This is a genomic window from Nocardioides sp. P4_G10, assembly GCF_056401175.1.
Genome location: NZ_JBFUJV010000009.1, coordinates 1 through 115,343 on the forward strand (window position 1 = coordinate 1; position 115,343 = coordinate 115,343).

Consider the following 115,343-nt stretch of genomic DNA (forward strand, 5'->3'; position numbering starts at 1 on the left):
TCGGCCGTGACCAGGCAGCGCCAGCTCGTCGCCGACGTCTCCCACGACCTTCAGAGTCCGTTGGCGACGCAGCGCCTGTCCCTCGAGGTGGCCCTGCGCGAGCCAGGGGCGGTCGATGCCGACGAGCTCCGGTCGGGTGTGCTCGGTCCGGCGCAGACGATGGAGCGGCTCGTCGACGACCTGCTCGTCCTCGCGGCGGCCGACGAGCACGCACCTGCGGCCATGAGCCCGGTCGACCTCGACAGCCTCGTGCTCGAGGAGGCGGAGCGCGCCCGAGGGAACGGTCGCGTGCGCGTCGACACAGCGCGCGTCTCGGCGGGCCCGATCCGCGCCAACGCCTCCGAGATCAGGCGCGCGGTCCGCAACCTCATCGACAACGCCGTCGCCTACGCGGCGTCCGCCGTCGAGCTCGCGGTGGTGACCACCGGGCACGAGGTCGTGCTCGACGTGCTCGACGACGGCCCCGGCATCCCCGCCGGCGAGCGCGAGCGCGTCTTCGACCGGTTCCACCGAGGAGACAGGGCACGGACCAGCGGGGTGTCCGGAAGTGGGCTGGGCCTGTCCATCGCCCGGACCGCGGCCGAGCGTGCCGGCGGGCGGCTCGAGCTCGTCGAAGATTCGGGTGGAGCGCACTTCCAGATGGTGCTCCCGGTCCTGCCCCTCGAGTGAGGCAGCAGCTCACACCGTGCGACCCTCACGAGCCGCCCACGCCGGCGAACGGCGAACGTCCCGGCATCCGGGTGACGATGGCACCCGTGATCGTCATGGTGAGCGCGATGCCGGCCAGGAAGACCAGCTGGAATTGGGCCGCGACCGCGGGGCTGGGACCGTGGCGAGCACCACCACGAACAGCCCGGCACCGAACCGCCCGTACTCGACGAGCTGCTGCATCTGGCGACAGTATCCGTTTGCGATGCCGCCCGCGCGAGGTCTCAGCCGAGGGTGGCGAGCAGCGCCGTCATGGCCTGGTCCTCGGTCACACGGTCCGGGCTGGAGGCGCGCACCGAGGTGAGGACGTCGTCGATCTCGCTGTCCACGAAGGTCCAGGCCTGGCAGTCCTTCGGCTGCAACGAGCCCTGGTCGGCGTCCCAGGCGCTCTCGAGGTCGGTGATACGGGACTGGGCTCCCTGCTGGTCGCCGGAGTCCACCATGTGCTGCGTGTCCTGGACGATCGTGCGGTACCTCTCGACCGACGACGCGGGGAAGTCGGCTGCCGMCTTCGTCGTGGCCTGGCCCTGGTTGAGCGGGGTACCGGTGTCGCAGCTCGGAGCGGGTCCTTCGTCGGCGAGCGAGCTCGTGTGTGGCTGGGCGTTGGCCCAGGCCAGCAGGCCGACGGTCGCGATCGCGGCGGCGACCATGACCCCCAGCGTGGCGCGGCGTCGCCGCGGCGAGGTCTTCGGGACGTACGCCGTGGCCTCGGTGGTCTCGACCACGTCGGCCTTGCTCACGGAGAGGTAGATGACCGTGGCCAGGATCGCGCCGAGGAAGATGAGGCTGGTCCCGAAGACCCCGATGCCGAGCCCCTGCTCGCTTCGCGGCAGCCCGAACCAGTCGCCGATGTTGGCGCCGAGCGGGCGGGTGAGGATGTAGGCGATCCAGAAGCAGAGGACAGCATCGCCGCCGAACCGCCACAGGATGGTGACCAGCGCGATGAGGCTCAGGGGCAGCAGGATCGACAGGCCGGGGCCCCAGCCGGTGAGTTCGAGGGTCCAGTCGCCGGTGGCGGTGCCGAGTGCGAAGGTCACCAGCACCGCGAACCAGTAGAAGCCCTCGCGCGGGGTGGTGTTGATGCTGTGGATCGACAGGGTCCGCTCGCGGGCCCACCAGACCGCGAAGGTGACCGTGAGCACGACCGAGAACACCGTGGTACTGATCCAGAGGGGGACGCCGACCTGATCGGTGAGGATGTCGGTGTAGAGCGTGCCCGTAACGCTCACCACGACGACCGTCAACCAGTAGGCCGAGGGCACGTAGTGACGCAGCCGCATCTGCACGGCCAGCACGACGACAAAGACGGAGGTGAACAGGACAGCGGTGTTCACCAGGCCCACGCCGAGCGTCATGTTGATCCAGTCGGCGAAACTCTCGCCGACGGTCGTGCAGAGGATCTTGATCACCCAGAACCAGAGGGTGACCTCGGGGACCTTGTTGAGCATCTGTCGTACGCCGGGGGCCTCAGCCGTGCGTTGAGTCATGGCCTCCCGATGGCGGTCGGCACCTGACCACAACCTGACCGCGTCGTGGCGATCTTCAAACCCGCTCCCTGCGGCATCTGGCGACCGGCGCGTGAGGCTGGCTCACGCGTCTCGTGATCGTTCCAGGCCGACAGCCATCGCCGGGGAGGAACTCAGGTTCAGGCCCGCACCTGAGCTCCTCCCAGGCAACGCCGTTTCGCCACACCGCTTCGACGGCTCGTAGACCGAAAGAGACCGTCCCTCACATCACCGGTCGCCAACGGCTGCGACGCTCTGTGCCGACGAGTGACGAGTCACGAATCCGCCCGCGTTGTTAGTCCCTGAGAGGCCCAAGAAGCAGCGGCACGCATGCTACGAAGGTCCGTAGATCGGTCCGCCCCTCGGGGCGGGCCGAGCGTCATTTCAAGGCTAGGTGACGAGTGCTGACGGGCGGTGACGAGCGCGATGCACGGTGGGGTCAAGTTCTACCGGGGGTCTGCGGCCGCCGCGCGCTCGTACGTGGAGGCCGACCACTCGCGCGCCGACGACTACTACCTCGGCGAAGGCACCGGGGTGGCCGAGCGCTACGTCGCCACCAGTCTCGGTGACGCGGGGGGACGCGGTGTTCCCGCAGTTCAGAACGGGGGGACGCTGGACGGGGACACCTACGAGCGCTGGGTAGCCGGCTACAACGTCGAGACCGGGACGCCGAAGGGGCGGCTGCGCGACGACGCGCACGCGCTGCGGTTCGTCGAGGTTGTCGTGAACGGGCCGAAGTCCTGGTCGCTCGCCGCCGCACTCCACGCTGACGTCGCGGCGGCGTACGACGCGGCGATGGATCGGGCGGCTGGTGAGGTGATCGGGTGGGTTGCCGAGCACGCCACCACCCGGGTCGGGCCAGGTGGCCGACAGGTGCAGGTGCCCGTAGAGAAGCTCGAGGCGGCCGTCGTGCGTCACTACACCTCGCGGGCCGGTGACCCGCACCGCCACCTCCACGTGCAGATCAACGCACGCGTCTTCGCGCGCGGCGCGTGGCGTGGACTGCACTCGGTCGGTGTCGTGGACAGCATCGAGGCGCTCAACGGGATCGGGCACGCGGCCGTGATGTGCGACCCGGAGTTCCGGGCCGCGCTCGCTGCTCGTGGCTACACGCTCGACGACGACGGCGAGATCCGTCAGCTCGCGCCGTACGCCGGAGGGTTCAGCCAGCGCGCTGCACAGATCAACCGCAACGTCGACCGGTACGAAGCCGCATGGCGAGCCGAGCACCCCGGCGAGGAACCCGGACCGCAACTGCGGCGTACCTGGGACCGACGCGCGTGGGCCGATGCACGGCCCGACAAGGTCGTGCCGCGCAGCGGCGCCGACCTCGTCGTCGCATGGAACAACCAACTGCACGACCTCGACTTCACCCCACCGACCAGCCCGGCGACAGTGCCGGGCCTCCAGATCGGTCGGCTCAACCGCGACGTAGCGGCGGAGCTCGTGGTCACCCGGCTCGGCGCCAAGCGGTCGGCGTGGAACGGAGCCGACATCCGTGGCGAGGTCGAACGACTGATCGCCTTGGTCGGCGTGGTCGCCGAGAAATGTGTCCGGCACGAGTTGGTCGAGGACATCGCGGAGCGTGCACGGACACGGTGCGTGCCGCTGCTGGACCGAGGTGACGTCCCCGAGCACGTCCGAAGCCTGACCTCAGAACTCGTCCTCTCCGTCGAAGCCGACCTGGTCCGCACCCTCGCCGCGCGCGCCTCGCAAACGGTGACCACTGCGGGCCGGCTCCGCGGCAGCCGGCACCTCGACCCGGCGCAGCAACGCGTCGTCGCGGCGCTGGCCGGCGGCGCTGGTCTGCTCGTGGTCGAGGGCGCCGCCGGTACAGGCAAGACCGCGACCCTGGCTGCGGCACGCGCCGTACTCGACGCATCGGACCGTCGACTCGTGGTCGTCACCCCGACCCTCAAGGCCGCCCAAGCGGCGCGACAGGAGGTCGGCGCGGACGCGTTCTCCGCCGCCTGGCTGGTCCATCAGCACGGCTACCGCTGGGACGACGACGGCCACTGGACACGAGACGACACGGGCCCCGGCGCCGCGCCCGAAGCCCGTCCCGATGCACGTGCACGCCTGCTCCCCGGCGACGTCCTCCTCGTCGACGAGGCCGGCATGCTCGACCAGGACACCGCCCGAGCGCTGTTCGCCATCGCCGACCGAGCGCACGCGAGGGTCGCGCTCTTGGGCGACCGCCACCAACTCCCAGCGGTCGGCCGCGGGGGCGTCCTCGACCTCGCCGCGCGCTGGGTGCGACCCGCTGGCCACCACGAGCTCGACTCGGTCCACCGGTTCAGCGATCCCGCATACGCCGACCTCAGCCTGCTCATGCGCACTGGTGAGCGATCTGGTGAGGTCTTTGACGCCCTCCTCGAGCGCGGAGAGATCGTCCTCCACGCGAGTGAGGTCGAACGCACCGCAGCCCTGGCCGCCATCGGCGCCGACAGTGTCGACGGAGGAGACCAGCTCGTCATCGCCGACACCGGCGACCAGGTGAATGCACTCAACGCAGCCATCCGCGACCGCCGCCATCGCGCCGGCGGGCCACCCGGTGTGCAATCTGGTGAGCGGGCTGGTGAGCGCGTCACGCGGCGTGGTGAGCGGATCGGCCTCGGCGACCGAGTCGCCACCCGACGCAACGACCGCGACCTTGCCGTCGCCAACCGCGACACCTGGACCGTGGCCGGGATCGGCGAGGACGGCGGCCTGCTGCTCACCGGCGTTGCTGGCCAACGCGCGCTTCCCGCCGAGTACGTGGGCGAGTACGTCGAGCTTGCGTTCGCCACCACCTCGTACGGAGCCCAGGGCGAGACCGTCGACTCGGCCGACTTCGCGCTCGGCGAGACGACCGGCGCCGCTTCGGCGTACGTCGCCATGACGCGAGGCCGTCACCACAATGTCGCCCATGTGGTCGCCGAGTCCGTCGACGACGCACGCAGCCAATGGGTCGACGTGTTCAGCCGCGACCGTGCCGACCTCGGACCACGGCACGCCGCACAGAGGGCCGCCGACGACATCGACCGGTACGGACCGAACGCGCGCCCGGCCTCGGCGGTGCTGCAGGCGGCCGCGCTCCGCGACAGGCCACGTCGCCCACCGCCGCCGATCCCCACCTCCTTACCGCCTCCTCACGGGATCGGCCGCTGAGCAACTTCCGGGCGCGGAGTGACCGCTCGGGGCGGTCCGGACGACTTAGGTGACCAAGAGAGGCTCCGGTGTCGACAGCAGTGGCCACAGACGTCCGAACCGCCGAGCACCAGGTTGCTTCTCCAGATGAACCGCCGAGCCCGTCGGCGGTCCCGACGAAAGGCGACGTGATGGTGACACCCATCGGCATCCCGGACGACTGGGACGACAACAACCTGATCTTGTTCGAGGAGTTCTGCGACCTGATCCGCACACCTCAGCGCACCGTCCGCGACTGGCGCCAACGGGGCGTCGGCCCGAGATGGACCCGCTTTCAGGGTGTCGGCCGGCTCTACATCACCGTCGCCGAAGCGCGCCGCTTCCTCGCCTCAGCCGCTGTCACCCGGGCGCAGGTGGACTCGGATGACTGAGCGCCGCGCCATCCCGGTCTATCTCAGCCTCGAGGAAGCCGCCGAAGCGATGTCCGTCTCGGTCAAGACCATCCGACGCTGGATTGCAACCGGCACCCTCCCGGCGTACCGCTGCGGCAAGCGCGCCATCCGGATCAAGCTCGAGGACCTGGAGGCCGCTCCTCGGAAGATCCCCGCCGCGCGTATCTAGGTCCATCGGGCCACTCTCAGGCGAAGCGTGTCGATGCGAATCGGCTATGGCGACATCCGCACATGCCGATGAGCGGGTGCCGCTTGGCGCGCGGGGGGCTAGCCGCGCACCGGCAAGGCACTAGTGGTCGGCGCTCAGCCGTCCAGATCAACATTGAGCGATGGGTCTGCCGCCAACGCAGTGAGGGCGCTCGGTGGGATAGCGAAGGCGGAAGCCGGGTTGAGGTCGTTCGTGCCGTAGACGGTTTCCGTGACCTGGCTGAGGGAGCCTCCTGCGCGGAAGAGCCGGACGGTCTGCTCGAAACGGACGCGTGAGGGATTGCGTCGGGCCACGGCGAGAGCGTCTGTCCGTGCCTCATACATGTCCGTGTTGGCGATGCCAGGGCGCTTGATGGTGAGGATGACGGTTTGCACGGTGAGGTCGCCGGTGGCCGGGCCGCTTGCGGCGCTGCAGTTCACCACGACATAGCGCAACGCACGGTCGCACACGTCCACGCGAGGTGGGTCCACTGCTGGGCCGATGAACACCGACCATGAGCGATCTTCTCCTTCACCAAACACAGCCTCTGCGGATGTGGCATCTGCGAAGTTCTCCGCTGGGAGTTTGGTCAGTTGGTCGTCGTAGGCAGAGGCGGTCACTCTGTTGGAGGCGAYGGTCGGCGCGTTCCGAGTGGCGGCGTCGAGAACACGGGTCTGCCATTGCGCSATYGTCGTTGGGGCGGTGGTGTCCGCTCGGAGTCCGACTTGGGTTTCGGGATGCAGCAACGCGGCCGTCCCGGCGGCCGCGACAACTAGGACTACGGCGGCTGTCAGGGTCTTGTGGCTGGTCCTGATACCCATAGGTCCTCCCGGTGTGTGGCCCCGCGAGAGCAGTCGTGGGTCTGACGCGGAGAGCCCCCGCTAGGAAGGTAGACCGCGTGCGGGGCAAGAAGGTTGTCGGCTTGCACCGAGCACCTGGCCGGGCGCTGAGAGCTCGCCGTCACCCACATCCCCCCGCCATAACGTCCGGATCTGCCGCGTTGAGGGCGATACCGATGCGAGTTCTCGTCGTGTCTAGGCATGTTGGCCGTCGGCGTCTTGGAGTTCTCGCTCTTGCTGGCCCTCATCGCGATGGGGGTGTGACTGCTCACTCGACGTAGACAAGGGTGAACGCCCGAATCTGCTGGGACGGGACCAATCGCAGTCGCAAGCGAGGCAGTCCGATTCCGGTCGTCGGGGCCGCTCACTGGGTGAGGCTACCGACGGCCTTCTCAGCAGAATCGTCCGTGGGCAGCACTCGTCGCAGTCGTGCGAGACCGTCGCGCGCCTGCGACTTCACCGTCCCGGGCGCGATCCCGAGCACCGCCGCGATCTCGGCCTCGGTGAGTCCCTCGTAGTACCGCAGGACCAGCACCGCTCGCTGTCGCGGGGCGAGTCCTGCGAGTGCGCTGCGGACGGTCATCAGCTCGTCGTGGTCCGGATGGTCGGCGAGCTGCTCGGGCAGCGCGTCGGTGCTGTGCTCGCGCCATCGGCGTCGTCGCCAGCGCGACACGTTCTCGCGGACCAGTACGCGTTGCACGTAGGGCTCGGGATTGTCGGCGATGCGTCGCCACTGCGGGACGACCTTCACCAGGGCGCACTGGACGAGGTCCTCAGCGTCCTGGGCGTGCCCGGTGAGGAGGTACGCCGTCCGCAGCAGCGCGGCGTGCCGAGCGGTGACGTACTCGGTGAAGCCCTCAGCCGCGGCCACGGCGCCGCCTCAACTCGCGCCACAGAGAGATGCCGAAGACGAGGGCGACCACCGCACTCGCCCCCACAAGCCGGGGGTCAGGCGCGAAGGGCGCGCCCGGGGCCGACACGACCTCGGCGGTCCAGGCCTCGGCTGCGAACTGCGGCAGTCCGGTGCCCTGTACGTCCAGCAGCTCCGTGTAGCTGAAGTCAGCAGGATCGGTCACGTTCGTGACCGACACCTGCATCGCGTCGGGCTCTCCGTTGCCGTCGCGGTCGGATGGGCTGGCTACGACAACCTCCGCCGGCGAGCGCCAGCCCAGCACGTAGGCGGCGTCCACCGGCTCGACCCGCCGCATGTCAGCGCCGCCGTCAACGGCCTCGCCGACCAGAAGCGGGAGGGCTGTGCCGTAGAGCTGCTCCCGGCGGCCCTGCTGGACTCCCGCGACGAGTGTCTCGTCCGGGTTCATCGCGGGAGTACTCACCGTTCCGTCCGTGCGAAGGTCGAGCCGCGTCACGCCACCTGCCGCCGTGACGCGCAACGTCTTATTGGTCGCGGTGCTTCCGGCCGCGAGGAACCCGGCGGTGTCCGAGGTGACGGTCGAGAGGTCGATCGAGGTGTAGAGCTCGCTGACGTCGCGGGCCTCGGAGCCCCACGTCCAGGTGTGCAGTGCCAAGCGGGCGCTGGTGTGCTCGGCATCGCTGAACGCCCCCGCGTTGAACCACAGCGTGTCACCCGCCCAGGCCATGCCGCCGGTCATGAGCCCGTGGTCGTTCGTCGGTGCCCACCGCTGTTCGTCCCCGGTGAGGAGGTCGAGCAGGCGCAGCTCGGTGGGTGCAGGGAGCTGGTCGTCGGTTCGGGTGCCGGCCACTCCCACCGACACCCAGTAGGCGAGCTTCGTGCCGTCCGCGGAGAGCACTGCGACGTCGCCGCTCGACTCCGCCGGAAGGTCGAGCCAGCGCGACTCGCCGCTCGCAGCGGAGACTCCCCACAAGGCCGGGCGAGGCGACCACCAGCCTGCGCGCCACCCGGTTCCGACCGCGGAGAGCCGACCGGGCGCATCATCGAAGGCAGGCTCCCACCCACCCGGCGGGCGTACGACGGCGGGCAGCACCATCCGATCCTCCGAGCTTGCCATCTCGACGGGCTGGGCCCGGTCGACCAGTGCCGGAGTCACCGCCGCGCTGAGCAGACCGAGCACCGCGACCCCGGCAAGGACGGCACCCGTCCGCCTGCGGTGCCAGCGCCGTCCGCGTGACCAGACCGCTTCAGGATCCACGCCTGCGGCCGGCGCGTGCGCGGCCAATCTCTCGAGCCGGTCGGCGACGTCGCCAGCGGGTACGGACATCGGTGAGCTCCTCGGTTGGGTGGACAGCCTCACACGTACACACGCCCCGAGGACGGGATCCGGTGGGGTGCCCGTCTCCAACTTCTACCGACAAGGCCGTGCCGTTCGCCCCGTGGTGTCACGTCCTGATCTGCCGCGCGACCCGTGCGTCCGCCGAGGCCGAGCGAGCCGGTGTCACGACACGGGACGGAACGTGGTTCAGGCTGGACCCTCGAGAGGCGTGTCCCGATCGTCGACAAAGTCGGCAGTGGGCTGCAACCTGGTCGACCGCCTCACGGCTGCTAGCCGTGGCGCGCGCGCAGGGGTACGACGACCCACAGCACCAGGTATCCCAAGAGCGCTACGACCGAGGCTAGGACGCCGCCGCTCCTTCCCACAGTGAGATCGAACGTCAAGAAGATGACTCCGCATGTGGTGAGAGCCACCAGGACGAGGCCGGCACGGGCCACTTGGTTGGCTGTGCCGACCAGCCAGGGGCGCCGGCCCTTCCTGAACAAGATGCGGTGGTAGGCGATCGGCGAGAGTATGGCCGCGGTCGCGGTGACGGCCGTCGAGAGCACCAGCAAGTAGGCCGTTCGCTGAACGTCGTCGAGCGTGTCGAACCTGTCGCTGAACGGCACCGTCAGCAGGAACCCGGTGAGCACCTGGACCCCGGTCTGCGTCGAGCGCAGTTCCTGGACGAGCTCGGTCCAATTTCGGTTGATCGTCTCTTCGGGGATGTCGCCCGAGGGTTCGGATTCCGGCAACTGCATGGTGAGAACGTACCCACGCTTGCTGCTCGCGGCGGTTAGACCGGTTCAACTCGTCGCCTGGGGATAGCAAGGCGCCAGGCGCTGTCGTCGCCGTATCGACATGTGGGGCTGCCTGGCGTGGGCTGCTGGCGCGTCGTGGGGGACGCCCGAGCAAGCGCAGGTGAGCAGCAAGGCGCCCACGGCGGCTGCCGAACGGCACGTCATCCCCAAACGAGGAGCGCGGCCTCGTAGGTGGTCCGGTGGCGGGCGCTGTGATGTACCTGCAAAGTCCGGATCTACCGCGTTGAGGACGGCTACGTTCCTCGGGATCTGCCGCGATCAGCTCGTTCGAGGATTCGTTGTGAGGACCAGGAGCAGGCTGTTCTGTTCCTCGGGATGCCATCTGCGGCGACCCGGTCCCGCCCCGAGCATGGGGACATGCCACGGAGTCGGTGTCTTGTTGCACGTATGTTGCACGAGAGGCCGTTTCCCAAGCGGGAAACGGCCTCTGACCTGCATGTTCTCTGGTGGGCGATACTGGGTTTGAACCAGTGACCTCTTCCGTGTCAAGGAAGCGCGCTACCGCTGCGCCAATCGCCCAGGTCTTGAGTTGTGACTGCGAGGTGGGTACGGGATTTGAACCCGTGTAGACGGATTTGCAGTCCGTTGCCTCGCCTCTCGGCCAACCCACCGTGGAGGTTCCGGAAATGTACGGGGGAGACCTTCCGAGCGGACAACGAGACTCGAACTCGCGACCTCAACCTTGGCAAGGTTGCGCTCTACCAACTGAGCTATGTCCGCCTGCATCCCTGTGCCGTTTCACCGGCCCTGAGTGCGAGTGGAACAGTAGTACATGCCCGACGAGGCGCCAAAATCGCCCCCCTCGTCCGAGTGTCACACCCGTCTCAGGAGACACCTCCGGACCCCTAGAGTGACGGCATGCGCGCGTGGATCGACGGTGACCTGCTGGCCGACCCGACCCAGGGGGCGATCGCGGTCACCGACCACGGCTTCACCGTGGGCGACGGTGTCTTCGAGGCGGTGAAGACGCTGGACGGTGTGCCCTTCGCGCTCACCCGGCACCTCGCCCGGCTCGAGCGGAGCGCGTCCGGACTGGGGCTGCCGGCGCCCGACCTCGACGTCGTACGACGTGGGGTCGGAGCCGTGCTCGACGGCGCGCAGGACGACCCGATGGGTCGGCTGCGGATCACCTGGACCGCCGGACCGCACCCGATGGGCTCGGGACGCGGTGGGGGACCGGCGACGCTGGTGGTGGCCTACAGCGCCATCGACCACGCGGCCCCCGAGACCACGGTCGTGACCGTGCCGTGGACGCGCAACGAGAACGGCGCCACCGCGGGGCTCAAGACCACGTCGTACGCCGAGAACGTGATCGCGCTGGCGCACGCCCACCGGCACGGCGGGACCGAGGCGCTCTTCGCCAACACGGCCGGCAACCTCTGCGAGGGCACGGGGTCGAACGTGTTCTACGTCGTCGACGGTGAGCTGCGCACGCCGAGCCTGGCGTCGGGCTGCCTCGCCGGCATCAGCCGCGAGCTGGTCCTCGAGTGGTGCGGTGCCACGGAGGCCGACGAGCCGCTGGCGGAGGTCCGGGCACGGGCGAGCGAGGCGTTCCTCGTCTCCACGACGCGCGACGTCCAGGCCATCGCCCGCTGGGACGACCGCGACCTGCCCGCGCCCGGGCCCGTGACGCGGCGTTGTGCCGAGACGTGGGCCGCCCGCGAGGCTGACACCATGGAGCCATGACGAACCCCGACTCCGCCCTCGACCCGGCGATCACCGCGCGCCTGCGGCACACGGCCGAGGGGCTCGTCCCCGTCGTCGTCCAGCAGCACGGGTCGGGCGAGGTGCTGATGCTCGCCTGGGTCGACGACGAGGCGCTCGCCCGCACCATCGACACCGGGCGGGCGACGTACTGGTCGCGCTCGCGCCGCGAGTACTGGGTCAAGGGCGACACCTCCGGCCACGTGCAGTGGGTCAAGGAGGTCCGCCTCGACTGCGACGGCGACACGCTCCTCTTCGTGGTGGACCAGGTGGGTGCCGCCTGCCACACCGGCGACCACACCTGCTTCGACGCCGACCTGATCCACCGGGTCGATGGCTGACCTCGGGAGCAAGGACGAGCTGCGACCCGCGTCGAAGCGGCGCACGTTCGGCCCCGTCGTCGCGTTGGGCCTCGTCTCCGGCGCGCTGGGGGCGTGGGCCGGCAGCAAGCCCTGGGTCGACGGCTCGGGAGCCGAGTCGGCTCCCGGCACGGGTTCCCCGGACTGGGGCATGACGTGGGGCGACGTGGCCACGTCGCCGCTCGCCACGGCCCTGGCCTTCGTCGTGCTGGCCTGCTGGGGCGTCCTGCTGGTGACGCGCGGGAGGTTCCGCCGGGCCGTCGCGGCACTGTCCGTATTGGCCGGAGTGGGCTACGCCGCAACCGTTGTGTGGGCGCCCTTCACCCTCCCCGACCACCTCGTCGCGCAGGTGCGTCGCCGGACCGGGCTCACGCTCGACGACACCTCGCTGACCGGGTGGTACTGGCTCGCGGTCGTCGCGGCGCTCCTCGTCCTCGCCTCGACGGTCCTGGCCCTGCGCCTGGTCCGCACGTGGCCCGAGATGGGGTCGAGGTACGACGCGCCGACCGGCGCCCGCGGCGGCGACAGCACCGGCCCGGCCGGGGCTCCTGCCGACCACCCGACCGAGAACATCGACATCTGGAAGGCCCTCGACGAGGGCAGGGACCCGACCGCCTAGACTCGTCGCGCACCCCGCTCGACTGACGAAGGAGCACCAACGATGGCTGCTGGCCACGGCAACACCCCCGCTGCTTGGACCGCTGTGGCGATCGCGATGCTCGGCTTCGTCGTCGGCAGCGTCGCCCTGCTGCAGGTCCCGACCCAGATGACCCTGCTCTGGATCGGCATCATCATCGCCGTCGTCGCGTTCCCGCTGTTCCTCGTGCTGTCCAGGCTCGGCTTCAACTCCTCCGAGCACTGAGCCCGGATCGACCACGGGGCAGGTCCGTCCACTGGGCACCGGCCCCGGACCGAGTGGGCCCGGGTGAGAGGCTGAGGGCATGCCAGCGACCGGTTCCGTCCTCGACGACATCGTCGCGGGAGCACGCGAGGACCTCGCCCGCCGCGAGGCCTCGCTCCCGCTGCAAGAGCTGCGAGCCCGCCTCGCCGACGCCCCGCCGCCGCGCGACCCGATGCCGCACTTCCGCGCGGCTGGCTCGAGCGTGATCTCGGAGGTCAAGCGGCGCAGCCCGAGCAAGGGCGCCCTCGCCGACATCCCCGACCCGGCGTCCCTCGCGCAGGCCTACGCCCGCGGTGGTGCCGCAGCGATCTCCGTGCTGACCGAGGAGCGCCGCTTCGGCGGCAGCCTCGACGACCTGCGCACCGTGCGGGCCGCCGTCGAGACGCCGATCCTCCGCAAGGACTTCATCGTCGAGAGCTACCAGCTCGTGGAGGCCCGCGCCGCCGGCGCCGACCTCGCGCTGCTGATCGTCGCCGCGCTCGACGACGACAACCTCCGCCGCCTGCACGACGAGGCGATCGCGCTCGGGCTCACCGTCCTCGTCGAGGTGCACGACGAGGCGGAGGCCGAGCGTGCGCTGGCTCTCGAGGCCGAGCTGATCGGCGTCAACAGCCGCAACCTCAAGACCCTCGAGGTGGACCCCGACGTGTTCGGGCGCCTCACCCCCCAGATGCAGGGCCACGCGGTCCTCGTCGCCGAGAGCGGCATCACCGGCGTGGCCGACGTCCAGCGCTTCGTCTCCGAGGGAGCAGGCGTGGTGCTGGTCGGCGAGGCACTGGTCAAGGACGGCGACCCCGAGGCCGCCGTACGAGCAATGACAGGAGTGACGGCGCCGTGAGCGTGCAGTCGAACATCCAGGCGAGCGTGCAGACGAGCGGGACCGGCAGGTACGACGCCGACGAGCGTGGCTACTTCGGTGAGACGTGGGGCGGGCGCTTCATGCCCGAGGCCCTCGTCGCCGCGCTGGACGAGCTGACCGACGCCTGGCGCGAGGCGATGGCCGACGAGTCGTTCGTCGGCACCTTCGAGCGGGTGCTGCGCGACTACGCCGGTACCCCGAGCCGGCTCTACCACGCCGAGCGGCTCTCCGACCTCGTCGGTGCGCGCGTGCTGCTCAAGCGCGAGGACCTCAACCACACCGGGGCCCACAAGATCCGCAACGTCCTCGGTCAGGCGCTGCTGACCAAGCGGATGGGCAAGACGCGGGTGATCGCGGAGACCGGTGCCGGCCAGCACGGCGTGGCCAGCGCCACCGCGGCCGCGTGGTTCGACCTCGACTGCACCGTGTACATGGGAGCCGTCGACACCCGGCGCCAGGCGCTCAACGTCGCCCGCATGCAGCTCCTCGGCGCCAAGGTCGTCCCGGTCGAGTCCGGCAGCGCCACGCTGAAGGACGCGATCAACGAGGCGCTGCGCGACTGGGTCGCCAGCGTCGACCACACCGCCTACCTCTTCGGCACCGCAGCCGGGCCGCACCCGTTCCCGAGCATGGTGCGCGACTTCTGCCGCGGCATCGGCGACGAGGCGCGAGCCCAGTGCCTCGAGCAGTACGGCGTCCTCCCGGACGCCGTCGCGGCGTGCGTCGGCGGCGGCTCCAACGCCATCGGCCTGTTCACCGCGTTCCTCGAGGACGAGGGCGTGGAGATCCACGGCTTCGAGCCCGGGGGAGACGGCGTCGAGACGGGCCGTCACGCGGCGACCATCCACGCCGGCGAGGCGGGCGTGCTGCACGGTGCCCGCACCTACGTGCTCCAGGACGACGACGGCCAGACGGTCGAGTCCCACTCGATCTCCGCCGGCCTCGACTACCCGGGCGTCGGACCGCAGCACTCGTGGCTGGCCGCGGCCGGGCGGGCGACGTACACCCCCGTCACGGACGCCGAGGCGATGGAGGCGATGGCGCTGCTCAGCCGCACCGAGGGGATCATCCCGGCCATCGAGTCCGCCCACGCGATCGCCGGTGCGCTCGACGTCGCCAAGCGGCTCGGGGAGGAGAAGGGCCCCGACGCGACGGTGATCATCAACCTCAGCGGCCGCGGCGACAAGGACATGGGCACGGCCATCGAGTGGTTCGGCCTCGGTGACGCCGACCTCGGGCCCGACGCCGACCTCGAGCAGGTCGAGGCCGACGTCGCGTCCGACCTCGACACGGAGGCGCAGCAGTGACCTCGACCAGCACCGCCTTCGAGCGCGCGAGGGCCGAGGAACGGGCCGCCCTGATCGGCTACCTCCCCGCCGGCTACCCGAGCGTCGACGGATCGATCCGGGCGATGCGGACGATGGTCGAGGCCGGCTGCGACGCCATCGAGATCGGCCTGCCCTACAGCGATCCCGTGATGGACGGGCCCACGATCCAGGCCGCCGCCCAGGCCGCCCTCGACGGCGGCGTCCGCACCGCCGACGTGATCCGCGTGGTCGAGGAGGTCGCCGCGACGGGCGTGCCCACCCTCGTGATGACCTACTGGAACCCCATCGAGCGCTACGGCGTCGAGCGGTTCGCCGCCGACCTGGCCCGGGCCGGCGGTGCCGGCCTGATCACGCCCGACATCACCCCTGACTACGGCGCGGAGTGGATCGCCGCTGCCGACGAGCACGACCTGGACAAGGTCTTCCTCGTCGCGCCCAGCTCGACCGACGAGCGCATCGCGATGACGGCCGCCGAGAGCCGCGGCTTCGTCTACGCCGCAGCCGTCATGGGCGTCACCGGCGCGCGCGACGCCACGTCCGACCTGGCCGGCCCCCTGGTGCGACGGGTCCGCGCCGCGGGCGACGTCGCGGTGGCAGTCGGCATCGGTGTCAGCAACGGCGACCAGGCGGCCGAGGTCGCCGGCTTCGCAGACGGCGTGATCGTGGGCTCGGCGTTCGTCCGCTGCCTGCTCGACCACGAGGGCGACGAGGCCGCGGGCCTCGAGGCACTGCGCGTCCTGACCGCCGACCTCGCGGAGGGCGTACGACGTGCGCGCTAGGGCACTCGCCGTGGTCCCGCTGCTGGCGCTGCTGGCGGCCTGCGGCGGGGGAGCGGAGTCGAGCGAGCTGACCGGCACCGTCCTCGACCCGCCGTTCGAGGTGTCGTCGACGCCGCTGGTGGACACCGACGGCGCTTCCTTCAGCCTGGCCGACGACACCGACAAGGACCTCACGCTCGTCTTCTTCGGCTACACCAACTGCCCCGACATCTGTGGCCAGGTGATGGCGACGCTCGCCGGCACCCTCACCCGGTTCGACGAGGAGCAGAAGGAGCGGGTCGACGTGGTCTTCGTGACCACCGACCCGGCGCGCGACGACGAGGCGGTGACGCAGGACTACGTCAGCGCGTTCGACCCGACCATCATCGGCCTCACCGGCGACCTCGACGACATCGTCGAGGTGGGCAAGAGCCTCGCCGTCGGGGTCGAGAAGGGGGACAAGCTGCCCAGCGGCGGCTATGACGTCACCCACGGCACCCGGGTCTACGCCATCGACGCCGACGACCAGGCGCCGATCATGTGGGACCACGACGTCTCGCAGGCCCAGCTGGCCCGCGACGTCACGATGTTGCTCGACGAAGGATGATGCTCCCCATGCTGACCGTGCCGTCCGTCATCGGATCGCCCCTCGTGACCCTGATGTCCATCCCGAGCCCCGCCGACGGCGTGTGGAACCTCGGGCCCGTCCCGATCCGCGGCTACGCGCTGAGCATCATCCTCGGCATCGTGCTCGCGATCTGGATCGGCGAGCGGCGCTGGGTCGCCCGCGGCGGGATCGCGGGGGAGGTCAGCGACCTGGCGATCTGGGCGGTGCCCTTCGGCCTGGTCGGCGGCCGGCTCTACCACGTGATGACCGACTGGCAGCTCTACTTCGGTGAGGGCCGCAACCCGATCACCGCGCTGTACGTCTGGCGCGGCGGCCTGGGGGTGTGGGGGGCGATCGCCCTCGGCGCCTTCGGGCTGTGGCTCGGCGCGCGGACCAAGGGCATCAAGATGCTGCCGCTGATCGACGCGCTGGCTCCCGGTGTGCTCGTGGCGCAGGCGGTCGGGCGCTGGGGCAACTGGTTCAACCAGGAGCTCTACGGCCGGCCCACCGACCTGCCGTGGGGGCTGGAGATCGACGTCGCCCACCGACCGTCGCAGTACCTCGACCAGGCGACCTTCCACCCGGCGTTCCTCTACGAGTGCCTGTGGAACCTGGCGGCCTTCGCCCTCATCATCTGGCTCGACCGCCGCTTCCGCCTCGGCCACGGCCGGGTGGCCGCGCTCTACATCATGCTCTACACGCTCGGCCGCGGCTGGATCGAGAACCTCCGCATTGACGACGTGCAGATGGACGACGTCATGGGCCTGAGGCTCAACGTGTGGACCTCCATCGTGCTGTTCGTCCTCGCGGCGATCTGGTTCATCTGGTCGGCCGTGCGCCACCCCGGCCGCGAGGAGGTCGTCCGCACCCGCGAGCCCGACGTCGAGCACGCCGAGGCATCTGACGAGAGCTCGGGCAAGGCCTCCGACGAGGACTCGGACGAGGTCGATGGGACGGACGAGACCGATGAGGCCGACGAGGCGAGGTCAGCGGACGGCGCCGACCGCGTCGAGCCCACCCAGGACGGACGTCCCGCCGGTCCCACGGCCTGACACACGGGGCGCCGGCGGCTCCCGCCGGTGATAGGTTCCGTCTTGCTCGGGCCAACGTCGTCCCCAGCGGTAACTTCCACCCCCTCGCCTGTCGTGGACCCAGCAAGATCCAGGTCTGCGGCGTGCGGAGACGACGACGGGAGAATGCCTCCATGCACGCATTCCCGCCGAGCCAGGGTCTCTACGACCCTCGCCACGAGAAGGACGCCTGTGGAGTCGCCATGGTGGCGACACTGACCGGTGAGGCCAGCCACGACATCGTGGCCAAGGCGCTCACCGCGTTGCGCAACCTCGACCACCGAGGTGCCGCCGGCGCCGAGGTGAACTCCGGCGACGGCGCCGGGATCCTGATGCAGGTCCCCGACGCCTTCCTCCGCGAGGTGGTCGACTTCGAGCTCCCGCCCGCGAGGGCGTACGCCGTCGGCACCGCGTTCCTGCCCGGTGACGCCGAGGTCGTGGCCAAGACCCGCCAGCKGATCGAGGAGATCGCCGACGAGGAGGGCCTCACGGTCCTCGGGTGGCGCGAGCTGCCGGTCGACGACAGCACGCTCGGCGCCACCGCGCGCAGCGTGATGCCGAGCTTCGCTCAGGTCTTCGTCGCGGGCCGTGGCTCCCGGGTCAGCGGGATGGCACTGGAGCGGCGCGCCTTCTGCCTGCGCAAGCGCGCCGAGTCCGAGACCGAGGTCTACTTCCCCTCGCTCTCCTCGCGCACCCTCGCCTACAAGGGCATGCTCACGACCGACCAGCTCGACCGGGTCTTCCCCGACCTGACCGACGAGCGGGTCGCCTCCGCGATGGCGGTCGTGCACTCGCGCTTCTCCACGAACACCTTCCCGAGCTGGCCGCTGGCGCACCCGTTCCGGTTCATCGCCCACAACGGCGAGATCAACACCGTGATGGGCAACCGCAACTGGATGCGCGCCCGCGAGGCGCTCCTCGAGAGCGACCTGATCCCCGGCGACCTCGAGCGGATCTTTCCGATCTGCACGCCCGGCGCCTCGGACTCCGCCTCGTTCGACGAGGTCCTCGAGCTGCTGCACCTCGCCGGCCGCTCGCTGCCCCACGCGGTGCTGATGATGATCCCGGAGGCTTGGGAGAACCACCGCGAGATGGACGCCAAGCGACGTGCGTTCTACGAGTTCCACTCGATGCTGATGGAGCCGTGGGACGGTCCGGCGTGCGTGGTGTTCACCGACGGCACCCAGATCGGCGCGGTCCTGGACCGCAACGGCCTGCGGCCCTCGCGCTACTGGGTCACCGACGACGGCCTCGTCGTGCTCGCCTCCGAGGTCGGCGTGCTCGACCTCGACCCCGCCACGGTGGTCCGCAAGGGCCGCCTGCAGCCGGGCCGGATGTTCCTCGTCGACACCGAGGAGCACCGCATCATCGAGGACGAGGAGATCAAGAGCCAGCTCGCCGCCGAGCAGCCCTACGACGAGTGGCTGCACGCCGGGCAGATCCACCTCGACGACATCGACGACCTCGAGCACATCGTGCACACGCACGCCTCGGTCACCCGTCGCCAGCAGATCTTCGGCTACACCGAGGAGGAGCTGCGCGTCCTGCTGAGCCCGATGGCCAACACCGGGGGAGAGGCGCTCGGCTCGATGGGCACCGACACGCCGATCGCCGCGCTGAGCGAGAAGCCGCGGATGCTGTTCGACTACTTCTCGCAGCTGTTCGCCCAGGTCACCAACCCGCCCCTCGACGCGATCCGCGAGGAGCTCGTGACCTCGCTCAGCGGGTCCATCGGCCCGGAGGCCAACCTGCTCGAGCCGACCCCGGCCTCGTGCCGCCAGATCGTGCTGCCGTTCCCGGTGTTCTCCAACGACGACCTGGCCAAGATCCGCCACATCAACCGCAACGGCGACATGCCTGGCTTCCAGGTGCACGTCGTGCGCGGCCTGTACGCCGTCGAGGGCGGGGGAGCGGCGCTCGAGGCCCGCCTCGACGAGCTGTGCGCCGAGGTGTCGGCGGCCATCGCCGAGGGCGCGCGCATCATCGTGCTCTCCGACCGGCACTCGACCGCCGAGCTCGCACCGATCCCGTCGCTCCTGCTCACCGGCGCGGTCCACCACCACCTGGTCCGGGAGAAGACCCGCACCCAGGTCGGCCTGCTGGTCGAGGCCGGCGACGTCCGCGAGGTCCACCACGTCGCCCTGCTGGTCGGCTACGGCGCGGCTGCGGTCAACCCCTACCTCGCCATGGAGTCGGTGGAGGACCTCGCCCGCGAGGCCTACTACGTCAAGGTCGACGCCGAGAAGGCGGTCGCCAACCTGATCAAGGCGCTCGGCAAGGGCGTGCTCAAGGTGATGTCCAAGATGGGCGTCTCGACGGTCGCGTCCTACACCGGCGCGAAGATCTTCGAGTCGGTCGGGCTGTCCCAGGCCGTCATCGACCGCTACTTCACCGGCACGACCTCCAAGCTCGGCGGCATCGAGCTCGACACGATCGCCGAGGAGGTGTCCCGCCGTCACGCGACGGCGTACCCCCGTGGCGGCATCGCGCCGGCGCACCGCGAGCTCGCCGTCGGTGGGGAGTACCAGTGGCGCCGCGAGGGCGAGCCGCACCTGTTCGACCCGGAGACGGTCTTCCGGCTCCAGCACGCGACCCGGTCCGGCAGCTACGACATCTTCAAGATGTACACCGACCGGGTGAACCAGCAGTCGGAGCGCCTGATGACGCTGCGCGGCATGTTCACGTTCAAGGACGGGGTCCGCGACCCGATCGACATCGATGAGGTCGAGCCCGTCTCGGAGATCGTCAGGCGCTTCTCCACCGGCGCGATGTCCTACGGCTCGATCAGCCAGGAGGCGCACGAGACCCTCGCGATCGCGATGAACCGGCTGGGCGGCAAGTCCAACACAGGTGAGGGCGGCGAGGACCCCGACCGGCTCTACGACCCCGAGCGCCGCTCGTCGATCAAGCAGGTCGCCTCCGGTCGCTTCGGTGTCACGTCGGAGTACCTCACCAACGCAGACGACATCCAGATCAAGATGGCGCAGGGCGCGAAGCCCGGCGAGGGCGGCCAGCTGCCCGGTCACAAGGTCTACCCCTGGGTGGCCAAGACCCGGCACTCCACGCCCGGTGTGGGCCTGATCAGCCCGCCGCCGCACCACGACATCTACTCGATCGAGGACCTGGCGCAGCTGATCCACGACCTCAAGAACGCCAACCCGTCGGCGCGGGTGCACGTGAAGCTCGTCTCCGAGGTCGGCATCGGCACCGTCGCGGCGGGCGTGTCGAAGGCGCACGCCGACGTCGTGCTGGTGTCCGGCCACGACGGCGGCACCGGTGCCTCCCCGCTCACCTCGCTCAAGCACGCGGGCGGTCCCTGGGAGCTCGGCCTGGCCGAGACCCAGCAGACGCTGCTGCTCAACGGTCTGCGCGACCGGATCGTGGTGCAGGCCGACGGCCAGCTCAAGACCGGCCGCGACGTGATGATCGCCGCCCTGCTCGGGGCGGAGGAGTACGGCTTCGCGACCGCGCCGCTCGTGGTCAGCGGCTGCATCATGATGCGGGTCTGCCACCTCGACACCTGCCCGGTCGGCGTCGCGACCCAGAACCCGGTCCTGCGCGAGCGCTACAACGGCAAGGCCGACTACGTCGTGAACTTCTTCGAGTTCATCGCCCAGGAGGTCCGCGAGCTGCTGGCCGAGCTCGGCTTCCGCAGCCTCGACGAGGCGATCGGGCAGGTCGGCACGCTCGACGTGGTCGGTGCCGTCGACCACTGGAAGGCCTCGGGGCTCGACCTCACGCCGATCCTCCACCAGGCCTCGGCCCACGGGGAGTTCGGCCAGTTCGAGCACCAGGACCTCCGCAACACGAAGACGCAGGACCACGGCCTCGCCAAGGCGCTCGACAACGAGCTCATCGCCATCGCCGCCCCGGCGCTCGAGAGCGGCGAGCCCGTGCGCGCCCAGGTCGCGATCCGCAACGTCAACCGCACCGTCGGGACGATGCTGGGCCACGAGGTCACCAAGCGCTACCGGGGTGACGGCCTTCCCGACGGCACGATCGACATCACGCTCACCGGCTCGGCCGGGCAGTCGTTCGGTGCGTTCGTGCCGCGCGGGGTGACCCTGCGGCTCGAGGGCGACGCCAACGACTACGTCGGCAAGGGCCTGTCCGGCGGCCGGCTCGTGGTCCGGCCCGACCGGGCCGCGACGTTCGAGGCGGCCGAGCAGATCATCGGCGGCAACACGATCGGCTACGGCGCGACGTCCGGCCAGCTCTTCCTGAGCGGCCGCGTCGGCGAGCGGTTCTGCGTCCGCAACTCGGGCGCCACGGCCGTCGTCGAGGGTGTCGGCGACCACGGGTGCGAGTACATGACGGGCGGCATCGTCGTGGTCCTCGGTCCCACGGGCCGCAACTTCGCCGCCGGCATGTCGGGTGGCTACGCGTTCGTGCTCGACCTCGACGAGCAGCGGGTCAACCCCGAGCTGGTCGAGCTCGCGCCGGTGACCGGCAAGGGCGCCGACGAGCTGAAGGCCCTGGTCGAGCAGCACGCCGAGGAGACCGGCTCCGCCGTGGCCACCTCGCTGCTGGCCGACTGGGACGCCTCCCTCGCCCGCTTCACCGAGGTGATGCCGAGCGACTTCAAGCGGGTGCTCGAGGCCCGCGAGGAGGCGCTGGAGGACGGCCTCAGCGAGGACGAGGCCGCCGCCCGGATCATGGAGGTGCTCCATGGCTGACCGGAGGGCACCCCGCACCCACCCGACGACCCACTCTCCTGCGAAGAAGGTGAACCAGCATGGCTGACCCGAAGGGCTTCCTGAAGCACGGCCGCGAGGTCGCCTCCCGTCGCGACGTCGCCGAGCGCGTCCAGGACTGGGACGAGGTCTACCCCGACGGCATCGGCCGCGCGCTGCTGCCGATCATCAATACCCAGGCCGGGCGCTGCATGGACTGCGGCATCCCGTTCTGCCACCAGGGGTGCCCGCTGGGCAACATCATCCCGGAGTGGAACGACCTGGTCTGGCGCGACGACTGGGACGGCGCGATGGACCGGCTCCACGCGACCAACAACTTCCCGGAGTTCACCGGCCGCCTCTGCCCGGCCCCCTGCGAGACCGCCTGCGTGCTGGGCATCAACCAGGACCCGGTGACCATCAAGAACGTCGAGGTCTCGATCATCGACCGCGCCTGGGGCTCGGGCTACGTCCGTCCCCAGCCGCCGGAGTGGCTCTCGGGCAAGACCGTGGCCGTGATCGGTTCCGGCCCCGCCGGTCTCGCTGCTGCCCAGCAGCTCACCCGCGCCGGTCACACCGTCGCGGTCTACGAGCGGGCCGACAAGATCGGCGGGCTGCTGCGCTACGGCATCCCCGAGTTCAAGATGGAGAAGAAGCACCTCGACCGGCGCCTCGACCAGATGCGCCGTGAGGGCACGGTCTTCCGTGCCGGGGTGGACGTCGGCGGCGACCTGACCGGCGACAAGCTGCTCGACCGCTACGACGCCGTGGTGCTCGCCATGGGCGCGACCGCCGCGCGCGACCTGCCCGTCCCGGGCCGCGAGCTCGGTGGGATCCACCAGGCCATGGAGTTCCTGCCGCAGGCCAACCGCGTCGCGCTCGGGGAGGCCCCGACCGCCGACGGCACGGAGCAGATCGTGGCGACCGACAAGGACGTCGTCATCATCGGCGGCGGCGACACCGGCGCCGACTGCCTCGGCACGTCGATCCGCCAGGGCGCCCGCTCGATCACGCAGCTGGAGATCATGCCGCAGCCCGGCGAGGACCGGCCCGAGGGCCAGCCGTGGCCGACGTACCCCATGACCTTCCGGGTGTCCTCGGCCCACGAGGAGGGCGGCGACCGGGTCTACGCCGTGTCGACCCAGGAGTTCGTCGGGGACGCCGACGGCCACGTCGCCTCGCTGCGGCTGGTCGAGGTCGACGCGAAGTTCCAGCCCGTCGAGGGCACTGAGCGCGACATCCCGGCACAGCTGGTGCTGCTCGCGATGGGCTTCACCGGTCCGGAGCGCGCCCGCCCCGAGGGCCCCGGCCTGATCGACCAGCTCGGGGTCGACCTCGACGAGCGCGGCAACGTCAAGCGCGACGCGTCGTACGCCGCCTCCGTGCCGGGCGTCTACGTCGCCGGCGACGTGGGTCGCGGGCAGTCGCTGATCGTCTGGGCGATCGCCGAGGGTCGCAGCGCGGCCGCGGCCGTCGACTCCTACCTCACCGGCTCGACCACGCTGCCGGCACCGATCAAGCCGCACGAGCGTCCGCTCGTCGTCTGAACCGTCGCGGGCGGTGAGTGAGACAGGTTTCTCCTCGCGAAAACCTGCCTCACCCACCGCGCGGCGCGGGCCAGGGGCTTTGGAACGATCCAATCTCCGATAGGGTGAAGCACGTGCGTAGAGCAAAGATCGTCTGCACCCTCGGTCCCGCGGTGAACACCCCCGAGGGGATCCGGTCCCTCGTCGAGGCCGGCATGGACGTCGCGAGGCTCAACATGAGCCACGGGGCGTACGCCGACCACGAGGCTGTCTACCGGCTGGTCCGGCAGGCCTCCGACGACACAGGCCACGCGATCGGCATCTTCGCCGACCTGCAGGGGCCGAAGATCCGCCTCGAGCGGTTCGCCGACGGGCCGGTGAAGCTGAAGCGTGGCGCCACCTTCACCATCACCACCCGCGACGTCGAGGGCACCGTCGACATCTGCGGGACGACCTACAAGGGTCTGCCCGGCGACGTGAAGCCCGGCGACCCGCTCCTGATCGACGACGGCAAGGTCCGGCTGAAGGTCGTCTCGGTCGACGACACCGACGTCGTCACCGAGGTCGTCGTGCCCGGCAAGGTCTCCAACAACAAGGGCATCAACCTGCCCGGCGTCGCCGTGTCCGTCCCGGCGCTGTCGGAGAAGGACACCGAGGACCTGCGCTGGGCGCTTAACCTCGGTGTCGACTTCATCGCGCTGAGCTTCGTGCGCCACGCCGGCGACGCCGAGGACGTACGTGCCGTGATGCGCGACGAGGGCATCTTCGTCCCGATCATCGCCAAGATCGAGAAGCCCCAGGCGATCGACAACATCGACGAGATCGTCGACGCCTTCGACGGCATCATGGTCGCGCGCGGCGACCTCGGCGTGGAGTGCCCGCTCGAGGACGTGCCGATCCACCAGAAGCTCATCATCGACAAGGCCCGCCGCAACGCGAAGCCCGTCATCGTCGCCACCCAGATGCTCGAGTCGATGATCACCTCCCCGGCGCCGACGCGCGCCGAGGCGAGCGACGTCGCCAACGCCGTGCTCGACGGTGCCGACGCCGTGATGCTGTCGGGCGAGACGAGCGTGGGGGAGCACCCCATCGTCGCCGTCGAGACGATGGCCCGCATCGTGCAGTCCACCGAGGAGCACGGGCTCAGCCACATGGCGGCCGTGGCGTGGCAGCCGCACACCCGCGGCGGCATCATCGCCAAGGCGGCCGCCGAGGTCGCCGAGCGCGTCGAGGCGAAGTACGTCGTCGCCTTCACCGTCAGCGGCGACTCCGCGAAGCGGCTCTCCCGCTACCGCGGCCCCGTCCCCGTCCTCGCCTTCACCCCCGCGGCACGCACCCGCTCCCAGCTCGCGCTGACGTGGGGCGTCGAGACGTTCCTCGGCGCTGACGTGGAGCACACCGACGAGATGGTCCGCCAGGTCGACGAGGCGCTGCTCCACATCGGCCGGGTGAAGAAGGGCGACCTCGTCGTGATCATCGCCGGCAGCCCGCCCGGCATCCCGGGCTCGACCAACGCGCTGCGGATCCACCGGATGGGCGACGCCATCGACGGGGCCGCGCCGGCCTACCGCCGCAGCCGCTGACCCCACCGGGCGGTGTCGGAGCCACGTTCGGCGCGCCGCGAACGTGGCTGGGCCACCCCTCCCGCGGTCGCCGCGCTGGCGTACGCCGTCGGCGGTGCCAGAGCCACGTTCGGCGCACCGCGAACGTGGCTGGGCCACCGCTGGTGGTCTCGGTGCCCCGGGTGAGATTCGAACTCACACTGGATGGTGTTTGAGACCACTGCCTCTGCCATTGGGCTACCGGGGCGAATCGGCGTCGGAACCCTATCCGAACTAGCCTTGCCGTCGTGACGCAGCCCGTTGACAGCAGCACCCCCGCAGACGGCGTACGCCGGGTCGTGATCGCCGAGGACGAGGCGCTCATCCGCATGGACCTCGCCGAGATGCTCGGCGAGGAGGGGTACGACGTCGTGGGCCAGGCCGGCGACGGGCAGCGGGCGATCGAGCTCGCGCGCGAGCTGCGCCCCGACCTGGTCATCCTCGACGTCAGGATGCCCGTGCTCGACGGCATCGCTGCCGCCGAGACGATCGCGGGGGAGCGGATCGCCCCGGTCGTCATCCTCACCGCGTTCTCCCAGCGCGACCTCGTGGCCCGGGCGCGCGACGCCGGCGCGATGGCCTACCTCGTCAAGCCGTTCCAGCGCGGCGACCTCGTGCCCGCGATCGAGATGGCGGTCAGCCGCTACGCCGAGATCACGGTTCTGGAGCGCGAGGTCTCCGACCTCCAGGAGTCGTTGGCGACGCGCAAGTCCGTCGACCGCGCGAAGAGCGTGCTACAGGAGAAGCTCGGGCTGAGCGAGCCCGATGCCTTCCGCTGGATCCAGAAGACCGCGATGGACCTTCGGCTGTCGATGAAGCAGGTCTCCGACGGCGTCGTGGAGCACGGGGTGGCTGGGCTCGGCGACGCCGCCCGCGGACCGGCCGGCCTCTCCTGATCCAGGGCTCGTCAAGGTCTCCTCAAGGCCGGGACCGCATCGCGTGTTTCGGGCGGGTTTCCGGTACAGACCGGTTGGTCACGAAACGGCAACGGCACGCAACTCGGGCCGTCCAATCGTGTCCCGGGCCACATTCCGGGTGTTAGGTTCCCGCCGAGAGGCTGCCGAGGTGGACAGCCCATAGAACTGTGGAGGGATCCATGATCCGCTCATCCAAGACGTGGCAGGCTGTCGCGTTCACGGCTGTGGCCGGCCTCGCGCTGACCGCGTGTGGCACGACCGACGACGGCGGCAGTGACGCCGGCGGCGACGACTGCAACTTCAAGATCGGTGCGATGGGTGCCCTCTCCGGCGCCAACGCCAGCATCGTCATCCCGTCCGTGGACGGCGCCGAGCTGGCGATCAAGCAGTGGGACAACGACGAGTGCGAGGTGACCCTCGAGCGCTTCGACACCGAGGGCGACCCGGCCAAGGCCACGCCCGTCGCGACCCAGATCGCCGGCGACGACACCTTCATCGGCGTCCTCGGTGGCGCGTTCTCCGGTGAGACCCGCGCGACGAAGACCATCTACCAGGATGGCGGCGTCCCGATGATCAGCCAGTCGGCGACCGCGACCGACCTGACCCAGGAGGACCCGGTCGAGGTCTTCCACCGCCTCGTGCCGTACGACGACTACCAGGGCGCGGCGATCGCGAAGTACCTCACCGATGAGGTCGGCGCCTCCAAGGTGTTCGTGGTCGACAACTCCGAGGCCTACGGCGAGCCGCTGGCCGACCGTGTCGAGGAGACCCTCGGCGACGCGATGGTGCAGCGCGACAAGACGCAGGTCGGCCAGACCGACTTCGCCCCGACGATCTCGAAGATCGAGTCGGCCGAGCCCGACGCCATCTTCTACGGCGGCTACATCGCCGAGGCCGCTCCGCTGCTCAAGCAGATCCGCGACGCGGGCATCGAGGCCCCGTTCGTCGGTGGTGACGGCCTCTTCGGTGCCGACTTCGGCAACGCCGTGGGCGACGCCGGCGAGGGCGCAGTCGTGATGTGCCCCTGTGCCCCGATCGAGGAGGACAGCACCTTCGCTGCCGACTTCGAGGAGGAGTTCGGCAGCGCGCCTGGCGCCTACGCCGCTGAGGGCTACGACGCGATGACGGTCTTCCTCAAGGGTCTCGAGGACGGCGCCCGCACCCGCGAGGACATGCTCGCGTTCGTCAACGACTACACCGGTGAGGGCCTCAGCAAGTCGATCGCGTTCGACGACGCCGGCGACGTGCCGAAGGACCAGGTCTCCTACTGGGCCTACAAGAACGAGGGCGGCACGCTGACGCCCGAGGTCGAGGTCAAGCCCGAGGGCTGATCGAGGCACCAAGCATGGACACCGCGGGGGCGGCCGGGACTCGGCCGCCCCCGCTCCATGGCCCGGACCGGGCCGCACTACTGGGAGGGCCCTGAGTGGACTTCGACGCCCTGTTCAGCGGGTTGGACCGTCACACGTTGGACGGCATCACCCGCGGATCCATCTACGCGCTCGTCGCGCTCGGTTACACCATGGTGTACGGCGTGATGAAGCTGATCAACTTCGCCCACTCCGAGGTGTTCATGGTGGGCACCTGGACGGTGCTCGGCGTCTACACGGTCCTCGGCGCCACGTCCGGCATGGGGGTCGGCGCGGTCATCGGCGCCACCGTGCTGGCACTGCTCGCCGCGATGCTCGCCTCGGCAGGCACCGCACTGGCCGTCGAACGGATCGCCTACCGGCCGCTGCGCAGGAAGGGTGCTCCGCCGCTGATCTTCCTGATCACCGGCATCGGCTGCTCGCTCGTGCTCGTCGAGACCTTCGGCCAGGTGCTGAAAGCGTTCTTCGGCCCGCCCTTCGGTCGCGTGACGGTCAACGTGCCGTCCGTGATCGAGACCAAGGTCGTCTTCACGATCCCCGGCCTCGACCTGCCGGTCACCAACACCCGGCTGCTGATCATCATCGGCGCCATCGTCATGATGGTCGCGCTGGACACGTTCGTGAACAAGAGCCGCCTGGGCCGCGGCGTCCGCGCGGTCGCGCAGGACCCGGACACCGCCTCCCTGATGGGCGTCAACCAGGAGCGCGTGATCATGCTCGTCTTCGTGCTCGGTGGCGCGATGGCCGGCGTCGCCGCCCTGCTGTTCACCGTCCAGTACGACATCACGAAGTTCGACATCGGCTTCATCATCGGCATCAAGGCGTTCACCGCCGCGGTCCTCGGCGGCATCGGCAACCTGCGCGGTGCGCTGGTCGGCGGTCTGCTGCTGGGCGTCGTCGAGGTGTACGCCTCCCAGATCTGGGACTCCAGCTGGACCGACGTCACCGCGTTCATCGTCCTCGTCCTGGTCCTGATGTTCCGGCCCACCGGACTGCTCGGTGAATCCCTCGGAAAGGCACGCGCATGAGCCAGATCTCCGACGCCTTCCGCGGCCTCCAGCTCGGCAACCGCTGGGACCGTGCCCCGAAGTGGGTCCGCTCCGTCGGCCTGCTGCTGGTCATCGCCTTCGCGTTCTACCTGCCGTTCCTCAACATCCTGCCGTTCGCCTACATCCGCACCGACCTGAGCCCGACCGGCTCCGACTGGTCGAGCGTGCTGTTCCTGATCGTCGTCTACATGATCGCGGCCGTCGGCCTCAACGTTGTGATCGGCTTCGCCGGACTCCTCGACCTCGGCTACGTCGGCTTCTACGCCCTCGGCGCCTACTCGGTGGCCCTCTTCGGGTCGCCGTCCTCGCCGGTCGTGGAGGCCATGCAGTCGCGTTTCGGTCTGTCCGACGAGTGGGCCGTCCCGTTCGTGATGTGCATCCCCATCGCGATCGCGATGGCGCTCACGGCGGGAGTGATCCTCGGCGCTCCGACGCTGCGGCTGCGGGGGGACTACCTCGCGATCGTCACCCTCGGGTTCGGCGAGATCATCCGCATCACCGCGCGCAACCTCGACCCCATCACCGGCGGTGCCGCGGGCATCACCCAGGTCCCCGTGCCGCCCGGGCCGGAGATCGACGGGCGGTCGTTCTTCAACACCATCGATGCCGAGCGCTGGTACTGGCTGGCGCTCGTCATCCTCATCCTCATCGTCTTCCTGGCCAGTCGTCTCGAGCACAGCCGCGTCGGTCGTGCCTGGCTGGCCATCCGCGAGGACGAGGACGCCGCAGCGGTGATGGGCGTCGCGGGCTTCAAGTTCAAGCTGTGGGCCTTCGCGATCGGCGCGTCCGTCGGCGGGCTCGCCGGGCTGCTGTTCGGCAGCAAGCAGCAGTACGTCGAGCCCAACGCGTTCATGCTGAACCTGTCGTTCCTCTTCGTGGCCATGGTGGTCATCGGTGGCTCGGGCAACATCGTCGGCGTCCTCGTCGGTGCGTTCCTGCTCACCTACCTCCCCGAGCGGTTCCGTGAGCTCCAGGAGTGGCGCCCGTTCGCCTTCGGCCTGGCGCTGGTGCTGGTGATGGTCCTCCGTCCCCAGGGCCTGGTGCCGAGCAGACGACGAGCCGCAGAGATCGAAGATCGACGACACGAGGCCGAGGAGGCTGCCGCAGATGCCTGAGCACGAGATCGAGGGCGCCGAGGTGCTCAAGGACACCTCCGACCACGACGCCATCGCCCACGAGGCGTCCGGCGCCATGGGCGACGTCCTGCTCGAGGTGGACCACGTCACCCTCCGCTTCGGCGGCGTGGTGGCGCTCAACGACGTCAACTTCGACATCCGCCGGGGCGAGATCCTCGGCCTCATCGGTCCCAACGGTGCCGGCAAGACCACCTGCTTCAACGCGATGACCGGCGTCTACACGCCCACGGACGGCACGATCCGGTTCAAGGGCCAGGAGATCGCGGGCACCAAGCCGCACAGGATCAACCACCTCGGCATCGCCCGCACGTTCCAGAACATCCGGCTCTTCCCGGAGATGTCGGCCCTGGAGAACGTGATGGTCGGGTGCGACGCCCGCCACAGGACGAGCGTGCTCGGGGTGCTGTTCCGCGCCTACCGGGTCCGCCCGTCGGAGGAGGAGCTGCCGGCGAGTGGCATCCGCCGCAGCTTCGCCAAGGTGTTCGGCATCAGCCGCCACACGCTGGAGGAGCGGGCCGGTCGACGTCGGTCGATGGAGCTGCTGCGCTTCGTCGGCATCGCCGACCGGGCCCACGAGGTCGCGCGCAACCTGCCCTACGGCTACCAGCGCCGCCTCGAGATCGCCCGCGCCCTGGCCACCGAGCCCGAGCTGATCTGCCTCGACGAGCCGGCCGCCGGCTTCAACCCCGCGGAGAAGGAGGACCTGATGGGTCTCATCCGCCGCATCCGCGACCTGGGGCACACGGTCCTGGTCATCGAGCACGACATGAAGCTGGTCCTCGGCGTGACCGACAGGATCGTCGTGCTCGAGTTCGGCCAGAAGATCGCGGAGGGCACCCCGGACGAGGTCGCCCGCAACCCGAAGGTCATCGCCGCCTACCTGGGAGAGCCTGACGATGCTGCTTGAGATGAAGGACGCCGTTCTCAGCTACGGCAAGATCGAGGCGCTGCACGGCATCAGCGTGCACGTCGATGAGGGCGAGGTCGTCTCGCTGATCGGTGCCAACGGCGCCGGAAAGACCTCGACCATGCGAGCTCTGTCGGGCGTCCGCGGGCTGTCGGCGGGCTCCGTCGTCTTCAACGGCGAGGACGTCACCAAGATGCGGGCCGACCAGCGCCTGCGCAAGGGCCTGGTGCTGTGCCCCGAGGGTCGCGGGATCTTCCCCGGCATGACGGTCACCGAGAACCTCAACATGGGCGCCTACACCCGCAAGGACAAGTCGGCCATCGACGAGGACTACGACCGGGTGTTCGACCTCTTCCCGCGCCTGCTGGAGCGCAAGAAGCAGATCGCCGGCACGATGTCGGGTGGTGAGCAGCAGATGCTCGCCATCGGTCGGGCCCTCATGTCGCGCCCCAAGCTGCTGATGCTCGACGAGCCGTCGATGGGCCTTGCCCCGATGCTGATCCAGCAGATCTTCGACATCATCACCGAGATCTCGCAGCAGGGAACGACCATCCTCGTCGTGGAGCAGAACGCCAAGCAGGCGCTCTCGCGCAGCGACCGGGCCTACGTCCTCGAGACCGGCAACATCGTGAAGACCGGCACGGGTTCCGAGCTCCTCGACGACCCGTCGGTGCGTGAGGCCTACCTCGGCGTAGCCTGATCCCGCCAACGGCGATAGGGTCTGTCCCGGCGTGGTGCCGCGAGAGGGCGGCAGGGGGCCACGGTGGGACTCGAGGAAGTGGTGTGTCGATGAGTCGGACGCCGGTGACCGTACGCGTGGCAGAGGCCGCGGACGTCCCCTCCCTGCGTGAGCTGTGGGGTGACATCCTGCGGCGCGGTGCGCTCGACGAGCAGCTCGGCGACGTGGCCGGGATCGTGGCCACCGCCGACTCCCGCGAGGACCAGTGCGTGGTCGTGGCGGAGGTCGACGGTGAGGTCGCGGGCGCGGTCTACCTCGAGGCGACGACGTTCACCCCGCTCAACCTCGAGCGGGCCGTCCTTGCGGTGTCACCACACGTGTTCACCCAGTTCCGGCGCAAGGGCGTGGGCAGCGCGCTGATGGAGGCGGCCTGCCGGTTCGCCGAGCAGCACGGCATCAGCCACGTCCAGACGGCCGCCGCCGCCGAGGCGCGCGACGCCAACCGCTTCATGGCGCGCCTGTCGTTCACCCCGCAGGCGACCCTGCGGGCGGCCACGACGAGCGCGGTGCGTGCCCGGCTGCCGCAGTCGCGGCAGGCCACGCCGGCGGCGACGAGCCGGCAGCGGATCGACCGGGTCCTCGCGGCCCGGCGGATCCGGCGCGAGCGCGTCCCGGGCTGAGCCGGGGACCACCCCGCTGTCGGGGCGCCGGGAGCGCGTCAGGGCTTCGGTGCGTCCAGCAGCGCGCAGGTGATGCGCGAGGTGCACACGCGTCGGCCCTGCTCGTCGGTGATCACGATGTCGTACGACGTTGAGGACCGGCCGAGGTGGATGGCGGTCGCGACGCCCGTGACCAGGCCCGACGTGGCCGCGCGGTGGTGGGTGGCGTTGATGTCCACCCCGACGGCGATCTTCGCCGGGTAGGCGTGGATCGCCGACCCGATGGAACCCAGGGTCTCGGCGAGCACGACGGACGCGCCGCCGTGCAGCAGGCCGAACGGCTGGGTGTTGCCCTCGACGGGCATGGTCGCGACGACCCGCTCCGCGGCGACCTCGACGAGCTGCACGCCCATCTTGTCGTTGAGGCGACCGTTGCCCTGCGGGAGGAAGGCGATGAGCTCCTCGACGCTCAGGTCGGCCAGCGACGTGGGAGGGGTGCCGGGTGTCTCGCTCATGGCGTCATTGTGTCCGAGCGGGGCGGGCTGACGGCGCCGGGGCTGGGGACGTCCGGTGTCGGTGGCGGCCGATAGAGTCGGCGAGTGCCTGAGACGAGCGAGTCGACCCGCCCCCGCCTCCTCCTGCTGGACGGCCACTCCCTGGCCTACCGGGCGTTCTTCGCCCTGCCGGTGGAGAACTTCGCGACCGCCTCGGGCCAGCACACCAACGCGGTCTACGGCTTCACCTCGATGCTGGTCAACGTCCTGCGTGACGAGCAGCCCACGCACGTGGCGGTCGCCTTCGACAAGTCGCGCCAGACCTTCCGGCTCGAGCAGTACAGCGACTACAAGGCCAAGCGCAACAAGACGCCCGACGAGTTCGGCAGCCAGCTACCGCTGATCCGGCGGGTGCTCGACGCGCTCCACGTCCAGCACCTGTCGATGGACGGCTTCGAGGCCGACGACATCATCGCGACCCTCGCCACCCAGGGGCTGGCCGAGGGCATGCAGGTCCTGATCATGACCGGCGACCGCGACTCGATCCAGCTGGTCACCGAGGACTCGACCGTCCTCTACACGATGCGCGGCGTCAGCGAGCTGGCGCGGCTCACGCCGGCCGCGGTGCAGGAGAAGTACGGCGTCCCGCCCCACCGCTACCCCGAGCTCGCCGCCATCGTGGGCGAGACGTCCGACAACCTGCCCGGTGTGCCGGGAGTCGGCCAGGGCTACGCCGCGAAGTGGATCAACCAGTTCGACGGCCTCGACAACGTCATCGCCCGCGCCGACGAGATCACCGGCAAGAAGGGCGAGGCGTTGCGCGCCCACCTCGGCGACGTCATCCGCAACCGCCAGCTCAACGCGCTCGTGCGCGACCTGACCCTGCCGGTGCGTCCGGACGGGCTCGCCCGGCAGCCGTGGGACCGCACCGCCGGCCTCGAGCTGCTGGACGAGCTCGAGTTCCGCGGCGAGCTGCGCAGCCGGTTGCTCGACACCATCGACCCCGATCCCGACGACGCCATCGAGGCCGAGGCGGGCTTCGAGCTCGACGGTCGCCGCTTGGCCGCGGGTGAAGCCGCCTCGTGGCTCGACGAGCACGCGCCCGCTGGCACGCGCGTGGGGGTCTCCGTCCAGGGGAGCTGGCGCGCCGGCACGGGCGAGGTCCTCTCCGTGGCCGTGGCGACCCGCGAGGGGCAGGCGGCCTGGCTCGACGTGGCCGAGCTCGGCGCGGACGACGATGCTGCCGTCGCGGCGTGGCTGACCGACCCGGAGCGCCCCAAGGCGATCCACGACGCCAAGGGGCCCAGGCTCGCGCTGGCCGCGCGTGGCTGGGACCTTGCCGGGCTCGAGGTCGACACCGCTCTCGCGGCCTACCTGGTCCAGCCCGACCAGCGCTCCTACGACCTCGCCGACCTGACCCTGCGCTACCTCAAGCGCGAGCTGCGGCAGGACGCCGTCGACGCCGACCAGCTCAGCTTCGACGCGATGGACGACACCACGGCCAGCGACACCGCGATGCTGACCGCCCGGGCCGTCCTCGACCTCGCCGACGCGCTCGACGACGCGGTCGACGAGCACGGCGGCACCCAGCTGCTGCGCGAGGTCGAGCTCCCGCTCATCGGCACCCTCGCCCGCATGGAGCAGGTGGGGATCGCGGTCGACACCGACTACCTCGAGGGCCTCGAGTCCGAGTTCAGCGACCAGGTGCGCGCTGCGGCGACCGACGCCTACGACGTCATCGGCAAGGAGATCAACCTCGGCTCGCCCAAGCAGCTGCAGGTGGTGCTGTTCGACGAGCTCGACATGCCCAAGACCAAGCGCACCAAGACCGGCTACACCACCGACGCCGATGCCCTGCAGCAGCTCTTCGAGAAGACCGAGCACCCGTTCCTGCAGCACCTGCTGCGCCACCGGGACGTGATACGGCTGCGCCAGACCGTGGAGGGGCTGCTGAAGACCGTCGCCTCCGACGGCCGCATCCACACGACCTACAACCAGATCATCGCCGCGACGGGCCGGCTCTCGAGCACCGACCCCAACCTGCAGAACATCCCGATCCGCACCGAGGCCGGTCGCCGCATCCGCGAGGGCTTCGTCGTCGGCGAGGCCGGTGAGTCGCTGATGACCGCCGACTACAGCCAGATCGAGATGCGGATCATGGCCCACCTGTCCGAGGACGCGCTGCTCATCGAGGCGTTCCGGTCCGGCCAGGACTTCCACTCCATCACGGCCGCCCGCGTCTTCGGCGTCGCCGCCGAGGACGTCAGCGTCGAGCAGCGCGCCAAGATCAAGGCGATGAACTACGGCCTCGCCTATGGCCTCTCCGCGTTCGGGCTCTCGCAGCAGCTGCGCATCTCGACCTCCGAGGCCAAGGGCCTCATGGACGAGTACTTCGAGACCTTCGGAGGCGTGCGCGACTACCTGGGCGGGATCGTCGACGAGGCACGGCGCTCAGGCTTCACCGAGACGATCCTGGGTCGTCGTCGCTACCTGCCCGACCTCACCAGCGACAACCGGCAGCGTCGCGAGACGGCCGAGCGGATGGCGCTCAACGCGCCGATCCAGGGCTCGGCGGCCGACCTCATCAAGGTGGCCATGCTGGGTGTCGAGCGCGCTCTCGTCGAGCACGGCCTGCGCTCGCGGATGCTGCTCCAGGTGCACGACGAGCTCGTGCTCGAGGTCGCGCCGGGGGAGCACGACGAGCTCGCCGAGATCGTCCGCGCCGAGATGGGCGGCGCCGCCGACCTCACCGTCCCGCTCGACGTCTCCATCGGCACCGGGCGCAGCTGGCACGACGCCGCTCACTGAACGGTTGAGCGCTCCCGCAGCTTCACGAGGCTGATGGGCAGGAGCACGGCGAGGAGCACGAGCTCGACCGTGAGCACGACGGCAAGCAGCCCGGACACGCTCGAAACCGCGGTCGCAGCTGTCACCACGACCACCAGCAGTGCGATCCAGACGAGCACCATGGAGAGGATGCCCTGGCGTGCCAGCACGGAGTAGACCAGCAGCTGCAGGATCGCCATGCACGTCCCGAGCAACGCGAAGACCCACAGCAGGTCGCTGACTTCTTCGTACTCGCGACCCCCCGCGAAGATCAGTGCGAGATCCGGCAGTACTGCGGTGACCAGGACGCACGCGCCTCCGAGTCCCCCGATGAGAGCCATGCTGTTGAGGAGCGCGCGGGCAGGGTTAGCGCTGTTCGCCATCGACGGGAAGGCGACGACCACGACGAACTGGGGGAGAAACATCACGGCGCGCGACACGATCAGGCCTGCGGCGTACAGCCCCGAGTCGTGCGAGTCCAGGATCGACCTCCCGACGAGCATGTCGATGTTCGTGAGCGCGAAGTACGCAAAGAGCGCCTGGGAGTTGACCACGGCTTCCTTGATGATCGGCAGGAAGCCGTGTCGTTCGTGCGACTCACCGGCCGCGCGGTCCCGACGCAGCACCACGAGTCCGTAGAGGAAGGGTGCGTAGAACCCGAGGGCCACGCCCAAGAACGCCATGAACTCGGTGGGCTGCCAGAGGATCAGGGTCATGCCCATGACCAGCCGTGCAACGCCGGTGAGGGCGTACATGATGGCGAGCTGGCGCCACCGCCGCTCGCCCTGGAGGATGCCCATCTGCGCGCCGGTCATGGTCATGGGTACGGCGGCAACGGCAGCGAGCAGTGCGGTGGGAAGACTGTCGAGGTCCAGCGCGTGGTTGATCAGCGGCGCGGCCAGGAGCAGCAGCGCGCCCAGCAACATCGACGCACGCAGCGAGACGCGGAGCATCTCGCTCTCGATCTGTCCGACGTGCGTCGGGTCCGAGCTGATGCGACGTGCGGCCGTCGCTTGCAGTCCGAGCATGACGACGCTGACGATCATGACGAGGTTCATCATCGCGAAGTAGGCGCCGTACGAGACGGGCCCGATGATCCGAGCGGCTGCCATCGTGAAGCCGTACGTCGCGACGTTCATCACCATCATCGCGACGGCGATCTGCCCACTGCCCGTCAAGAGGGAGGTGACGCCAGCCCTTCGGCCAACGGCGGCCCGTGATCGGTCGCGAGCTCGAGCGGACATGCGGCACACCATAAGGTGTCGTTTCGTGAGCGGGCGGATCGTCGAGTCGGTGTCGTCCGTCCGCCCCTCCCTGCCGACGACGCTGGCGCCGGTGGTCTGGTCTGCGCTCCTGTCCGTTCTCCTGCTCGGCGGCGCGCTGGGCCCCGGCAACGTCCTGACCTACGACATGGTCTGGGTGCCTGACCTCGCGGTGCGGGGAGACTTCCTCGGCCTGGGGTCCAGCCTGCCGCGGGCGGTGCCCTCCGACATGGTCGTGGCGCTGCTCGACGAGGTCGTCCCGGGGGTGGTGCTCCAGAAGGCCGTGCTGGTGGGCACCCTGGTCGTGGCGGGCACGGGAGCCTGGCGCCTGGTCGGTCTGGCCGGGCTGGTCGGGCGGTCCGGCGTCCTCGCCGGGCTCGCCGCGTCGACGCTCTACGTGTGGAACCCGTTCGTGGCCGAGCGGCTGGGCATCGGGCACTGGCCGCTCCTGATGACCTACGCGGCGCTGCCGTGGATCCACCTGCACGCCCGCCGCCTGGCGGCGGGGGAGCGGAGCCTGGCCCAGCTGGTCCTGTGGCTGGCCTTCGCGAGCCTGAGCCCTGCGGGCGGGATCGTGGCCGGCGTGTACGCCGTCGCGGGCGTCGCGGCGGAGGGTCGGACGGCCGCGCGCTCCGTGGCGTGGACGGTGGCCGCCGTCGCTGCACTCAACGCGCCGTGGATCGCTGCCGGCGCGCTGCACGGTGCGGGCGCGGTGAGCGACGCCGCTGCGGTGAGGCTCTTCGCCGCCCAGGGCGAGGGTGTCCTGCCCGCCTGGGCTGCCGTGCTGGGCCTGGGCGGCATCTGGAACGCGGAGGTGGTCCCGGCCTCCCGCACGACCGGGGTGGCCCTCGTCTCCCTCGTCCTGGTGCTGGCCGTGTGTGCCGCCGGTCTGCGGTCCTGGCTCGGCTCCACGAGCCGGCAGGCACGGTGGGCGATGGTGGTGCCGGCGGGTCTGGGCCTGGTCGTCGGGTTGGCCGGGGCAGTGGCACCGGACGCCGTGGGCTGGGTCGTCGCCCAGGTCCCCGGCGGGGGACTGGTGCGTGACGGCACGCGGTTCGTTGCCCTGGTCGCCCCGCTGCAGGCGGTGCTCTTCGGCCACGGTGTGGCGCGCCTCGCCGCGTCCGTCCCCGCACGCGCACCCGCCGCGGTGCTCGGCACCGTGCTGGTCCTCGCCCCGGTCACGCTCATGCCCGATGCGGCGCTCGGCATCTCCGGACGTCTCGGCGCCGTCGACTTCCCCGAGGAGTACGACGCGGCGCGGCGGGCCGTCGAGCAGAGCCGAGACGCCGGTCGAGAGGGTGACGTGCTGTTGCTGCCCTTCACCTCCTACCGGCGGCCCGGCTGGAACGACGGCCGCCGCACCCTCGATCCGGTCGGGCGCTACCTCCCCGCCGACTACCTCGCGAGCGACACCCTCGTCGTGTCGGGCACGGAGGTGCCCGGCGAGGACGCGCGCGCCCGGCGGGTGGCCCGCGACCTGGCGACGCTGACCGGCGATGACCTGCAGCAGGCGCTGGCGAGCGAGGGCGTCGCCTGGGTCGTGGCGGACCTCGAGACCGCGAACGCCCTGGCAGCCGAGGGGCTCGATGCCCCGGGGCTCGGGTCGCTGCCGGGCCTTCCCGATGCCGAGGTGCTCCACCGGGGCGAGCTGCTGACGGTCTGGGAGCTGCCCGTCTCCGACGGCACGGACCCGCGCGCGCCCGCCGACCGGCCCGCGACGCTGGCGGTCCTGCTGGCGGCGTGGACGCTCGCTGGGGGCGCGGTCGCGGCCGCGCTGACAGTCCGCGGGAACCGCCGGTGGACCAGTTGGCGTCAAATACGCCGCCAAGCGTGACGGGATGCTACCGTGCTCTCCGGTCTAGTGAACTGGAGACAATGACGTGCAGGGAATGATCGGTGGCATCATCGCGGTCGTCGTCGGCCTCGTGCTGGCTGGCCTCACCACGGTGGGTGTCGTCAGCACGGTCAGCAGTGCGCCGTCGCAGCCCGACCAGAGCGTCATGGACTACGGCACCAACCAGCAGGCCGCCGAGTAGGTCCCCGCGGGGCGTCAGCGCCCGAGCGGCACCCGCTCCCACGAGCATCTCGAAACGCCCCCGGGTCCCCGGGGGCGTTTCGCGCGTGCCGGGCCGTCGGAGTGCAGGCCGCCGCCGGACTCCCGTCAGCGTCAGGGCCCGTCGGGATCCTCGACCGCGATCCGCCGTCCCGCGAGCACGTCGGACAGCACGTGGGCGAAGGACTCCTGTGAGTGCGCCCACGAGAACGTGTGGGACATCTCGCGCGCGCCCTTGCCGAGGCGCTTGCGCTCCGCGTCGTCACCCACGAGCCGGCGTGCGGCCTCGGTGAGCTCGGTGGGCGTGTCGACCAGCAGGCCGGAGACGCCGTCGGCGATGGACTCCCGGGTCCCTCCGGCTGAGGCGTAGGCGATGGTGGGGACTCCGTGGCTGCCGGCCTCGCCGATGACGATGCCCCAGCCCTCCTTGAGCGACGGCAGCAGCATCAGCCACGACCGGGCCAGGATGTCGTGCTTGTCCTGCTCGCTGACGTGACCGGTGAACGTGACAGCGTCATCGGCCCCCCGCTCGGCGACGTAGGCGCGGAGGGACTCCTCCCACCAGCCGTTGCCGACGATCACGAGTGAGGCCTCGGGGTGGTCGGCGCGCACGGCGACGATGGTGTCGATCGCGTGCTCGACCTGCTTGTGCGGCACCAGGCGACCGAGCACGCACAGGAGCGGGGCGGTGCTCCGCGGCACGTCGAGGGCCGGTGCGGGCGCGGTGCCGTTGTGGACGACCGCGATGCGCTCGCGCCCCACGCCGAGGGGGATGAGCTCGCTGCGGGTGGCCCGGGACACCGCGACGTACTGCGAACGGCGGTAGAGGCGCGGCGCGAGGACCCGCTCGATCCACCAGCCGACCCGGCCTAGGAGTCCCGGGAACACGACGGGCCACTGCTCACGGTGCACGTGGTGCACGAGGACGACGACCGGCGCCCGGGTGGCGAGGCGGGTGAAGAAGGGCAGCCCGTTCTGCACGTCGACGACCAGGTCGACCTTGCCGAAACGGCGCAGCAGGAGATGGAGGATCCCCAACGGGTAGATCCCGAGGTGGTCGCCGCGGCGGACGTAGCGCACTCCGTCGACGACCTCGTCGCTCGGCGCGTGCTCGTGGGCCGCGCAGAAGATCGTGGCCCGCGCGCCGCGCTCGACCAGGCCCCGCGCCATCGCCTCGACGTAGCGCTCCGAACCGCCCCCCTCGGGGTTCTGGGTGTCACGCCAGTTGAACAGCACGACGTGCCGGCCCTCGAGGGACGCAGCAGAGTCGGTTCGGCGCATGAGACGAATGTTACCCGCGAGTTCGATTCCTGTCCGGGTCTCGTCGGACTCAGGTCCCTGCCGAGCCGATCGGCACCGCGGCCCTGCCATACTCCACGACCATGGCCAGCCTGGACGCCCTGCGGGTCTTCTACGAACGCCGGATCGCGCTTCCGGTGGACGACGACGCCCTCGTCCTCGACGTCGGCAGCGGCGACAAGCCCTCGTGGCGCGCCGACGTGCTCCTCGACCGCTACACCGGCGCCGAGCACGCCGCGCAGCGATCGGGCCGCGCCGCGGCCCGGGTGAGCCGTCCGCTCTTCGACGCAGACGCGGCCGACATGCCGTTCCGCGACGGCGCGTTCGACTACGCCATCTGCTCCAACCTGCTCGAGCACGTCGAGGACCCGGTCGCTGTCGCGTCCGAGCTCAGCCGCGTGGCGCGAGCGGGCTACATCGAGGTCCCCGAGGCGGCGAGCGCCAAGATCGTCGACTTCCCGAGCCACGTGTGGTGGTGCCGGCTCGACGAGGGTCCGGGCGGACCGACCCTGGTGATGACCGCCAAGCAGGCCCCCTTCTTCGACGCCGAGATCCACGCCTACATCGAGCGGGCAGGGGTGCGTGACCAGCTGGACGCGGTGCTCAACCGGCACTTCGAGCACCGCGTGATCCAGTACCACTGGACCGGGTCGGTCAGCCTCCGGACGGAGGGGGAGCTCGACCCGGCCTTCTTCGCCGCGGCCATGCGGGCGCCGGGCCACCAGCGCGGCTGGGAGGCCACGGCCGCGCAGGCGCTCACCGCGGCGCTGACGGTACGGACCCGTCGCCGGCGGCGGGACCGCCAGATCCCGTTCGACCAGGTGGTCAAGCCGGAGCACCACCGTGGCGAGGAGCTCCTCGAGCGCCGGATCTACCGGCTCGAGGAAAGCGGCGGCCGACAAGCGGCTCAGTAGGGGTCGTACGGGCTCTCGTGCCCGAACGCGCGGGCGGCCACGGTACGCAGTCGCAGCCGCAGCAGCACCTTGACGGCGACGTTGCGCAGCCACCACGGGACCTCGCGCACGATCCGCACCCGGTCGGCCACGCTCGGGGTGCCCACCCGGAACAGGGCCAGCGAGCCCGCCCGACGCTCGTAGCGCAGGGTGCGGGACGGCAGGACCTTCGCCAGCACCCCGAGGGTGACGCCGATCGAGGAGTAGCAGTCGTGGACCAGCACCGGCGCGCCGGCCGGCAGGTGACGGGCCCACTTGAGGTCGTCGCTCAGTGTCCAGTAGTCGTGCTTGCCGTCGATGTAGAGGTAGTCGAGGTCGCGCGACCAGGTGGGTCGGGCCCGGGTGCTGTACTCGGAGAGCAGCTCCACCGCGTCGGTCAGCTCGGCCTGCCGGAGGTTGCCCTCGAACTTGTCGCGGGTGGACGCGCCGCCGAAGAGCCGGCCGTCGACGAACGGGTCGACGGCGACGACGCGACCCCCGCGCGCACGGGCAGCCGTGGCCAGGACGACCGTCGACTTGCCCTGGTGGCTGCCGATCTCGAGGAGGAGGGGCCCGGCCGGGAGGTCGCGGGCGGCGTCGAACAGCAACCTGGCCTGCTCCTCGGTCAACCATCCCGGGATGGTCGACGCCACGCCCCACGCGGCCTCGAAGTCGAGGGCGGTTCGATCATCCATGTGCGGTTCCTTGGCGACGGACGGCCGGGATGGCCGAGAGTACGGACGCAGAATATAGACTGCGCGACGCTTGGCTGGGTCGACATGGGAGGCAGCCGCAGTGACTGACGGCGCCGCCACGACGGCCAGGGTGCGTCCATGGCGTCGACCGTCCCGGCCCACCGGTGTCAACCTGGTCGTGTACGTCGCCGTGGTCCTGCTGAACCTGGTCCAGCAACCGGGTCGGATCACCTTCGACACCAAGCTGGACCTCCAGGTCAACCCGTACGACCTCCTCGCGCGCAGCGTCGACCTGTGGAACGGCGACTGGGCGCTGGGCGGGTTGCAGAACCAGGCCTCCGGCTACCTGTTCCCGATGGGCCCGGCCTTCCTCGTCGGCGAGCTGTTGGGCGTCCCGATGTGGATCTGGGAGCGGCTGTGGTCCGCGGCGGTCATGCTGCTCGCCTACGAGGGGGCTCGTCGGCTCGCGGCACACTGGTCGGGGATCGGCACGGCGGGCGCGGTCCTGGCCGGCCTGACCTACATGCTCTCGCCCCGGATCCTCACGACCGTGGGCGGCCTCAGTGGCGAGACGCTGCCCGCCGCCGTGCTGCCATGGACAGTGCTGCCGCTGGTGCTCTTCCTGCGCGGCCGGCTGCGCGGCTGGGTCGCCTTCGTCCTGTCGGCGGCCACCGTGCCGCTCATGGGTGGCCAGAACGCCACCCTCGTCGTGGCGTGCCTCGTGCTGCCGGCGCTGCTCCTCGCTCTGGCGTCGGGGCGGCCGCTGCGCCGGCGCGTCACCGACCTCGCGGCGTGGGGCTCTCTGGTCGCGGTCGCCTCGCTGTGGTGGGTCGTCCCCCTGCTGCTGCTCGGCTCCTACGCGCCGCCCTTCCTCGACTTCATCGAGTCGGCGCGCAACACCGCGGGCGCCACCGGCTGGCTCTCGTCGCTGCGCGGCACCAGCCACTGGGTGGCGTTCTTCCCCGGCGGGGGCCAGGTCGGGTGGGAAGGCGGCTACGAGCTGGCGTCCTCGCGGCTCCTCCTGCTGCCCACCGTCCTGGTGGCGGCGGTCGGCCTGGTCGGTCTGATGCAGAAGGGGCTGTGGGAGCGTCGGGTCCTCGCCTGGGCGCTGCTCGTCGGCCTTGCGGTGCTGACCGCGGGGAGCGGCGGATGGGCGGGCTCGGTCTTCGCCGACGCGTGGCTCCACGCCCTCGACACCTCGCTGGCGCCGCTGCGCAACATCCACAAGTTCGACCCGGTCGTACGGCTTCCGCTGAGCCTGGGCGTCGGCGCCTTCGTGACCTCGGCCCTGCCCCGGGCCTGGAGATGGACGAGCACGTCGCCCTCGGTCCCCGTCCGGGGCATCGCCATGGGCGTGGTCGGCGTGCTGGTGCTCGTCGCCGCTGGCCCGGCGGCCGCGGGCTCGCTGCGCACGAAGGGTGGCTTCGACGACGTACCGCCGCAGTGGCGCGACGCGGTCGCCTTCCTCGACGACCAGCCCGGGCCCACCCGCACGATCGTGCTCCCCGGGGCCGGGTTCGCCGTGCAGACCTGGGGGCGCACCATCGACGAGCCGATCCAGGTCCTGGACCCCACGCCGTGGATGGCGCGCGCGCAGGTCACCGTCGCGCCCGCCGGGACCCTCCGGCTCCTGGACTCCGTCGAGCAGGCAGTCGCGGACCCGCGGCCCCAGAAGCACCTGCCGTCCGCCCTCGACGCACTCGGCGCCACGCACGTCGTCGTACGCAACGACCTGGACCCCGACGAGGTCGACGCGCCGGACCACGCCCTCGTCCGGACGGCCGTGGCCAACGTTCCGGGAGCCACCCTGGTCGCCTCCTTCGGCACCACGTCCGACGGCGACGCCGCGGTCGAGGTCTACGAGCTTCGGCACGACGCGGAGCCTCGCGTCGAGGTGCAGGACTGGGAGGACCGCGCGGTCGTCGACGGGGCACCCGAGGTGGTTCCCGACGTGCGTGCCGCGGGCCTGGTGGCGCGGGACGAGGCGGTGGTGCTGGCCACCGGGGACGAGCAACCCGACGTGGTCACCGACAGCCTGCGCCGCGTCGAGCGCAGCTTCGGACGCGTGCACGACGCCCGGTCGGGCGTCATGACGGCGACCGAGCCCTACCGGGTGCAACGGGAGGCGCACGACCACGCCGACGACGCCATGCCCGCGTCGAGGACAGTGGCTGAGTACGACGGTGCGGCCGAGATCGTGGCCTCGAGCTCGAGCGGGTATGCCGACGTCCTGGGTCCGGTGCGGCCCGAGCAGCACCCGTGGTCGGCGTTCGACCACTCCATCTACACCGCCTGGGGCACGGCGCCGCTGGCCGCTCCAGAGGGGCAGTGGATCGAGGCGACGTTCGACCGCCCGACCCGGGTCGGTGACGTGGCCCTGTCCTTCGACACCTTCACCGGTGCACCGGTGACGTCGGTGCGGATCTCCACCGAGGACCGGTCGGCGGTGGCGGAGGTGGAGCCGGACGGCTCGGTCCCCGCCGTCAGCATCGACGACGACGCCGCCACCAAGCTGCGCGTCACCGTGCTCGGCGCAGGGAAGGAGGGCGGCCAGGTGCGGCTCTCCGACGTGCGGATCGCCGGTCACGACATCAACAGGTCGCTGGTCGTCCCGGGACGGGTGCTGTCCGACACGTCCGTGCTCCTCACCAGCGAGGTGCCGCGGCGCGCCTGCGTGGTGGGGGAGGACGACCGTGTCGTGGGCTGCGAGATGGCCTGGCAGCGGGAGACCTCCGAGACCCCGGGCTTCGACCGCACCATCACGGTGGGGATGAGTGGGGAGTGGACCCTCAAGGGTCGTGCCTTCGCCACCCATGGTCCGGCTCTCGACCAGCTCGTCGCCCCGCTTGCGGAGGACCAGGTGCGCGTGGTGGCCACCTCGACCTACGGCGGTGACCCGGCGGTCGCCGCGGCGGGGGCAGTGGACGGGCGCCCCGAGACCGGGTGGACCTCGGCTCCCGGCGACCCGGCGGCTGCCCTCCAGCTGACGTGGGGCCCGCGCCGCAAGGTGTCGAGCGTCCGGCTCAGCACGTCTCCCGGCCAGCCCGGCGAGCTGCCGGAGGTGGTCGTCGTCGACGGCGGCCCTGGCACGGGTGAGCCGCAGCTGGTGGCCACGGGTGGGGACGCGGCAGGTGAGATGAGGCCCATCCGCACCGACCAGCTCCGCGTGACGGCATTCGGACCGGCAGGACTCGACGGCGTGGGCATCTCCGAGCTGGAGGTCGACGGCATCGAGGACCTCCAGTACCAGCCCGACCCGGACACCCCGACCGGCACGGCGTGCGGCTTCGGACCGACGGTCGAGGTCGGTGGCCGCACCGTGCAGACCCGGATCAGCGGCACGCTCGAGGACATCCGCACGGGTGCCGACCTGGCGGTGGTCCCGTGCGGGAAGCGGTCGGTCGACCTGACCGAGGGAGAGCACCGCATCCGGGTCGAGAACCCGGACGGGTTCGTCACCTCCAGCGTGGTCCTGACCCCGTCCGCTCCCGCGGAGGAAGCTCGTGCCGACCGGCCGCCGGTGCTGGCCTGGTCGCCGACGCACCGGGAGGTCGAGGTGTCGGTGTCGTCCGAGTCGGTCGTGGGCGTCGCCGAGAGCGCCAACCCGGGGTGGACCGCGACCGTGGACGGGACCGAGCTGCGCCCGGTGGTCCTCGACGGCTGGCGCCAGGGCTTCGTGGTCCCCGCCGGCACCGAGGGCGTCGTCGCCATGGACTACGCCCCACAAGCGCCGTTCCGCCTGGCGCTGGTGGGCGGCCTCGCCGTCGTCGGGCTGCTGCTGCTGCTCGCCCTCGGGCTGATCGTCCTGGGGATCGGACGCCGCACGGACGACCCGCCCGGGGCCGTCCGGACGAGTGGTGCTCGGCGTGCCGCCCGCCTCTGGGTGCAGGTCCCCGCGCTGGTCGTGCTGGGCCTCGTGTCGCTGCCGCTCGCCGTGGGCACGATGGTCGGCTGGGCCACCCGTGACCGCTCCGATCTCAGGGTCGCGGCAGCCTGCATGGGGGCACTCGTGTTCGCGGGCGTGATCGCGCTGTCCACCTCCGCAGTGGTCGTCCCACCGGTAGGCTCCGACGTCGTCGTGGCGCTGGCCGTGGGGGTCGTGTGCGGTCGGGTGCTGGCCCGGCCGTGACCGGGCCGGATCGGAGCCGGGTGTCCGGAGGAGGAGAAGGAGGAGCGTTGCCGGTTACCGGTGTCCGCACGCTGGTCGTGGCGGTCCTCGCTGCTGCCGTCGCCGTCCGGATGACCGCGACCCAGCCGCTGTCGGGCGCCTACGCGCGTATTGCCGCGGACCCCGCCGCTGTGCTGCGAAGCGCCGCCGACGGATGGACCGTGTCCGGCACGCTCGGCGACGCCAGCGCGCAGGGCCTCCGGGACGTTCCCGTGGCTGCCTTCCTGTGGCTGACCGACGGGCTGGGGATCCCGTCGGCCGGCGGACGGACCGTCTGGGCCGTGCTCGTCCTGGTCCTGGCCGCTGTCGGCGCGGTGCGCCTGGCGCGCGCCCGCGTGTCGTGGGTTGACGCGCCGCACGAGCCGTGGACGCCGTGGGTCGGCGCGGCGCTCTTCGCCTGCGCGCCCGTGCTGGTCACGACCGTCCAGCAGTCACCGGGCGACGGCCTCGTGGTGGCGCTCCTCCCATGGGTGCTCGCCCCCCTCGTCCGCCGCGCGGACGGCTGGCGTGCGGCCGCCGCGTCCGCGGCCTGGCTCGGGCTCGCCGGTGCGGGCACGCCTGCGTGGGCCCTCGCCGCACTGATGGCCGGGCTCGTGACGGCGGTCGCGACCTCCCGGCGCCCGGGCGGGACACGCCAGCTCGCCCGGTGGTCGGTGCTGGCTGCGATCTCCTCGGCCTGGTGGGTGGCCGCCTACGTGTGGGAGACGTCGTACGCCACCGAGGTGACGGGTCTGGCGGCCACGCGTCTGTCCGTCGCCGGGATCGCCGAGGCGCTCGGCCTCCCCGCGTCGGGTCCGGTCCTGACCGCGCTGGTGCTCCTCGGCCCGGTCGCCGTGGCGGTGTCCGCCCTGGTGCTGCGGGTGGGTCGGGACCGCGCCGTCGTCGCGGCCCTGCTCGCGCTCTCAGCTGTGGCGACGCTCGTGGGCGTCGTCGGCGGGGGATGGCCCGCGTGGCTCCCTGTGCCCGCCTCCACCGCCAGTGCCGCCGTCGCCGTGCCGGTGCCGTGGACCGTCCTCGGAGGCTGGGTCGCGCTGGCCGCCCTGCTCGCGTGGACCCCGGTCGTCGACCACCTGCTCGCCCGCCTGCCGCGCTCGTGGGCGTGGCAACCTGCGACGGGGCCCGGGCTCGTCGCAGCCGGGCTGGCCGTCCTCGCTCTGCTCTCGGTCGCGGGACCGGTCCTCGCCGTGCAGGAGCCCGAGGCGGCCCCCGGGCCCGCAGTCGGCGACGCCGAGCAGTGGGCCGAGGTGGCCGCCTGGTCGAAGACCGCGCCACCAGGCCGGGTCCTCGTGCTCCCCGCGGTGACCGAGGGGCGCGTGGAGCCCGCGGTCGAGCAGGCGCTGCGGGGCCGGCCGTGGATCGCGCGCGACACCCTGCCCCTCTCAGGGACCGGGGCGACAGCAGCGCTGGACACCGCGGTGGGTCGGCTCGACCGCGGCCATGACGGAGCGGGCACGGCGACCGCACTCCGGCACCTGGGCATCACCTACGTCCTCCTGCGCAACGACGTACCCGCGGCCGCGGACAGGGAGCGCCCGCTCGGGCTCATCCGTCACGCCCTTCTCCTCCAGGGCGCGTCGCGAGTCGCCGCGATCGGGTCGCCCGCCCGAGGCGGTGACGACGCCGCCGCTGCCGAAGGCATCGTGGACCTCGGCGTGCGGGACCCCGCCGGCTCGCTCGAGATCTGGGCGCTCGACGATGCAGCCGACGGCAGCCTCCACGACGGCGCTCCGTTGTCGGTGGCAGGGAACGCCGGCGTCGTCGGCGACCTCGCCGACGCCGGCCTGGCGGACGGGCCCGCCCTCGTGCTCGGCACCCCGCGCGACGGGCCGGCCGACCTCGTGTCCGACAGCGCACGCCGGCAGGACGTCGACCAGCGCGTCGCGAGCGACCCGTTCGGACCTGTGCTCGGACCGGAGGAGCCGCGCACTGTCGTGCCGCCCGACTCTGTGCCGCAGACGACCGCCTCGCGCGCTCTCACGGGTGCCGAGGAGGTGCGAGCGTCCTCGTCGGCCGCCGACCTCGACTCCTCGCGCCGACGCGTCGGCGCCGTGGCCGCGGCAGCGGTCGACGGCAACGCCTTCACGGCGTGGCAGTCGCGGCGCGGACACGTCGTCGACGAGTGGTGGGAGATCACCTTCGACGGCGTGACCGACCTGACCTCCGGCCAGCTCCGGGTCGTGCAGAACCCCTTCGCGTCCTACCAGGTCACGCGCGTGAGGCTGGAGTCCGACAACGGGTCGACCGACGTCGACGTGCCCGCCGACGGTGCGGTCGCCCTGACCGGCGTCGGCCGCACCGGTCGGCTCCGGGTGGTCGCCACCGGCGTCAGCGGGACCGTGTCCGGGGCGAGCAGCTTCGCCATCTCCGAGCTCGCCGTCCCCGAGATGGAGGTCAAGGAGGAGCTGGTGGTCGGGGGAGCGGAGGGCGACTCCTGGATCGTGGCCGCCCGGCCGCCGAGCTTCGCCACCTGCGTGCCGTCCTTCCCGATCGGCGGGACCGTCGATCCCGGGCCGAGCGAGACGGTGTGCAACCGCGGCCTCACCGTCGACGGCCCCGACTCCGGCTCGATCGCACGCGTCCTGCGCCCGTTGCGGAGCGGGGAGGTTGCCGGCCGCGTGTGGGTACGTGCCGCTGACAGCGCCGAGTCCATCCGCCTGGCGGAGCGCCTGGCGCGACCCACGATCACCGCGACGGCGTCGAGCGTCGCGTCCTCGGACCTCGTGGCCGGTCCGCAGGCCGCGGCCGACGCAGACCCGGCCACGGCGTGGCGACCCTCGCCGGAGGACGGATCGCCCACCCTCGTGCTGGCCTGGGACCGCCCCGCCCTGGTCACCGGCGTGCGCATCACGACCGCGGCGCGCCGGCTGTCGAGCCTCCCGACGCACGTCACCGTGTCCTACGGCGGGAGCGACCGCACCGCGTCGGGAGAGATCGGCCCCGACGGGGTGCTGGACCTGCCCGAGGTCCGCACCCGCGAGCTGACGCTCGTATTCAGGGCGGAGACGCCCCAGACGTCGGCGGACTCACTCACGGGTGGGATGCAGTCCGTGCCGATCGCCGTGTCAGAGGTGGAGGTCGTGGGCGCACCGGCGCTGCGCTACGACGCCGACGACGTGGAGGAGCTGCCGTGTGGCTCCGGCCCCGACGTCACGGTCGGGGGTGTCGCCCACGAGACGGCCGTGCGGGCCTCCGCCCGGCAGGTGGTCGAGGCGTCGATCGTCCCGGCCACCCTCTGCGAGCGGCCGTTCCTGCGGACGGGCGAGGTGCGGGTCGACGTCGAGGCCTCGTTCTCGTGGATCCCGATCGGCCTCGTGCTGGCGTCCCCCGACGGGGTCCTCGGTGAGGTCGACGAGGAGGACCCCGGCGCTGGCGCCGGTGGCGGGGTGCCGGCGGGGACGATCGGTTCCCGTCCGACCACGCAGGTCGTGGACGTCGATGCGGACGGACAGGCGACGCTCGCCCTCGCCGTGCCGGCCGCCAAGGGGTGGACCGCGGTCGCCGACGGGCGTGAGCTGCCGACGCTCACCGTCGACGGGTGGGCCCAGGCGTGGCAGGTGCCCGAGGGCGTCGACCGGGTGACCGTGCGCTACGCCTCGGGCGAGGTGCTGCGCTGGGCGGCCGGACTGGCGGTCTCGGGCTGGGCGCTCGTGGTCGTGCTGGCGCTGTGGTCGTCGGCCCGGCGGCCGCGGAGCCGGGGCAGGTGGGGTCGGCGGGCCCAGGCGATGGTCGGGCGCTCCACCCAGGCGTAGGTCGCCGCGCCGAGGGGGATCGAGATCCCCAGCACCCACACGAGTCGCCACAGCAACCCGATCACCCCGTCGGGGAACGTGATGTCCCGCTCCAGGATCACGATGACCGGCACGTGCCACAGGTAGATGCCGTAGGACCAGCGTCCGATGGCGACGAGCCATCGTCGGCTCAGCAGCTGGTTGGTCGGGACGACGGGGGGGCCGAAGACCACGACGCAGAGCAAGAGGCAGGCGATCGCGGCTGCCGCGAAGGTGCGGACCTGATCCTCGGCGAACGTCACCGGCACGAACCCGGACGGCCCGCCGAGGGGCGAGGTCGCGAGTGCGACGAGCGCGAGGGTGAGGACCACGGGCGCCCAGCGGTCCGTGCACAGCGAGCGGAGTCCGCGCAGGGTCACGAGTCCGGCCCGGCGCCCCTCGACCAACAGCGCGACGAGGGCGCCGCCCGCGAAGCAGAACAGGAACGCGGGCAGCCAGTAGGGGTAGATGAGCTGTCCCGTGAGGTCGGACTCCGCGGTCCAGAGTCGCCACCCGATCGAGATCGGGAGCGCCAAGGAGATGAGCAAGGCGCAGATCCACAGGGAGGCGACGCCGCTGCGCCGCCGAGCGAGCTGGCCGGTGACCCATCCCATGACGGGGAGCGCGACGTACCACGACACCTCGGTGGCGAGGCTCCAGGTGTGCAGCATGGCCTCACGAGCCGGCTCCACCTCGTAGATCCAGGTCAGGGTTATTGCGCGCCACCATCCCTCGGCGCCCGACGGGCGCGAGGCCGGGATGACCAGGGCGACCAGGATCAGCACGACCCAGTAGGCGGGGAAGATCCGGGTGGCCCGTCGGATCACGAAGCTGCCCAGGTCGGGCCGCCGAGCCTCCCCGAGGCTCCAGCGCGCCCAGGGTCGGTAGAGCAGGAACCCCGAGATCACGAACAGGCTGACGGGTCCGTAGGTGGGGAGCCCCAGCCAGTCGAACTCGGTGCGCCCCGAGGTGTGGATCAGCACGACCATCAAGGCGGCGAAGCCCCGGAGTCCGGTGAGGCTCGCGATCTCTGCCGCACGCTGCGCCCGTGCCTCGTCGGCGGGCGTGTCCTCCCACTCGACCGCGGTGCTCGCTACCACGCGGGCGATTAGATCACGCCGGGCCGGGGACGGACGCCCGATCGTCGGCTCCCACCGGAGAGCGGCGAAGCGCGGACCCCCGTCGCACCATCGACTACAGTCGCCGCGTGCCGCCGCAGTCCTCGTCCACTCCGTCGGCCTGGGCTCCCACGCTGCGCCGGTCCGTGCGCCTGTTCCGCGCCTTCCGGGTCGAGCAGACCCAGCCCGACGTCTTCTACGGCGAGCTCGCCGACGACGCGGTCGGCCACGTGTCCAACTACACCGAGCTCGCCGGCGCGCGCATGCTCGACGTCGGCGGGGGACCGGGCTACTTCCGGACCGCGTTCGAGGGAGCGGGGGCCACGTACTTCGCCCTCGACGCCGACGTCGGTGAGCTGTCGGGGCTCGGAGGGATCGCCCCCCGCACGGTGCTCGGGAGCGGGATGCAGCTGCCGTTCGCCGACGCGACCTTCGACATCTGCTACTCGTCCAACGTGCTCGAGCACGTGGACGACCCCTGGCGCATGGCCGACGAGATGGTGCGGGTGACCCGTCCGGGCGGTCTGGCCTTCATCTCCTACACGGTCTGGTACGGCCCGTGGGGCGGTCACGAGACGTCCCCCTGGCACTACCTCGGCGGCCGCCGCGCCAGGCGCCGCTACCGGCTTCGCCACGGCCACGAGCCCAAGAACAAGTTCGGTGAGTCGCTGTTCGCCGTCACGGTGCGGGCGGGTCGCGAGTGGGCCAGCGCCCAGGGCGGCGCCGAGGTCCTCGACGTCGTCCCGCGCTACAACCCCGCCGCAGCACGCTGGCTCTCCCGGGTGCCCCTCCTGCGCGAGGTCGTCACCTGGAACCTGGTCATCGTCCTGCGCCGTCGATGACCTCCCCGCCTCCCCGCGCGTCGCCGTCACCCGTCACGTGGCGCTTCCGGCTCGCCGTCTGCTGCCTGGCGCTGGTGGCGCTGGCGTTCTCGCAGCGACCCGGGCGACAGGTCAGCGACACCAAGTTCGACCTCGTCGCCGACCCCGGCGCGATGCTGGCGCGGGCCCTGCACATGTGGGACCCGACCGGGGGGTTCGGGCAGGTGCAGAACCAGGCCTACGGCTACCTCTTCCCGATGGGCCCGTTCTTCTGGCTCGGCGACCTCGCCTCGGTCCCCGCGTGGGCGGTCCAGCGCGCCTGGTGGTCGCTGCTGCTCGTCGTGGCATTCCTCGGCGTCGTCAAGCTCAGCGGGGCGCTGGGGATCGGCACCCCGACCAGCCGGGTCGTGGCCGGCTTCGCCTACGCCCTGTCGCCGCGCATCCTCACCACCCTCGGCCCCATCTCGATCGAGGCGTGGCCCATGGCACTCGCGCCGTGGGTGCTGGTGCCCCTGGTGCTGGGCTCGCGGCGGGGGTCGCCGGTGCGCGCGGCCGCCCTGTCGGCTCTGGCGGTCGCCGCCGTCGGCGGGGTCAACGCCGCGGCCACGGCGGCGGTGCTGCCGCTCGGTGCGGTCTGGCTGCTGACGCGCACACCCGGACCGCGGCGCCGTGCCCTGCTCGTGTGGTGGCCCGCCCTCGTCGCCATGGGCACGCTGTGGTGGCTGGTGCCGCTGTTCCTCCTAGGGGGCTACAGCCCGCCCTTCCTCGACTTCATCGAGACGGCCGCGGTGACCACCTTCCCCACGACCCCCTTCGACGTGCTGCGCGGCACGTCGCACTGGGTGCCGTACGTCGATGCGACCTGGCAGGCCGGCAACGACCTGGTCGCGACCGGCTACGTCGCGATCAACGCCGCGGTGCTCCTGGTGCTCGGCCTGGTGGGTCTCTCGCTGCGGGGCAACCCGCACCGCAGGGTCCTGGTCCTCGGCCTGCTGACGGGACTGGTGCTGGTGTCCCTCGGGCACTCGGGCGCGGTCCACGGATGGTTCGCCGACGCCGAGCGCACGGTGCTCGACGGCGCGCTCGCACCCCTGCGCAACGTGCACAAGTTCGACCCGGTCCTGCGGCTGCCGCTCGTGCTCGGGCTCGCCCACCTGCTGGGCGCGCTCGCGGCCACCGCTCAGGACCCCGACCACGGCCGCCTCGACTGGCGCTCCCGGCTGGAGGACGGCCAGCGCGTGGCCAGTGTCGGGCTCGTCGTGCTGGCGAGCGTCGCCGTCGCCGGCGTGGCCAGCCCCGCGCTGGCGGGCAGGCTCTCCCCGACGCAGGACTTCCAGGACGTCCCCGGCTACTGGCAGCGGGCGGTGTCGTGGCTGGACGAGCAGGAGGCCGGCGACCGCGGGACGGCGCTGCTCGTGCCGGGATCCAGCTTCGCGACCTACCTGTGGGGCACGCCTGAGGACGAGCCGCTGCAGTCCTACGGCGTGTCTGGCTGGGCAGTGCGCAACGCCGTGCCGCTCGCACCGCCGGGCAACATCCGGATGCTCGACGCGGTGGAGCAGCGGCTCACCACCGGTCAGCCGTCCGATGGGCTCGCTCCGTTCCTCGCCCGGGCCGGCGTCGGCCTGCTGGTGGTGCGCAACGACCTGCGCCCGACCGACGACGTACCACTCCCGGTGCTGGTGCACCAGGCGCTCGAGGGCTCACCGGGCATCGAGCGGGTCGCCGACTTCGGTCCCGAGGTCGGGGGACCGGTGCGCCTGGAGTCTGAGCGTGGCACCACGCTCGTCGCGGAGGGGGGCTGGCACGCGTCGTACCCCGCTGTGGAGGTCTACTCGGTGGACGGCGCGACCGAGGCCGCGGCCGCACAGGCGCCGCCGGTCGTCGTCGGGGGACCGGAGGACCTCCTCGGCCTCCTCGACGCCGGACTGCTCGGGGACGAGCCTGCCGTGCTCGCCGCAGACGCCGCCGAGCCCGGGGCCGAGGCGTCGTCCCGCGGGCCGCTGCTCCTGACCGACGGCCTGCGTCGCCGCGAGGCGACGTTCGCGCGGGTCCACGACGGTCGCTCCGCCACCCTGGAGGCCGATGACGACGGGCGACGCGGTGCCCCGGCCCGCGACTACGTCGCACCTGAGGCGAGCCGCTGGGAGACCACCGCCCGCATCATCGGCGCGCGCTCGGTCACCGCATCCGGCTCTCGCGCGTACGCCGACACCGTCGGGCCGGTGCTCCCGGAGACACTTCCCTACGCGGCCTTCGACGGTCGACCCGAGACGCAGTGGGAGTCGGGGCCGCCGCGCCGTGGCCGGGATCCGTGGGTGGAGGTCGCCCTCGAGCGCCCGGCGGAGATCCAGCAGGTCACGGTGGTCACGGGTGAGACCGGCTCCGACGAGGATCCCACGATCGTCGTCGAGACGGAGGCCGGGAGCTCGCGGGCCGTCCGCGCCCCGGCCGGCGAGCCGGTCGTGGTGTCCCTGCCGGACGGTGCGACGTCGTGGTTGCGGGTGCGCGCCACGCACGACGGCGGTCTGCCCACGGAGCTCGCGGTCGCCGAGGTCCGGGCCGATGGGCTGGACGTCGACCGGACCCTCGTGCTTCCCGAGGTGCCGGCCGCGTGGGGACCACCCGACCGCGTGCTCCTGTCGGCAGGCCCCTCGCTCGACGCGTGCGTGGAGGTGGAGGAGGACGTCCGCTGCGCCGCGGGTCGAGCCCGACCGGATGAGGGCGGCGGGGTCATCGACCGCACCGTGCAGCTCGGAGCCGGAGCGGACTACGGGGTCGCGCTCGAGGTGCGCCCGGTCGCGGGTGACGCCCTGACCGGCCTGATGCTCCGGGACCAGCTCGTCAACGTGAGCGCCTCGTCGACCGCCGTGGACGACGCCCGCGCCTCGGCGCTGGCGGCGATCGACGGCCGTCCGGGAACGACCTGGCTCGCCGACGAGGACGACGACGACCCGACCCTGGACGTGACCTGGATCGGCGAGCGACCCGTCCGGGAGATCCGGCTCTCGCTCGACCGGCAGGCCGCGGCCTCCCGGCCGACCGAGCTGGAGGTGGTGCATCCCGGCGGTCGCCAGGTCGTACGACTCGACGAGTCCGGCCGGGCCGAGCTCGAGCCGTTCCGCGCCACTCGGGTCTCGGTGCGGGTGCTCGGCCAGGAGCGGGCCTACGGTCGCTCCCGCGCAGGGGACCTCGAGCCCCTCCCGGTCGGCGTGAGCGAGCTGCGCCTGCCCGGGACGGGCATTCTCCCCCTCACGCTGTCCGACACCCCGGTCGACATCGGGTGCGGCTTCGGGCCGACCCTGCGCGTCGGGGAGACCCTCTTCGCGAGCAGCGTGACGGCTTCGCCGCGCCAGCTCTTCGACGCCGAGCCCCTGCCCGCACGTGCCTGCGGGCCCCAGACGGTCGGCCTCGACGCGCCCACCACGCGCGTCGTTGCGGCGCCCGCCCCCGCGTTCCGGCCGACAGCGGTGACCTTCGCGCGTCCCGGCGCTGTCGCGCCGGCGGGCGCGTCACCGGCCACCGTGACCCCGACGTCCGCGGTGGAGGCCACCCTCGACGCCGCGGGTGCCGGCGGTGGCGTGGTCGCGGTGCGCAACAACGCCAACAGAGGATGGCGGGCCGAGCTCCCGGACGGGTCGAGCGCACCGCCGCTGGTGGTCGACGGCTGGCAGCAGGCCTGGCACGTGCCCGAAGGAGTCGCGTCACTCGACCTGCGCTACGTCCCGGACCGCGCCTACCGCACGGCCCTGGCCGTGGGCGCGCTCCTGCTCGCTCTGCTGGCGCTGGGCACGCTGCTCCTCCGACGTCGCGGTCCGGGGCCGGCGTCGGGTCCGGCGCCCTGCGGCACGCGGGTGGCACCCTGGGTGGTGCCTCTTGCCGGGGTGGCCGCCCTCGCCCTCGTCGGCGGGTGGTGGGGCCTGGCTGCCGGGTTCGTCGGCGCGGCTGTGTCGGTCCTCGCCCGCCGCTGGGTGGCGGGGCCGTCGGTGGCGTGGGGGGCCGGGCTGCCCGTGGTGGTCGCGGGACTCGTCTACTGGTGGCGTCCGCTGGGCTCCGCCGACGGCTGGGCGGGGGCGCTCGTGCTGCCCCAGCTGCTGGTGGCGGTGGCGCTCGGGGCGCTCGTGGTCGCGGACCTGGACTGGCGCGGCCAGACGTCGCGCAGCCGCAGCGCCGGGCGCTCGACCACACGGTGAAGCACCTCCGACACCAGCAGTGACGCCCCGAGGGTGAGCACGAACAGCTCGATCCCGCGTCCCTCGAAGAGCGGGATGTCGCGCCAGTCGGCGATCAGCTCCAGCAGCAGCAGGTGCACGCAGAAGATGCCGTAGGACAGGTGTCCCACGTGACGCGGCACCCGGGACGACAGCGCCCGGACGAAACGGCCGTCGGCCGGGGCGAAGATCCCGGGGAGGATGACGAAGCCGGCGATCCCGGCGTAGAGCACGTTCTTGGTCAGTGCGGCGCCGAGCGTGGTCGGCGTGAGGTCGGGCGGTCCCGCCAGTGGGGTCGCGGCGATGACGAAGAGTGCTCCCGCAGCCAGCCAGCACAGCCCGGGCGAGCGGCCCAGCTCCTGGACGACTGCCGTGACGCGACCGGCGCCGGCGCCGCGGTCCTCGCGGGAGCGCACGTCGTACGACGCCAGGAGGATGCCGACGGCGAACCAGACGAGGTAGGACGGCAGCCAGAGCCGGATCATCGTCCCTCCACCGTCCCACCGCACGGAGAGGTCCATCAGCCAGACGACGCTCGTCGCCGCCATGGCGAGGGCGAGGAGGCCGAGGCGGTCGCCACGGCGGCCCCGGGCGCCTGAGAGCCCGAGCCACATCAGGACCGGGAGCACCAGGTAGAAGGCGACCTCGGTGGACAGGCTCCACATCTGGGTCAGACCGTCGGGCAGATGGTCGTCGACGTAGATGTTGGCCAGCAGCAGCGTGGTGACCCACTGGCCGACCCCGGCCCCGCGGTTGCCCGGCAGCAGTGTCATGGCGGCGACGACCGTCACGACGTAGACGGGGACCAGGCGCAGGGCACGCTTCCAGAGGTAGTGCGTCGTCGACGGCGGCGGCAGCCCGGCCCGGTGCCGGGCGATCCAGGGCCGGGACAGCAGGAAGCCGGACAGCACGAAGAACACCGCGACACCGACGTCGAGCCGCGACAGCGCCGTCCCGTAGACCGGGTGTGCGTAGGCCCCGGCCCAGAAGGCGGCGTGCGTGGCGAGGACGGCGACGGCCGCCACCGCCCGGAGGGAATCGAGTGCGGGGAAGGCGACCGAGGATCCCGGACGGTCTCGGTGGAGCATGGGGGCGAGTGTCCCACGCGCCAGCGGGCGCAGCACTACTCTTCGCGCATGCTGCTGCTGAGACGCGTCCACGCCGTGCTGTCCCGCGTGGTGTCCGAGGCCCGCGAGCGAGGTGTCCGCGAGGTCGTCGGCACCTGCGTCCGGTGGGCCGGCGGGTGGATCACCGGACGTCCGGCACGGGGTCGCGAGCACGGCTCGTTCGCGTGGGACGGCGCCCGGTTGCCCTACTTCGTGCACGACTACCACTACACGTGGCTCAACGAGCGTGCCGTCGAGGTCGCCTTGGCCCTCGACCTCCTCGAGCGCCACCCGGGGGCGAGCGTGCTGGAGGTCGGCAACGTGCTGGGCCACTACGTCCCGTTCGAGCACACGGTCGTCGACAAGTACGAGCAGGCGCCGGGCGTGCTCAACGAGGACGTCGCCGACCTCGACCTCGGCCGGCGCTTCGACCTGGTGCTGGCGATCTCCACGCTGGAGCACGTGGGCCTCGACGAGGACGTGCGCGACGACGACAAGCCGCTGCGGGCGCTCGAGCGGCTGCGCGCGCACGTCGCTCCGGGCGGACGGCTCTGGGTGACACACCCGGTGGGCTACAACCCGGCGCTCGACGCGCGGCTGCGCGACGGTGTGCCCGGCGTCACGCGGATGCGTGCCCTGCGCCGCGAGCGAGCGCGCAACCAGTGGAGCGAGGTCCCGCTCGAGCAGGCCTGGGAGACGTCGTACGACCGTCTCCTCTACACGGCCCACGCCGTCGTCGTCGCCGAGCTCGACGCGCTGGAAGACGGTCCTGCCAAGTCTGGTGCCGACGAGGTGACTGACTGGTAACGTTCGCGCGTCGCGTGAGCACCAACACATTCTTGAGGAGCGCAGGTGGGTAAGAAGCTGGCCGTCATCTTGACGGGATTGGGCGTTTTCGTCCTGGGGGTCGCACTGCTCGCCCGGTTCTACGCCTACGACCGACTGGCCGTGGTGCCGCTCGACCAGGACACGGTCTCGGTCTCCGAAGGGCCCGGCGCGACGATCTTCGACATCGCGAGCCAGCAGGAGATCACCGTCGACCTCGTGTCCACCCGCAACGTCGTGGGTGACGTGGAGGCTTCCGAGAAGGCGAGCGACGAGCTCGGTCGTGACATCGCCGTGTGGGAGACGCTCGTCTACACCGACGAGCCCGGCGCCGAGGTCAGCGCCGACAGCCCGCCGAAGTCCGGCACGCACGACCTCGTCGCGTTCGACCGCCACACCGGTGAGACGGTCACGTGCTGTGACACCTACACCAGCACGACCGCCGACGACCGCGGGGTCGAGGAGAAGGACACCATCGCCTTCGAGGGCCTCTACTTCAAGTTCCCGTTCCAGACCGAGAAGAAGACCTACCGCTTCTGGGACGGCTCGCTGCGCGAGGCCCCCGAGATCGAGTTCAAGGACACCGAGACCATCGAGGGCCTCGAGGTCTACCGCTTCGAGCAGGTCATCCCACCGACCACCGTCGGCAACATCACCGCCCCTGCCTCGTTCTTCGACATCGACGAGGAGGGTGACGTCACCCTCGACCGCATCTACTCCAACACCCGCACGCTGTGGATCGAGCCGGAGACCGGCGTCATCATCCGCGGCCAGGAGGACCAGCTGAGCGTGGCGGAGTACGAGGGCGAGCAGGTCGCGACCCTCACCGACGTGACCATCGGCTACAACCCCGAGACGATCTCCGACAACGTCGACACCTACTCGTCCCTCGCCACCCAGCTCAAGCTGATCCGCATCTGGGTGCCCCTCGTCGGCGGGATCCTGGGCCTGCTCCTGCTCGCGGCCGGGCTCGTGATGCTCCGTTCGCGCCGCTCCGAGGCGCACGCCTCCGGCAGCCACAGCAGCGCCGATGACGGGACGCTTACCAAGAGCGACCGCTAGGTCTGTCCCTCAGAGCGGGGCGCTGGTCGTCCCCGCCGAGGTGGGAACGACGGCCGACGGGTCATCCCGTCGGCCGTCGGCCTTCGCACGTCGTGGGGTCCGCGCCGCCCCGGGCGGCCTCGCGACCGTCGGCACGGCCGTCCCGGTCCGTGTCGGGATCAGCCGGGTCGGTGCGCACGAGCCGTCCGTCCGTGAGCCGGTAGCCCCGGACCTCGCGCCGGTCGGTGACCGTGTCGCCGTCCGTGTCCTCGAGGTAGGGGACGCTGGCGGTCCGGAGCCGCAGCCGGACCGCGCCCGAGCACGTGAGCACCCGCTGGCGCACGACGTAGCCGCGCACCTCGCGCCCGTCTGCGATGCTGTCGCGGTCGGTGTCCGGGCGCCGCGGGTCGGTGCCCGTCCCGAGGCCGCGTCGCGTCAGGTCGAGGGCGTCGCCCACGGTCCGCGCCAGCAGTGCGTGCCCGGCGTCCGTGAGGTGAACCGCATCCGGCCCGATGAGGTCCTCGGGGTCGGCGCCGAGGGCATCGTGGGCCTCGAAGGTGCTGCCGACGTCGATGAAGGTCACCCGCGGCAGCCGGACCGCGAGCTGTTGCAGGGCATCGCGGTACCCCTGCCAGACCTCGAGGCTGACCTGGTAGCGCCGCACGGGCTGGAGCAGCACGTGGCAAGGAGGGCGGGCGCTGGCGGCGTCGATGCGCCGTAGGACGGCCTCGACCTGCGCGACGAAGGTCGCGGCCGGCACCCGGGCCACGGCGTCGTTGGACCCGATCATGTGCACGACGCAGGTGGGCTGCACCACGCGGACGGCGTACTCGTGCGCGTCGGTGAAGTAGGTGGCCGCCGTCGAGCCGCCCACGGCGCCGTTGATGCCCTGGACGCCTGGCTTCTCGTCCGGCCGGTCGGTGCTGTCCCTCAGGTCGCGCGTCGGGGGAGGCGCGGAGGCCCCAGCCGGGAACGTCTCCTGCAGCCGGGCGACGACCTGGTCGACGAAGCGGGCCGCGGGTGAGCTCGCTCCCACGCCGTAGGTGGTCGACGAGCCGAGGAAGAGCAGCCGGACCGGCTGGCTCCGACGACGGGCGAGGGCTGTCGTCAGCGGGGTCAGGGACGGTCGGGCGACGGCAGTGGCACCGAGCTCTGCCCGGTCGGACAGGCCGTCCCGGTCCTGGTCGACCGTGGTGGCACGAGTGGCGCCGGCTGGGGGAGGGAGCACGCCGGCCGTCGCCGTCGTCGCGGTCACGCACGCGCAGGTGCTCAGGGCGACCAGTGCCGTGGCGGGCAGCAACCCGCGGCGGGGCGGGGGCTGGTCGGGTCGGCGCCAGGGCATGGCGCAGGCTATCCCGGGAGTGGACGTCGGTCAGGTGATCMGGTCGGCCACGAAGATCGCGGTGCCGGGCGTCAACAGCCCGCGGGCACGTGACCAGCCGCCCCAGACCCGGTCGTTCTGCTCGGGCCACTCGGGCTCGACGAGGTCGACCAGCCGGAAGTCGCGCGCGGCGAGCAGGCGTACCCAGTCGCCGAGCGTGCGGTGGTGCTCGACGTAGGCGACCACGCCGCTGGCGTCGTCGACCTCCACGTAAGGCGTGCGGTCCCAGTAGGACTGCGTCGCCGTCAGGCCGGGCTCGCCCGGGTCGTCGGGGAACATCCAGCGCGTCGGGTGGGTGACGGAGAAGGCGAAGCGGCCTCCCGGGCGCAGCACCCGGGCGACCTCGGCGACCGCCACGTCGATGTCGCTGACGAACTGCAGGGCGCCGAACGAGCAGAAGACGACGTCGAAGCTGCGGGCAGCGAAGGGCAGGGCGGTGGCGGTGCCACGGACGGACGGCACGGCCACACCGGTCTCCTCGTCGAGCCGCAGCGAGTGCTGCAGCTGGCGGTGCGACAGGTCGAGGCCGAACCCGCGGCCGCCGCGTGTGCGCACCCAGCGCGAGCACTGACCGGCACCGCTGCCCACCTCGAGCACGTCGAGACCGGACACGTCGCCGAGGACCCCGAGCTCGTCCTCGGTGTGGCCCTCGGGCCCCCAGACGAAGCCGGCGTCTCCGAGGAACGCCCCGTGCGTGGCCTGGTACTCGTCGGCGTAGCGGTCCCAGTCGGGCCCGTTGGCGCTGCGCGACTCGCGCTCGGAGACGGGGCGCCGCTCGACCCGTACGGACTGCGGCAGGTGATCCTCCACGCCCGGAGCGTACTTCCCGGCCGTGGGGCCACGGCCACGGTGCCCCCGTGGCACCATGCGAGGCGATGAGCGAGCTGGGGACGGTGCTGCGGCCGTTGGAGGGTGGCCACTCGGGGCGGACCTTCCTCGGGGAGGTCGCCGGCGAGCGTGCCGTCGTCAGGTTCTACCCACCCGGTGACCCCCGCGGGGACGCCGCACCCGAGGTGGACCAGGCGGTGCTGCGACTCGTGCGCGGGCTGCTCCCCGTCCCGGACGTCCTCGAGGTCCGGCACGCGGATGCAGCGGCGGGCCGGCCCGGGCTGCTGGTGACGTCGTGGCTGCCGGGGGAGCGCGGCGACCTCGTCGTGGAGCGCCTCTCCGCCGCCGGTGACGCCGACGGGCTCACCCGGCTCGGGGCGAGCACCGGGGCGGTCGCCGCCGCGCTCGCGGGGATGCCGATGCTGCGACCGGGGCCATTCGTCGACGCCGAGCTGACCGTCGGCGCCTTCCCCGACGGCGGCCTGGACGACTGGGTCGCCTCCCGCCTGGCGCACTGGCCCGAGTCCGAGCTCACGCCGCTGGCGGAGGTGGCCCGGCAGTCGCAGGACCGGCTCGACACGCAGCGGCGGACCTGCCTCGTGCACAGCGACCTGAACCCGAAGAACCTGCTCGTCGACCCCGGCACCCTCGAGGTGACCGGCGTGCTCGACTGGGAGTTCGCCCATGCGGGGCACCCGTGGACCGACCTCGGCAACCTGCTGCGGTTCGAGCGGGACCCGTCCTACGTGGGAGGCGTCCTCGGGGCCTGGACGACCCGGCACGGGGGAGCGGTCGCCGAGCTGCTCGACGGGGCGCGCGCGGCCGACCTCTGGGCGCTCGTCGACCTCGCCTCCCGCGAACGGGACAACCCGGTGGCCGACCGCTCCGCGACTCTCCTCAGGGCCGTCGCGCAGGCCGGCGACGTGCACGCGTGGCCCGGCGCGTCGTAGGACCGCTCTGAGCGTGGGCTGAGCGTGGCCCGGCCGGTTGGACGCGAGGTGTCGGGCCCGCGTAGTCTTGGGAGTTGCGCCAGTCGTCTGCCCGGCTTCCATACCGAGCGAACCCGGGCTCGCCGCGTCACCGCGGGTGATCACTCACCGTCGTGACCAGTGAAACAGACAGCTGCACGCGTCCGCACGACTCCATCCATCCAAGGAATCTTCTTCCATATGACGAGCACGCTCTCCACTCTTCCGGACTACGACGCCCCTCAGGTGGCGATCAACGACATCGGGTCCGAAGAGGACTTCCTCGCGGCAATCGACGCGACGATCAAGTACTTCAACGACGGCGACATCGTCGACGGCACCATCGTCAAGGTGGACCGCGACGAGGTCCTCCTCGACATCGGCTACAAGACCGAGGGCGTCATCCCCTCGCGCGAGCTGTCGATCAAGCACGACGTCGACCCCAACGAGGTCGTTTCCGTGGGCGACAAGGTCGAGGCCCTGGTCCTCCAGAAGGAGGACAAGGAAGGCCGTCTGATCCTGTCCAAGAAGCGCGCCCAGTACGAGCGCGCCTGGGGCACCATCGAGCAGGTCAAGGAGGAGGACGGCGTCGTCGAGGGCACCGTCATCGAGGTCGTCAAGGGCGGCCTCATCCTCGACATCGGCCTGCGCGGCTTCCTGCCCGCGTCGCTGGTCGAGATGCGTCGCGTCCGCGACCTGCAGCCGTACGTCGGCCAGACGCTCGAGGCGAAGATCATCGAGCTCGACAAGAACCGCAACAACGTGGTCCTGTCCCGCCGCGCCTGGCTCGAGCAGACCCAGTCCGAGGTTCGCCACGGCTTCCTGACCCAGCTCCAGAAGGGCCAGATCCGCAAGGGCGTCGTCTCCTCGATCGTCAACTTCGGTGCGTTCGTGGACCTCGGCGGCGTCGACGGCCTCGTCCACGTCTCGGAGCTGTCCTGGAAGCACATCGACCACCCGTCGGAGGTCGTCGCCGTGGGCGACGAGGTCACCGTCGAGGTCCTCGACGTGGACATGGACCGCGAGCGTGTCTCCCTGTCGCTGAAGGCGACGCAGGAGGACCCGTGGCAGCACTTCGCCCGCACCCACCAGATCGGCCAGATCGTGCCGGGCAAGGTCACCAAGCTGGTGCCCTTCGGCTCGTTCGTCCGCGTCGAGGAGGGCATCGAGGGCCTGGTGCACATCTCCGAGCTCGCCGAGCGTCACGTCGAGATCCCCGAGCAGGTCGTCCAGGTCAACGACGACGTCATGGTCAAGATCATCGACATCGACCTCGAGCGTCGCCGGATCTCGCTGTCGCTCAAGCAGGCCAACGAGACCGCTGCCGCCGCTGACGTGGAGGAGTTCGACCCCACGCTCTACGGCATGACCGCGACCTACGACGAGCAGGGCAACTACGTCTACCCCGAGGGCTTCGACCCCGAGACGGGCGAGTGGCTCGAGGGCTTCGACGAGCAGCGTGCGGTCTGGGAGGACCAGTACGCCAAGGCGCACGCTCGCTGGGAGCAGCACGTCAAGCAGCAGGCCGACGCGAAGGTCGCCGAGGCCGAGGCCGGCGAGGCCACCTCGTACTCCTCCGGTGGCAACGACACCGAGGACGAGACCGGTGGCGACACCGGCGGCTCGCTGGCGTCCGACGAGGCGCTGCAGGCGCTCCGCGAGAAGCTCACGGGCGGCCAGGCCTGATCGGCTGACCACCACGCACGACACGACGGCCCGCCGGGGAGACCCGGCGGGCCGTCGCCGTCTCCGGACGCGTGTGGCCAGCATCAGGTCCGGTCCGCTACAACTGGGCCCATGACAGGACGCGGCACGTCGGCACTGGTCCTCGGCGGCGGTGGCATCACCGGGATCGCCTGGGAGCTCGGCATCCTCACCGGACTGGCGCGGGCCGGGGTCGACCTCACGGGGGCCGACATCGTCGTCGGCACCTCGGCGGGGTCGGTCGTGGGTGCCCAGGTGACCAACGGCCTGCCGCTCGAGGAGCTGTACGCCGAGCAGCTCGAGCCCGCCGACGCCGAGATCGGCGGCCGGCTGTCCCGCATTGCCGCGCTCAAGCTCGTCCCGCCCTACGTGCTGCCCGGCAGTGGCCGCGACAAGCTGGCCCGCGTCGGACGGGTCGCCCACGCGTCCCACGCCCCCGGCAGCGTCGACCGCGAGGGCGTGATCCGCTCGCGGCTCCCGGTGCAGGACTGGCCCGACCGCGACCTGCGCATCACGGCCGTCGAGACCACCAGCGGTGAGTTCACCGTGTTCGGGCCCGACTCCGGGGTCGACCTGGTCGCGGCGGTCGCGGCCAGCTGTGCCGTCCCCACGGTGTGGCCGCCCGTCGAGATCGGCGGCCGGACCTACATGGACGGCGGGATGCGGTCGACCGCCAACGTCGACGTGGCCGAGGGCGCCGAGCGGGTCGTCGTGCTCGCACCGCTCCCGCGGTCGGTGAGCAGGAAGACGTCCATCCGCGCCCAGGTCGAGCGCGTCGGGCCGCGTGCCTGGTCGGTGGTGACGCCGGACGCCGACGCCCTGGCCGCCTTCGGCCGCAACCTGCTCGACCCCGCCAAGCGCGCCGTCGCGGCCGAGGCCGGGCTCCGCCAGGCCCGCGACCTGGTCGACCAGGTCGGGCCGGTCTGGTCCGCCTGAGGTCGCGGGTGGCGCTCCGAGGTCTGAGGAGCTCGAACATGAGCGGTGCCTGAGCCACATTCCGGGCACCCTGAATCGTGGCTCACGCACCTCCCGCCAGCGCGTCGTATGCCGACACGCGCCCCCTCCTCGCCGGTGCGGGCCAGGGGGGCATTGTGCCCGCCGCTGTGGACGCGCCAGCACCCGCCGGGTGTCCGGCGGGTGCTGGTGAGGTGATGGTGCGTCAGCGGCGAACGGTGATCCAGAAGCGGACGGTCTGCTTGTTGCCCGCCTCGTCCCGGACCTTCAGGACGACGCGGTGCCGACCCGGTGCGAGCCGCTTCGCCGTCGCGACCATGACGCCCTTGCGGTTGACCCGCACCTTCGCCGCGGCCCGACCGCCGAAGCGCACCGTGACGTCGCGCGCCCGGAGGTCGTCGTAGCGGTCGCTGAGGCGCGCGCGCGTCGTGGGCGTCCGGTCCTTGGTCGTCTGGGGACCCTTGAGCACCTTGACCGTGGGCTTGCCCCGGTCGACCGTCCAGCTCTGCACCGCCGGGCTGGCGTCGGTGTTGCCCGCCTTGTCGGTGGCCCGGACCCGCAACTCGTGCTCGCCCTGCCCGAGCTTGTTGAACGTCGCCGGGGAGCTGCACGCGGCCCACGCCCCGCCGTCCAAGCTGCACTCGAAGGTGCTGCCGGTCTCGGAGGAGGTGAAGGTGAACGTCGCTGCCGGACCTCGCCCCTGGCCCTTCGGGCCGCCGGTGATGGTGGTCTCGGGGGCCGTGGTGTCACCCGGAGCCGGCTTGGCCTTGACCGTGACGGTCACCTTGCCCTCACCGGCGGCGACCTCGTCGCTGCCGGCGTAGGCCGCGGTGAACGACACCGTGCCGGGCTCGGTGAACGGACCGACCGTGAAGGTCGCGGTGCCGCCCTCGAGCGCGGCGGGGCCGTAGGACTTCCCGCCACCGGTGAGGGTGACCTCGCCGGTCGGGGTGGCCCCGTCGGCCTTCACGTCGACCGACACCTGGGTGGTGTCGCCCACGGTGACCTCGGACGGCGTCGCCGTGGCCGTGACCTTGGAGGCGACGGGGTCGGTCGGGTCGACCGGGTCGTCGCCGTTGACGACGACCTCGACCGTGTCGGTGACCTCGTCGGTGCCGCCCTGCATGCTCACCGTGACCGTGGCCTCGTAGGTGCCGGGCTCGGTGTAGGTGTGGGTCGGGTCGGCCCCCTCGCCCTGCTCGCCGTCACCGAAGTCCCAGGCGTAGGTGAGCCCGTCGACGCTCGGGTCGAGGTCGACGCACCCGATCCGCTTGGCCGGGTTGTCCGGGTCGTGGATCACGATCGCCATCGCCTTGGAGCCGGCGCGCTGGTCGCTGGTGACGACCACCTCGCCGCTGGTGCCGTCGGCCTTGCTGGTGAACGGCAGCCAGATCTCGTTCTCCTCCGAGAACGGCAGGTCGGTGTCGAAGCGGAAGTGCGCCCCGCCGTTGCCGTTGGCGCACGACTGCTCGTGGACGTGGACCATGTGCGCAGCGGCCGGCTTGAGGCCGGTGACGTCGAGCGTCGTCACGGTGGTGTCGCGCGAGCGGACCATCGATGCGGTGCCCGTGAGGTCCGGGTAGGTGGCCGTGCCGTCGGCGAAGGCGCTGAGCTCGCCCTCTGTGGTGACCACCGTGGAGAAGTCGACCTCCAGCGGTGCGTCACCGGTGTCCGGCGTGGCCGTCGCATCGATCTCGGGCAGTGCGTCGACGCTGATCTCGACGCTGTCGCTGCCCTTGTTGCCGTCGGGATCGGTCACGGTCAACGTGGCGGTGTAGCTGCCCGAGGCCGTGTAGACGTGGTTCAGCGGCGGCTTCGGACCCGTGTACGTCGTCCCGTCGCCGAAGTCCCACGTGTAGCTGAGCGGTCCGCCCTGGTCGTCCATCGCACTGATGTCGAAGGCGACCGGCAGGGGAGCGGGACCGCTGGTGGGCGTCGCCTCGATGGAGACCCGCGGCGCCTCACCGGTGACAGCGATCTCGAACTCGTCCTCGTAGGTCCCGCCCTTGCCGTCGCTCACGGTCAGGGTCGCGGTGTACCGGCCGGGCTCGGCGTACGTCACGTGGGCGTGCGACGACGTCGACTGGTCGGAGGGCCCGTCGCCCTGGCCGAAGTCCCACAGGTAGGTCAACGTGTCACCGTCGGGGTCGCTGGCGCGCGCCTCGAAGTGGACGTAGAGCGGCGCGGGGCCGGTGCGCGGCGAGACGAACGGCTGCGCCGTCGGCGGCTGGTTGTCCGCCTCGGGCTCCTCGACCACCACGGTGCCGCGCATGGTGGCGCCGTGGATGCTGCACCAGTACTCGTAGGTGCCGGGCTTGGTGAAGGTGTAGCGGATCGGGTCGCCGTTGGGTCCGCGGTACTCCTGCAGGGCGGGGTCCCACGTGTCCGCGCTGTCGAGGGAGGTCAGGTCGTGGCCCATCGTGGCCTGGTCGAACTGCCACTCCACCGTGTCGCCGACCTCGATGGTGACGGTCGACGTGCCGTTGTCCGCGGACACCCACTGGTTGTTGGTGGCGGAGTCGACGGCGTCGACGACCCACGTACGTCCCTCGGCGGGCTCCTCGACGACGACCTCGACCGTGTCCTCGCCGGTCTGGCCCTCGGGGTCGGTGACCGTCACCGTGGCCGTGTAGGTGCCCGGCTCGGTGTAGGTCCAGCTCGCGTCGGCGGTGTCGGCGGTGTCGTCCTGCGTGCCGCCCACGCCGAAGTCCCACGCGTAGGTGAGCGCGCCACCCTCGGGGTCGGTGCCCTCGGCGCTGAACTCGACGTCCAGCGGCGCGGTGCCGGAGGTGGGCTCGGCCGCCGCGGTCACGCTCGGCGCCTCGCCCTGCTCCACGCCGGACCAGCGGAAGAAGTCGAAGTCGGCGACCGGGTCGCCCGGCGCACCGCCCTTCAGCGCCATCACGCCGACGCGCGGGTTGGTGATCCCGGCCAGCGTGCGCGGGTCACCGACCTGCGTGAACTCCTCGCCGTCGGTCGAGTACCACCCGCGCAGCTGGGAGCCGTCGGAGGTGAACCGCAGCCAGAAGGTGGAGGGGAAGTCGCCGGGCAGGAACGGCCCGTCGAAGCTGCCGCCGCCGGTGTTCCAGTTGCCGGTGAACTCGAAGTCGTTGTTGCTCGGGCTCGACGACTTGAGGAACTCGATCCACTCGTTGTTGTTGCCCTTGTCGACGAACGTCAGCTTCGCGAAACCGGAGCCGCCGCTGCCGGCGACCACGAGCCCGGCCTGCTGGCCGCCCTCGGTCGGGTCCCAGGTGAGCTTGGTCGTCGCCGTCCACGCACCGTCGGGTGCGTCCTGCGTGATGACGTTGGCGGTGTCGTTGTACTCACCGGGACGGGCGGTCAGGTGCAGCGCACCGTCGGAGACGTCGTACGCCGTCTCGTCGGGGCGGCGGACCGTCCAGTGGCAGTTGTCGAGCAGCTCGGAGTCGTTGAACTCGTCCGAGCGCTCGGGCTGCTCGCACGGCGGGGCAGGCTCCTCGCCCCGGACGCCGGAGACCGCGAAGACGTGGAGCTTCGGGTCGGCCGGGAGCGTCAGGGTGTCGGGCTGCTTGCCGGCCTCGAGCGGGATCCGCTGGGTGAAGATCATGACCCGCGGCGAGGTGTCGCCGCCGCCGTTGTGGCGGTAGGGCATGTCGATGGCGATCTCCTCGCCGAACTTCGGGGTCACGGCCCAGTCGGTGAACCGCAGGGGCACCTGGACGGTGGAGCCGTCGTTGTAGGCGAGGGTGGCCTCCTTCTGCACGTCACCGTTGTGGGCTGTGGCGAGGATGCTCAGCTCGTCGTAGGTGCCGGTCGGCAGGGTGACCACCTGGCCGTCGGACTCGACGTTGTTGAGCTGCCCGTCGGCCGGGCTGCCGAAGTCGTAGTCCACGCCGTTGATCCGGACCGGACCACCGTTCTGCTGGACGGCCTGGGGGAGGAGCTCCGCGGCGAAGGTCCAGCCGCCGCCGTCGAAGTTGCCGTCACCGGGGTTGGCGTCGGTGGAGATGCCGTCGTTGTTGAACAGCTCCGACAGGTCGGCCACCGGGCGGCACTCGCCGTCGGCGAGCACCTCGATGCGCACCGAGCTGGTGCCGGAGTTGCCGTCGGGGTCGGTCGCGGTGACGGTCGCGGTGTACTCGCCCGCCGCCGTGTAGGTCCAGGTCGGCGACTTCTCCGTGGAGGTGTCGTCGCCCGTGCCGTCCACGCCGAAGTCCCACGCCCAGGTCACGGCCTGGTCCTGCGGGTCCGTCGCGGAGGCGTCGAAGTCGACCTCCAGCGGCAGCACGCCGCAGCGTGGGGTCGCGGTCGCGGTGGCGACCGGGTCGACGAGGACGGTGATCTCCTCGGTCGTGCGGGTCAGGCCGCGGTTGCCGTCGGCGTCGACGGGCGTCACCTCGGCGGTGAACGTGCCACCCTCGGTGTAGGTGTGCGAGACCGTGCCTGAGGCACCGGTGACGGGGTCGGACCCGTCGCCGAAGTCCCAGTCGTAGGTGATCGCGTCGTCCTGCCGGTCGACGCCCTCGGCGGTGAAGTCCACCTCGAGGGGTGCGGCGCCACGGACCGGGTCGGCCGTCAGCTCGTTGACGAACGGCTCCTGGACCTCGAGCTCCCGGACCTGGATGTTGCGGAAGCTGACCCTGTCGGCGTCACCGTGGTTCTGCAGGCCGATGTAGCCGTCGGTGCCGCGGGTGCCGTCGGAGGTGTACTCGTTCACCACCTGGCCGTTGAGCGTCATCGTGTAGGTCTGGCCCTCGACGGTGATCTCGTAGTCGTTCCACTCGCCGATCGGCTTGGCGTTGCGCGCGTCCTCGCGGTCGAAGTTGTAGACCGAGCCGGTCTTCTGCGGCTCGTCATTGGGCTGACCCTCCTTGATCTGGATCTCGTGGCCGTTGTCGACGGCGACGAAGGGGTCGTTGCCCGGGTCGGGGAAGCGGGTGAAGACGCCGGAGTTGTCGCCGTCGTCGGAGAGCTTGAACTGCAGCTTGACGGTGTAGTCCTCGAAGGTCCGCTCGGAGAACCAGAACAGCCCGAGGCCGCCGAAGCTGGTGAGCTCGCAGTTCTCGACGGTGAAGCCACCGGGGCCGGACTGCTTCCAGCCGGACACGTCGGTGCCGTCGAAGAGCAGCTCGTAGCCCTCGTCGGGGGTCGGGGCGGTCGCACAGGGCTGCCGCACGGTGACGTCGACGGCCCGGCTGGTCGACTTGCCGGTCTCGTCCTCCACGGTCAGCGTGGCGGTGTAGGTGCCCGGCTCGGGGTAGGTCCACGTGGCCGAGGCCGTGGTCGCGGTGTCGTCGTCCGTGCCGTCGACGCCGAAGTCCCAGGCGTAGGTGATGTCGTCGCCGTCGGGGTCGTCGGCCTCGGCGGTGAAGTCGACCTCGAGCGGCGCCAGGCCGTCGGCCGGGGTGGCGGTGGCCGACGTGATGACGGGTGAGGTGTTGCTGGCGACGCCCTTGCCCGAGACGGAGAACTCGTCGAAGTTCATCTCGCCGTTGCCGGCGTACACGAAGTAGAGCGGGCGACCGCCGGCGTCGGCGTCGCGAGCGGTGATCGCGGCGCTGACCGTCTTGTAGAAGTACTGGCCCTGCGTCCCGCCGTCCAGCGGCACCGTTGCCACGACCGGGCCGTTCGCGGCACCCGCGCGCACCTGGATCGTCGCGCCTGCCTGCGGCCCGCCTGAGTAGCGGATCGACACGTCGGTCATGTTGGCCAGGCTCATCGGGTCGAACATCACCCAGTCGCCGTTGCCCATGCCGGTGATCAGGCCACCGCCACCGGGACGCGTGCCGGACTTGTCGTCGTAGCCGGTGTAGCCGACGCCCTGGCGGTTGGTCGCGTGCTCGGCCTGGCGCAGCTTGGGCTGGAGGATGACCGTGTCGCTGCCTTGCAGCGACGCGTTGGCGCCGCCGTTGGCGCCGCCGTCGCGGTAGGTCGCGATCAGGACGCCGTACGTGTTGGCGTCGGGGCCGTGGTCGGCCGAGGCCGCGGTGCGGATCGTGCCCTCGCAGCCGTTGACCGACAGGTTCGGGTGCACGTGGATGTCGTGGCCGAGGCCCTCCTGGACCACGACCTCGCTGCAGTCGACGGTCTCCTCGGCGTCCTGCACGTCGACCACGAACGGGATGTCGTCGCCGGAGGAGTAGAAGCCGCCGTCGACGGGGAGCTCGATCTGCACCTTCGGGGCGGTGTTGCCGACGTTGACCACGACCTGCGAGGTCGCGGACTTGCCGGTCGAGTCGGTCACCGTGAGGACCACCGTGTAGTCGCCGACGGAGTCGTAGGTCCACGACGGCGATGCCTCGGTCGAGTCGGTCTGGCCGTCGCCGTCGAGGTCCCACGCGTAGGTGACGTCGTCACCGTCGGGGTCGCTCGTGCCGTCGCTGCTGAACTGGACGGTGAGCGGGGCCGGACCCTCGGTGACGTCGGCGCTCGCGCGAGCCACCGGCGCCGAGCCGTTGATCGCGTAGTCGATGCGCACGAGCTTGGTCTGCGGGGAGCCGGAGAAGAAGCCGGTGCCGTACTCCAGGACGTACATCGAGCCGTCGGGACCGAACTCCATGTCGCCGGGAGCCACGAAGCCGCTCATGAAGTCGTTGATGGAGGCGATGTTGCCCTCGGCATCCATCCGCACCTCCTTGATCCAGCCGCGGCTCATCTCCGTCATGAAGTAGGAGCCCTCGTAGTGCGCCGGGAAGGCGGTGTCCTTGGCGGCGGTGTTCTGCGACTGCCGGTAGACCTGGCCGCCGGTCGGGGTGGCGCCCTGGACGGCGGGGTACTTGTAGGGGGCGACGTCGGAGTAGGGGATCCAGGCGTCGGTCATCGGGGGCAGCGTCTGCAGCCCGGAGCTGTTGGGGGAGTCGTTGACGCCGGCCATCTCCTGCGGGTCGTTGCAGGGGAACCGCTTGGGGGTGCCGTCGGGGTTGGTGCGGTAGCGGTTGGCCACGAAGTCCCAGTCGACGTAGGCGCCACCGAAGTCCATCTTGGTGAGGTCGTCGCCGACCTCGCCCCCGCAGTAGGGCCAGCCGCCGTTCATCGGGACCTCGGTGCGGTTGAACTCCTCGAAGTGGCGGGGACCGCGGTTGGGGCTGTTGACGCGCGAGTCCGGGCCGACCTCGCCCCAGTAGAGGGCGTCGGTGTCGGCGTCGACGCCGAGCCGGTAGGGGTTGCGCAGGCCCATCACGTAGATCTCGGGCCGCGTCTTCGCCGCGTCGGCGTCGGGGTAGAGCGCGGACGGGTAGGCGCCGCCCTCGCCGAACAGGTTGCCCTCGGGGATGTCGTACGAGATGCCGTCCCCGGCGGTCGGGTTCACGTCGCCGGCGTCGTCGTTGCGGGGGATGACGCGCAGGATCTTGCCGCGCAGGTCGTTGGTGTTGGCCGAGGACTTCTGCGCGTCGTAGTCGGACCGTCCGGTCCGCTCGTCGTGGGGGGAGTAGCCGTCGTTGTCGGAGGACGAGGTGTTGTCGCCCGTCGCGAGGTGCAGCACGCCGCCGTCACCGAACTGGACCGAGCCGGCGGAGTGGCAGCAGACGTTGCGCTGGGTGCCGACCTCGAGGATGACCTTCTCCGACGCCTTGTCGACGAAGGTCTCGCCGTCCGCGTCGGTCTCGACGGTGAGGCGGGACAGGCGGTTGGCGTTGTGCGAGGCGGGCAGCGGTGCGTAGTAGACGTAGATCCAGCTGTTGTCGGCGAAGTCGGGGTCTACGGTGATGCCGAGGCCACCGTCCTCCAGGCCGCTCCACACCCCGAGGCTGGGGTTGTTCATGACGATCTCGATGCTGCCGTCGGCGGGGTCGTACATCGAGATGTCGCCGGCGCGCGTGATGAAGAAGACCCGCCCGTCCGGGGCGACCGTCAGCTCCATGACCTCACCGAGGCCGGTGCCCTGGCCGAGGACGACCTTCTGGAACTTCGACAGGTCCGGCGGGTCGTCGGCGGCAGCCGCTGCCGTCGTGCCCGTGGCTGCCTTGCCGGCCCGGTCGCTCTTCCCGGCCCGGTCGCCCTTGGCGGCGGGGGCCTCGGTCTCGGACTCGGCCTCGGACTTCGCCCCGTCCTTCGCCCCGTCCTTCGCGGCTCCGGACGTGGTCCGGTCCGGCACGGGATCGGGCACGGCGGCCACCACCGGGGCGCTCAGCCCGAGGGCGAGCCCCAGGGCGGTCACCAGGGCGAGCAGCGAGACGAGGAGCTGACGAGACCGCACAGGCATGACGTGCCTTCCACAACCGAGTTTGAGTGGCGTCACCTGCCGGACGGCGGTGTGACTGGCATCACGCTAGGTGGGACTTTTGCGTCAGGTCAAGCAAAAGGTGATTTGTGCTCGTCGAAACGTGCTCACCAGCGCGGGACGAGGTGCTGGCGCTCCTCGATCGGGCCGAGGTCGTCGATGGGGTGGGTGGTGGAGGCGGGGCCGGCGAACCGGTCGTGACGGGCGTAGCTGACCAGAAGCGCGACGGCGGCGGCCAGGACCAGGAGGGCGATGAAAGTGTTCATGGCAGTAATCATCCGCTCGTGCAGTTCCTGCCACCAGTGGCAGGAATGCCAGCATCAGTTGATTTCCTGCCACGACCCGTGGCACGCTGCTGACATGCAGAAGGTCGCTGTGGTCGTCCAGGAGCAGCCCGAGCCGTTCGGGCTCGGTGCGTTGTGCGAGGTGTGGGCCGAGCCCTACCACCCCGAGGACGACAACCCCGTCTTCGACTTCAAGGTCGTGACCCCTCGTCCCGGGCGGCTGCGCACGCGTGCGGGGTTCGACCTGCATGTCGAGCACGGGCTGGACGAGGCGGCGGACGCCGACCTGATCTGCCTGGCGCCCATGAGCGACCACCGCGGCGCCTCGCCGGAGGTCTCCGAGCTGCTGCGAACGGCCCACGCGCGGGGCGCGATGCTCTTCGCCCACTGCTCGGCGACCTTCATGCTGGGCGAGGCCGGCCTGCTCGACGGTCGTCGCTGCACGACCCACTGGAGGCACGCCGCCGAGCTGGCGGCGCGCTTCCCCGACGCGATCGTCGACCCCGACGTGCTCTACGTCCAGGACGGCTCGATCGTGACCGGCGCCGGGTCCGCTGCCGCCATCGACGCGGCGCTGCACGTGATGCGCCAGCAGTTCGGCGCCAAGGTCGCCGCCGCCACCGCGCGGCGCATGGTCGTGCCGCCGCACCGCGACGGTGGTCAGGCCCAGTACATCGCCCGCCCGGTGCCCGTCTGCGAGTCGGAGGCGCTGGCCCCGCTCCTGGCGTGGATCAGCTCGCACCTCTCCGACGACCTCGACGTCGAGACGCTGGCCCGCCAGATGCACATGTCGGCCCGGACCTTCGCGAGGCGCTTCAAGGAGGAGACCGGCACCACGCCCTACAGCTGGATCCTGGGGGAGCGGGTGCGCGCCGCGCAGGAGCTGCTCGAGCAGTCCGACCACTCGATCGACTGGGTGGCCTCCGAGGTCGGGTTCGGCAACGCCGCCACCCTGCGCCACCACTTCGGTCGTGCTCGCGGGGTCAGCCCGCAGGAGTACCGGCGCACCTTCCGGATGAGCGCCTGACCCTCACCATCGGCCGGCATCGCGACGCTCGCGAGGTCGGCACCGGCCCGGTCGTACCACCGGGCAGAACGGACGTGAGGACACGGTCGGGCGACCTCTAGGCTGGAGCCGTGAACGCGACTGCGCTGGCCGACCTGTCCGCCGACGACCTCACCGCGCTGCTCGAGGAGCAGCAGGCTGCCTACGAGCAGCTGAAGGCGCAGGGGCTCAAGCTCGACCTCACGCGGGGCAAGCCGTCGTCCCAGCAGCTCGACCTCGCCGACGACCTGCTGCGCCTGCCGACCACCACCAAGGACGCCAGCGGGGTCGACGTACGCAACTACGGCGGGCTCGAGGGCCTGCGTGAGCTGCGGGAGATGTTCGCCGAGCTGCTGTGGGTCGAGCCCGAGCAGGTGGTCGCGGGCGGCAACTCCAGCCTGTCCATCATGCGCGACTGCCTCGTCTGGATGATGCTCTTCGGCGCGGTCGACTCGGAGCGGCCCTGGAGCAAGGAGGACAAGGTCCGGTTCGTGTGCCCGGTTCCGGGCTACGACCGGCACTTCACCCTGCTCGAGAGCCTCGGTATCGAGATGGTGACCGTCCCGATGAACGACGACGGCCCCGACGTCGACGCCGTCGCCGCCCTCGTCGCCGACGACCCGAGCATCAAGGGCATGTGGATCGTACCGACGTACGCCAACCCCTCGGGGTCGATCTGCAGCCAGGACGTCGCCGCCCGGCTCGCCGCGATGCCCACCGCGGCGCCCGACTTCAAGATCTTCTGGGACAACGCCTACGCACTGCACCACCTCACCGAGGAGGAGGCCAAGAGCGCCGACATCCTCACCCTGGCCTCCGCCGCCGGTCACCCGGACCGGCCCGTCATGTTCGCGTCGACCTCCAAGATCAGCTGGGCCGGTGCCGGTGTCGCGTTCCTCGCGGCGTCGACGAACAACGTCCACTGGTACCTCGGGCACCTCGGCAACGGCTCGATCGGCCCCGACAAGGTCAACCACCTGCGGCACTCGGAGTTCTTCGGGTCCCCTCAGGGCGTGCGCGACCACATGGCCAGGCACCGCGAGATCATCGCGCCGAAGTTCGCCGAGGTCGACCGCGTGCTGACCGAGCGGCTCGGCGGCCGCCACGTCGCGACGTGGAACACCCCGACCGGCGGCTACTTCGTCAACCTCGACGTCGTGCCCGGGACCGCCAGCCGCGTCGTGGCCCTCGCCAAGGACGCCGGCATCGCGCTGACGCCCGCCGGCTCGTCGTTCCCCTACAAGCAGGACCCGGACGACACCAACATCCGGCTCGCCCCGACGATGCCGCCCCTCGCCGAGGTCACCGCGGCGATGGAGGCCGTGGCGACCTGCGTGCTCCTGGCCGCGGCGGAGAAGGCCACGGGGGAGTCGGCGGCCTGACGCCTCAGGCGGCCGCCGGCTCGACGCCGAGGCCGCCGCGCACAAGGTCCGCGTAGCGGCCCCCGAGGAGCAGCAGCTCCTCGTGGGTGCCGAGCTCGACGACGCGCCCTGCGTGGAGCACGGCGATCTGGTCGGCGTTGCGCACGGTGGACAGCCGGTGCGCGATCGTGATCGTCGTACGGCTCCGGGTGACCTCGTCGAGCGTGGCCAGGATGGCGCGCTCGGTCTCGTTGTCGAGCGCGCTGGTGGCCTCGTCGAGCACGAGCACCGCCGGGTCGCGCAGCAGCGTGCGGGCGATCGCCAGCCGCTGCTGCTCGCCGCCGGAGAACCGGTGCCCGCGCGAACCCACGACGGTGTCGTAGCCCGCGGGGAGCGACGCGACGACGTCGTGGATGCGGGCGGTGCGGCAGGCCTGCTCGATCTCGGCGTCGGTCGCGTCGGGACGGGCGTGGCGCAGGTTGTCGCGCACGCTGGCGTGCATCAGGTAGGTCTCCTGGGTGACCACGCCGACGACCGCGGCGAGGTCGACCGCAGCCAGGTCGCGCACGTCGACCCCGTCGACCAGCACCCGCCCGGACGTCGCGTCGTGCAGGCGCGGGACGAGGGAGGCGAGGGTCGACTTGCCGCTGCCGGTCTCGCCGACCAGGGCGAGGGTGCCGCCTGCAGGAACGACGAGGTCGACGTCGGACAGCACTGCACGCTCGCCGTCGTACGAGAAGCCGACACCCTCGAACCGCACCTCGCCGCGCACGCGTCGCGGGTCGAGCCGGACCGGCTCGTCAGGCTCGGCGATGTCGACCGGGAGGTCGGCGTACTCGAAGATCCGGCTGAAGAGCGCGAGCGACGCGGTGAGGTCGACGCCCACGTTGAGCAGTCCCATCAGGGGGCGGAACAGGGTGCCCTGCAGGGCGATGAAGGCGACGAGCGTGCCGATGGTCATCCCGCCGGACGTCGCCGGGAAGCCGGCGGCGAGGTAGATCGCGGCCGGGACGGCGGCGAAGACGACGTTCATCGTCGCCATCCGCCAGCGGCCGGCGAGGCGGGACCGGATCTCGAGGCCGACGAGGTCGGCGGAGGTCTCGTCGAACCGTGCGGTCAGGCGCGGGGACGCGCCGAGGGTCTTGCTGAGCAGGACCCCGCTGACCGAGAGGCCCTCCTCGATCTGGACGTGGAGGTCGGCCAGGCGTCGCTGCCTCTCGCCGGTGATGCGGTGCCGCATCCGGGCGACCTGCCGGGTCAGCAGGACGGCCGGCGGAAGCACCACCAGCGAGATCAGCGCGAGCCGCCAGCTGAGGGCCACCATGGCCACGGCGGTGCCGACCACCACGGTGACGTTGGCGGCGATCGACGTCGCGGTCTGGGTCACGACGCCCTGCATGCTGCCGATGTCGTTGACGAGGCGCGACTGCACCTCGCCGCCGCGGGTGCGGGTGAAGAAGTCGAGGGACTGGCGCTGCAGGTGGGCGAACAGGTCGCTGCGGAGGCGGTGCATGACGCGCTGGCCCACCGCGGTGGAGAGCCAGGTCTGCACGACACCGATGACGGCGGTGACGAAGGCGACGCCGAGCATGGCGCCGACGAGGAGCAGCAGCAGGCGGGCGTCCTGGCGGGGCAGCGCCTCGTCGATGACGTGCCGGACGAGGAACGGCTGGGCGAGCCCGACGAGCGAGCTCAGCACGATGAGCGCCACGACCACGGCCAGGGTGGCGCGGTGCGGCGTGAAGAGTCGGGCGATGCGCCGCAGCGACACCGGGGAGTCGGCGAGCTGCCGGACGTCGGCCGGGTCGGGGCGTCCGCCGCGACGGCGGCCGGACGATTCTGCGTGGGGGCGGGAGTCGGTGTGGTCAGCCATCCGACCAGCTCCTCTCTGTGTTCAAGGTGGTGAGGTAACCTCACTATGAGGTCACAACCGGATGTGGGGCGGAGGAATTCCCGTGGTGCGCGACGAGGGGCACGACCCGGCGACCGGCGACCTGGTGATGGCGCTCGCCCGGCGCGTACGACGCGCGCACGTGGAGGCGCTCGCCGACTGGGAGGTGACCCCCGGGCAGGCCCGCGCGCTGCGGGTGCTGGCCGGTGCCGACGGGATGCGCCCCTCGGCCCTCGCCGACGCGCTGCGCATCGCCCCACGGTCGGCCACGGAGGTGGTCGACGCGCTGGAGCACCGGGCGTGGGTGCGCCGGGAGCCCGACCCCACCGATCGCCGGGCCACCCGCCTGGTGCTCACCGATGACGGCCGGCGGCTGGTGGAGCGGATCGACGACGTGCGCCGGGAGGCGTCGCAGCGGGTCCTCGACGTGCTCACGCCGGCCCAGCGTCGTACGCTCCACGAGATCCTGGCCGTCGTCGTGGGGGAGGACCTGTGACCGTTCGTGTCGGCCTGACCGGGGGCATCGCATCCGGCAAGAGCACCGTGTCGGCGGTCCTCGCCGAGCTCGGGGCGGTCGTCATCGACGCCGACCTCATCGCCCGCGAGGTCGTGGCGAGGGGGACGCCCGGGCTGGCGGCGGTCGTCGAGGAGTTCGGGCCCGACCTGCTCACGCCCGACGGCGACCTCGACCGGGCCGCCATGGGCGCCCTCGTCTTCGCCGAACCCGACGCCCGCCGGCGGCTCGAGGCGATCATCCACCCGCTGGTCCACCGGCGCAGCGCCGAGCTCGAGGCCGCCGCACCCGCGCACGCGGTCGTCGTCCACGACATCCCGCTGCTGGCCGAGGTCGGACGGGCCGGGTCCTTCGACGCGGTCGTCGTGGTCGATGCCCCCGCTGAGCTGCAGGTGCGGCGGATGGTCGAGGACCGGGGCTGGACCCGCGAGGACGCCGAGTCCCGCATCGCCGCGCAGGCGACCCGCGAGGAGCGGCTCGCGATCGCCACCCACGTCGTCGACAACACGGGGTCGCTCGCCGACCTGCGCCGGCAGGTCGAGGCGATCCACGAGGAGCTCGCGCGGCGGGCCTGACGTTTCCGGATCGCGGGGGTCGGGCGGGTAACCTCCCCGGCGTGTTCTCGATCCGACCCCGCCTGGCTGTGATCGCGACGGGCGTCCTGCTCGTCAGCGGGTGTGCCGGGCTCGGCCAGACGCCCGACGACGCAGAGCCGGCCACGTCCAGCCCGTCGTCCTCGGCGTCCGCCCCGGGGTCCGACGCCCCGGCCGAGCCCGAGGCTGGGGCGACCGAGGACCCGGACACCCCCACGTCGTGGGGCCCGACGACCGGTGAGCTCGAGCAGGCGCAGGAGCTCGTCTCCACGTGGAGCTCCGAGCAGCTCGCCGGGGGCGTCATCGTCGGACGCTTCCACGGCACGGACCCCCAGGAGCCGGCCCGCATGGTGCGCGACCTGCACCTCGCCGGCGTCTCCGTGACCGGGGCCAACGTGCTCGACCGCGACCAGGTGCTGGCGATGACGTCGGCGATCACCGACGCCGCCTCCGCCGACGGCCGCGACCACCCTCCGGTCATCGGGGTCGACCAGGAGGGCGGCTACGTCTCGCACCTGCGCGGCATCGCCACCGACTTCCCTCACTTCCAGTCGGCGGGGCTCGCCGTCGCGGCGGACGCCCGTCTCGGCCGCCGGGTGACCCGGGCCGCGGCCCTCGCGACCGGGCTCGAGCTGCGCGACCTCGGCTTCACGTGGGTCTTCGCCCCCGTCGCCGACGTCACCATCGGCGCCGCCGACCCGACCATCGGGGCGCGGTCACCCTCGCAGGACCCCCGGCTCGCGTCCCAGGCCGTGGGCGCCGCCATCAAGGGCTACGACGACGCCGGCGTCGTGTCGACCGTCAAGCACTTCCCGGGCCACGGCGGCGCGACCAGTGACAGCCACGACACGTTGCCGGTGCTCGACTCGACGCTCGCCGAGCTGGAGGCGCACGACCTGCCGCCCTTCGAGTCCGCCTTTCGCCAGCACGCGCCCGCCGTGATGCTGAGCCACCTCGACCTGACCGAGATCGCGCCGGGGGTGCCCGCCAGCATGGCGCCCGAGGTGTACGACCTGCTCCGCGACGACCTCGGCTTCGAGGGGGTCACCATCACCGACTCGCTCGGCATGGGTGCCGTCGGTGGCCGGCCCACGCCGGCCCTGCAGGCGCTGCAGGCCGGGGCCGACCTCCTCCTCATGCCCGTCGACACCGCGACCACGCACCAGATCGTCACCGACGCGATCGACTCGGGAATCGTGTCGCGGGTGCGGGTCGAGGAGGCCGCCGCCCGTGTCGTGGCGGTCCAGATGTGGCAGGCGCGGGTGGCAGCGCAACGGCCCGTCCCCGCCGACGTGGTCGAGCGGGCACGGGCCGCGAGCGCGGACCTGGAGTCCGCGGCGTACTGAGATCGTCCGGGTTGTCAGGCTCTCGCTGAGCTTGTCAGGCCGTGCACGGGCCGACAACGTCAGTGATCCCCGGCTGACCGGGGATCACTGATCGTGCGGAGCGGGGCCTGGGTCAGGCAGCCAGGTCCGGGTCCCCGGCGCGACGGAGCTTCTGCAGCGCCTCGCGCTCGAGCTGGCGGACCCGCTCGGCGGAGATGCCGTGACGGGCGCCGATGTCGGCGAGCTTGTGCTGGCGACCGTCCGCGAGGCCGTAGCGGGCGCGGACGATGTCGGCGGACCGCTCGTCCAGGATCCCGACCAGGTCCTCGAGCCGCTGCCGGGCCTCGGCGTCGAGGACGTTGAGGTCCGGGCCGGGCGCGGTCTCCTGCGCCATCAGGTCGCCCAGCGACGTGTCGCCGTCCTCGTCCACGGGCGTGTCCAACGACACGTGGTCACGGCCCCAGCTCATCAGGTCGAGGACCCGGTCGATGTCCATCCCGAGCTCGGTGGCGATCTCGTGCGGCTCCGGGTCGCGGCCGAGCTGGCGCTCGAGCGTGCGCCGGGCGCTGCCGACCTGGTTGAGCTCCTCGACCACGTGCACCGGGAGACGTACGACGCGGGCCTGCTGCGCGATGCCGCGCGTGATGGCCTGTCGGACCCACCAGGTGGCGTAGGTCGAGAACTTGTAGCCCTTGGTGTAGTCGAACTTCTCGACCGCGCGGATCAGGCCGGTGTTGCCCTCCTGGATCAGGTCGAGCATCGGCATCTGCGAGCGGCCGTACTTGCGTGCGATGGAAACCACCAGGCGCAGGTTGGCCTCGATGAACCGGTCGACGGCCAGCTGGCCCTGCTCGGCGAGCCACTCGAGCTCGGCCTCGTTGGCGCTCATCGGCGCGCCGCCCTTGCGGCGGCCGACGCGGCCGGTGTCGAGGAGGTGCTGGGCCAGCAGGCCGGCCTCGATGGTCTTGGACAGCTCGACCTCGGTCTCGGCGTCGAGGAGCGGGGTGCGAGCGATCTCGTCGAGGTAGAGGCCGACGCTGTCGCGGCCCTCGATCTCACGAGTGGTGGTGGTGCGCTTTGCCTGTGCGGTGCTCATGTCGTCCTCCTGCTCTCGTGCGACCACCCCGTGTCGCACATCTGTCCAACGCCTGTGTCCGCCGCGGGATTCCCCGCCCCGGATGTGGTGCCTTCACCTGCCTTGACGAGCCAGTACCCACCGGAGTTGCACGATCGACCAACTCTCAGGGACTTCTCAGGGGGTTCCCCGGGGAGACTGGCCCCATGCACACCGCCGGGCACCCGAACCGCGTCGACCTCAACGCCGACCTGGGGGAGGAGGTCACCGACGACGAGGGCCTGCTGGCCGTCGTGACGAGCGCCAACGTGGCCTGCGGCTTCCACGCGGGGACGCCGGCCACGATGCAGGCCGTCTGCGCCGGTGCCGTACGCCGCGGAGTGACGCTCGGCGCGCAGGTGTCGTACGACGACCGCGCCCGGTTCGGCCGGGTGGAGCTCGACGTGCCGGCGGCGGTCCTGCGCGAGCAGGTGGCCGAGCAGGTCGGCGTCCTGTCGGCCATCGCCGCCGCCGAGGGTGGGGAGGTGGCGTACCTGAAGCCGCACGGCGCGCTCTACCACCGGGTCGCCCGTGACGAGGACCAGGCCGCGGCGGTCCTGGACGGCTCGGGGGAGCTGCCCGTGATGGGGATGCCCGGCTCGGTGCTGCTGTCGATGGCGCACGCGCGCGGTCGCGCGTCCCGGCTGGAGGGGTTCCCCGACCGTGGCTACGACGCCGACGGCCGGCTTCTGCCCCGCGACCAGCCGGGCGCCCTGGTCACGGACCCCGCCCGGGTGGCGTCTCGCGCGGTCGAGCTGGCCGCGTCGGTCGACTCGGTGTGCGTGCACGGCGACTCGCCGGGAGCGGTGCGGACGGCGGCCGTCGTACGACGCGCGCTCGAGGCCGCCGGGCTGGTGGTCGTCACGTGCTGGTCCTCCACAGCCTGAGCCCGCATCTGTGGAGGGCCGCCCCCTGCCTGTGGAGCAGGGGACGACTTCTGTGGGGAAGCCTGTGGGACCGCGGGTTTGTGGTCCAGAACCCTTGCGGCGTGGCGTCCCGACGACGTAGACATCTCCTACCGACACCGCTTCGGCGGGGTCGGGGATCGGATCGGAAGAACAGCTCCACACGGCGACTTGCTCGCCGCGCAGGCCCGGTGGCGGGGACTGCGGGGGCCGGAGACCGGTTTGGTGGATCGGACGTCACCATCCCGATCACATCGAGGGGCTCCTGATGCTCATACCATCGGGAGCCCCTCACCTGTGTGCGCCCACGAGGCTGCCAAAGGTCCGCCGCCCGTGGCAACTGCCTGCCGGTGAACGCTCGGGTGAACAATGACCGACGTGATGGTCGTCGACGTCGGGACACGCGCCTGCCTCGTCGAGGTCGACGACGCCGTCGCGGCCGCCTCGCTGGCCAGCTGGGTGCGCGCGGCCGGCCTGCCGGCCGAGGAGGTCGTGCCGGCGGCCCGGACCGTCCTGCTCGACGGTGTCGATCCCGCGGCGGTGCGCGAGCTGCTCCCGCGCTGGGCGGCGCAGCAGGCAGCGCCGCCCGGCCCGCTCGTGCGCGTCGCCGTCCGCTACGCCGGTCCCGACCTGGCGCGGGTCGCCGACCACTGGGGATGCACGACGGAGGAGGTCGTCGACCTCCACACGTCGCTGGAGTTCACCTCCACGTTCTGCGGGTTCGCCCCCGGCTTCGCCTACCTCGCCGGGCTGCCCGACGAGCGTGCCGTGCCGCGCCTGGAGTCGCCGCGGGCCCGGGTGGCGCCGGGGTCCGTCGGGCTCGCCGACACCTGGTGCGGCGTCTACCCGACCGCGTCGCCCGGCGGCTGGCTGCTGATCGGCACCACGGACGCCGACCTGTGGGACGTCGACCGCCCCGAGCCGGCGCTCCTGGCCCCGGGCACCCGGGTGCGGTTCGAGGCGCAGCAGTGACCGCTGAGCGCCGCTCGGGCACCGTCGAGGTGGTCGACCCGGGTCCGCTGTCGACGCTGCAGGACCGCGGTCGGCGGGGGTGGGCCCATCTCGGGGTGGCGCGGGCGGGAGCACTGGACCGGGGCGCGGCGGCCCTGGCCCGCCGTCTCGTCGGCGGGGGACCGGACGACGCCGTGATCGAGACGACCGTCGGCGGCGTCGTGCTGCGGCCGCACCGCGCGGTGACGCTGGCCGTGACCGGGGCGACCTGCGTCGTCCGGGTCGACGGACGCGCCGTCGCCCACGGTGCGCCTGCCACGGTGCCCGCGGGAGCCCTGGTGTCCGTCGGGCCGGCCGTGACCGGGGTGCGGTCCTACGTCGCCTTCGCCGGCGGGATCGCTGTCGCGCGGGTGCTGGGGTCGCGCTCGACCGACACGCTCGCCTGGGTCGGTCCACCCCGGCTCGCAGCGGGTGACCTGCTCGACCTCGGGCCGACCGGCCAGCTGCCCGAGCCGCCGCCGGCGCTCGTCGTACGACCCCGTGAGCCCGTGCTGCGCCTTCGTCGCGGGCCACGCGCCGACTGGCTCGACCAGACGGGGTGGTCGCGGCTCGACGGGGCGTCGTACGCCGTCGCGCCCGACAGCGACCGGATCGGGCTGCGGCTCATCGGGGCGCGTCTGGAGCGACGCGGCGGTGAGCTCGCGAGCGAGGGCATCGTGCTCGGTGCCGTCCAGCTCCCGCCGTCGGGGCAGCCCGTGGTGTTCCTGGCCGACCACCCGACGACGGGCGGCTACCCGGTCGTCGCCGTGGTCGAGGACGACGACCTGGACCTCTGCTCCCAGCTGCGACCCGGCGACGAGGTGCTGCTGCGGGTGGTGTGAGGACCGGCGTCACTCCTCGGCCGGGGGTTCCCAGCGGTGCAGGGCCGGGTCGTCGGCCCGGAAGCTGCGAACCGGTCCCGGCGGGGTGTCGGCGGTCTCGAACCGCACCGTCACCACCCCCGAGCCGGAGCCCCACACCCAGCCTGCGCCCATCTCGTCGTGCACGACGTCCGCACCCGGCGGCCACGTGCGGCGTGGCGGCTCGGGGAGCACCACCTCGACCTCCTCGTCCTCGGCCGTCTCGCCGAAGAGGTCCTCCTGCACCCAGTCGGCGAGGCCGGAGACGCCGACACCGAGGAGGCGTACGCCGCCGGTGGTGTCGAGGTCGGAGAGCAGGGAGCGCGCGATGCGGGCGATGGTCGCTCCGTCGTCGGTGGGACTCGTGAGGGTGCTCGACCTGTTGAGGGTGGTGAAGTCGTAGAGGCGGACCTTGATGGTGACCGTTCGCCCGGAGATGCCGTTCTTCCGCATCCGGGTGCCCACCTCGCGGGCCTGCCGGCTCAGCAGCCCCTCCATCAGCTTGCGGTCGGTGAGGTCGGAGTCGTAGGTGCCCTCGACGCTGATCGACTTGGCCTCACGCTCGGAGACCACCGGTCGGGAGTCCTGCGCCCGGGCCAGCTGCCAGAGCCCGTGGCCCTGGGCCTGGCCGAGCAGCCGCACCAGCTCGCCCTCGGCGACGGCCTCGAGGTCGGCGACGGTGTGGATGCCTGCCCGCCGGAGCCGCTCGGCGGTGGCCGGGCCCACGCCCGGGATGACCTTGACCTTCATCGGCCGGAGCAGGTCGAGCTCGGTGCCGGGAGCGACGACGGTCATCCCGTCCGGCTTGTCCAGCTCGCTCGCGACCTTGGCGAGGAATTTCGACGACGCGATGCCGACGGTCGCGGTCAGCCCGCCGGACACCTCCTGCACGCGGCGCCGGAGCTCGGCTCCCGCCGCGGTCACGGTCTCCACCTCGAGGTCGGGGAGATCGGCGGCGGCGAGGTCCACGAACGCCTCGTCGAGCGAGAGCGGCTCGACCAGCGGCGACAGCTCGCGCAGGACCTGCATCACCTTCTTGCTCGTCTCGCGGTAGGCGTGGAACCGGCCGCTCAGGAACGCCGCGTGCGGACAGCGGGCCCTCGCCTCGCGGCCCGACATCGCCGACCCGACGCCGAACTCGCGGGCCTCGTACGACGCGGTGGACACCACGCCCCGACCGCCGGTGCCGCCGACGATGACGGGCTTGCCGCGCAGCGACGGCTTGTCGCGTTGCTCGACGGCGGCGAAGAAGGCGTCCAGGTCCAGGTGCAGGATCGACGCGGTGCTGCGCATCAGCCGGTGAGGCCGGGGGAGGACAGCGTCGTCACGCGACCATCCTCCCGCATCCTCCCACCGGCCGGCGGTGCCCCCGGGGTCCGGTCGCGCGCCACGAACCGTCCACAGGAGCGCCGGATCCCCGCCAGTCCACAGGCTGTCCGACCGTGGGGCGTGGGGGGTCGGTGCTCCCGGGCAACGTCACCGGCATGGAACCCCACGACCTCGCCCCCATCCCCCCGTCCGCCTCCTCGTCCTCTGTGCAGCCCACCACGATGAGGGTCCGCACCCCGGGCGACATCGCCGCCTTCGTGCCGCTCGCCATGGGCTTCGTGCCCCAACGGTCCGTCGTCGTGGTGAGCGTCGGCGCCCTCGGGGGCGGCATGCACGCCCGCGTCGACCTGCCCCACGACCCGGACGACGTCGATGACGTGGTCGAGGCGCTGCTCCGGCCCGCGCGGCGCAACGGCGTGCGCGACGTGGTCGTGGTGGTCTACGACGACGAGACGACGGTCGCCGACGAGGCGGCCTGGTCGGTCCACGAGGAGTTCACCGCCGCGGGCATCGGCGTCCGCGAGGTGCTGCGCGTCCACGACGACCACTGGTACGCCGTGCTGCCGGGGGCGCCACTGGCCGCCTACCGCGGCGTCCCGTTCACGCGCGCCGACCACCCGTTCACCGCGCAGGCCGTCTTCGAGGGGAGGGTCACCCACGCCAGCCGGGAGGCGTTGCGGGAGACGGTCGCGCCGGACGCCGCGGCGGTCGCGCGCAGCCTGCCCCACCTCGTCGACGCGACGCCGCTCCCACCCGGCGCCCTCACGGCACTGGTCCRCCGACACGTCCGCGCCGGCACCACCTTCACCGCATCCGAGCTGGCGTCCGTCGTGGCCAGCGTCCGCACGGGGGAGCGGCGCGACGAGGCATGGGCGTGGCTCGGGCGGGTCGACGCGCGGCAGGCCGTCGAGCTCTGGGCCGACGCGGTGCGCCGCCTTCCGGCCACCCACGTGGCCGGCCCGGCCGCCGTGCTGGCCTTCGCGGCGTGGCTCGCCGGTGACGGTGCGCTGTCGTGGTGCGCCGTCGACCGGTGCCGCGAGAGCGAGCCCGCCCACTCGCTGGCGGGCCTCGTCGCGCAGCTGCTCGAGTCGGCGACCCCGCCGGACACGTGGGCCACGCTGCAGCCCGAGGTCGGGGCGAGCGGAGACCCGGCTGCGTGAGACCAGCCCTGTGGACGGTTTCCGGCAGGGGGGCGCGTGACTAGGGTGCCGTCATGGGCGAAGAGGTCGATCAGCAGGAGTTCAGCCGGGCCGACCGGACGCGCCACCGCGAGAAGGTGCGGCGCAACCTCGACGTGTTCGCGCGCATGCTGCGTGAGGCGGCCTTCGAGACCGACGACCCGATGACGGGGCTCGAGATGGAGCTCAACCTCATCGACGACGCGGGCGACCCGGCCCTGAAGAACGCCGAGGTCCTCGAGGCCATCGCCGACCCGGACTTCCAGACCGAGCTCGGCCAGTTCAACATCGAGATCAACGTGGCGCCGGCCAAGCTCCGCGAGGGCGGCCTCTCGAAGTTCGAGGACAGCCTGCGCCGCTCGCTCAACGACGCCGAGGAGAAGGGCTCCAAGGTCGGCGCCCACCAGGTGATGATCGGGATCCTCCCGACGTTGGCCGAGGGGCACATGAACGTCTCCTCCCTCAGCTCCAACCCGCGCTACAAGCTGTTGTCCGAGCAGATCCTCGCCGCGCGCGGGGAGGACATCACCATCAGCATCTCCGGCAAGGAGCGGCTCACCACGACGTCGGACTCGATCGTCCCGGAGGCCGCCTGCACCAGCACGCAGTTCCACGTGCAGACCTCTCCTGACCAGTTCGCGGCCCACTGGAACGCCGCCCAGGCGATCGCCGGTGTGCAGCTGGCGGTGTCGGCGAACTCGCCCTACCTCCTCGGCAAGGAGCTGTGGCGCGAGACCAGGATCCCGCTGTTCGAGCAGGCGACCGACACCCGCAGCGAGGAGCTCAAGGCCCAGGGCGTCCGGCCACGCGTGTGGTTCGGCGAGCGGTGGATCACCTCGGTGTTCGACCTCTTCGAGGAGAACGTCCGCTACTTCCCGGCGCTGCTGCCCGTGACCGACGAGGAGGACCCCCTGGAGGTTCTCGAGTCCGGCGGCACCCCGGCCCTCCACGAGCTCAAGCTTCACAACGGCACGATCTACCGCTGGAACCGTCCGGTCTACGACATCGCGGACGGCGTGCCGCATCTCCGCGTGGAGAACCGCCTGCTGGCCGCTGGGCCGACCATCGCCGACACCATCGCCAACGCGGCGCTCTGGTTCGGCCTGGTCCGCTACCTCGTGGAGAGCGAGCGCCCGCTCTGGTCGCAGATGTCGTTCTCCGCCGCCGAGGAGAACTTCCACGTCGCCGCCCAGATGGGCGTCGACGCCCAGGTCTACTGGCCGGGCCTCGGCCAGGTCCGCGCCACCGAGCTGGTGCTGCGGCGCCTGCTCCCCATGGCGCGCGCCGGGCTCGACTCGTGGGGCGTCCCCTCGGAGGAGAGCGACCGCTACCTCGGCATCATCGAGCAGCGCTGCCAGACCGAGGCCAGCGGCGCCGGGTGGTTCGTCGACCGCGTCCGCGAGCGCGGGGGAGTGGACCGCTACGACGCCCTCCGGGCGACGCTGCTCGACTACACCGAGCGCATGCACAGCAACGAGCCCGTCCACACCTGGGACTGACGCCCCGGTCCGGGTCTTCTCCCGCCGGGCACCGAGCGGGCGGTGGCTGACCCACACGCCGCCGGTTCGGAATGTGGCTGGCGCACCGCCGCTCAGGTCAGCGGCGGGCTGACAGCGGGCGTGGCCGCAGCCGGCGCCACTCCCGGCGTACGTCGCTGACGGGGTCGAACCACCCCCGGCGGGTCACGACGACCAGCCCGACCGGCATCCCCAGCGCCTGGGCGGCCCAGGCAGCCGGGCCGAGCCACCGCAGGTCGTCGTCGTGCGGGCTGAGCTCGCCGGGCCGGGTCAGCCACAGTGCCGGGCGCGGGGTGAGCGAGGCCGCGGTGCGCAGGAGTGCGAGGACGACGTCTGCGCGCAGGCCGGCGTCGGGCAGGGGCGGGTCCTCGACGTGGCGCGCACACCGCCCCGGCACCCCCGCGTGGAGGGTCACCGGGAAGAGGCGACGCTCCTCGTCCTCGACCAGCGCGAGGGTGGCTGCTCGCAGGACGGCGTGCGTGTGCCGGTCGACGGGTGCCTGGAGCGCCGGCTGCTGCGCGAGCGGTGGGGCCACCGGTCAAGACTGCCTCAGCGCCGAGCGTCAGACCCACCCCTCCACAGGCTGCCGAAGGCCAACCGTTTCCGTTACGGTGCCAGCAGGCCAGCGGCAGGCGCCGCGGCCCCGAGAGGAGACACCATGGGCACCGTCGTCGTCGGATACGTCCCCAAGCCGGAGGGTGAGGCCGCCCTTGCTGCCGGTATCAACGAGGCCAAGCTGCGCGGGAGCAAGCTGGTCGTGGTGAACTCCCACCGGGGTGGGCAGGACTACGACGGATCCGCCGCCCGGGCCGCCGAGGACGAGATGACCGGGATCCAGAAGCGGCTCGAGGAGGCCGGCGTCGAGCACGACGTCCGCCAGCTCGTCCGCGGCTTCGAGCCCGCCGAGGACCTGATCAGCATCGCCGAGGCCAACGGTGCCGAGCTGCTGGTCATCGGACTGCGCCGGCGCTCGCCCGTCGGCAAGCTCATCCTCGGCAGCAACGCCCAGCGCGTGCTCCTCGACGCCCCCTGCCCGGTCCTGGCGGTCAAGGCCCAGTAGTCCCGCCCCGGTCCCGCCCAGACGTCCGGCGGAGCAAGCGGCCCGCGGCGGGCGTACGTCGGGCAGGATGGCCCCATGGGCTTCCAGATCACCGGCGACCCCGCCGCCGACAAGGTTCTCGACGACTCCGCGTTCGCGCTGCTCGTGGGCATGATGCTCGACCAGCAGTACCCCATGGAACACGCCTTTCGCGGTCCGGCGAAGGTCCTGGACCGCTTCGGCACGGTCGAGCCCGACGCGATCGCTGCGGCCGACCCCGAGGAGTTCGCGGCGATGGCGTCGACTCCGCCGGCCATCCACCGCTTCCCCGGCTCGATGGCCGCCCGCCTGCAGGAGCTGGCGCGCATCGTCGAGGAGACCTACGGCGGTGACGCCTCCCGGTTGTGGACCGAGGCGGCCGACGGCAAGGACCTGCTCAAGCGCGTGATGGCGCTCCCGGGCTTCGGCAAGCAGAAGGCGCAGATCTTCGTCGCGCTCCTCGCCAAGCAGCTCGGCGTACGACCCGACGGCTGGGAGGCCGTGGTCGGCGACTACGCGCTGGAGGGACACCGCTCGGTCGCCGACGTGGTGGACGCGGAGTCGCTGCAGAAGGTGCGCGACTTCAAGAAGGCGAAGAAGGCTGCCGCGAAGGCCCCGAGCTGAACGACGTGTCGACGGCGCCCTGGAACGGCGTGTGACACGCGCGGTCGGCGGCCGGATGTCGGGCCGTCTGGAAGGCCGTGGCAGAATGACGACGCGGCTCTTGACGTCACCGGGCCTCGCCGCGCCCCGAAGTTGCTCGACGAGAGGTGTTCGTGTCCTCACACGCACGCAAGTTGCTTCCTTCAGAGGTGCTCACGCACCCCTCCATCGCTGCCCTGGTTGCCGGTGCTGTTCCCACCGGCACCGTGTCCCCCGAGGACGTACGGCGCGCCAGTGACGAGGCCGGGGTCGAGCCCCGGCACCTGAAGGCCCTGCTGGTGCACCTCAGCGGCCTCGGGATCTCGGTCCAGATCGATGCTTCGGGCATGCGTGCGGTCGCGGCGACCAGCAAGCGGACCGCGACCTCGTCCGCCGCCAAGAAGGCGCCGGCCAAGAAGGCCCCCGCCAAGAAGGCAGCCGCTGCGGCCGATGCCAAGCCCGCCGCCAAGACGGCCGCCAAGACTGCGGCGCCGGCGAAGAAGACGGCTGCCAAGAAGGCCGCGGCCGACGAGGTCGTCGACCTCGGCACCGTCGAGGCGCCCGTCGTGGGCCCCGACGGCAAGAAGCTTCTCCCGGACATCCCCGACGAGGTCTTCGAGAAGGACGTCGCCAAGGACCCGACGATCAAGGAGGACGAGAAGCAGGCCTTCACCGTCTCCGCGGCCGACGAGACCGACGAGCCCGAGCAGCAGGTCATGGTGGCCGGTGCCACCGCCGACCCGGTCAAGGACTACCTCAAGCAGATCGGCAAGGTCCCCCTCCTCAACGCCGAGATGGAGGTCGAGCTCGCCAAGCGCATCGAGGCCGGCCTCTTCTCCGAGGAGAAGCTCGCCAAGGGTGGCCGGATCAGCCCGAAGATGCTCGAGGAGTACGAGTGGATCGCCGAGGACGGTCGGCGGGCGAAGAACCACCTGCTCGAGGCCAACCTGCGACTCGTCGTCTCGCTGGCCAAGCGCTACACCGGTCGCGGCATGCTCTTCCTCGACCTGATCCAGGAGGGCAACCTCGGCCTGATCCGTGCGGTCGAGAAGTTCGACTACACCAAGGGCTACAAGTTCTCGACCTACGCCACGTGGTGGATCCGCCAGGCGATCACCCGCGCGATGGCCGACCAGGCCCGCACGATCCGCATCCCGGTGCACATGGTCGAGGTCATCAACAAGCTCGCGCGCGTCCAGCGCCAGATGCTCCAGGACCTGGGCCGCGAGCCCACGCCGGAGGAGCTGGCCAAGGAGCTCGACATGACCCCCGAGAAGGTCATCGAGGTCCAGAAGTACGGCCGCGAGCCCATCTCGTTGCACACGCCCCTCGGCGAGGACGGCGACTCGGAGTTCGGTGACCTGATCGAGGACTCCGAGGCCATCGTCCCGGCCGACGCGGTCTCGTTCACCTTGCTCCAGGAGCAGCTGCACGCGGTCCTCGACACGCTGTCCGAGCGTGAGGCCGGCGTGGTCTCGATGCGCTTCGGGCTCACCGACGGCCAGCCGAAGACCCTCGACGAGATCGGCAAGGTCTACGGCGTGACCCGCGAGCGGATCCGTCAGATCGAGTCGAAGACCATGTCGAAGCTGCGCCACCCGAGCCGGTCGCAGGTCCTCCGCGACTACCTCGACTGAGCTCGACCCTCTCCACGCGTCACGAGCAGCGTCGCCCTACGGGGCGGCGCTGCTCGTCATTTCGGCCACCTCGGCGCGAGCCTTGACGCGGTCGGAGACTGCGAGCAGGATCGAAACGCGAATCCTCTTTCGCGTTTCCTTCTCGGGAGGCACCCATGCTCGGACGACCCCTGCGTACGTCGGCGCTCGCCGGCGCCCTGCTCCTTGCGGCCACGGCCCTGGCTGCACTCGCGCCACCGGCTCAGGCCGACCCGCTCCCGCCGACTGCCGTGGCGATGGGCGACAGCTTCATCAGCGGCGAGGGCGGAGGGGCCTATCAGGCCGTCACGGATCAGTCCGGTGCCGCCCAGGGCTTCCCCGGGTGGTCGGCCGCCAACAGCAACCCCTACTTCTGCCACCGCTCGGCCAACGCCTCCATCCAGGTGGCTGCCCTGCCGGGGATCTCGCAGCGGGTCAACCTGGCCTGCTCGGGCGCGCAGCCGGCTGACATGGCCTCGCCCTCCAGTGCCCGGCCGGCGGGGCGTACGGTCGCCGCCCAGATCGAGCAGCTCCGGGCCGTCGCGCGGACCGGCGACATCGACCTGGTCCTGCTCGGCCTCGGCTCGAACAACAGCCAGTTCACCTTCGGCGGGGTCGCCGCCGAGTGCGCCGGTCGGTTCGTCGCCGACGGCTACACCGGCTGGTGGGAGGTCTGGATCCACTTCATCAACTGGGTGACCGGGGCCGAGCTCAACGAGCGCGCGTGCTCCGACGCCGACTTCGCCACCGCGGCCGAGGTCTCCGCAGCTCGCGCCGAGACCACGGCTGCCGTGCGCCAGGTGCTCGACGTGCTGGACGAGATCGACGCCGACGGCCAGCACCAGGTGGTGCTGCAGGACTACACCAACCCGCTGCCACCGGTCTACGCCGAGCAGTACCGCACCGAGGATGGCCGGAGCGACACCCGCGACAAGTACCGCGCGCTCGTCGACGAGAGGTACGCCGCTGGCTGCCCCGCCGACATCGACTCGCTGGCACCGGCGCACCGGTTCAGCCAGAACCTCGGCAGCATCGTGTCGGGGGTCGCGTCCACGCTCCAGGCCGAGCGACCCGGCGCCAGCATCACCTACCTCAACGTGCAGCGGGCCTTCGACGGGGCGCGACTGTGCGAGAAGCCGGGCAGCCCGGGCAACGCACTGGCGACCCCGCTGCGGGTGATGGACGGACCGAGCGGGGTCCACGTCCAGAGCTTCACGCCCTTCGACAAGTTCGACATCAAGCGCGTCACCGACACCTGCTCGGACTACTACCAGACCTGCCAGGAGTCGTGGCACCCCAACGCTGCCGGGCAGCAGGTGCTGGGCCAGTGCCTGAGCGGCGCCTGGACCGGGCACCGTGCGAGCGTCAGCTGTGTGCGCAATGCATCGGGAGTCGTGCTCGTCCAGTGAGGGTGACCCCGCAGCAGCTGCGGTCTCAGGAGACCGTGGACAGGATCCTGGTCGCCGCCGACGAGGAGATCGGCGAGCGGGGCCTGTCCGGCGCGAGCACCACCCGCATCGCCGCCCGTGCCGGGCTGTCGGTCGGGGCGCTCTACCGGTTCTTCCACGACAAGGAGTCGATCGCGGACGCACTCGCCCAGCGCTACCTCGAGGCGGTCACGCCGGCCTACGCAGAGGCTGTCTCCGGCGTGTCGTCCGTGGCCGACCTCGACACGGTGGTGGGTGAGCTTGTGAGGCGGGCGGCGGAGCTCCAGACCCACCACCCTGGCTACTACCGGCTGACCGAGGACCTCGCGCCCGAGCGCGGGGACTCGCCGGCCAACTCGGTGCGCGAGCACCTGATCGGCCTGTTCTCCCAGGCGCTGCGCCGCGCGGGCGTGACCACACCCGTAGCCGAGCTCCGCGCGGTGGTCGAGCTCTGCATCGAGACGGTCCGCCACACCTTGGCCCGCCACCCGGCGGGCGACCCCGGCCGGGAGACGTCGCTTGCCGAGGTGGAGGTGATGCTCCGGGCCTACCTCGCCGCCCGGCTACGGTGACCGCATGCCCGCCCCGCGCCGCACCGCCTCCGCCGGTGCGGTCGCTGCGCTCCTCCTGACGGCGTGCACCGGCCCGTCCGGCGACGGTCGCGATCCGGGAGGGGGCGCGCCGACGCCGGCGCCCACCGGGCGGACGGACGGGGCGACCGAGACACCGACGGCGGCCCCGTCTCCTACGGCGGACGAGCCGCTCGCCGCCGATGACGTCGATCCCGCGACCGCGGACCGCGCCGTACGCCGCCTCGCCGGCAGGATCGGTCCGCGCGAGGCGACCGGTCCGGCGTACGACCGCGCCGCCCGCTGGGTGGCTGGTGAGCTGACCCGGCTCGGGTACGACGTCGCCCGCCAGCGCGTCGACGTACCCGCGGGCGAGTCGTGGGGCGTGAGCGTCCCGGCCGGACGCTCGGCCAACGTGGTCGCGACGCCGCCCGGGTTCGACCCGGCCGAGCCGCACCTGGTGGTCGGCGCGCACCTCGACACGGTGCCTCAGGCACCCGGCGCCGAGGACAACGCCTCGGGAGTCGGGGTGATGCTCGCGGTGGCCGAGGCGGCCTCGGTGCGCCGCACCCGCCTGCCGACGGTGTTCGTGGCGTTCGGCGCCGAGGAGCCGCGCGGACCCACGGACGACGACCACCACTACGGGTCACGGCACTACGTCGAGCGGCTCGGGCCCCGGGAGCGGGCGGCGGTGCGGGGGATGGTCTCCCTCGACCGGGTCGGGGTGGGCGACCGGGTGCCGGTCGGGTCCGCCGGAGACACCGACCCCGTGCAGCGGGCACTGCTGGCAGCGGCCCGGCGTGCGGGCGCCGCCACCGTCGCCGAGGCCGGGCAGCGCAGCAGCGATCACTGGTCGTTCGTCCGTGCCGGGCTGCCGGGCGCGCGCCTGGGCTCGACGCCGTACACCGGTTACCACTCGGCGGGCGACGTGCCGGCCGTCGTGTCGCGGGCGCAGCTCGAGCGGGTCGGCCGGATCGTCGCCGCGTGGTTGGCCCCCCGTTGATGCTCGGTCACCCCAGTCCGGCGCACTCGCGCAGCGCCGCGCGGCGGTCCCGGGAGGCCGCTGCTGCGGCTCCGGAGTCCGGGGTGGCAAGCCCGTCCGCGCCGATCGTCGCCGGCCACCAGTGGGATGCGGTGACCCGCGCCCGCCCCGCCGGCTCCCGCGGCGGCTGGACCGTCAGCGTGAGGACGCCGGTGGGGCCGGGGGAGTACCACGCGAAGTTGCCCAGCCCGTAGGCGACGTAGCCCGGTCCGAGGCGTCCGTCGCCCTGCAGCTCGTGGGCGTGGCTGCCCACGACGAGGTCGGCGCCGGCTCCGACCAGCCGACGCGCCAGCGAGCGCTGGTCGGCGGACGGGCAGCGCTCACCCTGGACGCCCCAGTGCAGGTAGGTGACGACCACGTCCGCCTCGGCGTCCGCACGTCGTACCTCCCGGAGCAGGCGCCTCGGATCGTTGGCGTCCGCGACACCGGGCGTGCCCGGACCTGCCGCCCACGCGCCGGTGGGGTCGGCCGTGGGGTCCTGGTCGGCGGCGGAGGCGGCGATCGTCGCCACGCTCGTGCCGTCCACGTCAGTGACGGCCGGGGCGAAGGCCTCGTCCTGGTCGGCGCCGATCCCGACGACGGCCAGCTCAGGCCGTGCCGCGGCCGCGGCCCGCAGGGTCGACGGGAGCCGTGCCCGACCGAGGTCGAGGGCGTGGTTGTTGGCCATGCTCGCGACGTCGATCCCCGCTGCGGCCAGCGCCTCGAAGGCAGCCCTGCCGGCGGAGAAGACGAACCGCTTGCCCGGCTCGGGGCGCCCACCCGAGCCGACGGAGGTCTCGAGGTTGACGATCGCCACGTCGGCGGCTGCCAGCGCGGTGGTGGCCGGCGCCAACGCCGAGGCCGGGCGGAGCAGGCGCGGCGCCAGCGCGCCCTCGAAGTGCACGTCTCCGGCGACGGCGATCTCCACCGGAGCCGGACGGGGCTCACGAGGGGCGGGCGCCTCGGTGGTCGGGGACGGGGTCTCGGTCGTCGAGCCGGCCGGGGCACGGGACGACTCCGGGGACGACGGCTCGGCGGTCGGTCTGCAGCCCGCGGCCGCGCCGCCGACGACCAGCGCGAGCACCGCGCCGCAGCGGCGTACGTCCCTGCCGACGGCCCCGGTCATGGCGTCATGGTGCCACCGAGCACCCGGCACACCACCCGAAGTGGGTGGGGCGTTGTGGGCGGACGATGACACACTCAGGGCATGAGAACTCGGATCTCGCTCCTGGCCGTCCCTGCGCTGGCGCTCGTCGCTGCCACGGCGGCGCCGGCGCACGCGGAGTTCTACCGCATCGACGACCCGGCCGACGCCAAGGGATCGCTGACCGACATCTACGGGCTCGAGGCCAACCACGGGGCCGACAACGTGAGCGTCAAGGTGCGCTTCAACGAGCTGATGCGGACCAGCGCGGCCGGCGTCTCCGTCTTCTTCGACACCGACCGCGACTCCAAGGGACCGGAGTACGTCCTGAGCAGCGGCCTCGGCGACGGGACCGACTACGTGCTGACCGAGGCCGACGGGTGGCGCGGCAGCGACGACCGGGTCCGGTGCGACTACTCGGCCCGGCCCAAGTGGGGTCGGGACCTGTTCCGCGCCGTCGTCAGCCGTGACTGCTTCGACCGGGCGCCGTCGGTGCGGGTCTCGGTCAAGATGGTCGACCAGGCGGACGGCTCCCACCCGGTCGTCGACTGGGCCCCCAAGCGCCAGCGGTGGACCCTCCCGATCGCGTCGGGGCTCGGCGCCTGACCGACGGGTGCCGTCAGGCGGCCGCGACCAGTCCCACCGCCAGGCCGCAGAGCGCCAGCCCCAGCGCCTGCGTTGCGTGGACGCGCTCGCGCAGCACGAGTGCCGCGAGGGCGATGGTCACGGCCGGGTAGAGCGACGTCACCACGGACGCGATCGTCAGCAGTCCGGTCTGGGTGGCCAGGAGGAACGCGGCGGCTGCCGCGGTGGACAGCACGCCCGCGACCGCACCCCACGCCTGCGAGGGGTGGTCGGGGACCCAGCGTGCACCCAGCACGGCCGCGGTGAGGGCGACCGCGACAGCGCCCACCCCCTGGGCGACCGCCAGTGGTGCGAATCCCGCCGCCTCGGGCACCTGCCCCATCGCGGCGAACAGCAGCCCGAAGCCCACGCCGGCGAGGACACCGTCGAGGATCCCCGCCGCGAGGTCGCCCGAGCCGCCGGGCTCCCGGCTCACCAGCCAGATCCCCGGGACGGCGGCCGCGATGCCGGCCCACACGAACAGGGCGGGTCGCTCGCCAGTGGCGATGCCGACGCACACCGGCAGGAGTGCGGCACCGACCGCCGAGATCGGCGCGACGACGCCCATCCGTCCGGCTGCCAGGCCCCGGTAGAGGAACGCGCCGCCCACCCCGCTGCCGACGCCGGCGAGGGCGCCCCACGCGAGGTCCGTGCGGGTGGGTGAGCCCTCGGTCAGCAGGGCGAGGCCGACCGCTCCCACGAAGGCCACGCTGGTTCCGACGAAGGCGACCGGCCACGCCGACGTACGACGCGCGGCGAGGCCGCCGACGAAGTCCGAGAGCCCGTAGGCGACGGCTGCCGCGAGCGAGAGCAGGACGGCCACGGCGGGGACCTCAGGTGGCCACGACGCCGGCGACCCACACGATCGCCGCGAGGGAGGCCGCCACGAGCTCGATGAGGATCGAGACGCCCACGGCGCGCAGCGCGCCCTTCGTCGAGGGCCAGGCCAGTGCCCCGCCGACCCGCGCCCGCTCGGCGACGTAGACGCCGAGGACGAACCCGATGAACATGCCGATGACGGGGATCACGAAGAACCCGATGAAGCCGAGCAGCGCGCCGACGAGCAGCGTGCGGTTGGGCACGCCGGCGGTCTTGAGCTGCCGGCCCGGCACGAGGTACTTCACGACCGATCCGCCGACGAGGAGCAGAGCGCTGACGGCGAACACCGCCCAGGCCGTCGTCGTACCGACCTCGAGGGTCCAGACGAAGATGGCGCCGAGCACCAGGATCGTCCCGGGCAGCACGGGCACGATGATGCCCGCGATGCCGACGGCGATCGCGATGGAGATGAGGATCTCGGTGGGGCTCACGGGGCACAGCCTCCCAGACGTCGTACGCGAGGTCGGACGAGGACACAGAACGGCCCCGGAGAGCGTGTCCGGGGCCGTTCGGAAGAGTCAGTCGGGGTGGGGCGGTGGGTGCGGTCGGTGTGGCTCAGGCCTCGCTGCTCGCGGAGGGGGTGTCCAGCTTGTGGGTCTCGTCGTGGACGGCCGCGGCGATCTCGCGGAGCTTCTCGCCGTGCTCGCGGGCGTGGTGCGCGCAGAAGAGCAGCTCGCCGCCGGTCTGGAGCTCCACCCGGAGGTAGGCCTGGGCGCCGCAGCGGTCGCAGYGGTCACCGGCCGTGAGGACGGCCTGGGTGGGTGCGGTGGCAGTGGTCACGTCAGCCTCATTTCTGTGTTCATCGGTGTCTGGCCCAACGTAGCCAGTGGGACAAAGATTCCCTGCTGTCGTTTCAGGTTCGAGAACTCTTCAAGTCAATCACGTCACACCGTTCCCCGCTGGCGTTGTCCTCAAGCGTGGACGAGCCGTTGCGGAAGCGATACCTGTCCGATGCCCACGCTAGACCGGACCATGCGCGACCGGGGGCAGGCGTGCCTCCGTCGGCGCCCGGCGTGTCGCGGGTAGGTTCTTCCCTTGTGGCAGCACCGGCAGACAACACGTACAACGCCGCACACCTCCTCGTCCTCGAGGGGCTCGACGCGGTCCGCAAGCGACCCGGCATGTACATCGGCTCGACCGACACGCGCGGCCTGATGCACTGCCTCTGGGAGATCATCGACAACGGCGTGGACGAGGCCCTGGCCGGCGTCGCGCACTCCGTCGAGGTGACGCTGCACGACGACGGATCGGTCGAGGTGTACGACGACGGTCGCGGCATCCCGACCGACAAGGAGCCCAAGACCGGCCTGTCGGGCGTCGAGGTCGTCGCGACCAAGCTGCACGCCGGCGGCAAGTTCGGCGGCGGGTCCTACGTCGCCACCGGCGGCCTGCACGGCGTCGGCCTGTCCGTGGTCAACGCGCTGTCCGCCCGGATGGACATCGACGTCGACCGGTCGCCGTCGCAGCAGGGCCTGTCCTTCCAGCGGGGTGTGCCCGGCGTCTTCGACGGTGACGGGCCCGGCGCGGCGTTCACCCCGCAGTCCGGCCTGACCCGCAAGGGCAAGCGGGTGGCGAAGGGCCGGACCGGCACCCGGGTCCGGTTCTGGCCGGACCGGCAGATCTTCACCAAGGACGCCCGCTTCGAGATGGAGGGCCTGATCGGCCGCGCCCGGCAGACGTCGTACATCGTCCCGGGCCTCGAGCTCGTCATCCGCGACCAGCGCTCCTCGGAGATGGTGGAGGAGAAGTTCCGCCACGACGGCGGCATCGCGGAGTTCGTCGAGTTCCTCTCCCACGGCGAGCCGGTGACCGACATCCTGCGCCTGCAGGGCACCGACACCTTCACCGAGACGGTGCCGCTGCTCGACGACAAGGGGCACATGACGCCCCAGGAGGTCGAGCGCGAGCTCACCGTCGACGTCGCGGTGCGGTGGGACACGGCCTACGACACCGAGCTGCGCTCGTTCGTCAACGTGATCGCGACGCCCAAGGGCGGCACCCACGTCAGCGGGTTCGAGGCCGCGCTGACCAAGACCTTCAACGACTCGATGCGCGCCGCCAAGGTGCTCAAGGCCGCCGACACCGACGTCATCAAGGACGACGTGCAGGAGGGTCTCACCGCTGTGGTGACCGTGCGGCTCGCCGAGCCGCAGTTCGAGGGCCAGACCAAGGAGATCCTCGGCACACCGGCCGCGCGGAGCGTCGTGCGCAAGGTCGTGGCCGCCGAGCTCAAGGCGTTCCTCACCTCCACCAAGCGGGCCGAGAAGGCCCAGGCCAAGCTGCTGATGGAGAAGGTCGCAGGCGCGTCGAAGACCCGGCTCGCGGCCCGCCAGCACAAGGAGAACCAGCGGCGGAAGAACGCGCTGGAGTCCTCTGCGCTGCCGGCCAAGCTCTTCGACTGCCGCAGCACCGACACCGAGCGCACCGAGCTCTTCATCGTCGAGGGCGACTCGGCGATGGGCACCGCGAAGGCGGCGCGGAGCAGCGAGTTCCAGGCGCTGCTGCCGATCCGCGGCAAGATCCTCAACGTCCAGAAGGCCACCGTCGGCGACATGCTCAAGAACGCCGAGTGCGCCTCGATCATCCAGGTCGTCGGCGCCGGATCGGGCCGGACCTTCGACCTCGAGGCGGCCCGCTACGGCCGGATCATCCTGATGGCCGACGCCGACTCCGACGGTGCCCACATCCGCTGCCTGCTCGCGACCCTGTTCTTCAAGTACATGCCCGAGCTCGTGCGCGACGGCCGGCTCTTCTCGGCCGTGCCGCCCCTGCACCGCATCGAGCTGTCGAACCCCAAGAAGGGGATGGACAAGTACATCTACACGTACTCCGACGACGAGCTGCAGCGCAAGCTCGCCGAGCTGAAGAGGAAGAACGTGCGCTGGAAGGACCCGGTCCAGCGCTACAAGGGCCTGGGTGAGATGGACGCCGACCAGCTGGCCGAGACCACCATGGATCCTCGCCACCGCACGCTCCGCAAGCTCACCATCGACGACGTCGACGAGGCGAGCAAGGTCTTCGACCTGCTGATGGGCTCCGACGTGGCCCCGCGCAAGGAGTTCATCGTGCAGGGCGCCTACGAGGTCGACGTGGAGACGCTGGACGCATGATGGACGTCGGGGTCGTCGAGCTCCTGGTGCTCGTGCTGCCGCTGTGGGTGCTGTCCGCCGCCATCGTCTACTGGATCGTCCGGCTCGCGGTGCGTCACGGCACGCTGGACGCGTACCGGATCGACCGCGTCGACCAGCGCATCGGGCGGATGAAGGCTGCCGAGGGCCGGAGCCGCGAGGCCGCGGGCGACGTCGAGCCCGAGTGAGCGCGGAGCCGTGGGGTCACCGGATGACCTCAGGACTCCACCGTCTGACGGAAGCGCTCATCCATCGGTGTCCCGTGACGCGGCAGCACGGGGGAGCGGACCGAGCAGGAGCAGCCCTCCGAGCACGGCGGTGCTGCTGAGGGAGACCGTGGCCCGAACGCCGCCCACGTACCGACGTACGCGCCGATCAGGGCGGTGACCCACAGCAGGCCGCGCCTCAGCCCGAGGCTCATCGGAGGGCCGCCAGCCACTCGGCGTAGGTCTGCGTCCCGTTGTCCGCGCCGGCGCCGGTGACGAGTCCKCCGTTGCGCATCACCCGGCCGAGCGCTCCCGGCACGGGCACGGCGACGACCCGGGCCGGCCGGCCGGTGGCCCGCGCCCAGCCGCGGACCATGTCGACCATCCGCTCACGGCGCGGGCCGCCGAGGTCGGCGACCCGGCCCGACGGGCCCGCCTCGGCGAGCTCGACGAGCCGGACGGCCACCTCAACCGCCGCGACTGGCTCGGAGACCATGCGGGGTACGACGACGAGCGGGCCGAGCGTGATCGCGCCGTAGATCTGGGCGGCGAACTCGTGGAACTGCGTCGCCCGGAGGATCGTCCACGGGACCGGTGACTGCTCGACGAGCTCCTCCTGGAGGGCCTTGCCGGCGTAGTAGCCGGTGGGCGCCTCGTCGATGCCGACGATCGAGAGCGCGACGTGGTGCCCGACGTCCGTCCGGGCCTCGGCGGCCAGCAGGTGGCGGGTCACCGCGCCGAAGAACGCCCGCGACTCGCCGGAGTCCTGGGTGGCCCGCGAGGTCACGTCGATGACGACGTCCACGCCGCGCAGGACGTCGTCGAGGCCGGTGCCGGCCACCAGGTCGGTGCCCCGGCGACGGCTCAGGACGACGACCTCGTGGCCGCGTCGCCTCGCGACGTCCACGACGTGGTGCCCGACCGTGCCGGTGCCGCCTGCGACGGCGATGGTGAGGGGCGGGGAGGAGGGGTGGTCGCTCATGCCCCCTTCGACCGGGTGTCCGGCCGGGGTGTGAGGTCAGTCGAGCGTGTCGTGCGTCTCGTCGTCGCGCTCGCCCCACGTGGCGAGCTTGTCCGGGTTGAGCGTCACCCAGACGTTGCTGACGAGCCCGCCGCGGACACGGAAGGTCACGACGGCGGCGACCGTGCCGGCCCTGCGCAGCACCATCCGCGCCTCGTTGCCGTCGTCCTCCAGGCTGGCGACGAGGTCGGTGGCCTTGCGGAACGCTCCGGTGAGGAAGCGGGCGACCCGGTCGGCGCCGACGACCGGGCGCAGCGCGGCGCGCACCCGTCCGCCGCCGTCGCTGATGACCGTCACCCCGGGGTCCAGCCGTTCGATGAGCGCCGTGACGTCGCCGGTCAGGCAGGCATCGACGAAGGACTCGACGACCTCGCGCTGCTGGACCGGGGTGGAGTCGCGGCGGCGCTCGTCGTCGACATGCTTGCGGGCAGTGGAGGCGAGCTTGCGGACGGCCTGGGGTGTGCGCCCCACCATCTCGGCGATCTCGTCGAACCGGTAGCCGAAGACGTCGTGCAGCACGAGGGCGACCCGCTCGGCGGGGGTCAGGGAGTCCAGCACCACCATGAGCGCCATCGTGACCTCGTCGGCCAGCGCCGCCTGCTCGGCGGGGTCGGTGGACGCGGCCTCGGCTCCACGGCCGAGGGGCGAGCCCGCCGACAGGGGTTCGGGAAGCCACTCGCCGACGTACGACTCGCGCCGGTGGCGGGCCGAGTCGAGCACGTTGAGGCACACCCGGGTCATGGCAGTGGTGAGCCAGGCCGCCGGGTTGCGGATCCCTGCCTGCTCGTCGGCGCCGAGGCGGTACCAGCGGACGTAGGTCTCCTGGACGGCGTCCTCCGCCTCTGCCCGGCTCCCGAGCATCCGGTAGCCGATCGCGAGGAGACGGCTGCGCTCGTCGAGCAGCTGGGCCACGCTCGTGTGCTGGTCGTCCTCGGGAGCGGGGCGGGGGTCGCGGTGGTCGGCCACGGGCTCATCCTCTCGTCGGTCGGGTGCTCGTTGCACCCACGACCGGGCAGCGACCTCGAAGGTGATCCGGGACGGTCATCGACCACGACGCAGGGGCGATGCTGTCCCGCGCGCTCGCCGCCGACCACCTGCTCCTCGAGTCGGCCGAGCTCGGCTACCTCGAGGCGCAGACCCGGAACCTCATCGGCGCGGCCCGCTCGACCTGCTCGTTCACACGTGCTCGGTGAGCAGCCCTGAGTCGACGTCGTACAGGAAGCCGCCGACCTTGGCGCGCTCGCCGATGAGCGGGTGCGTGCGCACCTTGGCGACGTCCTGACGGAGCTGGTCGAGCTGGTCGGCGACGACGCCGAACGACGCCCAGCTGGCGTCGACGCCCGCGGACTCGCCGATCTTGACCCGGAGCTCCTGCTCCGAGGACGAGGCCATGGCGCAGCGGGTGTGGGGCACCACGAGGATGCGCTGGACGTTGAGCAGGTGCACGCCAAGCACGAGGGCCTCGAGCGCCTGCGGGGTCACGCGCGCGCCGGGGTTGCGGAAGATCTTGGCGTCGCCGTGCTTCAGCCCGAGCATGCCCAGCGGGTCGATGCGCGAGTCCATGCAGGTGACCAGGGCGATGCCGGCATGGGCCTTGCCGTCGAAGCCGCCGAGGTCGAACGTGTCCGCGAAGGCGCGGTTGGCCTGCAGGAGGTCGTCGAAGTCGCTCACGACCGGCAGGTTAGCGCCCCTCAGGCGCCGCCGGTGAAGACGTCCCGCGCCGCGAGCCGCGTCGGGCGCACCTGCCGGAACAGCACGAGCGCGAGGACGGCCGCCACCACCGCGCACCCGGCGGCTCCCCAGAAGACCGCGTGCTCCTGGGCGATGCCCGCGACCCGCAGCAGGTCGGAGAACTCCTTGCACCGGCTCTTGCCGTCGCAGACGTCCTGCACCGGCGGCACGGCGAGCTGCTCGGAGTAGTAGCGCCGGAGCCCGATCGTGGTGAGGGCCGAGATGCCGATCAGCATGCCCACCATGCGGGCGACCACGACGAAGGCGCTCGCCACGCCGTGGACGTCGTCGTCGGTGGACGCGAGCAGGGCCGCGTTGACCGGCGCGAGCGCCAGCCCGAAGCCAAGGCCGCCCGTGATCAGGGCGAGGTTGGCGATGGGCTCCTCGATCGTCGTGAGCCCCCAGCGGGTCATCAGCACGAAGCCGGTCGCGGCGAGCAGCATGCCGAGCGCGGTGACGAGGCCGGGGGAGAGGAAGCGGATGAGGTAGCCGCCGAGCACGGCCCCCACCGGCAGCGCGAGCAGGAACCGGACCAGCACGAGCGCCGCGGGCAGCTGGTCGTCGGGGTAGACGGTGGTGCGAGCGAACAGCGGGATGTCGATGAGGGCGGCGATCAGCGCGGCACCGACGAAGAAGCTGACCAGCAGCGCCCCCCATGCCGGCGTACGACGCAGCGCGCCGCGCGGCACCAGTGGGTTCGCGGCGCGGCGTACGTGCCAGGTGAACGCTGCCGCCGCCACGAGCGCGCCGAGGAGGTACCACCGGCCTTGGGGCGAGAAGACCTCGATCTTCGGGTCGGCGGTCGCGAACGCGAGGATCACCCCGCCGAGCGCGGCGGCGAGCAGCAGGGCGCCGACCAGGTCGGCGTCGACGAGCACGCGGATCCAGCCACGCAGGTCGAGCAGCGGGCGGGGCGCGAACCAGCACCACGCCAGCAGCAGGACGAGCGCGACGACGGTCGCCATGCCGATCGGGGTCAGCCAGCGGCCGTCACCGGCGAACGGCACGAAGAGCCGTCCCCACGTCAGGTCGCGCATCAACGGGGCAGGGCGCAGGAAGACGACGGCCGCGCACGCGAAGGTGACCAGCAGCAGGAGCAGCCCGACGAGGTCGGGCCGGCGACGGGCCCCCGCAGGTCTCTGCTGCGGGGCGAGCGCGCGGATGGCGGCGGCCAGCACGAGGCCGACGGCGAGGTTGATCGCGAAGATGGCCCGCCAGTCGGCGACGGCGAGGACGGCCGCGCCGAAGAGCGGACCCAGCACCGCGCCGATCTCCTGCACGGCCGAGACCACGCCCAGCGGGACGCCGCGGCGCTCGACGGGGTAGAGGTCGGCCACCAGCGCGAGGGTCGCCGGCACCAGTCCGCCGCCACCGACACCCTGGAGGAACCGGCCGGCCACGATGCTCGGCATGTCGTAGGCCACCGTGGTGATGAGGGAGCCCAGCGCGAAGAGCACGAGCGCCATCACCAGCACCGGCACCCGCCCGCGCAGGTCGGCGATCCGGCCGATCAGCGGGAGCATCGCGACGTAGCCGAGGAGGAAGCCGCTGACGATCGGTGCCGCGCGCTGGAGCTGGTCGATCGGCACGCCGACACCGGTCATCATGTCGGGCAGGGCGAGCACGACGACGTAGGTGTCGGCCGCCGCGAACGCCACGGCGACGGCTGCCATGGCGAGGAGCAGCCGCGAGCTGCGCGAGACCACTGCCTCGCCCGCGGCGGTGCTCACGGTGCGGTGATGTCCTTCTCGGTGCCGTAGTCGGCAAAGTCGACGGTGTAGGTCATGGGCTCGGCGTGGGGGTAGAAGACACCCGTCAGCGTGGCCTCGCGCAGCTCGCCCTCGTCGGTGACCTGCCACTCCACGTCGAACGAGTCACCCGAGGACGACGGGATGATCGACTTCATCGCCGACCCGGGCACCGTGCCGGTGTAGGTGGTGAGGATCTCGGTGTTGTCGGCACCGCCGCGCACGCTCTCCCCGGCCTCCGGTGACTCGGTCTGCTCGAGCAGGCCCGCGAAGCCGTCCTCGCCGACGAGGTTCGAGGGGTCGGGGGCGCCGTACTCCTTGGGGTTGACCTTGTTCCAGCCCGGGGTGAAGGGGAGCTGGGCGTAGACGGTGTCGTCGACCGCGATGACGGGTACGTCGACGGTCTGGCCGGCGAACACCACGGTGATCGAGCCGTCGAAGGCCGGCGCCTGGGTGACCGTGCCGGTCGCCTTGGTGATGCCGGAGACACCGTCGGGCAGCGACGGGGTGGACAGGGTGAGGTCGACGCCGCTCGTCTCGGTGAGGGTCGTGGCCGCCTCGGCCAGCACCTCCTCGGGAGTGGGGCCCTCGTCGCCACCGCCACCGCCTCCGCCGCTGCCACCGTCGTCGCCCGAGCAGGCGGACAGGACGGGCAGGGTGATGACGAGGGCGGCGACCGTGGTGGTGAGCCGTCCGTACGTGCGGGCGCGAGCGAGCATGGCCTCAGCCTTCCACAGGGGCGGCTGCGTCACCGGCGTCCGCTCCCGACGCCGCGCGGGTCGCGACCTGGGCGGCGACCGGGGAGGCCACCGCCGCGATCGGCTGCGGAGCAGGCACGCCCGAGCCGTCGCGCCTGCCGTTGGCCTCGGGCAGGTCGACGGGCGCACCGCTCGACGCGGCCGCGCGGGCCGGGCCGGGGCCGGCCCAGGCGGTGACGAGGGTGTCCTCACCCTTGAGGAAGCGGTGACTGCGGACGCCGCCGGTGGCGCGCCCCTTGCCGGGGTACTCGGTGAACGGCGTCACCTTGACCGCGCCGGCCTCGGTGCCGGGCAGGGCCGTGGAGGAGCCGGACGCCGTCACGACGACCGCGTCGGCGGGGTCGAAGGCGCCGAAGAAGGCGGCCCGCTGGCCCGTGCCGAGCTTGATGCCCGCCATGCCGCCGCCGGAGCGCCCCTGCGGACGCACGCCGGAGGCGGGGAAGTGGAGCAGCTGGGCGTCGGTGGAGATGAAGCAGAGCTCCTCCTCGCCGGTGGCGAGCTCGACGGCACCGATGACCTCATCGCCGTCCTTGAGGCCGATGACCTCCCACTCGTCGCGGTTGAGCACCTCCGGGTTGACCCGCTTGACCACGCCGTCGCGCGTGCCCAGCGCGAGGCCGGGGCCGTCGGTGCGCAGCGAGGTGAGCGCGAGCGCCCGCTCGCCCCCCTCGAGGGCGACGAGCTCGCTGAGCGGGACGCCGCCGGCGACGTGGGGGTCGTTGGCGGTCGAGGGCAGCTCGGCGCCGATGTCGATGACCGGCAGCCGGACCAGTCGGCCGCGGTTGGTCAGCAGGCCGACCTCGCCTCGCCTGGAGGACAGGACCGCGGAGACCGTCACGTCGTGGTTGGCCCGGTCGCCGCCGCGACCGGGGGCCTCGGCGTCCCGGGTGCGGGCGAGGAGGCCGGTGGAGGACAGCAGGACGAAGCAGGGGTCGTCGCTGACCTCGACCGCCGAGGCCGCAGTCACGGCAGGTGCGGCGCCGAGCAGGACCGTGCGACGCGGCGTGCCGTGCTCCTTGGCGACGTCGGTGAGCTCGTCGGAGACGACCTTCCGCAGCAGCTTCTCGTCGGCCAGGATCGCGTCGAGCTGCTCGATGGTGCGCTCGAGCTCGCTCTTCTCCTTCTCGAGCTCCAGCTTGCTGAACCTGGTGAGGCGCCGCAGGGGCATGTCGAGGATGTAGTCGGCCTGCACCTCGGTGAGGTCGAACACCGAGATCAGCCGCTCCTTGGCGGCAGCGGCGTTGTCGGAGCCGCGGATCACCTGGATGACCTCGTCGATGTCGAGGATCGCGATCAGGAGGCCGTCGACGAGGTGCAGCCGGTCCGCGGCCTTGGCGCGGCGGAACGTCGAGCGACGGCGTACGACGTCGAAGCGGTGGCCGAGGAAGACCTCGAGCATCTCCTTGATGCCCAGCGTGCGCGGCTGGCCGTCGACGAGGGCGACGGCGTTGATCCCGAAGGAGTCCTCGAGCGCGGTCTGGCGGTAGAGCTGCTCGAGGATCGCCTCGGGGACGAAGCCGTTCTTGATCTCGATGACCAGGCGCAGCCCGTGCTCGCGGTCGCTGAGGTCCTTGATGTCGGCGATGCCCTGCAGCTTCTTGGACAGCACCAGCTTCTTGATCTGCTCCATGACCCGCTCGGTGCCGACGCCGTAGGGGAGCTCGGTGACGACGATGCCCTTGCGTCGCGCGGTCACTGACTCGATCCGGGCGGTCGCGCGCATCTTGAAGGTGCCGCGACCGGTCTCGTAGGCGTCGCGGATCCCGTCGAGGCCGACGATCTTGCCGCCGGTGGGCAGGTCCGGACCGGGGATGAAGCGCATCAGGTCGTCGAGCGACGCCTTGGGGTGCGTGATCAGGTGCTTGAGCGCCTGGACGACCTCGACGAGGTTGTGCGGAGCGATGTTGGTGGCCATGCCGACCGCGATGCCGGCGGACCCGTTGACCAGCAGGTGGGGGATGGCCGCAGGCAGGACGACCGGCTCCATCTCGCGCGAGTCGTAGTTGGGCTTGAAGTCGACCGTGTCCTCGTCGATCGAGGCGGTCATCGCGACGGCGGCGGGCGCCATCCGGCACTCGGTGTAGCGCATCGCGGCGGGGGAGTCGTCGGGCGAACCGAAGTTGCCGTGGCCGTCGACCGTGCGCAGCCGCATCGACCAGGGCTGTGCCATGCGGACCAGCGCGTCGTAGATCGCGCCGTCGCCGTGCGGGTGCAGCCGGCCCATGACCTCACCGACGACGCGGGCGCTCTTGACGTGCCCGCGGTCGGGCCGCAGCGACATCTCGTCCATCGTGTAGAGGATGCGCCGCTGCACCGGCTTGAGCCCGTCGCGCGCGTCGGGCAGCGCCCGCGAGTAGATGACCGAGTAGGCGTACTCGAGGAACGACGTCTGCATCTCGTCGCGGATGTCGGTGTCGAGGATGTGCTCCTCGAAGTCGTCCGGGAGGGGCTCCTGCTTCGTGCGTCGTGCCATGTCCGCCATTCTCCCCGCTGCCACCGCGCGGAAGGACGGGGGCACGCCGAGAACCCGTCGTCGGTCGAGTAGCCCGCGAGCTGACCCCCTCGTTGGTCGAGTAGCCCGCGAGCGCCAGCGAGCGGGCGTATCGAGACCTCGGTCGGATGCGGGGGTCTCGATACGACTACATGGGCTGCTGTCAGCTACGCGACCGGGGACGGAGGTGGCTGCCGACGGCGTGAGAAGTCCTTCTTCGCGAGCGCAGGCAGGCCCTCGTAGTCACCGTCGACCAGGGCCAGTCGTTTGCGCCGGCTCCAGTTCTGGACCTGCTTCTCGCGCGAGTAGGCCAGGCCGACGTTCTCGTACTCCTCGTGCCACACCAGCTCGACCGGTCTGCGTGTGCTGGTGTACTCAGCCCCCAGCCCGATCTGGTGCTGGTGCAGACGGATGGCGAGGTCGCGGGTGCTGCCGACGTAGAACGAACCGTCGGAGCAGCGGAGCATGTAGACGTAGGCAGTCATGGGTCCAGCGTCGATCCTGGTCGTGGCGGACGACAGGTGCGCGGCTGCATCTGTGGACAGGGGTCTCGATACGCCTCGCTCGTCCCTCGCTCGGCTACTCGACCAGCGAGGGAGGGGGCGGGTCTCGATACGCCTCGCTCGTCCCTCGCTCGGCTACTCGACCAGCGAGAGGGGCGTCCCGATAGATTGCTGCCGTGACCGAAGCGGACGCTGCTGCAGACCAGGTGCGTACGACGCGGCCGCCCCGGCACTGGGAGGCCGACGTCCTGCTGCGCGACGGGCGGACGGCGCACATCCGGCCGATCCAGCCGGAGGACCGCGAGCTGCTGGTCGAGTTCTACAGCCGCGTCTCGGACCAGTCGAAGTACTACCGGTTCTTCTCGCCCATGCCCGAGCTCTCCGAGCGCGACCTCGACCGGTTCACCCAGGTCGACCACCGCGACCGGGTCGCGATGATCCTGCTCGTGGCCGGGCACATGATCGCCGTCGGGCGCTACGACATGATCCGGCCCGGCTACGCCGAGGTCGCCTTCCTCGTCGAGGACGCCCACCAGGGCCGCGGCATCGGCCAGCTCCTGCTCGAGCACCTCGCCCAGGCGGGCCGCGAGCGGGGGATCGACGAGTTCGTCGCCGAGGTGCTGCCCGACAACCAGGCGATGATCCACACCTTCAAGGACGCCGGCTACCAGGTGAAGAGCACGTTCGAGGACGGCGTGATGGAGCTGGTGTTCCGGATCGACCCGACCGACACCGCGCTCGGCGTGATGGAGCAGCGTGAGCACCGGGCGGAGTACGCCTCGATCGAGCGCTTCTTCTCGCCGAAGTCGGTCGCGATCATCGGCGCCAGCCGGCGGCAGGACACCATCGGCCGCGCGCTGGTGCGCCACCTCGTCCTCGGCAACTTCACCGGTCGCATCCACGTGGTGAACCCCAGCGCCGACTCGGTGTCGGGGATGCCGGCATGGAAGTCGGTGGGCGACATCCCCGGCGAGGTCGACGTCGCCATCGTCGCCGTACCGGCCGAGTCGGTGCAGGACGTCGTGCTCGACTGCGCCGCCAAGGGTGTCCACGGCCTGGTGGTGATCTCGTCGGGCTTCGCCGAGACCGGCGAGGAGGGCCGGATGCGGCAGCGGCGCCTGGTCGGACTGTCCCGCTCCTACGGCCTTCGCCTGATCGGCCCCAACGCCCTCGGCATCATCAACACCGACCCCGACGTCCAGCTCAACGCCTCGCTCTCCTCGGTGATGCCGCCGCGCGGCCGCGCCGGGTTCTTCTGCCAGTCCGGTGCGCTCGGCTCGGCGATCCTCGAGAAGGTGCAGAACCGGGGACTGGGCCTCACCACGTTCGTGAGCGCGGGCAACCGCGCCGACGTGTCCGGCAACGACCTCCTCCAGTACTGGGAGGAGGACGACGCCACCGAGGTCGTGCTGCTCTACCTCGAGTCGATCGGCAACCCGCGCAAGTTCTCCCGCATCGCCCGCCGGGTCAGCCGCCGCAAGCCGGTCGTCGCGGTGCGGTCGGGCCGCAGCTCCCAGGGCGTTCCGATGGGGCACGCCGTGCGCAAGATCGGGGCGCCGGGCGAGGCGGTCGACGCCATGTTCCGGCAGGCCGGGATCATCCAGGTCGAGTCGCTCGAGGAGATGTTCGACGTCGCCCAGCTGCTCGCCCACCAGCCGCTGCCGCGGGGGCGCCGGGTCGCGATCGTCGGCAACTCCGACGCCCTCGGGCTGCTCGCGGCCGACGCCGCCAACTCGGTCGGCCTGGTCGTGAACCGGCAGGAGGCGCTCGGCGCCGACGCGACCGCGGAGGACTTCGAGGACGCCCTCGACGCCGCGATCGACGACCCCGAGGTCGACGCGGTGGTCGCGATCTTCATCCCGCCGCTCAACGTCGCCGGCGCCCGCGAGGACGTCGCCAACGTGCTCGCCGCCGTCGGTGAGCAGTCCGACAAGCCCATCGTCTCGACCTTCCTCGGCACCGAGGGCGTCCCCGAGCTGCTGCGGGTGCCCGACGTCGCCGGTTCCAGCGCCGGCCGCGGGTCGGTGCCGTCGTACCCCGCCGTCGAGGCCGCCGTCCGTGCCCTCGCCCACGTCGTGGAGTACGCCGTGTGGCTGCGCGTGCCGCAGGCGACACTCGTCGAGCCGGGCGTCAACGACCTCGACGCGGCCCGCCACCTCGTCAACGAGGTGCTGATGCGCCACCCGGAGGGGCGCGACCTCGACTTCGACGAGCAGTACCGCCTGCTCACCGCCTACGGCATCGACCTGTGGGACACCTACGCCGTCTCCACCCTCGACGAGGCCACCACCGCCGGCGATGCGCTGGGCTGGGACGTCGTCCTCAAGGCGACCGCCGACCACCTCCGCGACCGCCCGGACCTGGCCCACGTGTGGCGCAACATCGACACGCCCGAGGAGATGGCCCAGGCCTGGCGCTCTCTCACCAGCTTGATCACCGACCCCGACAACGCCGGCTTCGTCGTGCAGCGCAACGCGCCCCCGGGCGTGCCGGTCACCATCGCGACGATGGAGGACCCGCTCTTCGGCCCGGTCCTGTCCTTCGGCATCGGGGGCCCGCTCACCGAGCTGCTGGGCGACCGGTCGTTCCGGATCCCGCCGCTCGCCGACCACGACGCCCAGGACATGGTGCGCGAGATCAAGGCCTCTCCGCTGCTCTTCGGCTACCGCGGCAGCGAGATCGTCGACGTCGCCGAGATCGAGCGGCTCGTGCGCCAGGTGGCCCAGCTGCAGCACGACCTGCCGCAGGTGCGTGCACTGCAGCTGCCGCTCGTGCTGGCCGGGGCGGAGGGCGCGACCGTGCTCGGGGCCAGCGTGCGGGTGGAGCCGGTCAAGGACCCGCGGTCCGACTGGTTCGTCCGGCGACTCAGCACGATGCCAGGGGACACCCTGCCTGACTGAGGCCGGACTGGCCGAGGCGTGACAGACTTGTCACCATGCCCCGCTCCACCCGTGACGCGGACGTCTCCCACGACCTCCGCAAGGCGATCCAACGCACCGGCTACTACCCCGAGGTCGTCGCCGACGGCGTCTTCTCGGCGGCTGGCGGCGAGGAGGTCGTGTCCTACTTCGTCCACCACGAGACGACGTTCGACCACGAGGAGGTACGCCGTCACCTGACCGCGCTGCTCCTGACGCCCACCCGGCTGGTGATCGCGCACACCGACGAGCACCCCGGCGACGACCTGCTGCCCGAGCCCTACACCTCGACGACCACCGAGGCGGTCACCCTCACGTCCATCCGGACCGTGGTGGTGACGCGCATGGTGGCCAACCCGACCAAGGGCGTCGCTCCGCCCGCCGAGGCGGTCCTGACCATCGGCTGGGGCGGCGTGGGACGGCTCGACCTCGAGCCGGCCGCGTGCTCGGACCCGAACTGCGACGCCGACCACGGCTACACCGGCACCCTGGCCGGGGACGACTACACGCTGCGGGTGTCGGCCGCCGCCGAGGGAGCAGACGCCGTGGCCGGCCTGCTCGCCTTCGCGGAGGCGTTGTCCGTGCGCACCCGCGGATGACCACCCGGATGAGCCCCCGGCGGTGACCGCCGCCCCGGAGCCGGCGGGCTTCACCCCGCCGGCCTACGGCGACCGTTCGCTCGCCGACGTCGTGCCGTCGGTCGCGCGCGCCCTCGGCGTCGCCCTCGACGGGCACCCGGTCGGGATCGAGCTCCCGCCCGCGCCGTCGTACGTCGTCTTCCTCATCGACGGGATGGGCGCGAAGCTGCTCACCCGCTACGCCCACTCCGCGCCCTACCTCTCCTCCCTCCTCGACGGGGCGGCGACCGGCACCGCCGGCGTGCCGTCGACCACGGCCACCTCGCTCACCTCGCTCGGCACCGGGCTGGTGCCCGGGGCGCACGGGCTCGTCGGCTTCACCGCCCGGATCCCGGGAACCGACCGGCTGCTCAACCACCTCTGGTGGGACAAGGGCGTCGACCCCGTCGAGTGGCAGCCGCACCCGACTGCTCTCGGGCGGCTGGCGCACGCCGGCGTCCACGTCACCTCGGTCAACAAGCGGGACTTCGACGGGTCCGGGCTGACCGTCGCGTCGCAGCGCGGAGCGACGTACGTCGGTGCGGACCGCGTGGGCGAGCGCATCGCCGCGACCGTCGCCGCCTCGGCCGACCAGCCGTCGCTGACCTACGTCTACGACTCCGACCTCGACTGGACCGGTCACAAGTTCGGCGTCGCCTCCACCCAGTGGCTCCAGCAGCTCGCGATGGTCGACGCCGAGGCCGAGCAGCTGCGCGAGGCGCTGCCTGCCTCGACCCGGCTGCTGGTGGTCGCCGACCACGGCATGGTCGACAGCCCCCGTGAGTCCCGGGTCGACGTCGACGAGGTCGACGGGATGCGCGACGGCGTCACGCTCCTCGGCGGAGAGGCCAGGTTCCGCCACCTCTACTGCGCCGCCGGCGCCGTGCCCGACGTCGTCGCCACCTGGCGCGAGGTGCTGTGGGACCGGGCCACCGTGCTGACGCGCGAGGAGGCGATCGGGCGCGGGTGGTTCGGCGCGGTGTCGCCGGGCGTGCTGCCACGCCTGGGCGACGTGATGGTCGCCTGCCACGACGACACCGCGGTGATGTCCACCCGCGACTTCGCCTACGAGGACACCCTGGTCGGGCTCCACGGCTCGCTCACCCCGGCCGAGATGCTGATCCCGATCCTGGTCGGCTGAGTCGCCCGCTCGCCCGCTCGCCCGCTCGCCCGTGAGTCTCCCGGAGACTCACGCGGCTCCTGCGGCGCGTCGGACGACCCCAACCTCGTTCCAGCCGCTCCCGTCAGCGGCGTCCGCGCGTGCCGTGCGGACTTCTGGTCGTCCGACACGCCGACCCCTGCTGTGAGTCTCGTGGAGAGTCACGGGCCGGGGCCGGGTTCAGCGGCCGGCGTCGTACAGGACCCTGGCGGCCCGCGCGGTCCGCGCGTCGGTCATCCCGCCCAGCGGACCCACCTGGCGGGGTACCACCAGCAGCGCGGAGCCGATCACCAGCGTCGCGAGTCCGGCCGTACGTCCTGCGGCGAGCGCCGCGTCCTCGTCGATCCCACGATCGTAGGGTGCGGGCGCGCCGGCCCAGGTCAGCCGAAGGGGAGCGGCTCGGGCGCCAGGCTGACCGCCTTGGCACGCGCGGCCGTGAGGCGGCGGCGGTGGTGCTGGCGGCAGAGGACCTCGTAGGCGACGTCCGCGGGTGGCTCGTCGACCTGGTCGACGTCGCCGACCACGATGACCTCGCCCTCGACGACCATCGCGCCGTTCTCGGTGCGCGCGTTGTGGGTGGCGCGCTTGCCGCACCAGCACAGCGCCTCCACCTGGAGCACGTTCATCCGGTCGGCGAGCTCGACGAGCCGGGCGCTGCCGGGGAAGAGCTGCGTGCGGAAGTCGGTCAGGATGCCGAACGCGAAGACGTCGATCTGCAGCTCGTCGACGACCTTGGCGAGCTGGTCGATCTGCTCGGCGGCGTAGAACTGGGCCTCGTCGCAGATGAGGTAGTCGATCCGACCACCCCGGGTCAGGGTGTCGACGACGTAGGCCCAGAAGTCGAAGCCGGCGTCGACCTCCAGCGCATCGTGGGTCAGCCCCAGCCGGCTGGACAGCACCGCCTGCCCGGACCGGTCGTGCGTGGTGAAGATCCGGCCGACGCGCCCGCGGGCGGCGTGGTTGTGGTTGGTCTGGAGCGCCAGCGTCGACTTGCCGGAGTCCATCGTGCCCGTGAAGAAGTGCAGTTCAGCCATGTCGCGGGAATCCTGTCACAGCCTCGGCCCGGTGCGGCGGCTACCGTGCCGCGCATGGACGAGGACTTTCCCCGTGACCTCTCGCGCGGCCCCCTGACCAGCCCCGACGAGCTCGCTCGCGACCTCGGCCGGGTCACGGTGCTGGACGTGCGCTACCTCCAGGGCGGCCCGCCCGGCCGCGAGCAGCACGAGGCGGGCCACGTCCCCGGAGCGGCGTACGTCGACCTCGACGAGGAGCTCGCCGACCCGCCGGGCGCGGGCGGCAGGCACCCGCTGCCCGACCCGGCACGGTTCGAGGGGGCCATGCGGCGCGCCGGTGTGCGCGGCGACCGGCCCGTGGTGGTGTACGACGACTGGCAGGGGCGGGCGGCCGCCCGCGCGTGGTGGCTGCTGCGGCACCACGGCCACCGCGACGTCCGCGTCCTCGACGGCGGCTGGACCGCGTGGCGGGAGGACGGGCACCCGGTCGAGGCCGGACCGGTGGACGTCGAGCCGGGCGACTTCACCGTCTCCGACACCCCGCACGCCGCTGCCGTCGGGCCGGACGAGGTGCCGCACGTCGACGTGCTCATCGACGCGAGGGCGCCCGAGCGGTTCCGCGGCGACACCGAGCCCGTCGACCCCGTCGCCGGCCACATCCCGGGCGCCGTCAACGTGCCGACGACCGCCAACCTCGACGAGCGCGGCCGCTTCCTCCCGCCGGAGCGGCTCCGGGAGGTGTACGCCGGGGTGGGCGCCGACACGGCGTCCTCGGTGGCTGCCTACTGCGGCTCGGGGGTGACCGCCGCCCACGACCTGCTCGCGATGGAGGTCGCCGGCATCAGCGCGGCGCTCTACCCGGGCAGCTGGAGCGGCTGGATCACCGACCCCGCGCGGCCCGTCGCCACCGGGTGATCAGTCCGCCCGCACCACGTCGCCGACGCTGATCCGGCCGCTCGTCTCCGGGACCAGGTGCACGGCGAAGAACACCTTGCCGTCGACCCGCCGGTGCCGGGCCAGCGTGCGCGTCGGCTCCTTGGCCGTCGTCAGCGTGACCGGGTCGAGGGTCGCCATCACGCACCGGCCGACGGGCTTGCCGATCCGGAAGGGGACGTCGCCCACGACGACCCGGGTCCAGCGGTCCTCGGCGAACGGCTCGTCGCCGTCGACGACGAGGTTGGCCCGGAAGCGCTCGATCGGCAACGGCTCGGGCGGCTCCTCGCCGACCTCGATCGCACGCTCGAGCATCCAGTCGTTGAGCTGTCGCATCGACGCGAGGGACGCGATCGTCACGGGGAACGAGTCAGGGAAGGCGGCGTGGTCGCCGGGCTGCGAGAACCCCGGCTGGAGCGTGCGCTGCTCCGGTGCGTGGCACCAGACGAGGCTCAGGTCGTCGCGACCCAGGACCGAACGCAGCCACGCGTCGGCCTCCGAGCCGGCCGGGCGGGCCCGGAGGTGCAGGGAGAACAGGCGCACGTCGACCGGCGCGGTCTGCGGGACGTCGACGAGCAGGTCG

90 protein-coding genes, 4 tRNA genes and 2 pseudogenes (1 of these 96 running past the window's edge) are annotated in these 115,343 nt (G+C 71.8%); 60 read left to right on the forward strand and 36 right to left on the reverse strand.

From position 1 onward, the window contains the following. A partial coding sequence (locus AC1DP1_RS11395) for a sensor histidine kinase (protein WP_477506958.1) occupies positions 1-669 on the forward strand: 669 nt, incomplete at its 5' end. Between the two features lie 263 nt (positions 670-932). Here the strand turns inward: AC1DP1_RS11395 and AC1DP1_RS11400 are convergent. Next, on the reverse strand, positions 933-2,195 hold the full coding sequence (locus AC1DP1_RS11400; protein WP_477506959.1) for a COG4705 family protein: 1,263 nt from the start codon (positions 2,193-2,195) through the stop codon (positions 933-935). Positions 2,196-2,639: 444 nt separating this feature from the next. On the opposite strand from AC1DP1_RS11400, the gene mobF reads away from it, so the two are divergent. The 3 genes from mobF to AC1DP1_RS11415 all read left to right on the forward strand — a co-directional run bounded on the left by mobF (position 2,640) and on the right by AC1DP1_RS11415 (position 5,963). After that, positions 2,640-5,363: a MobF family relaxase gene (gene mobF, locus AC1DP1_RS11405; protein ID WP_477506960.1), complete on the forward strand. Its 2,724-nt coding sequence runs from the start codon at positions 2,640-2,642 to the stop codon at positions 5,361-5,363. Positions 5,364-5,533: 170 nt separating this feature from the next. Further along, positions 5,534-5,773 (forward strand): hypothetical protein, encoded by a 240-nt coding sequence (locus AC1DP1_RS11410; protein ID WP_477506961.1) that lies wholly within the window; start codon positions 5,534-5,536, stop codon positions 5,771-5,773. After that, positions 5,766-5,963 carry a helix-turn-helix domain-containing protein gene (locus AC1DP1_RS11415; RefSeq protein WP_477506962.1) on the forward strand — a complete coding sequence of 66 codons (198 nt, stop codon included), beginning with the start codon at positions 5,766-5,768 and terminating at the stop codon, positions 5,961-5,963. Before AC1DP1_RS11410 ends, AC1DP1_RS11415 begins: the two co-directional genes overlap by 8 nt. A gap of 134 nt (positions 5,964-6,097) precedes the next feature. Here the strand turns inward: AC1DP1_RS11415 and AC1DP1_RS11420 are convergent, their stop codons facing one another. The 7 genes from AC1DP1_RS11420 to AC1DP1_RS11450 form a co-directional block, all read right to left on the reverse strand. Beyond that, entirely contained in the window at positions 6,098-6,601 is a 504-nt protein-coding gene (locus AC1DP1_RS11420; protein ID WP_477506963.1) for a hypothetical protein, read from the reverse strand. A 583-nt stretch (positions 6,602-7,184) separates the two neighbouring features. Beyond that, complete coding sequence (locus AC1DP1_RS11425; protein ID WP_477506964.1) at positions 7,185-7,691, reverse strand: SigE family RNA polymerase sigma factor; 507 nt, start codon at positions 7,689-7,691, stop codon at positions 7,185-7,187. Next, entirely contained in the window at positions 7,678-9,018 is a 1,341-nt protein-coding gene (locus tag AC1DP1_RS11430; RefSeq protein ID WP_477506965.1) for a hypothetical protein, read from the reverse strand. Before AC1DP1_RS11430 ends, AC1DP1_RS11425 begins: the two co-directional genes overlap by 14 nt. Positions 9,019-9,299: 281 nt before the next feature. Next, entirely contained in the window at positions 9,300-9,770 is a 471-nt protein-coding gene (locus AC1DP1_RS11435) for a DUF6328 family protein (protein ID WP_477506966.1), read from the reverse strand. A gap of 504 nt (positions 9,771-10,274) precedes the next feature. Then, positions 10,275-10,349 (reverse strand) — tRNA-Val (locus AC1DP1_RS11440). A 21-nt stretch (positions 10,350-10,370) separates the two neighbouring features. Continuing rightward, positions 10,371-10,441 (reverse strand) — tRNA-Cys (locus tag AC1DP1_RS11445). A 36-nt stretch (positions 10,442-10,477) separates the two neighbouring features. After that, positions 10,478-10,550, reverse strand: a tRNA-Gly gene (locus tag AC1DP1_RS11450). 138 nt (positions 10,551-10,688) lie between these two features. Between AC1DP1_RS11450 and AC1DP1_RS11455 the strand changes: the two genes are divergently transcribed. The 12 genes from AC1DP1_RS11455 to pyk all read left to right on the forward strand — a co-directional run bounded on the left by AC1DP1_RS11455 (position 10,689) and on the right by pyk (position 25,198). Next, a complete protein-coding gene (locus tag AC1DP1_RS11455) occupies positions 10,689-11,516 on the forward strand; it encodes an aminotransferase class IV (protein WP_477506967.1) in 828 nt (275 codons plus the stop codon). Beyond that, positions 11,513-11,875 carry a phosphoribosyl-AMP cyclohydrolase gene (gene hisI, locus AC1DP1_RS11460; RefSeq protein ID WP_457190184.1) on the forward strand — a complete coding sequence of 121 codons (363 nt, stop codon included), beginning with the start codon at positions 11,513-11,515 and terminating at the stop codon, positions 11,873-11,875. Before AC1DP1_RS11455 ends, hisI begins: the two co-directional genes overlap by 4 nt. Beyond that, positions 11,868-12,512 (forward strand): Trp biosynthesis-associated membrane protein, encoded by a 645-nt coding sequence (locus AC1DP1_RS11465; protein WP_477506968.1) that lies wholly within the window; start codon positions 11,868-11,870, stop codon positions 12,510-12,512. Before hisI ends, AC1DP1_RS11465 begins: the two co-directional genes overlap by 8 nt. A gap of 42 nt (positions 12,513-12,554) precedes the next feature. After that, complete coding sequence (locus tag AC1DP1_RS11470) at positions 12,555-12,755, forward strand: HGxxPAAW family protein (protein WP_191195797.1); 201 nt, start codon at positions 12,555-12,557, stop codon at positions 12,753-12,755. Positions 12,756-12,834: 79 nt separating this feature from the next. Next, positions 12,835-13,632, forward strand: a complete 798-nt coding sequence (gene trpC, locus AC1DP1_RS11475) for an indole-3-glycerol phosphate synthase TrpC (protein ID WP_477506969.1) — start codon at positions 12,835-12,837, stop codon at positions 13,630-13,632. Between the two features lie 26 nt (positions 13,633-13,658). Further along, entirely contained in the window at positions 13,659-14,960 is a 1,302-nt protein-coding gene (gene trpB / locus AC1DP1_RS11480) for a tryptophan synthase subunit beta (protein WP_477507054.1), read from the forward strand. After that, on the forward strand, positions 14,957-15,760 hold the full coding sequence (gene trpA / locus AC1DP1_RS11485) for a tryptophan synthase subunit alpha (RefSeq protein WP_477506970.1): 804 nt from the start codon (positions 14,957-14,959) through the stop codon (positions 15,758-15,760). The genes trpB and trpA overlap by 4 nt, the downstream gene beginning before the upstream one ends. Beyond that, entirely contained in the window at positions 15,750-16,346 is a 597-nt protein-coding gene (locus tag AC1DP1_RS11490; protein ID WP_477506971.1) for an SCO family protein, read from the forward strand. The genes trpA and AC1DP1_RS11490 overlap by 11 nt, the downstream gene beginning before the upstream one ends. Positions 16,347-16,390: 44 nt before the next feature. Then, on the forward strand, positions 16,391-17,398 hold the full coding sequence (gene lgt / locus AC1DP1_RS11495) for a prolipoprotein diacylglyceryl transferase (RefSeq protein WP_457190367.1): 1,008 nt from the start codon (positions 16,391-16,393) through the stop codon (positions 17,396-17,398). 152 nt (positions 17,399-17,550) lie between these two features. Beyond that, entirely contained in the window at positions 17,551-22,092 is a 4,542-nt protein-coding gene (gltB, locus tag AC1DP1_RS11500; RefSeq protein WP_477506972.1) for a glutamate synthase large subunit, read from the forward strand. 59 nt (positions 22,093-22,151) lie between these two features. Then, positions 22,152-23,636, forward strand: a complete 1,485-nt coding sequence (locus AC1DP1_RS11505) for a glutamate synthase subunit beta (RefSeq protein ID WP_477506973.1) — start codon at positions 22,152-22,154, stop codon at positions 23,634-23,636. 113 nt (positions 23,637-23,749) lie between these two features. After that, the gene (gene pyk / locus AC1DP1_RS11510; RefSeq protein ID WP_457190170.1) at positions 23,750-25,198 is read left to right on the forward strand and encodes a pyruvate kinase; all 1,449 of its coding nucleotides are present in this window, start codon (positions 23,750-23,752) and stop codon (positions 25,196-25,198) included. Positions 25,199-25,351: 153 nt separating this feature from the next. On the opposite strand, the gene AC1DP1_RS11515 is transcribed toward pyk, so the two are convergent. Next, a tRNA-Leu gene (locus AC1DP1_RS11515) sits at positions 25,352-25,424 on the reverse strand. A 40-nt stretch (positions 25,425-25,464) separates the two neighbouring features. Between AC1DP1_RS11515 and AC1DP1_RS11520 the strand changes: the two genes are divergently transcribed. From AC1DP1_RS11520 to AC1DP1_RS11550, 7 genes are all read left to right on the forward strand, one after another. Beyond that, on the forward strand, positions 25,465-26,112 hold the full coding sequence (locus AC1DP1_RS11520) for an ANTAR domain-containing response regulator (RefSeq protein WP_477506974.1): 648 nt from the start codon (positions 25,465-25,467) through the stop codon (positions 26,110-26,112). Positions 26,113-26,312: 200 nt separating this feature from the next. Next, positions 26,313-27,464, forward strand: coding sequence for a branched-chain amino acid ABC transporter substrate-binding protein (locus AC1DP1_RS11525; protein WP_457189463.1), 1,152 nt, complete (start codon positions 26,313-26,315; stop codon positions 27,462-27,464). A 95-nt stretch (positions 27,465-27,559) separates the two neighbouring features. Then, on the forward strand, positions 27,560-28,531 hold the full coding sequence (locus AC1DP1_RS11530; protein WP_457189461.1) for a branched-chain amino acid ABC transporter permease: 972 nt from the start codon (positions 27,560-27,562) through the stop codon (positions 28,529-28,531). Continuing rightward, the gene (locus AC1DP1_RS11535; protein WP_457189459.1) at positions 28,528-29,667 is read left to right on the forward strand and encodes a branched-chain amino acid ABC transporter permease; all 1,140 of its coding nucleotides are present in this window, start codon (positions 28,528-28,530) and stop codon (positions 29,665-29,667) included. Before AC1DP1_RS11530 ends, AC1DP1_RS11535 begins: the two co-directional genes overlap by 4 nt. Continuing rightward, on the forward strand, positions 29,660-30,595 hold the full coding sequence (locus AC1DP1_RS11540) for an ABC transporter ATP-binding protein (protein WP_457189457.1): 936 nt from the start codon (positions 29,660-29,662) through the stop codon (positions 30,593-30,595). Before AC1DP1_RS11535 ends, AC1DP1_RS11540 begins: the two co-directional genes overlap by 8 nt. A 1-nt stretch (position 30,596) precedes the next feature. Next, complete coding sequence (locus tag AC1DP1_RS11545) at positions 30,597-31,295, forward strand: ABC transporter ATP-binding protein (RefSeq protein WP_457189455.1); 699 nt, start codon at positions 30,597-30,599, stop codon at positions 31,293-31,295. 104 nt (positions 31,296-31,399) lie between these two features. Continuing rightward, a complete protein-coding gene (locus AC1DP1_RS11550; RefSeq protein WP_477506975.1) occupies positions 31,400-31,954 on the forward strand; it encodes an N-acetyltransferase family protein in 555 nt (184 codons plus the stop codon). Positions 31,955-31,992: 38 nt separating this feature from the next. On the opposite strand, the gene AC1DP1_RS11555 is transcribed toward AC1DP1_RS11550, so the two are convergent. Continuing rightward, a complete protein-coding gene (locus AC1DP1_RS11555; RefSeq protein WP_300052905.1) occupies positions 31,993-32,448 on the reverse strand; it encodes a hotdog fold thioesterase in 456 nt (151 codons plus the stop codon). An 84-nt stretch (positions 32,449-32,532) separates the two neighbouring features. Between AC1DP1_RS11555 and polA the strand changes: the two genes are divergently transcribed. Then, a complete protein-coding gene (polA, locus tag AC1DP1_RS11560) occupies positions 32,533-35,235 on the forward strand; it encodes a DNA polymerase I (protein ID WP_477506976.1) in 2,703 nt (900 codons plus the stop codon). Here polA and AC1DP1_RS11565 read toward each other — a convergent pair. Continuing rightward, positions 35,229-36,497 carry a lipopolysaccharide biosynthesis protein gene (locus AC1DP1_RS11565; protein ID WP_477506977.1) on the reverse strand — a complete coding sequence of 423 codons (1,269 nt, stop codon included), beginning with the start codon at positions 36,495-36,497 and terminating at the stop codon, positions 35,229-35,231. The two genes, polA and AC1DP1_RS11565, sit on opposite strands and share 7 nt — an antisense overlap. 25 nt (positions 36,498-36,522) lie before the next feature. Here AC1DP1_RS11565 and AC1DP1_RS11570 point away from each other — a divergent pair, with 25 nt between their 5' ends. Then, positions 36,523-38,349: an MmpA family trehalose lipid delivery protein gene (locus AC1DP1_RS11570; protein ID WP_477506978.1), complete on the forward strand. Its 1,827-nt coding sequence runs from the start codon at positions 36,523-36,525 to the stop codon at positions 38,347-38,349. Positions 38,350-38,404: 55 nt separating this feature from the next. Next, positions 38,405-38,551 carry a hypothetical protein gene (locus AC1DP1_RS11575; protein ID WP_477506979.1) on the forward strand — a complete coding sequence of 49 codons (147 nt, stop codon included), beginning with the start codon at positions 38,405-38,407 and terminating at the stop codon, positions 38,549-38,551. A 131-nt stretch (positions 38,552-38,682) separates the two neighbouring features. Here the strand turns inward: AC1DP1_RS11575 and AC1DP1_RS11580 are convergent, their stop codons facing one another. Further along, on the reverse strand, positions 38,683-39,849 hold the full coding sequence (locus tag AC1DP1_RS11580) for a glycosyltransferase family 4 protein (RefSeq protein WP_477506980.1): 1,167 nt from the start codon (positions 39,847-39,849) through the stop codon (positions 38,683-38,685). A gap of 101 nt (positions 39,850-39,950) precedes the next feature. Here AC1DP1_RS11580 and AC1DP1_RS11585 point away from each other — a divergent pair, with 101 nt between their 5' ends. Further along, a complete protein-coding gene (locus tag AC1DP1_RS11585) occupies positions 39,951-40,781 on the forward strand; it encodes a class I SAM-dependent methyltransferase (protein ID WP_477506981.1) in 831 nt (276 codons plus the stop codon). Here AC1DP1_RS11585 and AC1DP1_RS11590 read toward each other — a convergent pair. Then, the gene (locus tag AC1DP1_RS11590) at positions 40,775-41,494 is read right to left on the reverse strand and encodes a class I SAM-dependent methyltransferase (RefSeq protein ID WP_477506982.1); all 720 of its coding nucleotides are present in this window, start codon (positions 41,492-41,494) and stop codon (positions 40,775-40,777) included. The two genes, AC1DP1_RS11585 and AC1DP1_RS11590, sit on opposite strands and share 7 nt — an antisense overlap. A 100-nt stretch (positions 41,495-41,594) precedes the next feature. Here AC1DP1_RS11590 and AC1DP1_RS11595 point away from each other — a divergent pair, with 100 nt between their 5' ends. After that, on the forward strand, positions 41,595-45,623 hold the full coding sequence (locus AC1DP1_RS11595; RefSeq protein WP_477506983.1) for an alpha-(1->3)-arabinofuranosyltransferase domain-containing protein: 4,029 nt from the start codon (positions 41,595-41,597) through the stop codon (positions 45,621-45,623). 110 nt (positions 45,624-45,733) lie between these two features. Next, a pseudogene (locus tag AC1DP1_RS11600) lies at positions 45,734-48,739 on the forward strand (alpha-(1->3)-arabinofuranosyltransferase domain-containing protein); the annotation flags it as partial. 509 nt (positions 48,740-49,248) lie between these two features. Here the strand turns inward: AC1DP1_RS11600 and AC1DP1_RS11605 are convergent. Next, positions 49,249-50,529, reverse strand: a complete 1,281-nt coding sequence (locus tag AC1DP1_RS11605) for an acyltransferase family protein (protein WP_477506984.1) — start codon at positions 50,527-50,529, stop codon at positions 49,249-49,251. 107 nt (positions 50,530-50,636) lie between these two features. Between AC1DP1_RS11605 and AC1DP1_RS11610 the strand changes: the two genes are divergently transcribed. Continuing rightward, positions 50,637-51,389 carry a class I SAM-dependent methyltransferase gene (locus AC1DP1_RS11610; protein WP_477506985.1) on the forward strand — a complete coding sequence of 251 codons (753 nt, stop codon included), beginning with the start codon at positions 50,637-50,639 and terminating at the stop codon, positions 51,387-51,389. Next, entirely contained in the window at positions 51,386-55,561 is a 4,176-nt protein-coding gene (locus tag AC1DP1_RS11615; RefSeq protein WP_477506986.1) for an alpha-(1->3)-arabinofuranosyltransferase domain-containing protein, read from the forward strand. The genes AC1DP1_RS11610 and AC1DP1_RS11615 overlap by 4 nt, the downstream gene beginning before the upstream one ends. A gap of 20 nt (positions 55,562-55,581) precedes the next feature. Here the strand turns inward: AC1DP1_RS11615 and AC1DP1_RS11620 are convergent. Continuing rightward, positions 55,582-56,667 (reverse strand): annotated as a pseudogene (locus tag AC1DP1_RS11620) (acyltransferase family protein); the annotation flags it as partial. A 48-nt stretch (positions 56,668-56,715) separates the two neighbouring features. On the opposite strand from AC1DP1_RS11620, the gene AC1DP1_RS11625 reads away from it, so the two are divergent. Both AC1DP1_RS11625 and pgfA read left to right on the forward strand, forming a co-directional pair. Continuing rightward, on the forward strand, positions 56,716-57,492 hold the full coding sequence (locus tag AC1DP1_RS11625; RefSeq protein ID WP_477506987.1) for a class I SAM-dependent methyltransferase: 777 nt from the start codon (positions 56,716-56,718) through the stop codon (positions 57,490-57,492). Between the two features lie 45 nt (positions 57,493-57,537). Then, entirely contained in the window at positions 57,538-58,572 is a 1,035-nt protein-coding gene (gene pgfA, locus AC1DP1_RS11630) for a cell envelope lipid trafficking protein PgfA (protein ID WP_477506988.1), read from the forward strand. A 61-nt stretch (positions 58,573-58,633) separates the two neighbouring features. Here pgfA and AC1DP1_RS11635 read toward each other — a convergent pair whose 3' ends face one another. Together AC1DP1_RS11635 and AC1DP1_RS11640 are read right to left on the reverse strand one after the other, a co-directional pair. After that, on the reverse strand, positions 58,634-59,893 hold the full coding sequence (locus tag AC1DP1_RS11635; RefSeq protein WP_477506989.1) for an SGNH/GDSL hydrolase family protein: 1,260 nt from the start codon (positions 59,891-59,893) through the stop codon (positions 58,634-58,636). Positions 59,894-59,923: 30 nt separating this feature from the next. Continuing rightward, positions 59,924-60,742: a class I SAM-dependent methyltransferase gene (locus AC1DP1_RS11640; protein ID WP_477506990.1), complete on the reverse strand. Its 819-nt coding sequence runs from the start codon at positions 60,740-60,742 to the stop codon at positions 59,924-59,926. 65 nt (positions 60,743-60,807) lie between these two features. Between AC1DP1_RS11640 and AC1DP1_RS11645 the strand changes: the two genes are divergently transcribed. The 3 genes from AC1DP1_RS11645 (at position 60,808) to AC1DP1_RS11655 (ending at position 64,368) form a co-directional block, all read left to right on the forward strand. Beyond that, positions 60,808-61,710, forward strand: coding sequence for a phosphotransferase family protein (locus AC1DP1_RS11645; RefSeq protein ID WP_477506991.1), 903 nt, complete (start codon positions 60,808-60,810; stop codon positions 61,708-61,710). A 219-nt stretch (positions 61,711-61,929) separates the two neighbouring features. After that, positions 61,930-63,414 carry a 30S ribosomal protein S1 gene (gene rpsA / locus AC1DP1_RS11650; RefSeq protein WP_457189422.1) on the forward strand — a complete coding sequence of 495 codons (1,485 nt, stop codon included), beginning with the start codon at positions 61,930-61,932 and terminating at the stop codon, positions 63,412-63,414. 111 nt (positions 63,415-63,525) lie between these two features. Then, positions 63,526-64,368: a patatin-like phospholipase family protein gene (locus AC1DP1_RS11655; RefSeq protein WP_477506992.1), complete on the forward strand. Its 843-nt coding sequence runs from the start codon at positions 63,526-63,528 to the stop codon at positions 64,366-64,368. Between the two features lie 223 nt (positions 64,369-64,591). Here the strand turns inward: AC1DP1_RS11655 and AC1DP1_RS11660 are convergent, their stop codons facing one another. Further along, entirely contained in the window at positions 64,592-72,571 is a 7,980-nt protein-coding gene (locus AC1DP1_RS11660) for a PKD domain-containing protein (protein WP_477506993.1), read from the reverse strand. Positions 72,572-72,696: 125 nt separating this feature from the next. After that, positions 72,697-72,855, reverse strand: coding sequence for a hypothetical protein (locus tag AC1DP1_RS11665; RefSeq protein WP_477506994.1), 159 nt, complete (start codon positions 72,853-72,855; stop codon positions 72,697-72,699). Positions 72,856-72,949: 94 nt separating this feature from the next. On the opposite strand from AC1DP1_RS11665, the gene AC1DP1_RS11670 reads away from it, so the two are divergent. Both AC1DP1_RS11670 and AC1DP1_RS11675 read left to right on the forward strand, forming a co-directional pair. Next, a complete protein-coding gene (locus AC1DP1_RS11670) occupies positions 72,950-73,900 on the forward strand; it encodes a GlxA family transcriptional regulator (protein ID WP_457189415.1) in 951 nt (316 codons plus the stop codon). A gap of 110 nt (positions 73,901-74,010) precedes the next feature. Then, positions 74,011-75,300, forward strand: coding sequence for an aspartate aminotransferase type Ic (locus AC1DP1_RS11675; RefSeq protein ID WP_477506995.1), 1,290 nt, complete (start codon positions 74,011-74,013; stop codon positions 75,298-75,300). 4 nt (positions 75,301-75,304) lie between these two features. Here AC1DP1_RS11675 and AC1DP1_RS11680 read toward each other — a convergent pair whose 3' ends face one another. After that, on the reverse strand, positions 75,305-77,152 hold the full coding sequence (locus AC1DP1_RS11680; RefSeq protein ID WP_477506996.1) for an ABC transporter ATP-binding protein: 1,848 nt from the start codon (positions 77,150-77,152) through the stop codon (positions 75,305-75,307). 82 nt (positions 77,153-77,234) lie between these two features. Between AC1DP1_RS11680 and AC1DP1_RS11685 the strand changes: the two genes are divergently transcribed. Genes AC1DP1_RS11685 through AC1DP1_RS11695 form a run of 3 tightly spaced genes read left to right on the forward strand, consistent with a single transcriptional unit; the run spans position 77,235 to position 79,623 of the window. Further along, on the forward strand, positions 77,235-77,666 hold the full coding sequence (locus AC1DP1_RS11685) for a MarR family winged helix-turn-helix transcriptional regulator (RefSeq protein ID WP_477506997.1): 432 nt from the start codon (positions 77,235-77,237) through the stop codon (positions 77,664-77,666). Beyond that, a complete protein-coding gene (coaE, locus tag AC1DP1_RS11690; protein ID WP_477506998.1) occupies positions 77,663-78,259 on the forward strand; it encodes a dephospho-CoA kinase in 597 nt (198 codons plus the stop codon). Before AC1DP1_RS11685 ends, coaE begins: the two co-directional genes overlap by 4 nt. Before the next feature lie 41 nt (positions 78,260-78,300). Continuing rightward, complete coding sequence (locus AC1DP1_RS11695; protein WP_477506999.1) at positions 78,301-79,623, forward strand: glycoside hydrolase family 3 N-terminal domain-containing protein; 1,323 nt, start codon at positions 78,301-78,303, stop codon at positions 79,621-79,623. A gap of 112 nt (positions 79,624-79,735) precedes the next feature. Here AC1DP1_RS11695 and AC1DP1_RS11700 read toward each other — a convergent pair whose 3' ends face one another. Continuing rightward, positions 79,736-80,698, reverse strand: coding sequence for a sigma-70 family RNA polymerase sigma factor (locus AC1DP1_RS11700; RefSeq protein ID WP_457189403.1), 963 nt, complete (start codon positions 80,696-80,698; stop codon positions 79,736-79,738). A gap of 185 nt (positions 80,699-80,883) precedes the next feature. Between AC1DP1_RS11700 and AC1DP1_RS11705 the strand changes: the two genes are divergently transcribed. The 3 genes from AC1DP1_RS11705 (at position 80,884) to AC1DP1_RS11715 (ending at position 83,453) form a co-directional block, all read left to right on the forward strand. Beyond that, positions 80,884-81,603 (forward strand): 5-oxoprolinase subunit PxpA, encoded by a 720-nt coding sequence (locus AC1DP1_RS11705; RefSeq protein WP_477507000.1) that lies wholly within the window; start codon positions 80,884-80,886, stop codon positions 81,601-81,603. A gap of 387 nt (positions 81,604-81,990) precedes the next feature. Then, complete coding sequence (locus tag AC1DP1_RS11710; RefSeq protein WP_477507001.1) at positions 81,991-82,593, forward strand: 5-oxoprolinase subunit B family protein; 603 nt, start codon at positions 81,991-81,993, stop codon at positions 82,591-82,593. Continuing rightward, complete coding sequence (locus AC1DP1_RS11715; protein WP_477507003.1) at positions 82,590-83,453, forward strand: 5-oxoprolinase subunit C family protein; 864 nt, start codon at positions 82,590-82,592, stop codon at positions 83,451-83,453. The genes AC1DP1_RS11710 and AC1DP1_RS11715 overlap by 4 nt, the downstream gene beginning before the upstream one ends. Before the next feature lie 9 nt (positions 83,454-83,462). Here the strand turns inward: AC1DP1_RS11715 and AC1DP1_RS11720 are convergent, their stop codons facing one another. Beyond that, positions 83,463-84,764: a DNA polymerase IV gene (locus tag AC1DP1_RS11720; protein WP_477507004.1), complete on the reverse strand. Its 1,302-nt coding sequence runs from the start codon at positions 84,762-84,764 to the stop codon at positions 83,463-83,465. Positions 84,765-84,955: 191 nt separating this feature from the next. On the opposite strand from AC1DP1_RS11720, the gene AC1DP1_RS11725 reads away from it, so the two are divergent. Both AC1DP1_RS11725 and AC1DP1_RS11730 read left to right on the forward strand, forming a co-directional pair. Continuing rightward, entirely contained in the window at positions 84,956-85,960 is a 1,005-nt protein-coding gene (locus AC1DP1_RS11725; protein ID WP_477507005.1) for a DUF4192 domain-containing protein, read from the forward strand. Between the two features lie 53 nt (positions 85,961-86,013). Beyond that, on the forward strand, positions 86,014-87,477 hold the full coding sequence (locus tag AC1DP1_RS11730) for a glutamate-cysteine ligase family protein (protein ID WP_457189392.1): 1,464 nt from the start codon (positions 86,014-86,016) through the stop codon (positions 87,475-87,477). 97 nt (positions 87,478-87,574) lie between these two features. On the opposite strand, the gene AC1DP1_RS11735 is transcribed toward AC1DP1_RS11730, so the two are convergent. Further along, positions 87,575-88,030, reverse strand: a complete 456-nt coding sequence (locus AC1DP1_RS11735; protein ID WP_457189390.1) for a hypothetical protein — start codon at positions 88,028-88,030, stop codon at positions 87,575-87,577. A gap of 123 nt (positions 88,031-88,153) precedes the next feature. On the opposite strand from AC1DP1_RS11735, the gene AC1DP1_RS11740 reads away from it, so the two are divergent. The 6 genes from AC1DP1_RS11740 (at position 88,154) to AC1DP1_RS11765 (ending at position 93,869) form a co-directional block, all read left to right on the forward strand. After that, positions 88,154-88,555, forward strand: a complete 402-nt coding sequence (locus tag AC1DP1_RS11740; protein WP_477507006.1) for a universal stress protein — start codon at positions 88,154-88,156, stop codon at positions 88,553-88,555. A gap of 75 nt (positions 88,556-88,630) precedes the next feature. Beyond that, positions 88,631-89,197 (forward strand): HhH-GPD-type base excision DNA repair protein, encoded by a 567-nt coding sequence (locus AC1DP1_RS11745; protein WP_477507007.1) that lies wholly within the window; start codon positions 88,631-88,633, stop codon positions 89,195-89,197. A 146-nt stretch (positions 89,198-89,343) separates the two neighbouring features. After that, positions 89,344-90,852 carry an RNA polymerase sigma factor gene (locus AC1DP1_RS11750; RefSeq protein WP_477507008.1) on the forward strand — a complete coding sequence of 503 codons (1,509 nt, stop codon included), beginning with the start codon at positions 89,344-89,346 and terminating at the stop codon, positions 90,850-90,852. Between the two features lie 155 nt (positions 90,853-91,007). Next, positions 91,008-92,279, forward strand: coding sequence for an SGNH/GDSL hydrolase family protein (locus AC1DP1_RS11755; RefSeq protein ID WP_477507009.1), 1,272 nt, complete (start codon positions 91,008-91,010; stop codon positions 92,277-92,279). Positions 92,280-92,314: 35 nt separating this feature from the next. After that, positions 92,315-92,869, forward strand: a complete 555-nt coding sequence (locus AC1DP1_RS11760) for a TetR/AcrR family transcriptional regulator (RefSeq protein WP_477507010.1) — start codon at positions 92,315-92,317, stop codon at positions 92,867-92,869. 4 nt (positions 92,870-92,873) lie between these two features. Further along, positions 92,874-93,869, forward strand: coding sequence for a M28 family metallopeptidase (locus AC1DP1_RS11765; protein WP_477507011.1), 996 nt, complete (start codon positions 92,874-92,876; stop codon positions 93,867-93,869). Between the two features lie 7 nt (positions 93,870-93,876). Here the strand turns inward: AC1DP1_RS11765 and AC1DP1_RS11770 are convergent, their stop codons facing one another. Continuing rightward, a complete protein-coding gene (locus AC1DP1_RS11770; RefSeq protein ID WP_477507012.1) occupies positions 93,877-95,013 on the reverse strand; it encodes a CapA family protein in 1,137 nt (378 codons plus the stop codon). Positions 95,014-95,094: 81 nt separating this feature from the next. Here AC1DP1_RS11770 and AC1DP1_RS11775 point away from each other — a divergent pair, with 81 nt between their 5' ends. Continuing rightward, positions 95,095-95,637: a hypothetical protein gene (locus AC1DP1_RS11775; RefSeq protein ID WP_457189376.1), complete on the forward strand. Its 543-nt coding sequence runs from the start codon at positions 95,095-95,097 to the stop codon at positions 95,635-95,637. Between the two features lie 13 nt (positions 95,638-95,650). On the opposite strand, the gene AC1DP1_RS11780 is transcribed toward AC1DP1_RS11775, so the two are convergent. The 3 genes from AC1DP1_RS11780 to AC1DP1_RS11790 all read right to left on the reverse strand — a co-directional run bounded on the left by AC1DP1_RS11780 (position 95,651) and on the right by AC1DP1_RS11790 (position 97,314). Further along, the gene (locus AC1DP1_RS11780) at positions 95,651-96,478 is read right to left on the reverse strand and encodes an EamA family transporter (protein WP_477507013.1); all 828 of its coding nucleotides are present in this window, start codon (positions 96,476-96,478) and stop codon (positions 95,651-95,653) included. Between the two features lie 10 nt (positions 96,479-96,488). Continuing rightward, the gene (locus AC1DP1_RS11785) at positions 96,489-96,965 is read right to left on the reverse strand and encodes a DUF456 domain-containing protein (RefSeq protein WP_191195748.1); all 477 of its coding nucleotides are present in this window, start codon (positions 96,963-96,965) and stop codon (positions 96,489-96,491) included. Between the two features lie 124 nt (positions 96,966-97,089). Next, positions 97,090-97,314: a DUF7455 domain-containing protein gene (locus AC1DP1_RS11790; protein ID WP_477507014.1), complete on the reverse strand. Its 225-nt coding sequence runs from the start codon at positions 97,312-97,314 to the stop codon at positions 97,090-97,092. Between the two features lie 257 nt (positions 97,315-97,571). On the opposite strand from AC1DP1_RS11790, the gene AC1DP1_RS11795 reads away from it, so the two are divergent. Together AC1DP1_RS11795 and AC1DP1_RS11800 are read left to right on the forward strand one after the other, a co-directional pair. Further along, positions 97,572-99,644, forward strand: coding sequence for a DNA gyrase/topoisomerase IV subunit B (locus AC1DP1_RS11795; protein ID WP_457189370.1), 2,073 nt, complete (start codon positions 97,572-97,574; stop codon positions 99,642-99,644). Next, positions 99,641-99,850 (forward strand): hypothetical protein, encoded by a 210-nt coding sequence (locus AC1DP1_RS11800; protein WP_477507015.1) that lies wholly within the window; start codon positions 99,641-99,643, stop codon positions 99,848-99,850. The genes AC1DP1_RS11795 and AC1DP1_RS11800 overlap by 4 nt, the downstream gene beginning before the upstream one ends. Before the next feature lie 229 nt (positions 99,851-100,079). On the opposite strand, the gene AC1DP1_RS11805 is transcribed toward AC1DP1_RS11800, so the two are convergent. After that, positions 100,080-100,850, reverse strand: coding sequence for an SDR family oxidoreductase (locus AC1DP1_RS11805; protein WP_477507016.1), 771 nt, complete (start codon positions 100,848-100,850; stop codon positions 100,080-100,082). A 36-nt stretch (positions 100,851-100,886) separates the two neighbouring features. Further along, on the reverse strand, positions 100,887-101,855 hold the full coding sequence (gene sigJ / locus AC1DP1_RS11810; RefSeq protein WP_477507017.1) for an RNA polymerase sigma factor SigJ: 969 nt from the start codon (positions 101,853-101,855) through the stop codon (positions 100,887-100,889). A gap of 98 nt (positions 101,856-101,953) precedes the next feature. Between sigJ and AC1DP1_RS11815 the strand changes: the two genes are divergently transcribed. Then, a complete protein-coding gene (locus AC1DP1_RS11815) occupies positions 101,954-102,082 on the forward strand; it encodes a hypothetical protein (RefSeq protein ID WP_477507018.1) in 129 nt (42 codons plus the stop codon). Here AC1DP1_RS11815 and AC1DP1_RS11820 read toward each other — a convergent pair. The 5 genes from AC1DP1_RS11820 to AC1DP1_RS11840 form a co-directional block, all read right to left on the reverse strand. Then, positions 102,066-102,560, reverse strand: a complete 495-nt coding sequence (locus AC1DP1_RS11820) for a beta-class carbonic anhydrase (protein WP_477507019.1) — start codon at positions 102,558-102,560, stop codon at positions 102,066-102,068. The two genes, AC1DP1_RS11815 and AC1DP1_RS11820, sit on opposite strands and share 17 nt — an antisense overlap. A 20-nt stretch (positions 102,561-102,580) precedes the next feature. Next, positions 102,581-104,350: an MFS transporter gene (locus tag AC1DP1_RS11825; protein ID WP_477507020.1), complete on the reverse strand. Its 1,770-nt coding sequence runs from the start codon at positions 104,348-104,350 to the stop codon at positions 102,581-102,583. After that, entirely contained in the window at positions 104,347-105,087 is a 741-nt protein-coding gene (locus AC1DP1_RS11830; protein ID WP_477507021.1) for an LppX_LprAFG lipoprotein, read from the reverse strand. Before AC1DP1_RS11830 ends, AC1DP1_RS11825 begins: the two co-directional genes overlap by 4 nt. Before the next feature lie 4 nt (positions 105,088-105,091). Further along, positions 105,092-107,599: a DNA gyrase/topoisomerase IV subunit A gene (locus tag AC1DP1_RS11835; protein WP_477507022.1), complete on the reverse strand. Its 2,508-nt coding sequence runs from the start codon at positions 107,597-107,599 to the stop codon at positions 105,092-105,094. 185 nt (positions 107,600-107,784) lie between these two features. Next, complete coding sequence (locus tag AC1DP1_RS11840) at positions 107,785-108,102, reverse strand: GIY-YIG nuclease family protein (RefSeq protein ID WP_457189357.1); 318 nt, start codon at positions 108,100-108,102, stop codon at positions 107,785-107,787. A 194-nt stretch (positions 108,103-108,296) separates the two neighbouring features. Between AC1DP1_RS11840 and AC1DP1_RS11845 the strand changes: the two genes are divergently transcribed. From AC1DP1_RS11845 to AC1DP1_RS11855, 3 genes are read left to right on the forward strand one after another with little or no spacing between them, the layout of a single operon-like run. Beyond that, positions 108,297-111,020, forward strand: coding sequence for a bifunctional acetate--CoA ligase family protein/GNAT family N-acetyltransferase (locus AC1DP1_RS11845; RefSeq protein ID WP_477507023.1), 2,724 nt, complete (start codon positions 108,297-108,299; stop codon positions 111,018-111,020). Positions 111,021-111,055: 35 nt separating this feature from the next. Next, entirely contained in the window at positions 111,056-111,637 is a 582-nt protein-coding gene (locus AC1DP1_RS11850; RefSeq protein WP_477507024.1) for a DUF5998 family protein, read from the forward strand. 22 nt (positions 111,638-111,659) lie between these two features. Next, positions 111,660-112,796 (forward strand): alkaline phosphatase family protein, encoded by a 1,137-nt coding sequence (locus tag AC1DP1_RS11855; protein WP_477507025.1) that lies wholly within the window; start codon positions 111,660-111,662, stop codon positions 112,794-112,796. A 398-nt stretch (positions 112,797-113,194) separates the two neighbouring features. Here AC1DP1_RS11855 and AC1DP1_RS11860 read toward each other — a convergent pair whose 3' ends face one another. Further along, complete coding sequence (locus AC1DP1_RS11860) at positions 113,195-113,848, reverse strand: thymidine kinase (protein ID WP_477507026.1); 654 nt, start codon at positions 113,846-113,848, stop codon at positions 113,195-113,197. A 54-nt stretch (positions 113,849-113,902) separates the two neighbouring features. Between AC1DP1_RS11860 and AC1DP1_RS11865 the strand changes: the two genes are divergently transcribed. Next, complete coding sequence (locus AC1DP1_RS11865) at positions 113,903-114,742, forward strand: sulfurtransferase (protein WP_477507027.1); 840 nt, start codon at positions 113,903-113,905, stop codon at positions 114,740-114,742. Here AC1DP1_RS11865 and AC1DP1_RS11870 read toward each other — a convergent pair whose 3' ends face one another. Next, positions 114,743-115,343, reverse strand: partial view of an MOSC domain-containing protein gene (locus AC1DP1_RS11870; RefSeq protein WP_477507028.1) — the 3' portion only. The gene runs 236 nt beyond the window's last position; only the last 601 of its 837 coding nucleotides appear in the window; its start codon lies off the right edge, out of view; the stop codon is at positions 114,743-114,745. It lies immediately after the preceding gene.

Coding starts and splice junctions, on each gene's coding strand:
- mobF (WP_477506960.1), top strand. CDS start 2,640: ATGCACGGTGGGGTCAAGTTCTACCGGGGGTCTGCGGCCGCCGCGCGC.
- AC1DP1_RS11410 (WP_477506961.1), top strand. CDS start 5,534: ATGGTGACACCCATCGGCATCCCGGACGACTGGGACGACAACAACCTG.
- AC1DP1_RS11415 (WP_477506962.1), top strand. CDS start 5,766: ATGACTGAGCGCCGCGCCATCCCGGTCTATCTCAGCCTCGAGGAAGCC.
- AC1DP1_RS11430 (WP_477506965.1), bottom strand. CDS start 9,018: ATGTCCGTACCCGCTGGCGACGTCGCCGACCGGCTCGAGAGATTGGCC.
- AC1DP1_RS11435 (WP_477506966.1), bottom strand. CDS start 9,770: ATGCAGTTGCCGGAATCCGAACCCTCGGGCGACATCCCCGAAGAGACG.
- AC1DP1_RS11455 (WP_477506967.1), top strand. CDS start 10,689: ATGCGCGCGTGGATCGACGGTGACCTGCTGGCCGACCCGACCCAGGGG.
- hisI (WP_457190184.1), top strand. CDS start 11,513: ATGACGAACCCCGACTCCGCCCTCGACCCGGCGATCACCGCGCGCCTG.
- AC1DP1_RS11465 (WP_477506968.1), top strand. CDS start 11,868: ATGGCTGACCTCGGGAGCAAGGACGAGCTGCGACCCGCGTCGAAGCGG.
- AC1DP1_RS11470 (WP_191195797.1), top strand. CDS start 12,555: ATGGCTGCTGGCCACGGCAACACCCCCGCTGCTTGGACCGCTGTGGCG.
- trpC (WP_477506969.1), top strand. CDS start 12,835: ATGCCAGCGACCGGTTCCGTCCTCGACGACATCGTCGCGGGAGCACGC.
- AC1DP1_RS11505 (WP_477506973.1), top strand. CDS start 22,152: ATGGCTGACCCGAAGGGCTTCCTGAAGCACGGCCGCGAGGTCGCCTCC.
- AC1DP1_RS11525 (WP_457189463.1), top strand. CDS start 26,313: ATGATCCGCTCATCCAAGACGTGGCAGGCTGTCGCGTTCACGGCTGTG.
- AC1DP1_RS11535 (WP_457189459.1), top strand. CDS start 28,528: ATGAGCCAGATCTCCGACGCCTTCCGCGGCCTCCAGCTCGGCAACCGC.
- AC1DP1_RS11540 (WP_457189457.1), top strand. CDS start 29,660: ATGCCTGAGCACGAGATCGAGGGCGCCGAGGTGCTCAAGGACACCTCC.
- AC1DP1_RS11545 (WP_457189455.1), top strand. CDS start 30,597: ATGAAGGACGCCGTTCTCAGCTACGGCAAGATCGAGGCGCTGCACGGC.
- AC1DP1_RS11555 (WP_300052905.1), bottom strand. CDS start 32,448: ATGAGCGAGACACCCGGCACCCCTCCCACGTCGCTGGCCGACCTGAGC.
- AC1DP1_RS11565 (WP_477506977.1), bottom strand. CDS start 36,497: ATGTCCGCTCGAGCTCGCGACCGATCACGGGCCGCCGTTGGCCGAAGG.
- AC1DP1_RS11575 (WP_477506979.1), top strand. CDS start 38,405: ATGATCGGTGGCATCATCGCGGTCGTCGTCGGCCTCGTGCTGGCTGGC.
- AC1DP1_RS11580 (WP_477506980.1), bottom strand. CDS start 39,849: ATGCGCCGAACCGACTCTGCTGCGTCCCTCGAGGGCCGGCACGTCGTG.
- AC1DP1_RS11585 (WP_477506981.1), top strand. CDS start 39,951: ATGGCCAGCCTGGACGCCCTGCGGGTCTTCTACGAACGCCGGATCGCG.
- AC1DP1_RS11590 (WP_477506982.1), bottom strand. CDS start 41,494: ATGGATGATCGAACCGCCCTCGACTTCGAGGCCGCGTGGGGCGTGGCG.
- AC1DP1_RS11615 (WP_477506986.1), top strand. CDS start 51,386: ATGACCTCCCCGCCTCCCCGCGCGTCGCCGTCACCCGTCACGTGGCGC.
- AC1DP1_RS11625 (WP_477506987.1), top strand. CDS start 56,716: ATGCTGCTGCTGAGACGCGTCCACGCCGTGCTGTCCCGCGTGGTGTCC.
- AC1DP1_RS11635 (WP_477506989.1), bottom strand. CDS start 59,893: ATGCCCTGGCGCCGACCCGACCAGCCCCCGCCCCGCCGCGGGTTGCTG.
- AC1DP1_RS11645 (WP_477506991.1), top strand. CDS start 60,808: ATGAGCGAGCTGGGGACGGTGCTGCGGCCGTTGGAGGGTGGCCACTCG.
- rpsA (WP_457189422.1), top strand. CDS start 61,930: ATGACGAGCACGCTCTCCACTCTTCCGGACTACGACGCCCCTCAGGTG.
- AC1DP1_RS11655 (WP_477506992.1), top strand. CDS start 63,526: ATGACAGGACGCGGCACGTCGGCACTGGTCCTCGGCGGCGGTGGCATC.
- AC1DP1_RS11660 (WP_477506993.1), bottom strand. CDS start 72,571: ATGCCTGTGCGGTCTCGTCAGCTCCTCGTCTCGCTGCTCGCCCTGGTG.
- AC1DP1_RS11665 (WP_477506994.1), bottom strand. CDS start 72,855: ATGAACACTTTCATCGCCCTCCTGGTCCTGGCCGCCGCCGTCGCGCTT.
- AC1DP1_RS11670 (WP_457189415.1), top strand. CDS start 72,950: ATGCAGAAGGTCGCTGTGGTCGTCCAGGAGCAGCCCGAGCCGTTCGGG.
- AC1DP1_RS11680 (WP_477506996.1), bottom strand. CDS start 77,152: ATGGCTGACCACACCGACTCCCGCCCCCACGCAGAATCGTCCGGCCGC.
- AC1DP1_RS11700 (WP_457189403.1), bottom strand. CDS start 80,698: ATGAGCACCGCACAGGCAAAGCGCACCACCACCACTCGTGAGATCGAG.
- AC1DP1_RS11705 (WP_477507000.1), top strand. CDS start 80,884: ATGCACACCGCCGGGCACCCGAACCGCGTCGACCTCAACGCCGACCTG.
- AC1DP1_RS11710 (WP_477507001.1), top strand. CDS start 81,991: ATGACCGACGTGATGGTCGTCGACGTCGGGACACGCGCCTGCCTCGTC.
- AC1DP1_RS11720 (WP_477507004.1), bottom strand. CDS start 84,764: ATGCGCAGCACCGCGTCGATCCTGCACCTGGACCTGGACGCCTTCTTC.
- AC1DP1_RS11730 (WP_457189392.1), top strand. CDS start 86,014: ATGGGCGAAGAGGTCGATCAGCAGGAGTTCAGCCGGGCCGACCGGACG.
- AC1DP1_RS11740 (WP_477507006.1), top strand. CDS start 88,154: ATGGGCACCGTCGTCGTCGGATACGTCCCCAAGCCGGAGGGTGAGGCC.
- AC1DP1_RS11745 (WP_477507007.1), top strand. CDS start 88,631: ATGGGCTTCCAGATCACCGGCGACCCCGCCGCCGACAAGGTTCTCGAC.
- AC1DP1_RS11755 (WP_477507009.1), top strand. CDS start 91,008: ATGCTCGGACGACCCCTGCGTACGTCGGCGCTCGCCGGCGCCCTGCTC.
- AC1DP1_RS11765 (WP_477507011.1), top strand. CDS start 92,874: ATGCCCGCCCCGCGCCGCACCGCCTCCGCCGGTGCGGTCGCTGCGCTC.
- AC1DP1_RS11770 (WP_477507012.1), bottom strand. CDS start 95,013: ATGACCGGGGCCGTCGGCAGGGACGTACGCCGCTGCGGCGCGGTGCTC.
- AC1DP1_RS11775 (WP_457189376.1), top strand. CDS start 95,095: ATGAGAACTCGGATCTCGCTCCTGGCCGTCCCTGCGCTGGCGCTCGTC.
- AC1DP1_RS11800 (WP_477507015.1), top strand. CDS start 99,641: ATGATGGACGTCGGGGTCGTCGAGCTCCTGGTGCTCGTGCTGCCGCTG.
- AC1DP1_RS11815 (WP_477507018.1), top strand. CDS start 101,954: ATGCTGTCCCGCGCGCTCGCCGCCGACCACCTGCTCCTCGAGTCGGCC.
- AC1DP1_RS11830 (WP_477507021.1), bottom strand. CDS start 105,087: ATGCTCGCTCGCGCCCGCACGTACGGACGGCTCACCACCACGGTCGCC.
- AC1DP1_RS11835 (WP_477507022.1), bottom strand. CDS start 107,599: ATGGCACGACGCACGAAGCAGGAGCCCCTCCCGGACGACTTCGAGGAG.
- AC1DP1_RS11840 (WP_457189357.1), bottom strand. CDS start 108,102: ATGACTGCCTACGTCTACATGCTCCGCTGCTCCGACGGTTCGTTCTAC.
- AC1DP1_RS11850 (WP_477507024.1), top strand. CDS start 111,056: ATGCCCCGCTCCACCCGTGACGCGGACGTCTCCCACGACCTCCGCAAG.
- AC1DP1_RS11860 (WP_477507026.1), bottom strand. CDS start 113,848: ATGGCTGAACTGCACTTCTTCACGGGCACGATGGACTCCGGCAAGTCG.
- AC1DP1_RS11865 (WP_477507027.1), top strand. CDS start 113,903: ATGGACGAGGACTTTCCCCGTGACCTCTCGCGCGGCCCCCTGACCAGC.